Raw genomic sequence first — 113161 nt, forward strand, 5'->3', positions numbered from 1 at the left:
GGGTCGACGGTGGACGGGATGGGAGCCCTCGCAACCACCCACGGACCCGCACCCGGCAGCGTTTCCCCCGGCTCCCGGTGCCGGCCGATCCCCCGCCGGAGGCATCGTCTTTGAAGGCGAGTTGAGCCGTGCGGATGCCCGCCTCAACACCCCGGCATCAACCACGTGGGCGGGCGTAGGCGTAGCGCCCGTAGCGCGGGCCGAAGGCATGAGCGCGAAGGGCGGCGGAGCCGGGAGCCCGCCCGGCGGAGCGGAGCGCAGCCGGGCTTGATGAAGTAGGGAAAGTTCTATCGCGCTGGCGTCAGCCGCTTGCCGTCATGGCTTCGGACGTGCGGGCCTGCCCCGTCGAGGGCGTCCAGGAGTCGAATCGAGTAGACCTCGGACATGTACTGCGAGACCTCGTCGGGTGTCAGCCACTCCACGGCCGTGGACTCGCTCGACGTGCGCTCCTCGCCGCCCGCGGGCTTGCAGCGGAAGACCAGTGCCACGATGCCTCGGGTGGTGTTCTTGTAGACGCCTGTCAGCTCGTCCACCTCGATGTGGATGCCGGTTTCTTCCCAGACCTCTCGGCGTACACCCGCCTCCGGGGTCTCCTCGAGTTCGAGCACGCCGCCGGGCAGCTCCCACGTGCCGTTGTCCGCTCGGCGGATGGCCAGCAGTCGGCCGTCGTCGCGAACCACCACTCCGGCTACGGACACGGAGTGCACTGGCGTTGACTGGCCTTCCTTGGCGCTGTTACTCATGTACAGGAGCATAGGAGGAAGAAAAGGACTATGGGAACTGCAGTGGGAGAGGGGAGGTCCGTCCCTCAGTACGTGCGGATCGCTGAGGATCTGGTTCAGCAGATCAGGGCTGGCGTCATCAAGCCGGGTGAGCTGGTGCCGAGTGAGTCGGAGCTGGTCGATCGCTACGGCGTTTCGGGCGGCACGATTCGTAAGGCGATGGTCGAGGTCCGGGCCAGTGGGCTCGTGGAGACCCGGCACGGCAAGGGTTCGATGGTGAAGGATCGGCCGCCGGTACGGCTGCGCTCCTCCGATCGCTTCCGGCGTTCGCACCGCCAGGGCGGCAAGGCTGCCTACCTCGCCGAGTCCGCGCAGTCCGGCGCCACGGCGAAGGTCAGCGTGCTCTACATCGGCCCGATGGAGGCTCCGGATGATGCTGCCGAACGTCTCGGCGTTCCGGCCGGCACCCAGGTCCTCGCTCGCCGACGGCTCTACTTCCGCAACGGCACCCCGGTCGAGACGGCTTCCTCGTACCTCCCGTGGGACGTCGTGAAGGACATCCCCGAGCTGTTCGCCGAGAACCCCGGCGGTGGTGGCATCTACGCCCGACTTGAAGACCACGGGCACGAGTTCGCGGAATTCGTCGAGACACTGCAAGGGCGCCCGGCCTCCAAGGCGGAGGCGTCCGAGCTGGCGCTGAGCCCCGGCTCGCCGGTGATCCATCTGATTCGTGAGGCGCGTACGACCGAAGGCCGCGTGGTCGAGGTGTGCGACACCCTCATGGCCGCTGACCAGTTCGTTTTCGAGTACCGGATCCCTGCCGCCGACTGACGCACCCTCGCCGATCCGCAGCTGAGACTGAGCCTTCGAGAACTTTGGCTGTCCAGGCAGCTGGGGGATCCTGATTGGTATGCACCATGCGCTCACTCACTGGGACAGCCCCTTCATCAACTTCAAGGACTACGACTTCCCGGACGGGCAGGGCCACGGATACCGATGGGTTCACATCAAGCGCTTCCACCTGCCCCTCGGCTCGCCGACCGATCAGGACTTGCTGACCGCACTGATCGCCCACCCGGAGTTCCGGGACACCTACGACGGGGCTGGTCTCTGGCTCGAACCGCGTCATGGCCAGTGGTCGGCAGACCGGATCACTCCCGGCACGTATGCCGCCGTTGACGAGTCGAGCGCGATCAGCACGATTTCCGCGTGGGCCAACAATGGTGCCCCGCTTCCCTCAGACCTGACCGCGAGGCTTCAAGAGGCGGCCTACACGCCAATCCGCCAAGCGACGAGCCGGTACGCGCTCGGATCCCTCCCCGAGGATGCGCACCACGACTACGGCCCCATCCACATCGAGTTTCATGAACTCGTACTCATCGACCGCCGCCTTGGCGTCCTCGCCCTCCTGGTCGCCGCCGACGACTGACACGGCTGCTACGACCGAGCTTCCGGACCGCGCGACGCGTCACACCACACTGAGCGCCCCACGTGGCTGAACTGCTCAGCCACAGAAGCCCGTCGTGACTTTTCTGTCGCGGCGGGTTGACTCATGTACAGGAGTGTTGCACTCTTCTTCATGTCACTCATGTACATGAGTGACGGAGTCCAGCCCCTACATAGGAGTGATCTCTGTGCGTCAGATCCCCGTCGACACCACCGCCGCCACCGTGATGGTCGCCAAGACCCCGCAGGTCAAGGTCAAGGACCGTAAGACCGGTGAGGTCGCCCTGGACGTCGAGACCGGCGGCAAGCTGATGACCGTGGACGTGATGTTCGCGGCCAACGACCAGGTGGAGATCCTGTCCGTCACCGTCCCCGAGACCGGCGTCTCCGAGGAGCTGACGATGGGCACACCCGTCGCGCTCACCGGCCTGATCGCCCGCCCGTGGGAGAACGAGTTCAACGGGCAGAAGCGGCACGGCATCGCCTTCCGCGCCGTCGCCGTCACCTCGCTCGCCGCCAACACGACGACGGCCAAGGCGGCCTGATCATGGGCGAGTTCATCGTCATCGTGCTCGTGGTGGTGGCCGTCGCCGCAGGTGTTCTGCGGTGGCGGCGCCCCGCCTGGTACTGGGTCTGCTTCGGCGCCGTGCTCGCGTCGCTGCGGCTCCTGGTCCGCTACGCCTCCGTGATGGAGGCCTGCGGGCTCACGGTCCCGCCCTCGCGCTGGCGCCTCGCACTCGCCCGACTGGCCAACCGGCCGCTTCCCGAATCCCGTTCGCCGCGCATCCTGAGGCTTCGGCCCACCCGGACCGGCCTCGTCCTGCGGCTCAAGCTCCGCCCCGGCCAGGACGCCTTCGACTTCTCCGCCGCCACCGACCGGCTGCGCCACTCCTTCGGAATGCAGGGCGTCGCCTCCCGTGAACTCCGGGCTGGCGTAGTCGAGTTGCGCATGACCGGCTACGACGTACTCAAGCGCGTGCAGATGCCTGCGCCCAGCACCGCCGACGGTTCGTCGCCGCTACGTGTACCGGTCGCACTGCGCGAGGACGGCTCGGTCCACTACCGCGACTACCGGGCCGTTCCGCACGGCCTCACCCTCGGCGCCACCGAGTCCGGCAAGTCCGTCTACCAGCGCAACCTCGTGTGCGGCCTGGCCCCGCTCGACGTCGCCCTGGTCGGCATCGACTGCAAACAGGGCGTCGAACTCTTCCCGCTCGCCCGCCGGTTCTCCGCGCTCGCCGACGACCCGGACACCGCGCTCGAACTCCTCGACGCGCTCGTCGACCACATGCAGGAGGTCTACCAGCTCATCCGCGCCGAACAGCGCATCAGCGTCGGCGTCCCGGACGCGGAGATCGCCGCCGACATCTGGGACCTGCCTACCGACCTGCGCCCGACCCCGGTCGTCGTCCTGGTCGACGAGGTCGCCGAACTCGCCCTGTTCGCCAGCAAGGACGAGGAGAAGCGCCGCGACCGCATCGTCACCGCGCTCGTCCGCCTCGCCCAGCTCGGCCGCGCGGCCGGCATCTATCTGGAGATCTGCGGGCAGCGCTTCGGCTCCGAACTCGGCAAGGGCATCACGATGCTCCGCGCCCAGCTCACCGGCCGTACCGCCCACCGCGTCAACGACGAGACCAGCGCCAACATGGCCTTCGGCGACATCTCCCCGGACGCCGTACTCGCCGCCATCCAGATCTCGCCCGACACCCCCGGCATCGCCGTGGCCGGTGACTCGACCGGCGGCTGGGCCCGCATCCGCGCCCCGCACACCTCGCTGCGCGCCGCCGTGAACCTCTGTAACGCCCACGCCGACCGCACCCCGGACCTGCCCGCGCTCGCCGCCTTCCGGCCCGCCGTGCCCGCACCCGCCCCGGCGTCCGTGTCGCTCACCAAGGCCGCCACGGTCACGGCCTGACCCTCTCCGCTCCACGGTCGGCGCGACCACCCCGCGCCACGTCCCTACCCCGCCCATGCCCAAAACAGGAGGCCAACCCATGGACGCCAACGAGGACTTCGCCCGCACCGCCGCCCTCCTCGGCGCACTGGACCTGTACGAGCGCCGCTACGAGACCGATGCCGCGTTCGTCGAGGTCATCGCCCCCGCGCTCGCCCTGTCGCTCCCGATCGGGGTGCTGCCGCCCATGCCGTACGACGGCAACGACGACCCGGCGGAGGGCTGACCGGTGACGGCCCGCACCACGCTCCGCCCGGACGCCGTCCTCGTCCAGGCCGTCATCGCCGGAGCCCTCTCCTTCGCCCACCTCCACGACCTGGCCGCCGCTGCCGGACAAGACGGCTGGAAGGCCTGGGCCTACCCAGTCAGCGTCGACCTGCTCCTGGTCGCCGCCTGGCGTCGGCTCCGCAGCGACCGGCGCTCCCGGCTCGCCTGGACCTGGTTCGCCGTCGCCCTGTTCGCCTCGCTCGGCGCCAACGTCGCCACCGCCGGACTCCTCGACGTCGAGCACCCGCCCGCCTGGCTCCGGATCGGCGTCGCCGGATGGCCCGCGATCGCCTTCCTCGGCGGCACGCTCCTGGCCCACACGGTCACGGCCGCGCCCGCCGAGGTCGAGCGGGAGACGGTTCGGCCGGCACCCGAACCCGAGCCGGAAATCGAGCGGCCGACGCCCCCGGCCCCGGAGCCCGTAGAGCCTCCGGCCGCCGAGGAAACCCCGGCGCTCACGGCCACCGCAGAGCCCGCGGCCCCTGCACCTGCCCCTGCCGAACCGGCTCCCGCCGTCCCGGCCGCCCTCGTCGCCCACGCCCGCAAGGTCGCCGAAGCTCACCAGGCGAACACCGGCACCGCCATCGACCCCGACACCCTGCGCTCCCGCCTCGGCGTCCCGCCCCAGCTGGCCGACGCCATCGCCGCCCAACTCACCTGATCCACAAGGGAGGTCCGACATGACCAGCAACCCCGCCGACCTGACCGCCGCCGACTACCTCGACGCCGCCCACGAAATGGCCGCCACCGGCCGCCCGTACCTCGCCCACCTGCTCGCCGACACCGCCGCCGAGCAGACCGCCGACCCGGCCGTCGCCCAGAGCATCCGCGCCCAGTACCCCGAGCCCACCCACCGAGAGGACTGACCGACATGCCCGCCCGCGACCACTTCCACTCCGTGATGCAGATCGGCCCCGTCCAGGTCGGAACCCACCGCGACCGCCACGGCCAGACCAAGCACGCCGCCGTCTGCACCGCCGACCGCTGCGGCTGGTCCTCGGACTACTCCAGCCAGTCCGCCGCCCAGCTCGCCGCCCGCACCCACCGCTGCCGCGTCCGCTGAGGAGACCGACATGGACGTCCCGCTCTGGTTCTTCGTCGCCTGCGTCGGCCTGGTCGGCATCAAGCTCATGCGCCCGCCCTGGTGGCTCGTCGCCCTCCTGCTCCTGGGCGGCTACCTCCTCGCCGACAGCGTCCTCGCCCCGGTCATCGACACCGCCGTCAAGTAACCGCCCATGGAAGGGAGTACGTCCCGATGCTGCGCCCCAAGGTTCCGTCCATGCCCGTCCCGACCGGCCAGGTCACGCCGCCCGCCGTCGTCGAGCCCACGGCAATCACGCAGTCTCAGCCCGCCCCGGTGGCAACCCAGCCTCCGGCCTCGACCCGCCCCACGATCCAGCTCACGCCCGGCGCCCTGATCACCCTCGTCGTCGGCGGTACGGGCGTCGTCCTGATCCTCGGCACCGTCCTGGTCTCGCTGCTCCTGGCCGTCGCCATCACCGCCGGATCGACCGCCATCACCGCGCTCGTCATCCGCTCGCTCATGAACTCCGAGCACAAGCGCCGCTGACCGGCCCCCGGGCGGCCTGAAACCGCCAAGTCTCCACCACCCGGGAGCCGTCCCCAACCGATCCAAGCACCGGAAGGAACCCCCAGCATGACGCACCGAACCCACCGCCCGCCCCGGATCTGCGCCGCCTGCGACGGCTTCGCCTCCGTCGCCATCACCCTCGGCGGCCGCGACCGGCACGGCCACCTGCGCACCATCACCGCCGACTGCCCGGCCTGCCACGGCACCGGCTTCGTCGTCCTCCGCGACCGTTCCGCACGGGAGGGCGCCCGTGCCTGACACGCTCCTCGACCCGACCACCCTCGGCGACCTGCTGAGGGTGGCTTCGGCCGCCGACTTCGACCGCTGGCAGGACCAGATCCAGCGCACCGGCGGCTGCTCCGACCCCATCCACCTCACCGGCTGGACCCTGACCAAGGACAAGACCACCGGCGAGACGCTGCACCACTACTCGACCGAGACCGAGCCGGGCGGCCGTCTCCGCCTCGCCTGCGGCAACCGCCGCGCCTCCCGCTGCCCGTCCTGCGCCTTCACGTACGCGGGCGACACGTACCACCTCATCCGGGCGGGCCTGGCCGGAGACGACCGCCGCGACATCCCCTCCACGGTCCGCGACCACCCCCGCGTCTTCGCCACGCTCACGGCTCCGTCCTTCGGCCCGGTCCACAACCGCCCCGACTCCGGCACCTGCCGCTGCGGCACCCGCCACATCCCGGACGACCCGGCCCTCGGCACGGCCCTGGACCCGGCAACGTACGACTACGCCGCCGCCGTCCTCTTCAACAACCACGCGGGCGACCTGTGGATGCGCTTCACAACCCGCCTGCGCCGCGAGATCGCCGCCCGCGCCGGAGTCACCCAGCGCGAACTCAAGGAGTCGGCCCGCCTCTCGTACGGCAAGGTCGCCGAGTTCCAGAAGCGCGGCGCCCTGCACTTCCATGCGGTGATCCGCATCGACGGCCCGGAAGGCCCGGAGACCCCGCCACCGTCCTGGGCCACGGTCACCCTCCTCGCCGACGCAATCCAGGCCGCCGCCAGTCACAGCTACACATCGGTGTCCGTCCCGGCCGCCGAGAACGAACCGGCCCGCACCTTCCGCTGGGGCACCCAACTCGACGTCCGCCCGGTCAAGGCCTTCGGCGACGGCTCCGACATCACCGAACAGGCCGTCGCCGCCTACGTCGCCAAGTACGCCACCAAGGCCGCAGAGACCACCGGCACCCTGGACCGCCGCATCGGCGAACTCTCCGAACTCGACCGCCACCAAGTCCCCGACCACACCCGCCGCCTCATTGAGGCGTGCAAGCACCTCGACCCGCTCTACCCGGACCGCCGCCTCTGGGCCTGGGCCCACATGCTCGGCTTCCGGGGCCACTTCTCCTCGAAGTCCCGCCGCTACTCGACCACCCTCGGCGAACTCCGCCAGACCCGCGCCGACTTCCGCGCCGCCCAGGAACGCGAGGCTCTCGGCAACCCGGACTTCGAACCGGACACCGTCCTCGTCCTGGCCGACTGGCAATACGCGGGCCACGGCCACACGCCCGGCGAATCCGCCCTGGCCGCCACCATCGCCCGCGGCCTCCAACTCAACCGCGAGACCGCCCGCGAAGCCCTCGCCGACCTGACTGCCGAGAAGGAGTGGTGACCATGCAGCACGCCTTGCCCGAGCGCTACCTGACCCCGGTCGACGTCGCCGAGCTCCTGGCCGTGCCGGTCGAGACGGTCTACCAGTGGCGCCGCAAGCGCACCGGCCCCCGAGGCTTCCGCGTCGGCCGGCACCTTCGCTTCGACCCCGCCGATGTACGCGCCTGGGTCGAGTCCCAGATGGCGGTGGCTGCCTGATGGCCGGACACATCCAGGACCGCTGGTTCAAGGTTGAGCCCGGCCCGAACGGCAAGCCCGTCAAGGTCAAGAGCGACCGCCACGGCCTCGGCCTCCCGTACCGCGCACGCTACGTCGGCCCGGACGGCACCGAGAAGTCCAAGAGCTTCCCGGACCGGCAGAAGCGGCTCGCGGAGGACTGGCTGACCAACATCGCGTCGGACATGTCGCGCGGCTCCTACATCGACCCTCGCGCCGCCCGGATCACCTTCAAGAAGTACGCCGAGAAGTGGCTGAAGGCCCACACCTCGGACCTGTCCAGCCAGATCGTCACCGAGCAGCGCCTACGCCTGCACGCGTTCCCGGTCATCGGCACGCGCCCCCTGGACTCGTTCCGCCCCGAGCACATCCGCCAGCTCACGAGCGCCCTGGAGGCCAACCCGGCGGTGAGCGGCGCCTACGCGCGCAACATCTACGGCGACGTTCGTGCCGTCCTGAGCGCGGCCGTGGACGACGGCCTCCTGTCCCGGAACCCATGCTCTGCGAAGTCCGTGCGCCCGCCGACTGCCGAGCGCCGACGCGTAATCCCGTGGCTGCCCACCCAGGTGCAGGCAGTCCGTCAGGCCCTCGCCGAGCGCTACCGGACCATGGTCGACACGGGCGCCGGATGTGGCCTCCGCCAGGGAGAGATCGTGGGTCTCGCCGAAGACGCCATCGACTTCGAGGCCGGCATCCTGCACGTGGTCCGCCAGGTGAAGCTCATCCGGGGCAAGGCCGTCTTCGCCCCGCCGAAGTGCGGCAAGGAGCGTGACGTCCCGCTGCCGTCGTACGTCGCCGAGGCGCTGCGGCTCCACATGGACGCCTTCAAGCCGGTTGAGATCACGCTGCCGTGGCGAAAGCCGGACGGCCCGAAGGTGACGGCCCGTCTCCTGTTCACGAACGAGGCGAACGGGATCGTGTGGCGCAGCAACTTCAACACCCATGTCTGGAAGCCCGCTCTGGCCCTCGCTGGCCTCATCCCGGACGCCGGACCCGACGGGAGGTACGTGTCGGCTCGCGAGCACGGCATGCACGCACTGAGGCACTTCTACGCGTCCGTACTCCTGGACGCCGGGGAGAGCATCAAGGCCGTGAGCCAGTACCTCGGCCACACCGACCCGGCACTGACGCTGCGCGTGTACGCGCACCTCATGCCGTCGAGCCAGGAGCGCACGCGCAACGCCGTCGACCGGGTGTTCCTGCCGCCGCTTCCTGAGCCTGACGGCCCAGAGACGGCCCAGTAAGCCAAAACAGGCCCCTGATCCGCGCCAAACGCGCAGGTCGGGGGCCTTTTTGATGCCCGGTCACTGCCAGTTCTCCGGGCTTAGGCATAGCTCATCCAGTGTCGCAGACAAACGGCTGTGACCTGGCGCCGTCGCATGGGACACCTGTCACTGGTGGTCGCTGTTGGTCACTGGGCACGGGGCAGGGCCCGGACCACGCTTCGCGGTCCGGGCCCTGCCCCGTACGGTGCCAGTGGTGCGTCAGCTCTGTGCGGTGTCGTCGCCCGCCTGCCCAGTGCCCTCGGCTACGCCCGTCTTCTCGCGCATCTTGCGCACCAGCTCCGCCTTCTGGTCGGCTGCGCGCCGGCGGTCGAAGTTGCGGTGCGGACCGTGGTTCTGCCGTTCGGCGCGGGACTGCTTCTTGCGCTGGCCGCCGCCCTGGCCCACGGGGTTGTTGATGTTCTTGCTGTCGGTCACGGGTTCTCCCGGCGATGGTGTGAAGTGATCTGCGGATTTATCGGTGGGGGACGGGCGGCGACGTCGAAGGACGTCGGCAGGGGCCCGTCACGCCCTCACTCGTAAATCGGCGTCTGGAAGAACATGACAAGGACGTTACCCGGTTCCGTCGGCCCCGCGCGCCAGTCTTTTCGGTCCGCCGGCGTCGGCCGGCCCTTCGGCGAGCACCCGGAACCGATGACCCAGGGAGTCCCGGCTACCCCCTGACCTGCGCTTACGTTCAGGCCAGGGGCCGTTTCCAGCGTAGCGACATGGGCTCCTATTGCTGCTGCCGAAATTGGATCGTCAAGGTGGACCCGGTCCTCTAGCGTTTCGCCATGCAGATCGTCGTGACACTGGACTGTGTCGACATCGAGGCGCAGGCGGAGTTCTGGCTCGCTGCGCTCGCCCCGCTGGACTATCGGCGCGGTTTCGACGGACTCCCCTATCTGAGCTTGGTCGGTCCCGCGTCGGCACCGACGCTTCTCCTGCAGCAGGTCCCGGAACCGAAGCAGGGCAAGAATCGGATGCATCTCGACCTCGACTTCGGTACCGAAGACCTGGACACCGAGGTCGACCGCCTGGAACGGGTCGGCGCCCAGAAGATCTCTGAAGAACAGAGCGAACACGGATTTCGCTGGGTCGTGGTCGCCGACCCGGAAGACAACGAGTTCTGTGTCTTCGTTCCGCCACCGAGCACTGGCTCCGCGGCGTAGCGGACCGTCGCCCCCTGGACACCGTCGCGCGGTGTCAGCAGTGTGATGCGGTGCAGCCGCGAGGGCCGTGCTGCGGGAGTCGGACCCGGGAGGCGGATGTGCTGATCACTGTCGCGGACGTGGAAGCCGAAGCCGAGCGGATCGCAGGGCATGTCGTCCGGACCCCGACCGTTCCGAGCCCCGGGTTGTCCGCGCTACTGGGCGTGCCGACCACCGTGAAACTCGAACTGCTGCAGCGCACCGGCTCGTTCAAGGCCCGCGGCGCGACCGCGAAGCTGCTCACCCTCAGCAGGGCCGAGCGTGCCGCCGGAGTCGTCACGGTCAGCGGAGGCAACCACGGCATCGCCCTGGCCGTCATGGCGGGCGAACTGGACGTCGAGGCGACCATCGTGATGCCGCGGTCCGCCCCCGCCGGCGCCAGGGACGTCGCAGCGGCCGCCGGAGCGCGAGTCCGCATCACCGACACCACGGAGGGCGCGTTCGCCCTCGTCGATGAACTCAGGGACGCGGGACTCACCCTGGTCCACCCCTTCGACGACCCCACCGTCATCGCCGCCCAGGGCACGGTCGGCCTGGAGTTCGCGCAGGACGCCGGGGACCTCACCGACGTACTCGTCAGCATCGGCGGCGGCGCGCTTGCCGCCGGTGTCGCCACCGCACTGCGCGCACGCCGTCCCGGAATCCGCGTGTGGGGCGTGGAGACCGAAGGCGCCCGGGCCATGTCGGCGGCACTGGACGCCGGACAGCCGCTCCCGGTCGAGTTGTCCTCGCTCGTCTCGACCCTCAGCGCCCCCAGCGCCTCCCAACTCACCTACGAGCACGCATCGGCCCTGCTCACCGACGTCCTCACGGTGACCGATGCCGAAGCGGTCCAGGGCACCCTCGACCTGGCCGACCACGCGAAGGTCTGGGCCGAGCCCGCCGCCGGGTGCCTGCTGCCCGGTGCCCGCCAGGTACTGGCACGCGTCGGCGAGGACGCCAGCCTCGGCCTGGTGATCTGCGGCGGCAACGCGACCACCGCCGATGTGGGCGCCTGGGCCGAGCGCCTCGGGCTCCGGTGACTCCGACCGCCTCAGCGCCCCGACGGCGTACGGATGGCCGCGATGTCGAACTGGAGGCGGACCTTTTCGCTGACCATGTTGCCGCCCTGGGCGAGGCGGGCGTTGTACGTCAGGCCCCAATCGGTGCGGTTGATGGTGGTGGTGCCGTCGAAGCCGACGCGCTCGTCGCCGAAGGCGTCCGTGACGAAGCCGATGTAGGTGAGTTCGAGGACGACGGGGCGGGCGACGTCCTTGATGGTCAGGTCGCCGTGCATCCGGTAGACATCGTCGCCCACCAGTTCGACGGCGGTGCTCTTGAAGGTCATCCGCGGGTACTGGGAGGCGTTCAGGAAGTCACGGCCCACCACGTGGGCGTCCCGCTGTTCGACACCCGTGTCGACGCTCGCCGTGGCGAGGACGAGCTCGGCTGAGGAGCGCGACGGGTCGTCGCCGTCGAAGTAGAGGCGGCTCTGGTACTCCGAGAAGGCGCCGCGCACGGTCGTCACCATGGCGTGCCGGACGGAGAACCCGATCCTGCTGTGTGCGGGGTCGACCATCCAACTGCCGGTGAGCGCCGCCATGGAGGGGTCGTGACCGGCCGGGTCGGGCAGTACCGCGGTGCCGGCGGCCCCCGGAGCAGCGGATCCCTCTGCGCGCCGGGATGAGAAGCTGCGACCGAAAATGTTCATGAGGCATGTTGTTACTTGAGCGTAAAGAACACCCGCAAGCCCCCCTCAACGAACCCGCCCACCTTCGCGAACAGGTCTTCACAAGTCCCGTCGGGGCACATACGGAGAGCCCCCGTCCGATTACGGACGGGGGCTCTCACGTGGCTCTCACGTGGCCTTCACGGGGGCTCTTGCGAGGGGCGTTCCTCAGGAACCGACGAACAGCACCAGGAGCAGCCAGACGACCGGTGCCGTCGGCAGCAGGGAGTCGAGCCGGTCCATGATCCCGCCGTGGCCCGGCAGCAGCGTCCCCATGTCCTTGATCCCCAGGTCCCGCTTGATCATGGACTCGCCGAGGTCGCCGAGGGTCGCGCTGGCTGCGACGCAGGCGCCGATGACGAGGCCCTGCCACCACGTGCCGCCGTCCACCAGGAACTGCATGCACAGCACGCCCCCCACCATGGCGAACGACACGGCGCCGACCAGGCCCTCGCGGGTCTTGCCGGGGCTGATCCGCGGCGCGAGCTTGTGCTTGCCGAAGCGCCAGCCGACCGCGTACGCCCCGGTGTCGCTGACGACGGTCAGGATCAGGAACGTGAGTACCCGCCACTCCCCGCCGTCCGCGGCGAGCATCATCGCCACGAAGGTCGCGAGGAACGGCACGTAGAAGGCCGCGAAGACGCCCGCCGTGACGTCCTTGAGGTAGCCCTCGGGAGGCTCCGTCATGCGCCATACGAGGACGGCGAGCGCGGTCAGCGCCATCGCCACCCAGGCGCCCTCGGCGCCCCGTACGTACCCGGCCACCACCATGGCCGCGCCGCCGACGGCGAGCGGCACGAGCGGCGCCCTGATGCCCTTGCGCTCCTCGAGCCGCGAGGTCAGTTCCCACAGGCCGACGACGACGGCGACAGCTATCACGCCGACGAACACGGCCTTGACGATGAAGAGCGAAGCGATGATCACCGCGCCGAGCCCGACGCCGACGCCTATGGCCGCCCCGAGGTCCCGGCCCGCACTCTTCTTCTTGGGCGGTCCGGGCTGCGAGGACCCCGAGGGCTCCGCGGACGGGGCGGGCTCCGCGGGTCCCGAGTGCCGCCCGGCCGACTCCGGCCGGCCCGGCGCCTCGTCGCGGAACAAGGGACCACTCAGCCGAGCGGCCCCCCGGTCGTCCTGGTCGTCGCCCCTTCCGTCACCAGAAGGCGTATCAGGCATATCGGGCACGATGGGCATGGGCCGAGTCTCATCGACCGCGTGCCGTTCGTACGCGGGACCCGCCGGAGCGCGCCCGTGGTCGTACGACGGTCCTTGGTTGTACGACGGCCCTTGGCCGTACGCCGGCACCTGCCCGTACGCGGGCCCCTGACCAGGGGCGGACCCTTGGCCGTCGGTCGGGCCACGGTGTCCGGGCCCGGTCGGCGCACCCCAGGAAGAGTCGTTCACGGATTCCTCGAACCTCGATCTTCCGCGCTCGCTCAGACTTCGAGCAGCTCGGCTTCCTTGTGCTTGAGCAGCTCGTCGACCTGGGCCACGTACTTCGTGGTGGTGTCGTCCAGTTCCTTCTCGCCGCGACGGCCCTCGTCCTCGCCGATGTCGCCGTCCTTGATCGCCTTGTCGATCGTGTCCTTGGCCTTGCGGCGCACGGAGCGGATGGAGACCTTGGCGTCCTCGGCCTTGGCCTTGGCGACCTTGATGTACTCCTTGCGGCGCTCCTCGGTCAGCTCGGGGAACGTCACACGAATGATGCTGCCGTCGTTGCTCGGGTTGACGCCGAGGTCGGAGTCGCGGATCGCCTGCTCGATGTTGCGCAGCGCGCTCTTGTCGAACGGGGTCACCACGGCCATCCGCGGCTCGGGCACCGAGAAGGAGGCCAGCTGATTGATCGGCGTAAGGGCGCCGTAGTAGTCGGCCACGATCTTGTTGAACATCGCCGGGTGCGCACGGCCTGTGCGGATCGCGGCGAAGTCCTCCTTGGCGACGACGACGGCCTTCTCCATCTTCTCCTCGGCCTCGAGGAGGGTCTCTTCGATCACCACTTGCTCCTGCGTGTCTTGAGTGAGGCCCGGCCGGCACGGGGGCGCGGTCGGCTGCGTCGCGTGTCTTTCCTGCACGGTGTCCGACCGGCAGGACATTGTCCATCCCTCAGGGAACCTCCGAGGACACGGGGTTCCCAGGGGGACGGGAGGGTGTCAGGCGCGGGTGCCCTGCTCGCCCACAAGGGTCCCGATCTTCTCACCCTTGACCGCGCGGGCGATATTGCCCGACGTGATGAGCTCGAAGACGAGGATCGGCAGCTTGTTGTCGCGGCACAGGGTGATCGCGGTCATGTCGGCGACCTTCAGGTCGCGGGTGATGACCTCGCCATAGCTGAGCCCGTCGAACTTCACGGCCTCGGGGTTGGTCTTCGGGTCCGAGTCGTAGACGCCGTCGACACCGTTCTTACCCATGAGCAGCGCCTGGGCGTCGATCTCCAGGGCGCGCTGCGCGGCGGTGGTGTCGGTGGAGAAGTACGGCATGCCCATGCCGGCGCCGAAGATGACGACGCGGCCCTTCTCCAGGTGACGCACGGCGCGCAGCGGGATGTACGGCTCGGCGACCTGACCCATCGTGATGGCGGTCTGCACGCGGCAGTCGATGCCCTCCTTCTCCAGGAAGTCCTGGAGGGCCAGGCAGTTCATGACCGTGCCGAGCATGCCCATGTAGTCGCTGCGGGCGCGGTCCATGCCGCGCTGCTGCAGCTCGGCGCCGCGGAAGAAGTTGCCGCCGCCGATGACGACGGCGAGCTGCCAGCCCTCGCGTACGACGGCCGCGATCTCACGGGCAATGGCGTGCACCACGTCGGGGTCGACGCCCAGACCCCCGCCCCCGGCGAACGCCTCGCCGGAAAGCTTCAGCAGAAAGCGCCCCGCGCCTTTGCCTTCGTCGCTCTTGTCACCGTTGTCGGCCTGGGTGGTGGTCATGGGATTCTCGCCTCTTTTGCTTGGCACACATACGAAGAAGGCCATTGCCGGTGGGGTGGTTCGCATCCCATGCGCGGCAATGGCCTCCTCGTCACAACTGCGGTCGTCCGGCGCGTTCCCGAACGACTGCTGTCGACCCTAGCGGGGTCTCGCGTCTGGCGCGGTACGGACTCAGATGCCGACCTTGATGCGCGAGAAGCGCTTCAGGGTGACACCGGCCTCCTGGAGGACCTTCTCGACGGACTTCTTGTTGTCGAGGGCGTACGGCTGACCGAGCAGCGTGGCCTCCTTGAAGAAGCCGTTGACGCGACCCTCGACGATCTTCGGAAGCGCGGCCTCCGGCTTGCCCTCGGCGCGCGTGGTCTCCTCGGCGACGCGGCGCTCGGACTCGACGATCTCGGCCGGGACGTCCTCACGGGTGAGGTACTTCGGCGCGAAGGCGGCGATGTGCTGCGCGATGCCCTTGGCCAGCTCGGCGTCGGCCTTGTCCAGCTCGACCAGAACACCGATCTGCGGGGGCAGATCGGGCATGGTGCGGTGCATGTAGGCGGAGACGTACGCGCCCGAGAACTGCGCGAAGCGGTCCAGGACGATCTTCTCGCCGAGGTTGGCGTTGGCCTCGTCGACGAAGGCCTGGACGGTCTTGCCGGCCTCGATCTCGGACGCGAGGAGCGCCTCGAGGTCGGCCGGGGACGTCTTGGCGACGTGGGCGACCAGCTGGTCGGCGACGGCCTGGAACTTCGGGCTCTTGGCGACGAAGTCCGTCTCGCACTTCAGCTCGACGAGGACACCGGAGGTGTTGTCGTCGGCGATGAGGGAGACGACCGCGCCGTTCTCGGCGGAACGGCCCTCGCGCTTGGCGACGCCCTTCTGGCCCTTGATGCGCAGGGCCTCGACGGCCTTGTCGACGCTGCCGTCGGCCTCGTCGAGCGCCTTCTTGCAGTCCATCATGCCGGCGCCCGTGAGCTCGCGGAGCTTCTTGACGTCAGCGGCGGTGTAGTTCGCCATGATCCTGGTTTTCTCTCTACGAAGTCTGAAGCAGTGTGAGAACGAAGGTGACGGTCACGGGTGAAGGCGGGGGTCGTAGTCGACCCCCGCCGTCACCTCATGCAACCGAATCCCGTACGGGTCAGGCCTGCTCGGCGTCCGCGGCCGGGGCCTCGGCGGGGGCGGCAGCCTCGGCGGCCGGAGCCTCCGGAGCCTTCTCCTCGGCCTTGTCGGCGTCCTCGGCGGGCTTGGCCTCGGCCTTGTCGTCGGCCTTCTTCTCGCCCTCGAGCAGGTCGCGCTCCCACTCGGCGAGGGGCTCGCCGGCGGCCTTCTCGCCCGGCTTCTGGTCGCCCGTGGCCACGCCGGAGCGGGCGATGAGGCCCTCGGCGACGGCGTCGGCGATCACGCGGGTGAGCAGGGTGACGGAGCGGATCGCGTCGTCGTTGCCCGGGATCTTGTAGTCGACCTCGTCGGGGTCACAGTTCGTGTCGAGGATCGCGACGACCGGGATGTTGAGCTTCCGGGCCTCGCCGACAGCGATGTGCTCCTTCTTGGTGTCCACGATCCAGACGGCGCTGGGAACCTTGGACATCTCGCGGATACCACCGAGGGTCTTCTCCAGCTTGGCCTTCTCGCGCGAGAGCACGAGAAGCTCCTTCTTGGTGAGACCGGACGCGGCGACGTCCTCGAAGTCGATCTGCTCGAGCTCCTTGAGGCGCTGCAGACGCTTGTAGACGGTCGAGAAGTTGGTGAGCATGCCGCCCAGCCAGCGCTGGTTCACGTAGGGCATGCCGACGCGGGTCGCCTGCTCGGCGATCGCTTCCTGCGCCTGCTTCTTCGTACCGACGAACATGACCGTGCCGCCGTGGGCGACGGTCTCCTTGACGAACTCGTAGGCGCGGTCGATGTACGACAGCGACTGGAGAAGGTCGATGATGTAGATGCCGTTGCGCTCCGTGAAGATGAAGCGCTTCATCTTCGGGTTCCAACGACGGGTCTGGTGACCGAAGTGGACGCCGCTTTCCAGCAGCTCCCGCATCGTGACGACGGCCATGGCCGTACTCCTTGTGTTTTCTCGGTTGTTTCCTGACGCCCACTGCGTGTGCCTGCCGCGTACGCTCGCGCTCTTGCGAGGCGGTCGTACGGGACCGATAGGCCACTGACACGAAGCCTGTGAGGCCCGGTGTCGGGGCGTGCGAAGTCGATCCGGTGGGCCGGATCGCCACATGAAGTGTACGGGACCCGCGAGGTACCGGGTGACGCCGCTGTCCACAACCGTTCGGTAGTCCACGTTTCCCGGCCATGATCCCCGCGGAGCCGCTCCGCGGTGGAACCTGAGCGCCATGCGAAAACTACTCACGGTGACGGTCGCACTGCTCGTGCTGCTGGCCTTCCCGTCCTCGGCGCGGGCGGGGGACGCCCGTCTGTGGCCGGTGGGCGAGCGGCCCGCGGTGGTCCGCGCCTGGGCGCCTCCGGCGACGCCCTACGGCCCGGGCCACCGCGGCGTCGACCTGGCGGCCCCCATCGATGCCCCCGTACGCGCGGTGACCGACGGCAAGGTCTTCTTCGCGGGCGAGATCGCGGGCAGAGGCGCGGTGTCCCTGGAGCTCCCGGACACCGGCGACCCGCCGCTGCGCACGACGTACGAACCGGTGACACCGGCGGTCCGCAAGGGCGAGAAGGTCACGGCCGGCGAGGTGGTGGGAACCCTCCAACTCCCCACGGGCCATTGCCCGAGCGCCGCCCCGTCGTGCCTGCACTGGGGCCTGCTTCGGGGCGACACCTACCTGAATCCGCTGACGCTCCTGGACCCGTCACTGATGCGCGGGGGACGGTCGAGGCTGCTGCCGGTGTGGGGGTGGGAGTGGCCGGGCGCGCTCTTCGGCTGAGCCGGGCGGGCGGCCAGGGGCACTCGTCGGCCGAGCCGGCCGCTCAGCCGCGGACGCCGCGTAGCGCCATCCCCACGGCCGCGTCCACGATCACGCCGGGTTCCTCCGCGGCTCCCAGCTCGATCCTGCGCACGGCCGCGTCCACCACACCCTGGACCAGCATCGCGGCGAGCCGGGGCTGCGCATGCCCCATCTGCTCGAGCGCTTCGACGATCATCGCGACGAGCCCGCCGTGCGCGGCCCGGATCTTCTCCCGCGCCCCGGCGTCCAACTCGCTCGCGGAGATGGCGACGACCGCCCGGTGCCGCCGGTCCCCCACCAGCGCCAACTGCTCCCGCACATACGCCTCGACCTTGCCCACGGGCGCCTCGGCCCGCGCCATCCCGGCCTCGACCTCCGCGGCCCACACCGGAAAGTCGACCTCGCACAGCTCCTCGACCACGGCCGCGCGCGACTTGAAGTATTCATAGACGGACGAGCGCGCGAGCCCCGTCCGCTCCGCAAGCGCGGGAAACGTCAGCGCGTCCGTCCCGCCCTCGGACAGCAGGGAGCGCGCCGCGTCCAGAAGGGCGCCGCGCTGCATCGACCGGTGCTCGGCCACAGAGGCCGCTCGAATCCTAGGCACGTCTCCACTTTACGAAGATGCGGCCCGCGACGGGAGCCGGTGGGGCTTCACGGACCCCCGACCGGAGGCAGGCACGCGGCAGGCACGATTCGCCGCACCGCCGGGTCGCGCCCCTCTCAGCGCCCGAAACTCGCCAGCTTCGCCCGCAGCTGCAGCACGGACTTCGTATGGATCTGACTGACCCGGCTCTCCGTGACGCCGAGCACATTGCCGATCTCGGCCAGCGTCAGGCCTTCGTAGTAGTAGAGCGTGACGACGGTCTTCTCGCGCTCCGGCAGCGTATTGATCGCCCGCGCCAGGAAGCGCCGCAGCTCCCGGTCCTCCGCGACCTCCACCGGGTTGTCCGCGGCGTGGTCCTCGAGCGTGTCCAGGACGCTGAGCCGGTCGCTGCCGCCTTCACCGCCGACGTGCAGCAGCTCCTCCAGCGCCACCACGTTCGCCAGCGACAACTGACTGAAAACCGCGTGCAGTTCCTCGAGCGCGACCCCCATCTCCGCGGCCACCTCGCTCTCCGAAGGAGTGCGCCGCAGCTGGGCCTCGAGGGTGGCGTAGGCACGCTCCACGTTGCGCGCCTTCTGCCGCACGGACCGAGGAATCCAGTCGAGCGCGCGCAGTTCGTCGATCATCGCGCCGCGGATCCGGGTGATCGCGTACGTCTCGAACTTGATCTCCCGCTCGATGTCGAACTTCTCGATCGCGTCGATGAGCCCGAAGACCCCGGACGAGACGAAGTCCGCCTGCTCCACATTGGGCGGCAGCCCCACGCTGACCCGGCCCGCCACATATTTCACCAGCGGCGAGTAGTGCAGGATCAGCTGCTCGCGCAGCCGCTCGTCGCCCGTCGCCTTGTACGACCTCCACAGCTCCTCGAGGGAGGAGGGAGCCGGAGGCCGCACGCTGGAGCCGCGCGCGGCGGGGGGTACCGCCGCCCGGTCGGACCCTGAGGTGTGTTGTGGCATGCGCCGCCTTGTGCCGTTCTGCTGCTGCGTACCCAGGAAACCGAGGGTGCTTGACGTACTGGTCGCTGTGATCGCTCTGCCTGTGAAGATGCCGTGTTGCCCGTCTGGTGATGACTGGTACCGAGCTACCCACCTGATTCCGGATGGGAGGGGACGAACTCCGATCCTGGTGAGCGTAGCGTGACTGGAGCGTCGCAGTGTGCGAAGGGTGCGAGATCGTCGTTGCGCAGATACGTTCCCTTTGTCGACTCGCGTGGACGATTCCGCCACCCCGCCCGAGCGGGACAAAGCGCCAACTGCCGGAATTGCCAAGGTCATCGGGGGTCATCCGGACGGCGCAACGCTCCGCGTCAGAACAGCTCCCCTCCGGGAAAGACCGATTCGATCGCCTGGCGTGTCAACTGCCAGCCCTCGCCGTGTCGTTCGACGAACCCCAAAGAGCGCAGTTCGTACAACCTCCCGATCGTCTCGTCCCGACTCGTCCCCGCCCCGCGGCCGGCCTCGGCGACGCTGCACACCCCGCGTGCGGGAAGCGCGGCGAGCACCCTTGCCGCACCCGGTGGCAGCAGATCGCGGGGCAGCACCGGTCCACGGCGCTCGGGCGCGAGCTCACCCATCTCCCCGACCAGCTCCACGACTTCTGCCGCGTCGGTCACCAGCACCGCCTCCTTGCGCAGCAGTTCATGCACTCCCGCGGAGACGCTGCTGGTCACGGGCCCCGGAACGCCCATCGCGTGCCGCCCGAGGCGCTGCGCCCAACGGACCGTGCCGAGCGCTCCGCTGCGATAGGCCGCCTCCACCACGACGGTGCCTCTGGTGAGCGCGGCGATCACCCGGTTCCGGAGGATGAACCGGCTGGGCGTCGGATGGTCCCCGGGCGGCAACTCCCCGATCACGAGTCCCTGTTCCGCGACCCGGTCGATCAACTGGGCGTGCCCCCGCGGATAGATCCGGTCGATGCCGCAGGCGAGCACGGCCACCGTCGCCCCGGTCGCCCCGAGCGCCCCACGGTGCGCGGCGGCGTCGACCCCGTAGGCCCCGCCCGAGACCACGACCCAGCCCCGCTCGGCGAGCCCGGCCCCGAGGCTCGCGCCCATCCGCACCCCGTAGTCCGTGCAGGCCCGCGCGCCCACCACGGCCACCGAACGCAGCGCCCACATCCGCAGGCTCGGCCCGCCCCGCACCCAGAGCCCGATCGGCCGCCCGTCCCCCAGGTCGTCCAACTGCCCCGGCCACTCGGCGTCTCCCGGACACACGAACCGCGCCCCGGCCGCCGCCGCCCGCGTCAGATCCCGCTCGGCAGGCGGCGCGTCCGCGGCCCGCGCGACAAGCCCCGCCCAGCGCCCTGACCGCACCCGGGGCAAGGGCTCACCCGTTTCTCCCGCCTCGATGCGCCGCACCGTCTCCACGGCCCCGAACTCCCGCAACCACTGCCCGGCCAGCTCCCAGCCCGGCTCCACGATCCGCGTCAGCCGCACCCGCGCAAGCCGCACGTCGTCGCCCGCTTCCACCCCCATCACGCCCCGCCCTCCCTCAACACCGCCACCCGGGCCCGGGCCGGCGCTCCGGACACGCCAGACCCGCCCCCTGTCACGCCCCCGCCCCAATCGTCATCGGCACCCCGCGCGAGATTCCGGTCCGCAGTTGGAGTGCGAGGGCCACGTCCTGGGCGAACGGGCGGCCCCGTCCTGCGAGGTCGGCCACGGTCCAGGCCACCCGCAGCACCCGGTCGAGGCCGCGCGCGGTGAGGAAGCCGCGCTCCAGGTCGAGCTCCGCCTCGTCGAGGGCGCCGGGGGCGGCGGGCCAGCGGGTGCGCAGGGCGTGGCCCGGCACCTCGCTGTTGGTCCGCCACGGGGTGTCCGCGAACCGGGCCGCCGCCCGCTCCCTGGACTCCCGCACCCGGTCCGCGACGACCTTGGTGCTCTCGCCCCGCGGCCCGTACCCCGCCAGCTCGTTGCGCGTGACGGCGTCCACCTCCACGCGGAGGTCGACCCGGTCGAGCAGCGGCCCCGAGAGCCTGGCCTGGTAGCGGCGGACCGTGGCCGGCGGGCAGTCGCACTCGCCGCCCAGCGCCCGGTACTGCCCGCAGGGGCAGGGGTTCGCGGCGAGCGCCATCAGGAACCGCGCGGGCAGTCGCACCACCCCGGCGCTGCGCGCGATCACCACGTGCCCCGCCTCGAGCGGCTGGCGCAGGGCATCGAGCGCCTTGCCGCTGAACTCGGGGGCCTCGTCGAGAAACAGGACGCCCCGGTGCGACAGCGACACCGCGCCAGGCCTGGCCATCCCCGGCCCGCCCCCGACGAGGGACTGCATGGTCGCCGAGTGGTGCGGGGCGCAGTACGGCGCGGTGTCGATCATCGACTTGCCCGGCGGCAGCATTCCCGCGACCGAGTGGATCGCCGTGACCTCCAGGGCCTCCTCACGGGTGAGGGGCGGCAGGATGGCGGGCAGCCGCTCGGCGAGCATCGTCTTGCCCGCGCCCGGCGGCCCGGACAGCATCACGTGATGTCCGCCCGCCGCCGCGACCTCGATCGCCGTACGGGCGGACAGCTGCCCGACGACCTCCGAGAGGTCGAGTCCCTGCCCGTCGTGCGCGGAGCCGCCGAGGCCCGTGCCGACACCGCTGCCGGGCATGCTCAGGCCGGCGAGCATTGGATCGGGCCGCCCCGGCTCGTCCGCCTCCTCCTGCGGCACCGGTTCGTCCGTGAGCACGGCGATGAGCTGGCGCAGGCTGCGCACGCCGAGGACCGATACGCCCGGCACGAGGGCCGCCTCGCCCGCCGTGCACTCGGGGACCACCACCTGCTCGTATCCGGCGTCGGCCGCCGCGAGCACGGCCGGGAGCACGCCCCGCACCGGCCGCACCCGACCGTCGAGGCCCAGCTCCCCGATCATCACGATGTCGGCGAGGACCTTCGGGTCGATCCGCTCGGCGGCGCCGAGCACGGCACAGGCGACGGCCAGATCGAAGCCCGAACCACCCTTGGGTACGGACGCCGGGCTCAGCCCCACCGTGAGCTTCTTCTGCGGCCAGTCGCCCCCGGAATTGACCACCGCCGCCCTGACCCGGTCGCGGCTCTCCGAGAGGCTCTTGTCCGGCAGCCCCACCAGCGTGAACGCGGCGATGCCCGGCTCCAGGTCCGCCTGCACCTCGACGACGACGCCCTCGACTCCCACGAGGGCCACGGAACACGTACGCGCGAAGCCCATCAGAACACCCCTCGCGCATGCTCGACGCAGGGCGCTCCGCGCTCAGGCAGCAGCACGCCGATGAGATCGATGCGGACGCCGCCGGGCGGCGCTCCCCCGTGCTCCTGCACCCAGCGCTCGGCGAGATCGCGCAGCCGCGCCGCCTTGACCGGTGTGATCGCGGCCATCGGATGCTCGAAGGCCCCGGCCTCTCCACCCTGTCCGCTGCGGGTCTTGACCTCGCACACGACGATCGCGTCGCCGTCCCGCGCCACGATGTCGATCTCGCCGGACCTGCCCGCGCGCCAATTGCGCGCGAGCACCGTCATCCCGGCTTCGGTCAGCCGCCTCGCGGCCAGATCCTCGCCGTACTTCCCCAGTGCTCCCCGTGCGTTCACGTCGGCACCACCTCCGGCACCCACGCTGACGCCCGGGCAACAAAGAAGTGGATCTTGGTGAACTACTTACGGGTTGTGGAAAACTCCGTCACCCATCGCGAGCCACCCGTCGCCCGCCGTACACCCAGCGCCCCACAGGCCGGATCAGCTGCCCGGAAGCTCCAGATCGGTCTTGTTCAGCTCCTCGATGTTCACGTCCTTGAACGTAAGCACCCGGACCTGCTTCACGAAACGAGCGGGCCTGTACATGTCCCAGACCCAGGCATCCGCCATGGACACCTCGAAAAACACCTCGCCCTGGACCGAGTGCACCTGCATCTCGTAGTCGTTGGTGAGGTAGAAGCGCCGTTCGGTCTCGATCACGTATTTGAACAGACCGACGACGTCGCGGTACTCCCGGTAGAGCTTCAGCTCCATCTCGGTCTCGTACTTCTCGAGGTCCTCGGCGCTCATGGCATGTTCCCCTTCAGCCGTGCGTCCCCCTATTGTGCGCCAGCCTCGTGCGCCTCTAGACGATTTCCGTGTCGAGGATCTCGGGCCGGCTCGGGGGACCTTCGTCGAGCAGCCGCTTCAGCAGCCCGGCGAGTCTGGTCGGATACACCGTCTCATGCGCCTCGGCCAGTTCCCGGCACGTCCACCAGCGTGCTCCCGCGACACTGCGGCGCTCCAGGTCGGTCAGGCCCGTCCCCTTGAGCTCTCCAATCTCCGCCGAGGCAGTCCTCGTACGGGCCAGGAAGTACCACTCGTCCTGATCCCAGCGCCGCCCGTCGAAGGGGAAGGAGCAGATCCGCTGCCACAGCACAGGCCCCAGTTCGACGTCGGTGATGCCGGTCTCCTCTGCCAGTTCCCGCAGGGCGGCCTCTTCACGCGTCTCGTCGCCCTCCAGGCCGCCGCCCGGCGTGAACCACCAGTCGTCCGCCGTGTCGCCCGGCTCGTGCCCGTGCAGGAGCAGGATCCGCTCCTCCGGGTCGAGCAGCACGACGCGGGCGACCCTGCGCAGTTCGCGGCCGGGTTCAGACACGGGCCGGCTCCGGGGACACGCCGCGCGAGCGCCGCGAGCGCTTCGCGATCGGCCCGTACGCCGCTCCGCCGAGCACCAGCACCGCACCCGCCACGATGGCCGCCAGGACCGTCTTCACCGGCCCCGGCTGCGAGAGGCCGCCCGGGAGCGCCTCGAACCCGGTGGGCTTCTGCAGCGACGCCATGGGCCACGCCAAGGCGTCCACGCGGCCCTGCACGGCGCCGCGCTCCACCGAGCCGTTCTCGCTGTCGCCGATGTGCGCGCTGGAGTCCAGGGAGTCGGCGCGGTGGTCACCGAGCAGGAAGAGCCGGCCCTGCGGGACGGTCGTGGTCTTGATGCCGGTGAGCGAGGCGCTCTCGCCCTTGGGGAGGTACGGCTCGTCGATCTGCTTGCCGTTCACGGTCAGCTTCTTCTCCGTGCAGCAGGCGATCTTGTCACCGCCGACACCGACCACGCGCTTGACCATCGGAACGTTTCCCCAGGACGCCTCCTGGAAGACGACGACGTCGCCACGCTTGACCTCGCTGCCGTCGATCCGCTCCGCGAGCACCCGGTCACCCGCCTTGATCGTCGGGTCCATGGAGTCGGTGGGCACGGTGTACGGCTGGTACAGGATGGCGCCCCAGACGAACCCACCCAGGAACAACACACAGCCGAGGGCCACGGCTATGCCGGACAGCGCGCTGCCGACCTTGCCGTGACCCTCATTCGTACGACGCGTCCTGCTCATCCCAGTTGCTCCCGCGGTTCGGAGAAGTCGATCTCGTCGAACCAGCCCCGGAACGGTGCGGACCACGGAAGATCGGCGATCTGGGACGGCACCCTACCGGGAGCCACCAGCCGCAGAAACCCTGGTGTTCCCCTCGGTAACGCGCTGATTGATCTTGCGCCTGCGCCACAGCACCAGCGGTGCCGCGCCCACGAGTCCGAGCGCGCCCGGAGCGACGTTCGCCACGGCGTTGAGGCCCGACTGGTCGAAGGTGTCCGGCACCGGCAGCGTCGACCAGTGCGTGGGCGGCCAGGCTACGACGATGGCGCGGCCCACGACGTTGTCCACGGGGACGAAGCCGCTGTTCTTGTCGTTCTGGTGGTAGCGCGAGTCCATTGAGTCCTGGCGGTGGTCACCCATGACCCAAACTTTGCCCTCGGGAACCTTCACCTTGAACGTTCCACCGGCGTTGTCGTCGGTGCACGGGGTGTTGCCCGGGTACACGTAGGGCTCGTTCAGCGCCTTGCCGTTGATCTTGAGCGGGCCCGTGCCGTTGCACTCGACGGTGTCGCCGCCGACGCCGACGACACGCTTGATGAGGTCCTTCTCGTTGGCGGACGGCATCAGGCCGATCCAACTGAGCACCGTCTGCACCGCGTTCGGCTCCGGCGTCGGCTCGCCCTCCAGCCAGCTGGCCGGGTCGTGGAAGACGATGACCTCGCCACGCTCCGGCTCCGAACCGAACCACGGGGTGAGCTTGTCGACCAGGACGCGGTCGCCGATCTGCAGCGTGTTCTCCATCGACGCCGAAGGGATCGAGAACGCCTGGACCAGGAACGTCTTGATCACAAGCGCGAGGACGAGCGCGATACCGATGAGGAGCGGGAGCTCCTTCCAGAAGGAGCGCGGCTTCTTGGATCCGCCCTTCGATCCGCCGCTCGACTGCGCCTCGCTCACGGGGGCGGCCGTCGAGCCGTCACCCGCCTCGGGCGCCCGGCCCTCGGGACCCGGACCCGCCGCGTCGTCGGATCGCCCGGGCTCCTCTTCGGGACCATGCCCTGACCGTGCGCCGACCGCCAAGTCCCCCACATCCACTCCTCACTCCGTGCCGCTGCCTGACCCGTATCCGATGCAGGCCCACCACTCCCATAACGAGCGGGAGTTCCGCAGGGGTCGGGAGGGGGATAAATCCGTCCGAATCCGAAGCGTTCGAGCCCGGTCCGGCACCGTACGTGGTGGCCACCCTATGCGACGTTTCTGAGGCGGCGGTCGACCCGTCTCCTTGCGCGTCGGCCACGGCGGCGAAGGTCGGTGGCTGTGACAACGAGGCCCAGTGACCGATCGGCCACCCGATGAACCGGGCCCGCCCCACGACGGACTCCTCGGACACGGTCCCGTTGAAGGCCTCGGTGAGGTGATAGCGGGAATCCGCGGAGTTGGCGCGATGGTCACCCATCACGAACAGGCGCCCCTTGGGCACCTTCACCGAGAAGTCGAACTTCGAGGGGGCGTTGCCGGGATGGATGTACGCACGCTCTTCGAGCGGTGTCCCGTTCACCGTGACGCGGCCCTTTGTGTCGCAGCACTTCACGGTGTCGCCGCCGACGCCGACGACCCGCTTGATGAGGTCGCGTTCATTGTCGGACGGCAGCAGCCCGATCCAGGTCAGACCTTCCTTGACCTGCTTCACGCCGACCGGGGCTTCCTTCTTCTGACCGGCCTCCTGCTCGAGCCACTTCCCCGGGTCGTTGAAGACAACGACGTCGCCGCGCTGCACCTGCGCGCCGAACCAGGGGGTGAGCTTGTCGACCAGGACCCGGTCGCCGATCCTGATCGTCTGTTCCATGGAGCCCGACGGGATGACGAAGGCCTGCACGAGGAACGTCTTCAGGACGAGGGCGATGGCCAGGGCCACGCCTATGAGGAGGGGTATCTCCTTGAGTATGGAGCGCCTTCGGCGGCGCTTCACCTTGCGGGCGAGCTTGCGCCGCTCGGCCCTCCCCTGGTGCTCGGGGCCGCTGGTGGGCCGACTGCCGGTGGGCAGCCGCTCGTCGCCGCGGTGGCTGCCCGTCTTGCCGCGCCTACCCATGGGCGCCACCGGGTGCGGGTACGCGCGCGTAGACGTCCGTACGGGACAGGGAGTGCCAGTGTCCGGTCGGCCACGCGATCCACTCGGCCCTGCCGATCACCTGGTCCACGGGGACGAACCCGCCGCCAGGTGCGCCCAAGTAGTCGCGGGAGTCACGGGAGTCGCTGCGATGGTCGCCGAGCAGAAAGAGGCTGCCTTCGGGGACCACGATGTCGAACGGCACCTTCGAAGGCGCGTCCGCGGCGTGCAGCACGGAGCGCTCGTCCACGGACTTCCCGTTCACCTCGATCCTCCCCTTGGTGTCGCAGCAGACCACCCGGTCTCCCCCCGTGCCCACGACGCGCTTGATGTAGTCGCCCTCGCCGAAGTACCCGCTGCCGTCGAAGACGACCACGTCACCACGGGTCGGCTCGGCACCGAAACGGTACGCCAACTTATTTACGAGAACGCGGTCCCCGACCCTCAATGTGCTCTCCATGGAGCTGCTGGGGATCTGGAACGGCTGCATCACAAAGACGCTGACGGCCAGCAGGCATGCCAGGCACAGCAGCAGGGCCAGGGTGATGCGGCCGCCCGGCAGCCAGGCGGCCACCCCAGACAGCAAAGAGGAGCGCGACCGGTCCTCCTCGCCCTGTGAGGTGTTCTCATGGGGCTCGGAGGAGCGGTCGCGCTCCTCGTGCTGTGCTTCGGTGTCCATCGAGGCCAGATGCTATCCGGCCGCCCTGTGGACGCCGCAGGCGAGATGCGCCGGCGCCCTCCCGGGGCGCCGAGCGGCTCAGTTCTCGCGCTTCTCCTTGATCTTCGCGGCCTTGCCGCGCAGGTCACGGAGGTAGTACAGCTTGGCGCGGCGGACGTCACCCTTGGTGACGAGCTCGATCTTCTCGACGATCGGGGTGTGCACCGGGAAGGTGCGCTCGACGCCGACGGAGAAGGAGACCTTGCGGACCGTGAAGGTCTCGCGGACGCCGGCGCCCTGGCGGCGGATGACTACGCCCTTGAACTGCTGCACACGGGAGCGGTTGCCCTCGATGACGCGGACGTGGACGTTGACGGTGTCGCCGGGGCGGAACGCCGGGACGTCGTCGCGCAGCGACGCGGAGTCGACGGAGTCGAGCAGGTGAGACATGATCGTCTGCTTTCTTCGCCGATGCCACAGGTCATCGGCGGGAGGTATGCGATGAGTTTCGGTAGCTGTTCGCGTCGGGCCTCGCGTCGTTCCCCCTGTGGCAGGGGCGCGGGCTGGACGTACAGCAGCGGCCTATTCTTCCACGATCCCCGGCGTCGGCCCAAATCGTCCGTCGGGACGCGGGCCCCAGCCCAGGATCGAGAGCATTTCGCGGTCCTTCTTGTCGAAGGCCTTGGGGTCGGTGCGCTCGATCAGATCGGGCCGGTTGCGCGTGGTGCGGCGCAGCGCCTCGTCGCGGCGCCACCGCGCGATCTTGCTGTGGTGGCCGCTGAGCAGCACGTCGGGGATGTCCCGGCCGCGCCACTCGGGGGGCTTGGTGTAGACGGGCCCCTCCAGGAGGTTGGCCATCGCGCCGGGCGCGAAGGAGTCGTCCTCGTGCGACGCGGCGTTACCGAGGACGCCGGGCAGCAGTCGCGCCACGGCCTCCGTGATCACGAGCACGGCGGCCTCTCCGCCCGCGAGGACGTAGTCGCCGATGGAGACCTCGTAGACCGGCATACGGGTCGCGTACTCGTCGATGACGCGGCGGTCGATGCCCTCGTAGCGCGCGGGCGTGAAGACCAGCCAGGGGCGCTCGGAGAGCTCCACGGCGAGTTCCTGGGTGAAGGGGCGCCCGGAGGGCGTGGGGACGACCAGGACGGGCCCCTGGGCGCCGCTCTCGTACCCTTCGGCGAGCACGTCGTCGAGGCAGTCGCCCCACGGCTCGGTCTTCATGACCATGCCGGGGCCGCCGCCGTAGGGGGTGTCGTCGACCGTGTTGTGCCGGTCGTGGGTCCACTGCCGCAAGTCGTGCGCATGGACGTCGAGTTGACCACGCGCGCGTGCCTTGCCGACGAGGGAGACGTTCAGCGGCTCCAGGTACTCGGGGAAGATCGTGACGACGTCGAGCCTCATGCGGACTCGTCCCCCTCTTCGCGCGAGGACACGATCTCGGCGCGGTCGTCGATCAGGCCGGGCGGCGGGTCGATGACGGCCTTCTGCTCCTCGAGGTCGATCTCGGTGACGATCTCCTCGACGAACGGGATCATGACCTCGCTGCCGTCGGGCCGCTCCACGATGAACAGGTCCTGCGAGGGCAGGTGCGAGATCTCCGTGATCCGGCCGACCTCGGTGCCGTCGGCCGTGACGACGTCGAGGTCCATGAGCTGGTGGTCGTAGAACTCGTCCTCGTCCTCGGGCAGTTCCTCGGGGTCCACCTCGGCGATCAGCAGGGTGTTGCGCAGCGCCTCGGCGGCGGTGCGGTCCCGTACGCCCTCGAAGCGCAGCAGCAGCCGGCCGCTGTGGACCCGGCCGGTCTCGATGGTGAGCGGCCCCGTGGAGGCCGGGTCGGTGGCGAGTCGCGCGCCGGGGCCGAGCCGCAGCTCGGGCTCGTCGGTGCGCACCTCGATGGTGACCTCGCCCTTGATGCCGTGGGCGCGACCGATGCGCCCGACTACCAACTGCACGTCGGAAACTCTCCTGTCAGGCCGCCACAGGCGGCTCAAACGAATCGGGCCGGGGACGGCTCGTAAGCCCTCCCCGGCCCGAGCCGGTGTTCAACTTTTCTCAGCGAACCTGGTCGACGTCGACGAGGTCGACGCGGACACCACGGCCGCCGATGGCACCCACGACAGTACGCAGAGCGCGCGCGGTGCGGCCGTTGCGGCCGATCACCTTGCCGAGGTCGTCGGGGTGGACCCGGACCTCGAGAACGCGGCCCCGGCGCAGGTTGCGCGAGGCGACCTGCACGTCGTCGGGGTTGTCGACGATGCCCTTCACGAGGTGCTCAAGAGCCTCCTCGAGCATGCTCAGGCCTCGGTCGACTCGGACGGGGCCTCGGCCTCGTCCTTCTTCTCAGCCTTCTTCTTCTGGGTGATGGCCTCACCCTTGGGCTCGTCCTCGGTGGCCAGCGCCTCGAAGGAGGGGCGGGCGGCCTTCGGCTCGGCAACCTTCATCGGCGCCGGGGCCGGCAGACCCTTGAACTTCTGCCAGTCACCGGTGACCTTGAGGATGGCCGCGACCGGCTCGGTCGGCTGCGCGCCGACACCCAGCCAGTACTGGACACGCTCAGAGTCGACCTCGATGCGCGACGGGTTCTGCACCGGGTGGTACAGGCCGATCTCCTCGATCGCACGGCCGTCACGGCGGGTGCGGGAGTCGGCGACGATGATGCGGTAGTGAGGCGAACGGATCTTGCCCAGACGCTTCAGCTTGATCTTGACTGCCACGGAAGTGGTGTCTCCTGGTCTTGACGTGGGTGGGCACGGCGAGATTGCCGCGTGGGGTTGCGGTACCCGAGTGCCCGATGGACGCGTCAGCCGGAGGAGAGAGGGGTCCTGTGCGACTGTCGAGTACAGCTTGCCATTGTGCCACAGGTCTACGGAGCGGCCGAATCCCCCTCGGCCGCTCCACCGAGCCCCACCAGGAGCAGAGCGCTCAGCCCGCCGCGACGCCGACGATCTCCGGGATGCGGAACGGCTTTCCGCAGCCGCCGCACATGATCGGGGCCTGCGCGAGCACCGACGGCACGACACGGACATTGCGCCCGCAGTCGCAGACCGCCTTGACGCGGACGCCGCCCCCGGAGGAGCCGTGCCGCGCGGCCGGGCCGCGGAAGCTTCGCTTGGTGTCCGCGGCTGTTGCCACGGTGTGCGCCTTCAGGGCGCGCTGGATCCGCTCGATCGTCTGGCGGTAGCGCTGCTTCGCCTCCGGGTTGAGCGTGACCAGCGAGAAGCCACTGCTGGGGTGCGGCTCCTCGGGGTGGTCGAGGCCCAACTCCTCGGCGATGGCCAGGAATCTGCGGTTGTGATAGCGGCCGGCGCGCGATGTGTCGCGGATTCCGCGCGCGGCTGCGATGCCGTGGACTGCCTCGTGGAGGAGTCGCTCGAAGGAGAGCTCGCGTCCACAGGCGGACGACGACTCGCCGATCAGGGATTCGGGCGCGGCAAGATCCGGCAGCTCGGGGTGGTGCCGCTGAATGTCGGCCCACGCCCCTGCCAGCTCTGCGGCGAGAACAGGTGGTGTCGTGCTCACGTCGTGACAACGAGCCGGGGTGCCTCCGTGTTCCTATTCCGGGGCATCCCAAATAATTTGCACGTACCAGTCAGTTCCCACTGATGCGTCCCGAGGAGGGCGGGTGCGCAAATGTACGGAGAAGGCGCACAGCTCACACCAAGGTGGTGCGTAGTGGCATGTACGCCTTCGCACGCGCCCTCTGGCTACGCGCGCCTAGTACGCGCGTGCCACGACCGCGACGTTACCGGCCGCGTCATCGGCGTCCGGCACTGCCCCTTCGGGGGTGAGCAGACACCGTACGGAGACGCCGTGGCCTGCGAGCTCGTTCTCGCCCGCCTCCCCGAGGGTGGCCCACGGGATGCGCGCCCAGCCGCCCGCGGAGGTCGCCTCCAGGGCCTCGGCCACCGTGGTCACGTCGGTCGTCCGCAGCTGCCGCCGTTCCCGTGACTGCGCGAGCAGCAGCGCCTGGTCCTCCTCCAGGATCTTCGGCAGCACCGCGACCAGTGCCTCCAGGGCGACCGGGGTCTTGCCGCCGGGGATGCGCCGGGCGAGCATCGCGGTGCCGTTCTCCAGGTCCCGGGGCCCGACCTCGACGCGTACGGGCACGCCCTTCAGCTCCCAGTCGACGGCGCGGCGTCCGAAGGGGATGTCGGTGCGGTCGTCCACATGGACACGGATGCCCGCCTTCTTAAGTACGTCGCCGATTTCGCGCACCTTGTGGAGCACCGCCTCGTCGTCCTTGATGGCGAGCACGACAACCTGGGTGGCCGCGAGGCGGGGCGGGACGCGCAGCCCGTTGTCGTCGCCGTGCATCATCACCAGCGCGCCGATCATGCGGGTCGTCGAGCCCCAGGAGGTCTGCCAGACGAGCTCCTCCGCGCCGTCCTTGGACAGGTAGCGCGTGTTGAAGGCCTTGGCGAAGTTCTGGCCGAGTTCGTGGCTCGTGCCCATCTGGAGGGCCTTGCCGTCGCCCATCATCCCTTCGAGGGTGAGGGTGTTGATGGCCCCGGCGAAGCGCTCCTTGGGGGTCTTGCGGCCCAGGAGGACGTCCATCGCGAGGACGTTCTCCATGAAGTCCGCGTAGACGTGCCGGTGGATGCGCGCCGCGAAGTCGCGCGCCTCTTCGTAGGTCGCGTGCGCCGTGTGTCCCTCCTGCCAGAGGAATTCCGTCGTACGCAGGAAGAGGCGGGGCCGCAGCTCCCAGCGGACCACGTTCGCCCACTGGTTGATGAGCAGCGGAAGGTCCCGGTAGCTCTGCACCCACTTGGCGAAGGAGGCGTTGATGATCATCTCTGAGGTGGGGCGGACGACGGCGGGCTCCTCCAGCTCCTTGCCGCCGCCGTGCGTGACCACGGCCAGCTCGGGCGCGAAGCCCTCGACGTGGTCGGCCTCCTTGGTGAGGTACGACTGCGGGATCAGGAGCGGGAAGTACGCGTTCTGCGCACCCGTCTCCTTGATGCGGTCGTCCATCTCGCGCTGCATCCGCTCCCACAGGCCGTAGCCGTACGGTCGGATGACCATGGTGCCGCGCACCGGACCGTTGTCGGCCAGTTCGGCCTTGCTGATCAGATCCTGGTACCAGCGCGGAAAGTCTTCCGCCCGGGGCGTGAGAACGCGGGGTTTGGCCATGGCGCGGATGCTACGGCGCGGGCAGTGGAGCACTCGAATCCTTTTCGCCCGGATGCCCGCGTGCACCCGTCATATGACCGCCCGGGGGCGCACGACGGTGCACACGCGCATTGTCGCCGCGCCTGCCAAACAACCCCTAGACGCGGCGGACGTTGCGGAGTTTTCTGGCATACGGGGGGAGTGCGAGCGGCGCGCGAACGCGGCCGGACGCCATGTGAACGGTCATGCATCACGGCGACAACTCTCGGCATCTCTCGGTGGATTGGGGCACTTTCGATGACACCTACGCTCGTGCGGCGGCACCTCCCTCACACGGCGCCCGCGCCGCAGACGGACTTGTGCGCACGCGCGCGTGACTGGGCGGAGATTCAGGAACGGATGCTGGTGCCGCTCTACGAAGCGGTCTACCAGCGTCTGGAGGTCGGTTCGGGCACCCGGCTCCTCGGGCTTGACTGCGGCTCCGGTCTCGCGCTCCTCATGGCGGCGTCGCGCGGCGCGGCCGTGACCGGCGTCGAACCCTCGGATCCCGAGCTCCTCGCCCTGGCCGAGGAACGGCTGCTGCCCGACGCGTCCCGGCCGCGGGAGACCGCGGACGCCCGGCTCACGACGGCCGACCCCGGCGATCTCGCCGCGAACGATCCCGGCGGAGCCCCGTACGATGTGATCACCGACTTCCATCCGATCGGGTGTGTGGCCGGGGACTCCGAAGGGCTCTCCGCGCGTCTGGAGAGCGTGGCTCCGCTGGCGGGCAGGGGCGCCGCCGTGGTGCTCGTCGGCTGGGGTCCTCCGGAGCGCTGTGCCACGTCGTCCGTCCTACGGGTGGCCACAAAACTCGCCGACCCCCTACGTAGTACGGGGAGTTGGCGCCCGGCGCTCCGTGACGACCTGGAGGAGGTCGCTCAGCGGGCGGGGCTGCGGCCCGACGGCTCGGGCCGGGTGGCGTGCCCCTTCGGGTACGCGGACGCCGAGAGCGCGGTGCGCGGCTTGCTGTCCACGGGCCTGTTCGACGCCGCCGTAGGGGCGACGGATCTGGCGCAGGTCGACAAGGAGGTGTCCGAGGCGCTCCAGACGCATGTGCGCAGCGATGGCACCGTGTGGATGCCCAATGTCTTCAGGTACTTGATAGCCCGCACGCCGTGAGGCGTGCGGGCCGGGTTCCTGCGGGGGCGGTGCCGTTCAGTCCTTGGTGAAGCGCGTGACGCCGGCGATGCGGTACGCGTCGGCCTCCTCCAGCGTCTCGTTCTCCATGAGCGCGGACGCCAGCGCGTCGAGCTTGTCCCGGTTGTCGCGGAGCTTCTGGCACGCCTCCGTGTAGCACTCGTCCACGATGCGGCGCATTTCGCCGTCGATCGTGTCGAGGGTGTCGGGGGCGGCGGCCAGTCCGTACGCCTGCTGGGCGTCGTTCGGGAGGGCGGACAGGCGGCCGACCTTCTCGCTCATGCCCCAGCGGGCGACCATGCCGCGGGCGATGTTGGTGACCTGCTCCAGGTCGTTCTCGGCCCCGGTCGTGATGACTCCGTAGACGACGTGTTCGGCCGCCATTCCGCCGAGGGCGCCGATGATGCGGCCGCGCAGGTACTCCTCCGTGTACGCGTACTTGTCGGAGTCCGGGGTGGAGAGCGTGACGCCGAGGGCGCGGCCGCGCGGCACGATCGTGATCTTGCGGACGGGGTCGGCGCCGGGCTGCAGCATGCCGAGGAGGGCGTGGCCGCTCTCGTGGAAGGCGGTGCGGCGGCGCTCCTCGTCGGGCATCACCAGGGGCCGCTCGGCGCCGAGCTGGACCTTTTCGAGGGCTTCGGAGAGGTCGGACTGGCTGACCTGCTTCTGCTTGCGCTTGACGGCGAGCAGGGCGGCCTCGTTGGCGAGGTTGGAGAGTTCGGCGCCGGTCATGCCCGGGGTCGTACGGGCGACCTGGCCGAGGTCGACGTCGGGGGCGAGCGGGATGTCGCGGGTGTGGATCTTGAGGATGGACTCGCGGCCGCCGCGGTCGGGCGGCGAGACGTTGACGATCCGGTCGAAGCGGCCGGGGCGCGTCAGGGCCGGGTCGAGGACGTCCGCGCGGTTGGTCGCCGCGATGACGATGACGCCCTCGGAGCCGCTGAAGCCGTCCATCTCCGTGAGGATCTGGTTGAGGGTCTGCTCGCGCTCGTCGTGACCGCCCACGCCGCCGCCACCGCCGCGGGCCCGGCCGATGGTGTCGATCTCGTCGATGAAGATGATCGACGGGGCGACCTTGCGGGCCTCGGCGAACAGCTCGCGCACGCGTGAGGCGCCGACGCCGACGATCATCTCGATGAACTCCGAGGCGGAGGCCGAGAAGAACGGCACCCCGGCCTCCCCCGCGACGGCGCGCGCGAGCAGCGTCTTGCCGGTGCCGGGCGGGCCCGCGAGCAGCACGCCGCGCGGCATCTTGGCGCCCATGGTGCGGTAGTCGTCGGGGTTCTTGAGGAAGTCGACGACGTCGTTGAGCTCGCCCTCGACCTCGTCGATGCCGGCGACGTCCTCGAACGTGGTGCGCTTCTTGCCGGGTTCGAGCTCGACCGGCTTGGGCGGCTGTTTGCGGCCGAGCATGCCGCCCGCGCCGCCGCCCATGCCCTGGCTCATGCGCCGCGCGATGAAGATCCACAGCACGACGAGGAGGATCATCGGGGCGAGCGAGATGAGCAGGTTGGACAGGAAGCTGCGTTCCTGGACGACGGGTTCGGCCGTCACCGTGACGTCGTGCTTCTCCAGGTTGGCCCAGAGGTCGTCGTCGGCGAAGGCGGGCCGCTGCGTCGTGAACTTGGTGTAGTTCTTGCGCTTGCTGTCGCTGTCCTTGGGGGTGGGCTTCTCCTTCTTGAGCTCACCCTGGATCGCGTCGCCCTTGGAGTAGATCTTGGTGACGTTGTCGGCCTCGACCTGCTTGCTGAACTCGGTGTACGAGACGGTCGGCTCGTCGCCCTCGTTGAAGAACGACAGCACCAGGTTGGCGATGAGGTAGACGATCAGGGCCGTCAGGATGAGGCCGCCCCAGCCGCCGGGCATCTTGCGCTTGGGTCCCGGCGGGGGCGGAGGGGGCGGAGCGCCCTCGGAACGCCAGGGCTGATCCGTCCGATCGCGCGGGGGTACCGGGTTCGCCACGCCTGCCTCTCTTCCTGCCGCCTGCGGCCGTCGAGCGCTGGGTGGCCCACGGACCTTGGGCCCATAACCGCACAGATCCGGCACCCTTGCCAGTATCCAGAATCCTGGTTACTGTCTTTGGTGTGAACGGTTTCGACGATCGTTTCCTCACGCGGAACGGTCTTGCGGCGCGACGGCTCGCGGTCCTCCTGATGGGGCACGAGCCGGAGACACGGCTGCCCCGCGTGAAGGACCTGGCCCAGGAGCTGGGCTGTGGGAACGGGACGGTGCAGGCCGCGCTGCGCCTCCTGGAGGAGTCCGGCGCCATCGGGACCACGGCCCGCGGCCACCTGGGCACCTTCCTGACCCATTCGGAGCGCGCCATCCTGTGGCAGCTCTCCGGCCTCGGCACCCTGCTGGCCGCGATGCCGCTCCCCTACTCGCGACGCTACGAAGGTCTCGCGACGGGTCTGCGCGCCGCCTTCGAAGAGGCCGGCACACCGTTCGCCATCACCTTCATGCGTGGCGCGGGCGCCCGTACCTCCGCACTGCTGGAAGGCAAGGTCGACCTCGTCGTGCTGTCGCGGCTCGCGGCGGACGGCCTGGTCGAGCAGCACAAGGACAGCCTGGCGCTCGTCGCCGACCTGGGACCCGCCACCTACGTGGGTGCGCACGGGTTCCTGGTGCGCAAGGGCGCCGATCTGAACGCTTCCGGGCTGCGGGTCGCCGTCGACCACACGTCCGAGGACCACCGGATGCTGGCGGAGCGCGCCTTCGCGGGGCACAAGGACGTCCAGTGGGTCGAGTCCTCCTACATGCAGCTGCGCGATCTGTTCGCACAGGACCAGGTCGACGCCACCGTCTGGAACCTCGACGAGGTGCAGGGCCGGCTCGGCATGGAGGTGGACGTACTGCCTCTGGGTGACGAGGTCACCCGCGATCTGGCGCTGCGCAACTCCAGCGCGGCGATCATCGGCAGGACCGAGGGCGCGAAGGCGCTGTCCGCGGTGCACGACGCCCTCGATCTGTCGCAGGTGGCACAGCTCCAGTCCGAGGTGCTGCGAGGCGATCGCATCCCCTCGTACTGACGGCAGACGCTCGTACCGACAACAGCACGTAACAACAGCACGCAACAACAGCACGTACCGACGACACCCTGTCGCGAGCCCCGAGTGGGGGACCCACGACTCGGATCAAAATCCAGAATCCCGGTTACTGTCTCGCCCGAATCGCTTGGGAGGTCCGATGGACGACCAACTAGCCCTCCGCATCCAGCTGTTCCGCGAGGGCGGCCAGGTCAGGCCCGAGGTCGCCGACTTCGTGACCTCCGAGCTGACCGCCCTGGAGGAGGCGGGCCACACCGTCACGGAGGAGAGCGCCGGGATGCTCACCAGCCATCTGATGATGGCGCTCACCCGGCTGCTCGACGGCGCGCCCATCGACCAGTTCCTCACGGACGAGCAGGTGGCCGACGAACTGGCAGACCACCCCGAGGCCGTCGAGCGCGCCCGCCGCGTCTCCGCACGCGCCCACTGTGAACTCGGCGCCTCCCTGCCGGAGTCCGAGGTCAACTTCCTCGCCCTGCACCTCGCCGTCCTGGCGCGGCAGCACACCACCCACTGAGCCCGAGAGAGGGAACCAGCCATGACGAAGATCCTCACCGGCGGCGTCGGCAAGGTCGAAGTAGCGAACACGGTCAAGGAGTTGGGGCTCGACGGCGTCGAGGTCACCGTCTCCAGCGACATGGACGCCGCGATGAAGCTGCGCGCCGGACAGGCCGACTACTTCCTCGGCACCTGTCACACCGGGGCCGGGGCCTCCCTCGGCGTCCTGGTCGGCCTGATGGGGCAGCCCGCCTGCCACACCTTCGGCCGCGGCGTGCCCACGGCGGAGGAGGTCACCTCCCTGCTGGCGGACGGCAAGAAGGTGTTCGGCTTCTCCATGGACCAGATCGACCGGATCGCGCCGCTCATCGCCCGCGCGATCGCCGACCGCTCGTAAGCCCAGGGAATGCCATGATCACCTCCCCCGGCCCAGTCCTCGCCGCCGGCGCGAACCTCGACTTCACGCTCGCGCAGCAGCTCACCGTGATCGCCCTGTGCGCCCTGACCGCGTTCATCTCGCACATGGCCCTGGCCGTCTTCAACGACGGCGTACGCCCCTTCATGCTGGACTTCATCCAGGGGCGGACCACCCGCAGCGCCACCACGGCGGTCTCCTTCGGGCTCTCCGCCGGGTTCATCTTCGGGCTCGGCGCCCCGATGGCCCTGTCCTCGGGCGTCCTCAACCCGTGGCTGCTGTTCCTGCCGACCGACATCCTCGGCATCCTGTCGCCCAAGAAGTGGCTCGCCCCGATCCTGGGCGGCGCCTGGGGCGCGGTCGTCGTCTTCGGCCTCAGCGGCGCCAACAACCTGGCGCACGACCTGCCCGTCGACTTCCTGACCGCGATGCAGGCGATGTCGACGCCGATCCTGTTCCTGTTCACGCTGTTCCCGGTGCTCGCCATCACCAAGCAGTTCGGGCGCAAGTGGGGCGGGATCGCCGGCGTCGTCGAACTCGCGCTCGTCGTCATGACGATGAAGCTGTGGCCGACCGTCTTCGCGGGCGCCATCGCCATGGCCGTCGGCGTCCTGATGCTGATCGGGCTCGCGATCAACAAGGACCTCAAGCAGCGCAAGGCGGACCGGGCGAACGAGACCGAGGAGGCCGAGGGGGCCGAGAAGGCCGAGGAGGTCGCTCCCGCCGACGATCCGATGGCCTCCCTGTTCAGCGCCAGCGCGGCTCGGCTCAGAAAGTACCTGCCGCTGTTCATGGTGCTCGGCGCGGGCGTCTGTCTCCTGGCGCAGATGCACGTCTTCGGCGGCGGCGAGGCCACCAGCTTCCTGATCGCCAAGGGGAACTACAGCGAGGCCGCGCAGGTCGACTTCTACCGCGTCTTCGGCTTCATCCCGCTGATCGCGACGACGGCCCTGGCCTCCGGCGCGTACGGCATCGCGGGCTTCACGCTCGTCTACCCCATCGGCTACCTGATGCCGAACCCGATCCTCGCGGCGGTCGTCGGCGCGCTCGTCTTCGCGGTCGAGGTGCTCGCCCTGTCGTACATCGGCAAGTTCCTCGGCAAGCTGCCGAGCGTGCGGGACTCCTCGGAGCACCTGCGCAGCGCGATCACCGATGCGCTGCAACTGGCCATCCTGTTCGGCTCGTTGATGGCCGCGAACACGATGGGCGCGGGGCTCGGCATCCTCATCGTGGGCGGGCTCTACCTGCTCAACGAGGCGATGGGCCGCCCCGTCGTACGGATGGCGGCGGCGCCCGCCGCCGTGATCGTCGGCGGCATCGTGCTCAACATCCTGTACTGGCTGGATCTGTTCACGCCCATCAAGGGGTGAGCCCCTGACGGACCTGTACATCCAGTACGCAGGAGAGGACACCCCCCACCATGCACACCACCACCCTCCACACCGTCACGGGCCCCCTTTCCTACGAAGCCGTCCGCGGCCCCGCTCTCGCCCACGAGCACCTCGCCCTGGACCTGGACCTCAAGGGCGACGGCGCCGCCGTCCTCGACCCGCGGCGGCACGGCCCCTCGGTCGCCGCCGAACTGGCGGCGCTGCGCGACGAGTTCGATCTCTCGCTCGTCGTGGAGCTGACCTGCCGCGGCATGGGCCGCGATCCGGGCGCGCTCGCCGCGCTCTCCCGCGAGAGCGGGGTCGCGGTCGTCGCGGCGACCGGCTGGTACTACGAGCCGTTCCACACCCCGGAGCTGGCCGACGCGAGCGTCGAGCGGCTCACCGAGACCCTCGTACGCGAGATCGAGGACGGCATCGGCGGTACGGGCATCCGGCCCGGCGTCCTCGGCGAGATCGGCAGCCACGGCGACCTGCCGAGCGAGCCCGAGAGCCGCTCGCTGCGGGCCGCCGCGCGGGCCGCGAGCGCCACCGGGCTCTCCGTCGCGACGCACGCCCAGCTCGGGCGCGGCGGCCTCGCCCAGCTGGAGCTGCTGACGGCCGAGGGGCTGCCCCCGCAGCGCGTCTCCATCGGTCACCAGGACCTGCTCGACGATCCGGGCGTGCACAAGGAACTGGCGGCGAGCGGCGCATACGTCGCGTTCGACACGGTCGGCAAGGAGAGCTACCAGAGCGACGACGCCCGACTCCGGCTGCTGCTGGGCCTGATCGAGGCCGGGCACGCCGACCGGGCGCTGCTCAGCTGCGACATCTCCCGGCACGGCTATCTGCTGACGGAGGGCGGCCAGGGCTACGGACACCTGTTCCGCTCGTTCCTGCCGAGGCTGCGCGCCGCCGGGGTGGACGACGACCTCGTCGACCTGCTGACACGGCGCAATCCGCTGCGCTTCCTGACCGGCGCGAGCGTGGAGGAGATCTGACCATGACCGCTGTGAATTCCCCTTCGCTGCCCACCACTCATCCCCTGGCGACCGTCTCCGTGGAGGACGCCGCCGCGCGGCAGTTCCGGCTTCTGGAGTGCACGGCGGCGCACTTCGAGGGGCCCGAGCTGTTCGCCGCCGACGCGGGCGTGGTGCCCGGCCTCGGAAGGCCGCGGACCACCGCCCAGGTGGAGGCCGTGCTCGCCGACTTCTTCGGCGCCGAGGACGCGGCCCTCGTCCAGGGCGCGGGCACGGGCGCCATCCGGGCCGCGCTGAACGCGGCAGTGAGCGCGGGCGATCCGCTGCTCATCCACCGCGCGCCGGTCTACCGCACCACCGAGGTCACGCTGCGCGGCATCGGCGTCCGCACCCATGAGGTCGACTTCAACGACCTCGACGCGCTGCGCGCCGCGCTGGCCTCCGGACGGTTCCGCTGGGCGTACGTGCAGCACACACGGCAGCGGCTCGGCGACTCCTACGACCCCGCCGCGGTGCTCGCCGCCTGCCGGGAGGCCGGGGTGCGCACGATCGTCGACGACAACTACGCCGTCATGCGGGTGCCGGCCTCCGGGGTCGAACTGGGCGCCGACGCCTCCTGCTTCTCCCTGTTCAAGCTGCACGGCCCGGAAGGCGTCGGCGCCGTCGTCGGCGCCCGTGCCCTCGTCGAGCACGTCCGCGCGGACAACTACTCGGGCGGCGGCCAGGTCCAGGGCCACCAGGCGCTCGACGCGCTGCGCGCCCTGACCCACGTACCGGTGATGTGGGCGTTGCAGTCGCGGGTGGGCGCCGAGGTCGCGGAGCGGCTCGCGGCCGGTGAGGTGCAGGGCGTCGCCGAGGTACGGATCGCCAACGCGCAGGACCGCTGCCTGCTGGTGCGCCTGGAGCGGCCCGTGGCGCGCGAACTCCCGGACGTGGCCGCGCGCTTCGGGGCGGCGCCCTACCCGGTGGGCTCCAACTCCCGGTACGAGATCGCGCCGCTCTTCTACCGGATGTCCAGTTCGGCCCTCGACGACGCGCCCGCGCTCGCCGACTGGACGGTCCGGATCAACCCGATGCGCGCGGGCGCCGACCTCGTCGTCGACATCCTGCGCCGCTCACTGAACGAACTGAGCCAACCCAACCAACCGAACGAACCGAACGAACCCAGCAAGGACTGACCGCCGTGTTCCTCGACAGTCTGCTCACCCGCAACCCCGAGCTGGCCGACGCCGCGGCGGACCTGCACCGACGGGGCGAGATCCCCCCGGACACGTACGTCATGGACCTCGACGCCATCGAGGCGAACGCCGCACTGCTCGCCGCCGAGGCGGACCGGCTCGGCCTGAGCCTGTGGTTCGTCGTCAAGCAGCTCGGCCGCAACCCCGAGCTGATCAGGGCCATCGCCCGGCACATCCCCCGCTACGCCGCCATCGACCCGCCCGAGGCCCGCACCCTGCACGCGGCGGGCGCGCAGGCCGGGAACCTGGGCCACCTGGTGCAGATCCCGCGCCGTGCCCTGCCCGAGATGCTGGCCTGGCGGCCGGAGACGGTCACCGTGTACGACCTGGCCAACGCCCGCGCCGTATCGGAAGCGGCCCGCGAACTGGGCTTCGCCCAGGACGTGTTGATCCGCCTGGAGGGCGCAGCGGGTTCGGTGTACCCCGGGCAGGAGGGCGGCGTACCGCTCGCCGGGATCGACGCCTTCGCGGAGGAGGTCGAGCGGCTCCCGGGCGTGCGGATCGCGGGCGTCACGGCGTTCCCGTGCGTGCTGTGCGACCCGGCCACGGGCGCGCCGGCCGCCACGCCGAACTTCGAACTCGCCCTCAAGGCACGCCAGGCGCTGGCCGCGCGCGGCCACACGGATCTCAAGCTCAGCGCCCCCAGCGCGACGTCCATGGCGACGCTCCCGCTGCTGGCCGAACTCGGCGCCACGCACGGCGAACCCGGCCACTCCCTGACCGGTACGACACCGCTGCACGCCCACGACCTCACCCAGCCCGAGAAGCCCGCCTACGTGTACGTCACCGAGGTCGCGCACACCCTCGCGGACGGCAGGCCCGCCGTGTACGGCGGCGGCTTCTACCCGCGCTCGGGGATCAAGACGGCGCTGCTGCCCCGCACCGGCGAGCGGCTGCGGGTCCAGGGCGCGCCCGCCGAGAACATCGACTACTACCGGCTGCTCGAGGCCCCCGCGCCCGGAGCGGACGTCCGGGTGGGCGACACGGCGTTGCTGGCGTTCCGTACGCAGATCTTCGTGACGCGCTCGACGGTCGCGGTGGTCGGGGGCCTCGCCGCCGGGGCGCCACGCCTCCTCGGCCTGTACGACGCACAAGGAAGGGCCCTGTGATGAACGAGCAAGAGAAGGGTCCTGTGATGCCCGGGAAGCCCGGGAAGCCCGCGATGGGCAAGACCGTGATCGTGGTAGTGGACGGATTCGGGGTCGGCGCGATGCCGGACGCCGGGGCGCTGCGCCCCGGCGATCTGGCGGCGGACACCTGCGGCCACGTGCTCGACCGGTGCCGGGAGGCGTTCGGCCGACCGCTGCGGCTGCCGACGCTCGGCGCGCTCGGCCTCGGCCTCGTGCACCCGCACCCGGACCTGGCCCGACGCACGCATCTGCCGGTCGCGGTCGGCCGCTCGGCGCTCGGCTACCCGGGGGCGGACACGTTCGCCGGGCACCAGACGATGATGGGCGCCGACTTCAGCAGGGTGACGGTGGCCCGGCTCGCGGACCACCTGGACGGCGTGACGCGGGCCCTGACGGACGCGGGCCACCGGGTCGAACGCCTCGACGGCAAGCCCCTGTTGGTGGTCGACGGCGCCGTCCTGGTCCACGACAACCTGGAGGCGGACCCCGGGATCAACTGGAACGCCTCGGGCCGCCTGGACAGCCTCGACGACGACTTCGGCCTCGACTTCGACGGCATCCTCTCGGTCGCCCGTACGGTACGGGCCGTCGCACCCGTGGCCCGGGTCATCGCGGTGGGCGGGCACGCGGACAGCCCGCTGCCGGAGTTCGTACGGGACGGGGACGGCGGCACGGTCGGCCTGGACACCCCGGCGACGGGTTTCTACCGCAACGGCGGGCTCCAAGTGCAGCACCTGGGCGCCGAGTTGGACCACACCCGGCAGCTCCCCGACCTGGCCGCCCGGGCCGGGATCCCGGTGACGCTCGTCGGCAAGGCCGCGGACATCCTCGCCTGCGAGGCGGCGGTGCGGCGGCCCGCCGTGGCCACGGCCGAGGTGCTCGCGCACACCCTGGAGGCGGCGCGGGCCGGCGGCGACGCGCTGGTGGTGGCCAACGTCCAGGAGTCGGACCTCGCCGGGCACCAGCAGGACGTCCAGCGGTACGGCCGCATCCTGGAGCAGGTCGACGCGGGGCTCGCGGCGCTGCTGTCCCTGCTGACCGGGCCCGGCGACCGGCTGATCGTCACGGGCGACCACGGCAACGACCCGACGATCGGCCACGCGTACCACACGCGCGAGTACGTGCCGGTGCTGATCCACCGGCCCGGGGCGCCGGGCGTGGAGCTGCTGCCGGACGCGTCGAGCCTGGCGGACGTGGGCGCGACCGCGGCGGCCGCCCTCGGGCTCGATCCGGCGGGCCTCGCCAACGGCACGGAGATCCGCGAGGCCGCGACACGGGCGGCCTGACCGACTCCGTAGCCGCGTACAAGGACCCGTCTACGTAGCCGCCTAAAAGACGTGTCTACGTAGCCGCCCAAAGGACATGTGTAAGGGGCGCCCACCATGGGTGGACGCCCCTTACACAATCAAAGAACCGCGAACTCAGCCTCGGCCTCGCTCAGCCCATGAACTTCTTGAACTCGTCCGGGAGCTCGAAGTCCTTGGGGTCCTGCTGGCCCGCGCCCGGCAGCCCGAGCGCGCCGCCCGCCTCGGCGGCGGCCGCACGCCGGGCGGCCTCCTCCTGCTCCTGCTGCTTGCGCTTCATGGGGTTGCCGGAGCGCTGCTTGCCCTTGGCCTTCTTCGGCTGCTTCTTCTGCCTGCCGGGGCCACCGCCCGAGCCCGGCATGCCCGGCATCCCGGGCATGCCGCCGCCCTGGGCCATGCGGGACATCATCTTGCGGGCCTCGAAGAACCGCTCGACCAGGTTCTTGACCGCGCTGACCTCGACACCGGAACCCTTGGCGATACGGGCACGGCGCGAGCCGTTGATGATCGTCGGCTCCTGGCGCTCGGCCGGGGTCATCGACTTGATGATCGCGGCCGTGCGGTCGACGTCGCGCTCGTCGAGGTTCGCGATCTGGTCCTTCATCTGCCCCATGCCCGGCAGCATGCCGAGCAGCTTGGACATGGAGCCCATCTTCCTGACCTGCTCCATCTGTGCCAGGAAGTCGTCGAGCGTGAAGTCCTGGCCCTTCTTGGAGGCCAGCTTGGAGGCCATCTTCTCGGCCTCTTGCTGCGAGAAGGTCTGCTCGGCCTTCTCGATCAGCGTGAGCATGTCGCCCATGCCGAGGATGCGGGACGCCATGCGGTCCGGGTGGAACGCGTCGAAGTCGTCCAGCTTCTCGCCGTTGGAGGCGAACATGATCTGCTTGCCGGTGACGTGCGCGATCGACAGGGCGGCACCACCGCGGGCGTCACCGTCGAGCTTGGAGAGCACCACGCCGTCGAAGCCGACACCGTCACGGAAGGCCTCGGCCGTGTTGACCGCGTCCTGACCGATCATGGCGTCGACGACGAAGAGGACCTCGTCCGGGCTGACGGCGTCGCGGATGTCCGCGGCCTGCTGCATCAGCTCCTGGTCGATACCGAGGCGGCCGGCGGTGTCGACGATGACGACGTCGTAGACCTTGGCCTTGGCGTGCTCGATGGAGTCCTTGGCGACCTTGACCGGGTCGCCCACACCGTTGCCCGGCTCGGGCGCGTAGATGCCGACGCCGGCGCGCTCGGCGACGACGCTCAGCTGGTTCACGGCGTTCGGGCGCTGGAGGTCACAGGCGACGAGCAGCGGGGAGTGGCCCTGGCCCTTGAGCCAGGCGCCGAGCTTGCCCGCGAGGGTCGTCTTGCCCGCACCCTGCAGACCCGCGAGCATGATCACGGTCGGGCCGGTCTTGGCGAAGCGCAGCCGGCGGGTCTCGCCGCCGAGGATGCCGATGAGCTCCTCGTTGACGATCTTGATGACCTGCTGGGCGGGGTTCAGCGCCTGGGAGACCTCGACGCCGGTGGCCCGTTCCTTCACCTGCTTGATGAAGGCGCGGACGACGGGCAGGGCCACGTCGGCTTCAAGGAGGGCGATCCGGATCTCGCGCGCCGTGGCGTCGATGTCCGCCTCACTGAGGCGCCCCTTGCCGCGGAGGTTCTTGAATGTCGCTGCGAGGCGATCGGAGAGAGTGTCGAACACGGCGGTCGCGAATCCTCAGGTCGGGTGGCTTTACGGACAGGTCGCCCTCCAGGGTATCCGCCCGCGGCGCGGTGGTCAGTGGCCCGGTCCCGATGGGTCCCATGGGTCGCACCCACGTACGAAATAACCGCGCATACGCCTCCATATCCCTCGCAGGCACCCCGGCGTGACCAGGAAGTTCGCCATAATTACGGCCCCGACGGTTCCGTAAATCCGTGCACATCAGTGCCGCCCGACTGGGTAGGCGCCTCCAGGTTTCGACACCACCCCTCTCCTTCTCCCCGGGCCGGGGCGTGCCCGGTCGTGCCCGGAACCACCACAAGCAGCCGTGCGGCGAACCGCCGTACGCACCTATGAGCTGAACAGGAGTTCACCGATGACCTCCCTTTCCACGTACCGGCCCCCACGGCCGGTCCGTAGGCCGCCGGCACCCCGAGGGAGGCCGGCGTGAACTTCTTCGACTACTTCCAGGGCAACTGGCCCGACGTGCTCGACGCCACGCTCGCGCACATCCTGCTGGTCCTCGAAGGACTGGCCCTCGCGGTGCTCATCGGCGTGCCGGTGGCGATCCTGACGTACCGGACGAAGGCGCCGCGCGCCGCCGTGCTCGGGGCGGCCGGGCTGCTGCTGACGATCCCGTCGTACGCGCTGTTCGGCCTGCTCATCACGCCGCTCGGCCTGGGCACCGGGCCCTCGATCGTGGCCCTGACGCTGTACGCGCTGCTGCCCGTCATACGTAACACGGTCGTCGGCCTGCGCGAGTTGGACCCGGCCGTCATCGAGTCGGCGAACGCGATGGGCATGACCCGCCTCAAGGTGCTCGCCACCATCGAGTTCCCGCTGGCCTGGCCCGTGGTCCTCACCGGCCTGCGGGTCGCGACGCAGATGCTGCTCGGCATCGCCGCGATCGCCGCCGCCGTGAACGGGCCGGGGCTCGGCAAGCTCATCCTCGACGGACTCGCCAGCGCGGGCACCCCGTTCGCCGTCTATCTGACGCTCGAGGGCGCGCTCGCCATCGTCGTCCTCGCGCTGCTCTTCGATCTGCTCTTCGCCCTGCTCAACCGTCTGACCACTCCGAAGGGGGTCACCCGATGATCCGGCTCGACCGGCTGACCAAGTCCTACGCAGGGCAGGAGCGTCCGGCCGTGGACGACCTGACGTTGGAGATCCCCGAAGGCAAGATCGTGGTCTTCGTCGGGCCCTCCGGCTGCGGCAAGACCACGACGATGAAGCTGATCAACCGGCTGATCGAGCCGACGTCGGGCCGCATCCACCTGGCCGACGAGGACGTCACGAAGATCCCGGTGCACGAGCTGCGCCGCCGCATCGGCTACGCGATCCAGCAGTCCGGCCTCTTCCCGCACCAGACGGTCGCCCAGAACATAGCCACCGTGCCCGGCCTGCTCGGCTGGGACAAGAAGCGCACCCACGCGCGCGTGGACGAGCTGCTCGACATGGTGGGCCTGGACCCGGACACGTACCGCGGCCGCTACCCGAAGCAGCTCTCCGGCGGCCAGCAGCAGCGCGTCGGCGTCGCCCGCGCGCTCGGCGGCGACCCGCAGGTGATGCTGATGGACGAGCCGTTCGGCGCCATCGACCCGCTCAACCGCGAGGCGCTGCAGAACGAGTTCCTCAAGATCCAGTCGAAGCTGCGCAAGACGATCGTCTTCGTCACCCACGACATCGACGAGGCCGTGAAGATGGGCGACAAGATCGCCGTCTTCGCCGAGCACGGCAACGTTGTCCAGTACGACACCCCGGAGAAGATCCTCGCCGAGCCCGCCAGCGAGTTCGTCACCGACTTCATCGGGTCCGGCGCGGCGGTCCGCCGCCTCTCGCTGACCCGGCTCGGGAACGTCGACGTACCGCTGTGGCCCACGGTCGCCGATTCGGCGAGCGCCGAGGAGCAGCGGGACGCCGCCGCCGACAGCGAGCGGGAGTCCGTGGTTGTCCTGGACGAGGACCGCCGCCCCGTCGGCTGGCTGCCCGCCGACGGTGGCGCACGGCTGCCGCTGATCTCCCCGCTCGGCCCGGGCACGAGCCTGTACGACGCGCTCGACGAGCTGCTCGCCGTGAACGCGTCCGCGCTGACGGTCGTCGACGACGCGGGCCGCTACCGCGGGGTCGTCACCCTGGACACCCTGCGGACGCTGATCCACTCCGACGGCGCCGCCGGTCTGCTGCAGGGGGCGCGGCCGTGACCCAGGCACTCGTCGACGAGCTCCCGGCCGCAGCGAAGGCCACCGAACGCACCCGCGTCCTGCCGCCGCTGTGGCGCCTCGCCCTCACCCCGCTCGCCCTCGCCGTGGTCCTCGCGCTGCTCGCCTGGTACGTCTCCGGGCAGGAGAAGGACCAGATCGAGCTGCGCAGCCTGAACGCGGACTACCTGCTCAGCCGCACCCTCACGCACCTCGAACTGACCGCGGCCGCAACGGTGTTGATCCTCGTGATCGCCATCCCGCTCGGCGTGCTGCTCACCCGCCGCTGGGCCCGCCCCCTCGCCGGGCCGGTCCTCGCGATCGCCAGCATCGGGCAGGCGCTGCCCTCGCTCGGCCTGATCGTGCTGCTCGCGGTGGCCTTCGTCAGCCTCGGGGTGACGCAGATCGCGCTGATCGCGTTCGTCGCGTACGGCGTCCTTCCGGTGCTGCGCAACACCATCGCGGGCCTCCAGCAGGTCGATCCGTCGATCCTGGAGTCCGCGCAGGGCATGGGCATGACCCGGTGGGAGGTGCTGCGCCGGATCGAACTGCCGCTCGCGGTGCCGGTGATGCTCGCCGGTATCCGTACGGCACTGGTGATCACGGTGGGCACGGTCGCGCTCGCGACGTTCATCGGGGCCGGCGGCCTCGGCGATGTGATCTCGAACGGGATCAACTCCAGCCGGAACCTGGTCCTGATCACCGGAAGTGTGCTCGTGGCCGTCCTCGCGCTGCTCGTGGACTGGGTCGCCGGGATCGTCGAGAACCTGCTGCGCCCGCGCGGTCTGTGAGAAGGGGCCTGTGAGAGAAGTGAAGACACGCATGCGATTCGGACCGGCCACGGCGCTGTGCGTCGCGCTGCTCGGCGCGGCCCTGACGGGCTGCTCCGGCGCGTCCGCCGGTTCCTCCGACAACCTGCCGCGCACCGCGAGCCAGAAGCAGCTCGAAGGCGGCTCGATCGCCAAGGACGTCGACCTGAAGGGCGCGCACTTCACGGTCGGCTCCAAGGAGTTCACCGAGCAGCAGATCCTCGGCAAGATCACGAAGTACGCGCTCGAGGCCGCCGGGGCGCGGACGAAGGACCAGACGGGCCTGCAGGGCACCACGATCGCCCGCAGCGCGCTGCAGAGCGGCGACATCGACATGTACTGGGACTACTCCGGCACCGGCTGGACCCTGTTCCTGCAGCACGACACGCCCGTGCAGGGCAGCGCCGCGCAGTTCAGGGCCACGTCGGGCGAGGACCTGAAGAAGCACAAGATCAAGTGGCTGGGCCCGGCGAAGTTCGGCAACCAGTACGCGTTGGCCCGCGCCTCCGACGCCTCCGGCCGCGCGGGCGAGGTCGACTCGATCAGCGACCTGGCGAAGCTGGCGAAGGAGCACCCCGAGGACGCGACGCTGTGCGGGGCCTCGGAGTTCTTGGACCGTGAGCTGGCGGGGCTGGAGAAGAGCTCGTACAAGCTCAAGTTCCAGGCGCCGCAGGTCTACCAGAACGCGTTCGCGCTGGACTTCGTGAACGTGGCGAAGGGCAGCCCCTGCAAGTTCGCCGAGGTGTTCACGACGGACGCCCGCCTGGAGTCCCTGAACCTCAAGGTCCTGGACGACGACAAGGGGCACTTCACCACGGAGCTGGCCGCGCTGACCGTGCGCGACGAGACCGCAAAGAAGTACCCGCAGCTCGCGAAGCTGGCGAAGAAGCTGGGCGACAAGCTCACCGAGAAGACCGTCATCAAGCTCAACGGGATGGTCGACCTGGAGGGCAAGAGCGCGGATCAGGCCGCGCTGTACTTCCTGCGGACGAACGGCTTCATCGGCAAGTGACGCGGCAGGGGCCGGGGTTCACCCACCCCGGCCCCGCCCCGCGCAACCCCCGCGCGCGGGCGGCTCACCCCCGCAGCGCCTCCTCCACGCCCCGCGCCACGGACACCGCCTCCTGCGAAGGCAGCGGTCCCCCGTCGCCCCCGGCCACGTAGAACGCGTCGACCGCGTTGGCGCCCAGCGTCGACACATGCGCCGAGCGCACCCGCACCCCGGACGCCTCGAGCGCCCGCCCGATGCGGTGCAGCAGACCCGGCGCGTCGTGCGCCCGCACCTCGATCACCGTCGCCCGCCGCGAGCCCGCCGACGCCACCGTCACCCGGGCCGCCGGCGCCACCACCCCGCGCCTGCGCGGATACGCGGCGTCCCGCTCGGCCAGCCGCGCCGCGATGTCGAGCGAGCCGTCGAGGGCCCGTACGAGATCGGCGCGCAGCCGCGCGGCCTGCGGCAGCGAGCCGTACTCGGCGGCGACCCGCCAGTCCAGCAGCAGGGCGACCCCTTCCACACCCTCCGGCGGTGTCAGCGCCCGCAGCTCCGCCGTCCGCACGGTCAGCCGGTGCATCGCCAGCACCCCGGCGACGGCCGGAAGCACCCCGTCCTGCTCCGGCACCGCGATCACCAACTCGACGCCCAGCGGCTCCGGTTCCTCGGCCCCGTCGCCCTCGGTCGGCACCGCGTCCGTCTGCGCCCGCAGCGCGAGGACGGGCCCGCCGGTGCGCAGCGCCTCCACCGCGAGCCGCTCCTGCTCGGCCGTCGGCTCGGCATCGTCCGGGTCGACCGGCTCGTCCCCCGCGAGCACCGCCGAGACCCGCTTGACCAGGTCGGTGACGAGCGATCCCCGCCAGGACGACCAGGCGGCGGGCCCGGTGGCCAGCGCGTCGGCCTCGGTCAGCGCGTGCAGCAGTTCCAGCGTCCCGGTCGAGCCGACCGCGTCCGCGACGGACCGTACGGTCGCAGGGTCCTCCAGGTCACGCCGCGTGGCGGTCTCGATGAGCAGCAGGTGGTGCCGTACGAGGGAGGCGAGCACGGCGACATCGGCCCGGTCGAAGCCGATCCGCGCGGCGACGTCCCGCGCGATGATCTCGCCGGCGACCGAGTGGTCCCCCGGCCAGCCCTTGCCGATGTCGTGCAGCAGCGCCGCCACGAGCAGCAGGTCGGGCCGGTGCACGCGCCGCGTCAACTCGGAGGCCTGCACGGCGGTTTCGACGAGGTGTCGGTCGACCGTCCACGTGTGCACGGCGTTGCGCTGCGGCCTGCACCGCACCCGCTCCCAGTCCGGGATCAGCCGAGTGATCAGCCCCTCGGCCTCCAGGGCCTCCCACACCTCGACGGTCGGTCGCCCCGCGCCGAGCAGCGTGACCAGCTGTTCGCGGGCCTCGGCGGGCCAGGGCGCGGGCAGCGGGCGGGCGGCGGCCGCCATCCGGCGCACCGCGTGCAGCGACAGCGGCAGGCCCGCCTGGGCGGCAGCGGCGGCGGCGCGCAGCGGCAGGACCGGGTCCCGGTCGGGCTTGGCGGCACGGGCCAGCACCACCTCCCCCTCCATCTCGACGACGCCCTCGGCGAGCGGCGACCGCTCGACCGGCGCGGCCTTCCCGCCGCCGAGCAGGGACCGCAGCCGCGGCTTGGCGGACCGGGACTTGAGCACCCGGCCCACCTCCCGCCAGGTGACATCGCTGGCGTACGACACCGTGCGCGCGGCCTCGTACACCTGCCGCAGCAACGTATCGGCATCCAACAGGCCCAGTTCCGCGGCGACCTGGTCCTGCTCCTGGAGCGCGAGCCGGTCGGTGGCCCGCCCGGTGGCCAGATGCAGGGCGTCCCGTACGTCGAGGAGTCGGCGCCGCGCGTCGGCGAGGCCCTCGCGGGGCGCGTCCGCGAGCCATGAGGCGGCGACGGCGCGCAGCGCGGTGGCGTCCCGCAGGCCGCCCCGCGCCTCCTTCAGGTCCGGTTCGAGCAGGAACTGCAACTCGCCCTGGCGCTCGGCCCGTTCCTCGCACAGCTCGCGCAGTTCGGGAAGCCGCCGCAGCGCCTGGTTGCGCCAGTCCGCGAGCACGGCGGTGCGCAGCCCCGCCGTCAGCCCGAGGTCACCCGCGAGGTGCCGGGCGTCGAGCAGGCCGAGCTGCACCTTGAGGTCGTCGCCCGCGGTCTTGCGCGCCTCCGCCGGCGTACGGACGGAGTGGTCGAGGGCGAGGCCCAGGTCCCACACCGGGTACCAGATGCGGTCGGCGAGCGCCGCGACCTCCCCGGAGTCCGCCGAGCCGTCGTGCAGCAGGAGCAGGTCGAGGTCGCTGCGCGGGGACAGCTCACCGCGGCCGTAGCCGCCGACCGCCACGAGCGAGACCCCTGCCGCCCCACTGCCGAAGAGCCCCGCGAGCCAGTCGTCGGTCAGCTCCGCGAGCGCGGCACGGCGCGGCGGCCCGGACCGCGCCTCCCCCTGGAGGAGGCGCAGCCGGGCCGCCGCATAGCCGCTGGGTCCGGAATCCTCTGATTCAGCACGTACGTCGTTCACGCTCGTCACCCGGCGACTCCCGTTCCGTCCATGAATGATCCGTTACAGCGCGTCCGGCCCGCGCTCGCCGGTGCGGACCCGCACGGCGGTCTCGACGGGGACCGCCCAGACCTTGCCGTCGCCGATCTTGCCGGTCCGCGCGGCCTTCACCACGACATCGAGCAGCTGCTCGGCGTCGTCGTCCTCGACCAGGACCTCTATCCGGATCTTGGGTACCAGGTCGACGGTGTACTCGGCGCCGCGGTAGACCTCGGTGTGCCCGCGCTGACGGCCGTATCCGCTGGCCTCTGTCACGGTAAGCCCCTGGACACCGAAGGCCTGGAGGGCTTCCTTGATCTCGTCGAGCCGGTGCGGCTTGACGACGGCGGTGATCAGCTTCATGCGTCGACCTTCTTCGTGTTCTGCGGGTCCTTCGGGGTGGCGGCCGGGGCGGGAACGGCCTGGCGGGCCAGGGCTCCGCCGCCCGCTCCGCTGTAGTCGTACGCCGTCTCGGCGTGCTCGGCCTGGTCGATGCCGGAGACCTCGTCGTCCTCGGGAACCCGCATACCCATCGTCTTGTCGAGGGCGAAGGCGAGGACCGCGGAGACGATCAGCGAGTAGGCGAGGACGCCGCCGACACCCGCGAGCTGCTTCCACAGCTGGGACAGTCCGCCACCGTAGAACAGGCCCGCCACGTCGGACTGACCGCCGCCCGTGGCGAAGAAGCCGACCAGCACGGAGCCGACGACGCCGCCGACCAGGTGGACGCCGACGACGTCGAGCGAGTCGTCGTAGCCGAACTTGTACTTGAGGCCCACGGCCATGGCGCAGAGCACACCGGCGATGGCGCCGATGGCGATCGCGCCGAGCGGCGAGCAGGAACCACCGGAAGGAGTGATGGCGACCAGACCGGCGACGGCACCGGACGCGGCGCCGAGCGAGGTGAACGCGCCGTGCCGGATCTTCTCGTAGACCAGCCAGGCCAGCATGGCGGCGGCGGTCGCGACCTGCGTGTTGATGAACATCAGCGCGCCCACGCCGTCGTCGTTGCCCAGCCACGAGCCGGCGTTGAAGCCGAACCAGCCGAACCACAGCAGACCGGCGCCGAGCATCGTCCACGGCAGCGAGTGCGGCCGCATCGGGTCCTTCTTGAAGCCGACGCGCTTGCCGATGACGAGGATCACGCCGAGCGCCGCGGCACCGGCGTTGATGTGCACGGCCGTACCACCGGCGAAGTCGATCACACCGAGCTCGAAGGCCCAGCCGCCGGTCCCCCACACCCAGTGCGCGACCGGGAAGTACACGATCGTGACCCACAGCGCGATGAACAGCGCCCAGGCGCTGAACTTCACGCGGTCCGCGAGCGCGCCACTGATCAGCGCGGGCGTGAGCACCGCGAACATCAGCTGGAAGACCGCGAATACGTAGATCGGGATCGTGTAGCCGTCCCAGAGCTCGGTGATGCCGATCCCGCTGAGCCCGACGAAGTCGCCGTCCCAGCCGATGATCGACCCCTTGTCGGTGCCGAACGCGACGGAGAAGCCGTAGAGGACCCACAGGATCGTGACGATCCCGAGGCTGATGAAGCTCATCATCAGCATGTTCAGGGTGCTCTTGACGCGGACCATGCCTCCGTAGAAGAAGGCCAGGCCCGGGGTCATCAGCATCACCAGGGCGGAACAGATCAGCATGAAACCTGTGTTGGCGGGCGACAGTGTGGGTGCGTCTGCCGCCAGCGTGATGGCTGGTGCCATCGGCGTCTCCTCGTCGTTGGTACGGCCCCGTGCGGGCGAAGCCTGAGCGGTCATGAGGGGTGGGCCGGTTATGCGCCATGAGATTGGCGCAGCGCCGTTTCCGTTCGGGCCCCTCGGTGTTTCGCCGCAGTGACGAAGAGGTCGTGGGTGTTACGGGTGGATGAAATGCCGGATTGTGTCCGGGCCGCTCGTTACGGTGACGCGACCGGACGGGAAAAGAGACCGGCCACGGTCTCCGTCCGCGATGACCTGGCGTAGGGGAGCCGAGTCGGGCTGTTTCGGGACGGATGGCCGTGGCCGGCGTTTGTGGGGGTGCTCCCCCGCCGTCAGACCGCCGCTTCGGCGGTCTCGGGCAGGTGGAGCGCGAGCTGTTCGGTGAGATCGATGACCTCGGCGACCTCGCCGAAGTCCCGTACCGCGGTGGCGACCGTCTTACGGATCCGGGTGTTGACCCGCTCGGAGCGCACCTTCCTGGCGATCTCCAGGGCCTGCCCCGCGAGCACCGTGGACTGCTCGGGCTCCTTCTGCAGGAGGTGCACCGTGGCCATCCCGATCAGGTTCAGCGCGTACGAACGCTGGTGCTCGGCGTCCTTCCCGAACAGCTCGACGGCGCGCTTCATCACGGGCCCGGCCATCGACGCGTACGTGGGGCTGCGACCCGCCACGTAGGCGAGATCCCGGTACGAGTGGCTGTTCTCGCCGTGCAGTTCGGCCTCGGAGAAGAAGCGGATCCAGTCGGGATCCGGGTCGTCCCAGTCGTCGGCGTCCGTGAAGGTGTCCTCGGCCATCCGAACGGCGCGCTTGCACTTGCCGGGCTGCCCCATGTTCGCGTACGCGCGGGCCTCCATCGCATACAGCATGGACTGGGTGCGAGGGCTGGCGCAGTCGCGACTGCCGTACTGGGCGAGGTGGATGAGTTCCAGGGCGTCGTCGGGGCGGCCGAGGTGGATCATCTGCCGGCTCATGCTGCTGAGCACGTACGAGCCCAGCGGCTTGTCGCCCGCTTCCTTGGAGGCGTGCAGGGCGAGCACGAAGTACTTCTGGGCGGTGGGCTGAAGGCCCACGTCGTAGCTCATCCAGCCCGCCAGCTCGGCGAGTTCGGCGGCGACCTTGAACAGGCGGCGCGTCGTCCCCTCGGGCTGCGGCTCCTGAAGCAGGTCGGTCACCTCGTGGAGCTGGCCGACGACTGCTTTGCGGCGCAGGCCGCCGCCGCACTGGGCGTCCCACTGGCGGAACATCACCGTGGTCGACTCCAGGAGGTCGAGCTCCGGCTTCGAGAGCCGGTTCCCGCGACGCTGCGTGGCCTGCTCCGGCTCCGGCCTGGCCGAAGCCCCCGGGGTCGGCACCAGCCAGCGCTGCATCGGCTCGATCAGCGAGGGGCCCGCGGCGAGCGCGAGCGAGCTGCCGAGGAAGCCGCGGCGCGCGAGCATCAGGTCGCTGCGCGAGAACTCGCCGATGAGCGCCACGGTCTGGGGAGCGGTCCAGGGCAGGTCGACGCCGGACACCGAGGGCGCCTGGTGCGCGGCGCGCAGGCCGAGGTCCTCGACGGCGACGACACAGCCGAAGCGCTCGGAGAACAGCTCGCTGAGGATCCTCGGGATCGGCTCGCGCGGGTTCTCCCCGTCGAGCCATCGGCGCACGCGCGAGGTGTCCGTGGAGATGTGGTTCGCACCCAACTGCCGGGCCCGTCGGTTCACTTGGCGCGCCAGCTCGCCCTTGGACCAGCCGCTGCGCACGAACCACGAACCGAGCAGCTCGTTCGGGCGCTTCTCGGCGTTCGTGACGCCACCGCCGCTGCCGCCCACTGGAACGCCCCCATCCCTGAAAGCCATCTAAGCCGCTGTGTGCGAAGTCCCGTCGACCAGTCGACCGTCGGCCTTCACGCTCTTGCCCGCAAGCCCTACCAGGATGCCGTCAAACCAGGCTCCCCGTCCGGCAGTTGTCACTCCTCGAACAGGAAACCGACTTGCCTCCGGCATACCCACGGGTGCACTCACCCTCAGGGCTCGTGCACTGAAAGTAATCCTACGATCACCCCTCCGGCGAGGGCGAACACGGAAACGCCACCATTCGCCACCCCTTCGAATGAACTCAGCAGTGGCCCCACACGATTCACTTGACATAGGACAGCTGGAAGTAGGCGAACCAGGGTGGACGGGGGCGCGCGACACCGGGCGCACCACCCCGAATGCGAATCGGCTCCGGCTCGACCGGGACGGCGTGCGCATTGGGTAACGATCCGATTCCACCACGTAACCACTGGCGCACGGGATGGGTTGGAGGGGGCATGGGCTTCACGATCGGCGGCATGCGCGAGATGCGCACCGGCTCACGGCGCCGCGGCCGCACGTCCGGCCGCGCTTCGGACTGCACCACGGTGGCGGAGTTCACCGGCCTCTGGGGCTGGGACGTGGCGCCCGGCGCCCGCGCCGCCGGCTCCGAGTGCTCCTGCGGAAAGGCCGGCTGCCCGGCCCCCGGCGCCCACCCCCTCGACCCGGCCGCGGTGGTGCCGGCGGGGGCCACGCTCGACGAAGTGACCGAGTTCTGGGGCCGGTTCCCCGGCGCCGCGGTGCTGCTGCCGGTCGGCCGGGCCTTCGACGTGATCGATGTGCCGGAGGCCGCGGGGCGCCGCGCCCTGATCCGCCTGGAGCGCATGGGCCTCCCGCTCGGCCCGGTCGTCGCCACCCCGCAGGGCCGCGCCCACTTCTTCGTGGCACCGGGCGCCGCGGTCGAACTCCCCACGCTGCTCTACCGGATGGGCTGGGACGACGCCGACCTCGACCTGCACGCGCTGGGCGCGGGGTCCTACGTCACGGCGCCGCCCTCGGACCGCGGCGGCCTCGGCCCGACGACGTGGCTGCGCGCGCCGTCCCTGGACACGGCGACCCAACCACCGCAGGCACGGCTGCTCCTGGGCACGCTGGCGTACGTGGCGCACCGCTCGCCCTGCGCATGAACGAAAGCGGGGAACCACGTGACCGGGTGAAGCCGGTCCGCAGTTCCCCGCAAGATGCGAAGAGAAGCTCCGCTACTCGCCGATAAGCGCATCCACGAACGCCTCCGGCTCGAACGGCGCCAGGTCGTCGGGGCCCTCGCCGAGACCCACGAGCTTGACCGGCACACCCAGCTCCCGCTGCACGGCCACGACGATGCCACCCTTGGCCGTACCGTCCAGCTTGGTCAGCACGATGCCAGTGATGTCGACGACCTCGGCGAACACGCGGGCCTGGACCAGACCGTTCTGCCCCGTCGTCGCGTCGAGCACGAGCAGCACCTCGTCGAGCGGCGCGTGCTTCTCCACGACCCGCTTGACCTTGCCGAGCTCGTCCATGAGCCCGGTCTTGGTGTGCAGGCGCCCCGCGGTGTCGATGAGGACGACGTCGGCGCCCTCCTCGATGCCCTCCTTGACGGAGTCGAAGGCGATGGAGGCCGGGTCGCCGCCCTCGGGGCCGCGCACGGTGCGCGCACCGACCCGCTCGCCCCACGTCTGCAGCTGGTCGGCGGCGGCGGCACGGAAGGTGTCCGCGGCGCCGAGCACCACGTTCTTGCCGTCGGCGACGAGCACGCGCGCGAGCTTGCCGGTGGTGGTGGTCTTGCCGGTGCCGTTGACGCCGACGACCATCACGATGCCGGGCGTCGCGCCCTCGGTGGCGAAGCCCTCGGTCTTCACGGTGCGGTCGAACTCGGGGACCAGCAGCTTGAGGAGCTCCTCGCGCAGCAGCGCGCGCAGCTCGTCCGGCGTGCGGGTACCGAGCACCTTGACGCGCTCGCGCAGGTTCTCGACCAGTTCCTGGGTGGGCTGCACGCCGACATCGGCGGTGAGCAGCGTGTCCTCGATCTCCTCCCACGTGTCCTCGTCGAGGTGCTCGCGGGACAGAAGGGTGAGCAGGCCCTTGCCGAGCGCGTTCTGCGACCGGGAAAGGCGGGCGCGCAGCCGCACGAGGCGGCCCGCGGTCGGCTCCGGAACCTCGACCTCGGGAGCGGCGGGCTCCTCGACGGCCGGGGCCTCGGGTTCCTCCTCCACCGCCGGCTCGGCGGTGGGGAGATCGACCTCTTCGATCGTGCGCCGCGCTTCGTCGCGCGGCGTCTCGGCCTCTTCGCCGACGTGCGGCTCGGCGGGCGGGGCGGTGGTGATGTCGGGCGCCGACGGCGGGGACGGGGGCAGCTGCTTCTTCTTGCGGCTGCCGATCACGAGCCCGCCGAGCGCGCCGATCACGACCACGGCGATGACTACAGCAAGGATGACGGTTTCCATAACCCGTCCAGTATCAGTCATGGACCCCGCCCAAGCCTTGTTCGTGCCTTCCTCCAAAGGACAAAGGGCTCTGACGGGTTCGACTCGGACTAAAGTACGATGGCAGTCGTCGCATCAACGCGCGTAGAGTCCAACGCGATCCGGACACCACGCCCAGATCTCGACACCACCCACAAGGGCCCTGCGGGCCCGTCACCCCCCACCGGCTCCCCGTCCCCCACGACGGAGCCGAGCGAGAGGCACGGAACCCCACCGCATGAGCAAGACCGCCGAAGCCGAAGGCGCGCTGGAGACACGCGGCATCGAGCCCGTCCCCGACGCCGAGCGCACCGCCAAGACCCGCGAGCTCTTCCCCACCTGGGTCGCCGCCAATATCAGCGTGCTGTTGCTCACGATGGGCGCGAGCCTCGTCGTGACGTACAAGCTGAACTTCTGGCAGGCCATCGTCGTCGCCATCGCGGCGCCCATCGTGTCGTACGGCCTCGTGGGTCTGATCGGCATCGCGGGCAAGCGCGGTGGCGCGCCCGGCATGGCGCTCTCCCGCGCGGTGTTCGGGCAGCGCGGCAATCTGCTGCCCGGCTCGCTGATCTGGGTGGCGCGCTGGGGCTGGGAGACGATCAACGCGGTGACCGGCGCGTACGCCGTGCTCACCGTCCTGGACATCCTGTTCGGCATCAAGCAGAACAACTTCCTGGTGATCCTCACCCTGTTCCTGTTCGTGTGCGCCACGTTCGCGATCTCGGGCCTCGGGATCAACGTCGTGCAGATGTGCAACAAGTACGCGACGTACCTCTTCGGGATCTTCTCGGTCCTGGTGCTGGTCTACCTGATCATCAACACCGACTGGTCCGAGGTCTTCGGGCAGCCCACCGGGAAGACGTCCCTGATGGTCGCGGGCATCGGCATGATCGCCGCCGGTGGCGTCAGCTGGATCCCGTCCTCCCCCGACTTCACCCGCTACCTGCCGCGCACGGCCTCCACGAAGGGCATCATCGGGAACTCGATCGGCGGCGCCGGCATCGTCGTGCTGCCGATGGTCCTGATGGGCGCCGTGATGGCGGTCTCCACCCCCGACCTGGCCTCCGCCCAGGACCCGGTCTCCTTCCTCGGCGAGATCCTGCCGCTGTGGATCGCGGTGCCGTACCTGCTGATCGCCCTGGTCGGCATGCTGCTGATCAACGCCATGTCGATGTACTCGGCCGGCTTCACCGCGCAGACCCTCGGCTTCAAGGTGCCGCGCCACTGGGCCGTCTCCATCAACGCGGTGATCTCGCTGGTCTTCGGCGCCATCCTGATGCTGGTCGCGACGAGCTTCATGAGCTCGTTCATCTCCTTCCTCTCGCTGCTCGCCGTGGCCTTCTCCGCCTGGGTCGGCGTCTTCGGCGCGGACATGTTCAAGCGCAAGCACTACGACGCCGCCGCGCTGATCGACACCACCCGCACCAGCGCCTACTGGTACAAGGGCGGCTTCTCCCCCGCCGCGTGCGTCGCCTGGGCGATCGGCCTGGTCGTCGGCCTGCTGTTCACGTCGTCGACCTGGTTCTCGGGCCCGCTCGCCACGAACAACTTCATCGGTGAGTACGGCCTCGGCTGGGTCGTCACGATCGTCGTTTCCGGCCTGCTCTACCTGGCGCTGCCCAAGCCGGCCGACATCACGAAGGACCCGGACGAGTCCGACGCCGTCGAGGCCATGGCCTCCTGACGCTCCGTCAGCTAACGTCCCCCTCCACGCATCCGGCTCCACGCCTCGCGGAGGGGGACTTTTCCATGCCCGTGTCCGTCGTACGGTTCAACCTCGTCGACCCCGCCGGCACGCCCGAGACGCTCGCCGCCCGCTACCAGGCGGCCGTCGAGATGGCCCGCTACGCCGACGAGCAGGGCATCGACACGGTGCAGACCGAGGAGCACCACGGCGTCGCCAACAACTGGCTGCCCTCGCCCTTCACCTTCGCGGGCGCGGTCCTCGGGGCCACGGAGCGCATCGCGGTCACCGTCTCCGCGATCATCGGCCCGCTGCACGACCCGCTCCGCCTCGCCGAGGACATCGCCGTGCTCGACCTGCTCAGCGGCGGCCGCCTGGTGACGGTCTCCGGGATCGGCTACCGGCCCGAGGAGTACGCGCAATTCGACGTGGAGTGGAAGCGGCGCGGCAAGCTCCAGGACGAGCTGCTCGAAACGCTGCTCAAGGCGTGGACCGGCGAGGAGTTCGAGTTCCGCGGCCGCCGGGTCCGCGTCACCCCGCGCCCCTTCACCCAGCCGCACCCGCTGCTCCTGGTCGGCGGCTCCTCGAAGGCGGCCGCGCGCCGGGCGGCCCGGCTCGGTCTCCCGTTCTTCCCGAGCGCGCACCTGCCGGAGATCGAGGCGTACTACAAGGAGCTCCTGGAGGAGTACGGGACCGAGGGCTGGACCATGATGCCGGGGAAGGTGACCCCGCTCCTGCACCTGTCCGACGACCCGGACCGCACCTGGGCCGAGCACGGCGAACACTTCCTGCACGAGGCGCGGACGTACGCGTCCTGGCAGTCGCAGGACATCAAGTCGGCGGTGAAGTCGGGCGCGGCGACGGTCGAGGAACTGCGCGCCGAGGGCGTCTACCGGGTCCTCACGCCCGACGAGTGTCTGGCGCAGGGGCTCGACAACTACATCCTGCATCCGCTCTCCGGCGGCATGCCCCTGGACGAGGGCCGCCGCAGCCTGCAGCTGTACTGCGAAAACGTACTGCCCCGGCTGAAGGACCAGTCGTAGGTCCTTCGGCCGGGGCAGTCACGGAAGCGGGGAGATGGCAGCGGGGACTTGAATCCATCTCCCCGGTCTGGGGAGGGGAAGGCGGAGGTCAGACGACCGTTTCCGCTTCCTCCAGTGTCTTGCCCTTGTACTCCTTCACGAACTTCAGGGTGAAGGGGATGGAGAGCGCCGCGAAGATCGTGTAGATCACGTACGTGCCGCTCAGGTTCCAGTCGGACAGGGACGGGAACGTCGCGGTGATGGTGTAGTTCGCCAGCCAGTTGAACATCGACGCGACACCGATGGCGGTGGCCCGGATCTTCGGCGGGAACATCTCACCGACCATGACCCAGAGGATGACGCCCCAGCTCATCGCGAAGAAGAAGACGAACCAGTGCGCGGCGATCAGGGCGACCCAGCCCTGCGTGTTCGGCAGCTTGCCGCCGACCAGGTCGTACGAGAACGCCCAGGCCTCCAGCGCGAGACCGATGACCATGCCGACGGAGCCGATGAGGGCGAGCGGCCTGCGGCCGACGCGGTCGATCAGGAGCATCGCCACGACGGTGCCGATGATGTTGATGATCGACGTCGTGAACGAGTAGAAGAACGAGTCCGTCGGGTCGACACCGACCGACTGCCACAGCGTCGAGGAGTAGTAGAACGCGACGTTGATGCCGACGAACTGCTGGAAGACCGCGAGGCCGATACCGACCCAGACGATCGGCTTGAAGATGAAGCTGCCCTTGAGGTCCCGGAAGGTCGACAGGCGCTCGTTCTTCATGCCGTGCTCGATCTCGGCGATGCGGACGTCCGCGTCCGCGCCGTCGCCCTCGACCTGCCGGATGACCTTGCGGGCCTCGTCGGGGCGGCCCTTGCCGAGCAGGTAGCGCGGCGACTCCGGGATCATGAACGTGAACACGCCGTACAGGGCGGCGGGGATCACCATGATGCCGAGCATGACCTGCCAGGCCTCCAGGCCGAGCAGCTCACCGCGCTGGTCGCCGCCCGCGGCGTTCAGCAGGCCGTAGTTGACCAGCTGCGAGATGGCGATGCCGAGCACGATGGCGGCCTGCTGGAAGGAGCCGAGCCGGCCGCGGTAGGCCGGCGGCGCCACCTCGGCGATGTACGTCGGGCCGAGCACCGAGGCCATACCGATGGCGAAGCCACCGATGACGCGCCACAGCATCAGGTCCCACAGCGCGAACGGCATCGACGAGCCGAGGGCGCTGATGATGAACAGCACGGACGCGATCTGCATGCACCGCACGCGGCCGATCCGGTCGGCGATCCGTCCGGCGGTCGCCGCGCCGATGGCTGAGCCGAGCAGCGCGATGGCGATGACCTGAGCGAGGGTCCCGGAGCCGATGTCCCATCGGTCACGGATGGCTTCGACGGCTCCGTTGATGACTGAGCTGTCGTAGCCGAAAAGGAAGCCACCCATGGCGGCACCGGCCGCGATCAAGGTGACACGTCGGAGATTGCCCGGCTCTTCCTGCCGGGCTCCCGCTACTGGTGCCGCACTGCTGGTCACATGTACTCCTCGGGCCACCGGCCTCGCTGCCGGGGGTGGGGGCGAGCCCTTCAGATGCGATTCCAGTGGCGCATAACTTCGCGCCACCCACCACCTGAAGGTAAAAGCAACGTTGCAGAGACTATGCCTTCATGTTTTGAAGTCAATACTTCGGGTCCTGTGAATTTCAGGCATGGGTGTGTCGTGCTGCGTTCAAGGCTTGAACACTGGTAGGGGCCGGTACGCCCGGGGCCTAGCTCAGCCGCTGGCTGATGACCTTCGACACCCCGTCGCCCTGCATGGACACGCCGTACAGCGCGTCGGCGACCTCCATCGTGCGCTTCTGGTGCGTGATCACGATGAGCTGCGAGGCCTCCTGCAGCTCCCGCATGATGCGGATGAGGCGCTGCAGGTTGGTGTCGTCGAGCGCCGCCTCCACCTCGTCCATCACATAGAACGGGCTCGGCCGCGCCTTGAAGATGGCCACGAGGAGCGCCACCGCGGTCAGGGACCGCTCGCCGCCCGAGAGCAGGCTGAGCCGCTTGACCTTCTTGCCCGGCGGTCGGGCCTCGACATCGACACCTGTCGTGAGCATGTTCTCGGGGTCGGTCAGGACGAGCCGTCCCTCACCGCCCGGGAACAGCCGGCTGAAGACGCCCTCGAACTCGCGCGCCGTGTCCCGGTAGGCCTCGGTGAAGACCTGCTCGACACGCTCGTCGACCTCCTTCACCACTTGAAGCAGGTCCGCGCGGGTCTTCCGCAGGTCGTCCAGCTGCTCGCTGAGGAACTGGTGGCGCTCCTCCAGCGCCGCGAACTCCTCCAGAGCAAGCGGGTTGACCTTGCCGAGCTGCTGGTACGCGCGCTCCGCGGACTTCAGCCGCTTCTCCTGCTCCGAACGGACGAACGGGCGGGGCCTGTTGCGCGGGTGCTCCGGGTCCTCGGGCAGCTCCTCGCCCTCGGCGGGGAGCGAGGGCGGCACGAGCTGGTCGGGACCGTAGTCCGCGACAAGTCCGGCCGGTTCGACACCGAGTTCCTCCAGCGCCTTGGTCTCCAGCTGCTCGATCCGCAGCCGCTTCTCGGCGCCGAGTACCTCGCCCTTGTGGACCGAATCCGTCAGCTTGTCGAGTTCTTCCTTGAGCTCGCGGCCGCGCGCCCGCTCGGCTCCGAGCTCCTGCTCCCGCGCCGCCTTGGCCTGCTCGGCGAGGGTCCGCTCCTCGTCGGCCCGGGTGATGGAGACCTCGACGTGCGCGAGCAGCTGGCGGGCGCCGGAGGCGACGGCCTCGGCGACGGAGGCCTCGTACTGGCGGCGGGCGCGCTGCCGCTCGGCACGCGCGCGTGCGTCGCGCTCGGCGCGGGCGGCCCGGTCGAGCGAGTCGGCGCGGCCCGCGAGCCCCTTGACGCGCTCCTCGTGGGTACGCACCTGGAGGCGCGCCTCCATCTCCGTCTGCCGGGCGTTGGCCCCGTCGGCGGAGAGGCGGTCGCGCACGGAGGTGTCGGGTTCCTCGTCGGCGGGCTGTTCCTCGGCCACGGCGAGGCGCTCGGCCAGCTCCTCGGCGTCCTGTACGGCGTTCTCCAGCGCGTCCTGTGCCTTGGTCGCGGCGGCGGCGCTGCGCTCGGCCTCGCCCGCGGCGCCGCGCGCCTGCCCGGCGAGCCGGCCGAGCTGCTGCGCCCGACCCGAACGCTCGCGCTCTATGACCCGCTGCTGCTGCCCCAACTCCTCGACGAGCGCGGCACACTCGGTGCGCCGCTCGGCCGCGGCGTGCTGCGCCTCGGCCCACTGCTCGCACTGGGCCGCCAGCTCCTCCAGCTCGGCGGCGGCCTCGTCGACGGACGCCTGCACCTCCAGGAGGCTCGGCGCCCCGGCGGATCCACCGTGCGCGAAGTGCGCGCCGAGCAGGTCGCCTTCGGCGGTCACCGCGGTCACGTCGGGCCGCGCGTACACCAGATCCTCGGCGTCCTCGAGCGTCCCTACGACGACGATTCCGCGCAGGAGCCGGCGCACGGCGGGCATCAACTCATCTGGCCCGCGGACCAGCTCCGCTGCGTGTGGAGGGTCCGGGGTGGGCCGGGGTTCGCCCTGAGCCGCAGGGTGCGCGGAACCGCTGGGGCTCTGCCCCAGACCCCGCTGCTCAATCGCCGCAGGGGCTTCATTGGCGAGCAGCAGCGACGCCCGTCCCCCGTCCTGCTTGCGCAGCAGGCGGATCGCGTCGGCCGCGGCCGTGGGGGTGGTCACCGCGATCGCGTCGGCCGCCGCGCCGAACGCCGCCGCCACCGGCACCTCGTACCCAGGCGCCACCGACAGCAGCTCGGCGGCGGGGCCGAGCAGCCCGGTCAACCGGTCCTTCGCGCCGAGCAGCGCACCCGTGCCGTCCTTGCGCCGCAGTCCGAGCGCGAGCGCCTCGTGGCGGGCCGCGAGCGCCGCGCGCTTGCGCTCCCCGGACGTGGCGGCCTCCCGCGCGGCGCTCAGCGCGGCCTCCGCCTCGGCGAGCGCGGCCTTGGCCGCCTCGTGCCGCGCGGAGAGCTCCTCGTCACCGGCGTCGAGCCCGTCGACCTCGGCCTGCAGCTGCTCGTACTCCTCCTGCGCGGCGACCGCCCGCTGCTGCGCCTCGTCGCGGGAAGCGGCGAGCCGGTCGATCTCGGACTGCGCGGAAGCGGCCCGGGAGCGGGCGGCGTTGACCTGGCCCTGAAGCCGGGCGAGGCCCTCGCGCCGGTCGGCGATGGCCCGCGCGACGTCCTTGAGCCGGCGCTCCTCGACCGCCAACTCCCGCTCCAGGTCCGCCCGGTGGGAGACCGTCTCGTCCAGGGCGACCTGCGCCGCTTCGAGGGCGGCCTCCAGCTCGGCCTCCTGCTCACGCACCCGCGCGGCCTCGCGCTCGAGATCCTCGGGCTCACGCCCGCGCCGCTCCTCCGTGGGCGCCGCCGTGGCGCTCTTGACCCGCGCGTCGGCGAGCGACACCGTCCCGCGCACCCGCTCGGCCAGCTGGGACAGCTCGTACCAGGACTGCTGCGCCCGCTGCAGCCGGGGCGTCAACTGCCGGACCGCGTCCTCCAGGTGCCCCTCGCGCAGCTGCGCCTTCTTCAGCTCCTCCTCGGCCGCGCCCTTGCGCCGCTTCAGCTCCGCCTCGTCGGCGACCTCGGTGCTGAGCGCTTCACGGTGCCGTACGAGATCGTCCGCGAGCAGCCGCAGCCGCGCGTCGCGCAGGTCGGCCTGGATGACGGCGGCCCGGCGCGCGACGGCGGCCTGTCTGCCCAGCGGCTTCAACTGCCGCCTCAGCTCTTCGGTGAGGTCCTGTACGCGCGAGAGGTTGGCCTGCATCGCGTCCAGCTTCCGCAGCGCCTTCTCCTTGCGCTTGCGGTGCTTGAGGACACCCGCGGCCTCCTCGATAAAGGCGCGACGGCCCATGGGATCGGCGTGCAGCACGCCGTCGAGCTGGCCCTGCCCGACGATGACGTGCATCTCGCGGCCGATGCCGGAGTCCGACAACAGCTCCTGGATGTCGAGGAGTCGACACGTGTCGCCGTTGATCTGGTACTCGCTGCCGCCATTGCGGAACATGATCCGCGTGATGGTGACCTCGGCGTACTCGATGGGCAGCGCGCCGTCGGAGTTGTCGATGGTCAGCGAGACCTCGGCGCGGCCGAGCGGGGGCCGCCCGGTCGTGCCGGCGAAGATGACGTCCTCCATCTTGCCGCCGCGCAGCGACTTGGCACCCTGCTCGCCCATGACCCAGCTCAAGGCGTCCACGACATTGGACTTGCCCGAACCGTTGGGGCCCACGACACAAGTGATGCCCGGCTCGAACCGCAATGTGGTGGCCGAGGCGAACGATTTGAACCCGCGCAGGGTCAGGGCCTTGAGGTGCACGCCGTCGGACTCTACCCGGCACCCCTGTCTCACTCCATGAACCCACGGTTTCACGCGTGAACGTGCAGGGCACATCAGACGTATAGAACGTCAAGGAATGACGGTGCGCGGGGGCACCGGGAGGAGTGCCGAGAGGAAAAAGGGACGCCGAAGCGTCCCTTGGATAACTCGGTGGAGCGGGTGATAGCGGCTGGTTACGGGCGATGCCCGACCACCTGGGTCGCTGGGGGTGGTCAGGTGAGCGCAGGCTCCGCCTGGGGTACGTCGATACCCTCGATGAGAGAGTCGTGAGAAGCGGCAGCCGCGAGCGCGTCGTTCTCGGCCTGAATACGGCCGAGCTCGGATTCGAGGTCTTGGACGCGCTGCTGGAGCCGTCGCATCTCGGCGAGAAGTCGCGGGTCGCTGCCGCCGACGTAACCGAGAAGCGCCTTTGCCATGATGGATGGTCCTCCACAATGAGTGACCGACCGAAGCGGTGTGGGTCGTGAGGGATTCGCACCCGCGGTGCTTGGCACTTCTTGTTTTGCTGCCGTTCTCACATGCCAAACAGCTAAGGTGCGCGGGGACTTCCAGAGTCTCACCAAAAAGTTTGACGGTCAACACGATCACGCCCCGTATTGGCGGGCAAACCGGGGGCTTCGCGCCGCAGAACCTGCGGTGCGGCCTCACGTTCGGGGCCCGGGGGCGTAGAGATCATCCGTTCCCGGGGAGCCTGCCACGAGTGCCCGTTCTTGGCAACCACCAGGGAGTTTCTGCCGCACGCAGGTGCCTGCGGCACGTCCCGCGCCCCCTCACCCGGGCCCGCCTGCGGTAACGACTCAGCGGATGGCAAACCCGTCGTAACCGCCGCGGGGCGTGTCCCAGATCTCAGTCACTCCCTCGACCCGGCCGGGTGTGCCGTCGCCATGGAGCCAGTCGAGCAGTTGCTGACACGCGTCGCGCGGTCCCTCGGCGACCACTTGGACACGCCCGTCGTCCAGATTGAGAGCAAAACCACTCAGGGCGCCGATCTCCAGTGCGCGTGCACGGGTGAACCACCGAAAACCCACACGTTGGACACGCCCTCGCACCCAGGCGGTGAGCCGTACTTCTTCGTTCATGGGTGCACGCTAACCGGCCAAAAGCACTCGGAGCACTTCGCCCACTGGGGAGTTGGGGTAGCGTCCCCGACCATCGAGCCTCACTCGTACGGGTGAGAAGCACGCACCACAGTGACGACCGCGAGGACCAGAGGACCAGGAAGGCACAGGACATGGGACGCCACCGACGCTCCGCCGCCGGCCGCCCGCACGCGAGCGACTTTGCGCAGGGCTACGCGGAGTACCCACCGCGCCCCACGCCTCCCGCAGAACCCGGCACCTCCCACCACCGCAAGAAGCGGCGCGACGGCGTGCCGCTGCGCACCGGTCTGCTCGGTGCCTCGGCCGCGGTCGCGATGGGCGCGGTCGCGGTGACCACGGGACTGATTCCCGGCGGCGGGGGCTTCAAGTTCGGCGGCGGTGACGGCAGCAGGGTGCAGGCCGCCGACTCCCCCGACGTCACGGCGCAGGGCAGCACGGACGGTGCGGTCGACGACCGGGCGCCCTCCGCGGCGAGCCGCGACACCGAGCGGGCCACGCCGTCCGCGACGCCGTCACGGTCCGCTTCGAGCGCCGCGCCGCGGTCCTCCGAACCGTCGAAGCGTGAGCAGCAGTCCCGGTCCGCCGACGACAGCGGTACGAGGACGAAGAGCGCGAGCCCGTCGACGTCCGCCCCGTCGTCGCCCGCGCGGACGAAGGCGCCCTCCGCTGCGGGCGGCGGCGCGGCGACCACGTCGGAGAAGGCGGCGTCGGCGCAGGTCCTCTCCCTCGTCAACCAGGAGCGCTCCAAGGTGGGTTGCTCCCCGGTGACGGCGGACAGCGGCCTCGCCTCGCTCGCCACGGCGTTCAGCGACGACATGGCCGCGCGGGACTTCTTCGACCACACGGACCCGGACGGGGCGACGCCCTGGGACCGCGCCAAGGCGGCGGGCATCACGGATCTCGGCGGCGAGAACATCGCCCGCGGTCAGGCCAACGCCCAGTCCGTCATGGACTCCTGGATGAACAGCCCCGGCCACAAGGCGAACATCCTGAACTGCGACTTCAAGACCTTGGGCGTCGGCGTGCACTTCGGCTCGGGCGGGCCGTGGTGGACGCAGGACTTCGGCTACTGACGTCCTACGCCGGCGTGCGCGGCGGGCGCTGGCAGCGCGGGCAGTAGTAGCTGGACCGGTTCATCCAGGGGCGCCGGCGCATGGGCGTCGAACAGCGCCGGCACGGCAGCCCCTCACGCCCGTACGCGTCGAGGGAGCGGTCGAAGTAGCCCGACTCCCCGTTCACATTCACGTACAGGGAGTCGAAGCTCGTCCCGCCGACGCTCAGCGCCGCGTTCATCACATCCCTTACGTGGCCGAGGAGTTCGGCCGTGCGCGGGCGCGTGAACGTGCCCGTGGGGCGCTCGTAGTGCAGCTTCGCGCGCCACAGTGCCTCGTCCGCGTAGATGTTGCCGACGCCGCTGATGAGGGACTGGTCGAGCAGGGCCCGCTTGATGGTGCTGCGCTTCGCGCGCAGCGCGGTGTGGAACGCGGCGTCGTCGAAGAGCGCGTCGAGGGGGTCGCGGGCGATGTGCGCGATGACGTCGGGCAGGCCGCTGTCGTCGGTGTCGTGCAGCGAGAGCCCGCCGAAGGTGCGCTGGTCGACGAAGCGCAGCTCCGTCGCAAGGTCGTCGGCGAAGCGGACGCGGATGCGCAGGTGCTTCTCGTCGGGGGCGTCGTGCGGCTGCACCAGGAGCTGGCCGCTCATGCCGAGGTGGGCGAGGACGGAGAGGCCCGAGCCCTCCAGCGGCAGCCACAGATACTTGCCGCGCCGGCTCGGCTCGCCGATCGTCTGCCCCTTGAGCCGCGACGCGAAGTCCTCGCCACCCGCGATGTGCCGCCGCACGGACCGCGGATGCAACACCTCGACCTCGGCAACGGTCCGACGCGCCACCCACCGCTCCAGCCCACGCCGGACGACCTCAACTTCGGGCAGCTCTGGCACAGGGGTCCTCCCTATTCAAGCCCCGCCGACGATCGAAGCGCGGGGTCCGGGGCGCAGCCCCGATCTTTTCAGCCCCGCCGGCGTTTGAGGCGCGGGGTCCGGGGCGGAGCCCCGAGGCGTAGGCAAAATACAACGCCCGCCCCTCCGGCTGACCGGTGGGGCGGGCGTAGGAAGCGGAGCGGTTACGTCCCGGAGGGCGTATCGACCACCGCGGCATCCGCGGCAGCGGCCCGCTCGTCCGCGGCAGCGCGAATCGCACGCCACGCGGACTCAGCGGCCTGCTGCTCCGCTTCCTTCTTGCTGCGGCCGGTGCCGGTGCCGTACGAGACGCCTCCGACGCGGGCGGCAGCAGTGAAGGTCTTCTCATGATCCGGGCCGGTTTCGGTGACCAGGTACTCGGGCACGCCGAGTCCCTCCGTCGCCGTCAGCTCCTGGAGACTGGTCTTCCAGTCCAGGCCGGCACCGAGATTCGAGGACTTCTCGATGAGCGGGTCGAACAGCCGGTGGACGAGTTCGCCCGCCGCGTCCAGACCCTGGTCCAGGTACACCGCACCGATCACCGCTTCAAGGGTGTCGGCGAGAATCGACGCCTTGTCCCGGCCGCCCGTGCCCTCTTCGCCCCGGCCGAGCCGGATGAAGGAGCCCAGGTCGAGCCCGCGGCTGACCTCCGCAAGTGCACGCGAATTGACCACCGCGGCCCGCAGCTTGGCCAGTTGGCCTTCCGGCAGGTCGGGGTGGGTTCGGTAGAGGGTGTCGGTGACCACGAGGCCGAGGACCGAGTCGCCCAGGAATTCCAGGCGCTCGTTCGTCGGCAGGCCGCCGTTCTCATACGCGTACGAGCGATGCGTCAGCGCGCGCACCAGAAGGGCGGACTCGAGCTTGTACCCGAGCCGCCCTTCCAGAAGCGTGTGGGACGAGGCTGTGGTGTCCACCTTTTTCTTGGCGTCATCCGCCTTCTTGGGGCTCGACACTGTGCCTCTCACCAGCCGCTCAGACCTCGAGGACCTGGCGCTTGTTGTAGGTGCCGCAAGCCGGGCACGCGATGTGCTGCAGCTTGGGCTCCTGGCAACGCTCACACGAAACCAGGGTGGGGACCGCAGCCTTCCACTGCGACCGGCGGTGGCGCGTGTTGCTGCGCGACATCTTCCGCTTCGGAACAGCCACGGCTACTTCTCCTGCTTCTCGTCGACGCCCGCTTGCGCTTCGGCGCCGCTCATCTCGTCCTTCTCGCCGTCCTGGATGGATTCAGCGAGTCCCTGCAAAGCCGCCCAACGGATGTCGACGGCGTCGTGGTGGTGGCCCGGCTCGTCCGAAAGTCGCACTCCGCACTCGGAGCACAGACCTTCACAGTCTTCCTGGCACACCGGCTGCATCGGCAGTGCGAGCACCACCGCATCACGCAGCACCGGCTCGAGGTCGAACAGGCCGTCCTCGAGAAAGAGCCTGTCCTCGTCTTCCTCGGCGTCGTCGGCCGACTCCGCTTTCACACGGCCCCGGTCGTCGGCGTCAGGGTACGAGAACATCTCCTGGAAGTCCGCGTCGACCTCTTGGACGAGCGGCTCCAGACACCTTACGCACTCCCCCTTCGCCGATGCACGGGCGGTGCCTGTGACAAGCACCCCTTCCATGACCGACTCCAGACGGAGGTCGAGCTCCACCGGGGCGCCTTCCGGCACCTCGATGACTCCCAGGAGGCCGAACTCCTTGGGAGCGTCGATCGTGCGGGACAGCCGCTGCATGGCACCAGGACGCCGACCCAGCTCGTGCGTATCGAACACGAACGGGTTGCGGTGGTCGAGGTGGGTGTTCAGGGCTGGTCCTGCTTTCGATCTTCGAAACTCATGTGGGGATCGCCGCCCCGAATTTCCGGGCAGCTCGGAACGCACGTGCTACGCGCGACCGAAGAACCAGGGTACTGGACCTTTCGCTCACGGCCCAATCTGCCCCTGGGACCGGCTCAGCGACCCTGCTCGTACTGCCGCATCTGCTCCAGGCTGATCATGCTCGTGTCGAAGAGACTCGTCTCGTCGAGCGCGCTGTCCTGGGCCTGCTGCGGCTGGTGCTGCTGCGGTTCCTGCTGGTGCTGCTGGTACGCGTACGGGTCCTGCTGCTGTTGCTGCTGATACGCGTACGGGTCCTGCTGGTACGCCGCGTACGGGTCCTGCTGATAGGTGCCGTAGGCGTCCTGCTGGCCATAGGGCTGCTGCTGGTAGCCGCCGTACGGGTCCTGGCCCTGCTGCGCGTACGCGGGCGCGGGCTCGGGGGCCTGGGCGGGGATCTGGGGGACCTGCGGGGGCGCCGGCATGTGCGGGGGCTGCTGGGCGGCCGGCTGCTGGGTCTGGGTGCCGCCGATCTCGGCGAGGCCCGCGAGGTAGTCGGCGTCGCTGGTGTGCGCCTGCCCCTCGCCGTCCACGTCGAGCGTGCCGAGGTCGTCGCTGGCGATGCGGCCGTGCAGCTTCTGCCGGCCCTTGCCGACGGCGTCCAGGGTCTTGGCGAGCACCGCCTCGAAGGCGCCGAGCTTGGTGTCCACGTACGCGTCGGCGTCGCGCCGCAGCGTCTCCGGGTCGTGGCTGCGCTCGGGGGCGTCCTCGTCCTCGTAGCCCGCCTCGTCGACGCCGGGTCCGGTGCCGAGCAGCTTCTCGCGGCCGCGGCCGACCGAGCCGAGCGTCTTGTTGAGGACGACCTCGAAGTTGGCCAGCTTGGAGTCGACGTAGTCGTCGGCCTCCGCGCGGACCTCCTCGGCCTCTTGGCGGGCCTCGGCGAGGATCCGGTCGGCCTCGGCCTGGGCGCGCTGGGCGATCTCCGTGTCGGAGATCAGGGTGCCGCGCTCGGCCCGCGCGCTCTCGATGATCCGCTCGGCCTCCGCGTGGGCCTGCTCGACCATCTGCTCGCGGCCGCCGATGAGCTCCTGGGCCTGAGCGAGGGAGCCGGGCAGCGCCTGGCGCACCTCTTCGAGCATCGCCAGCAGGTCGGCGCGGTTGATCACGCACGAGGCCGACATCGGCATCGAGCGCGCGCCGCCGACCGTGCTGACGATGTCGTCGAGCTTCTTCTGCACGTCCACCGTGTGCTCGCCACTCTCTCGTCTAGACGCCGGTAAGGCTGGGGTGTTGGAGACGGACGAGACGACTGTAAGCCCAACGTGCGCGTGCGCGTCACTTCTTGGGAAGGCGCTCCGTCAATGCCTCGTGGACCTGCGGCGGAACCAGGTGCGAGACGTCGCCGCCCCAGGCGGCGACCTCCTTGACCAGGGAGGACGACAGGAAGCTGTACGTCGGGTTGGTGGGGACGAAGAGGGTCTCCACGCCGGAGAGGCCGATGTTCATCTGGGCCATCTGCAGCTCGTAGTCGAAGTCGCTGACGGCGCGCAGGCCCTTGACGATGGCCGGGATGTCGCGCTGCTTGCAGAAGTCGACGAGGAGGCCGTGGAAGGCCTCCACCTCCACGTTGCCGAACTCGGCCGTGACCTCGCGGATCAGCTCGATCCGCTCCTCGACCTCGAACAGTCCCTTCTTGGACTGGTTGATCATCACCGCGACGTGCACGACGTCGTAGAGCTTGGAGGCTCGGGCAATGATGTCGAGGTGGCCGTTGGTGATGGGGTCGAACGACCCCGGACAGACTGCGCGGCGCACGGGATGTCCCTCGCTCTCCGGTCCGGTCATCGTGCGTCGTCGCACGTGAGGGTGGTGTTCAAGGCGGCGCGACCGTACCAAAACGTGCCCTCGCCGTAGCGACGGGACCTCAGGCTCTCGAAGCCGTCCGGCCACCGGAATTCGCCGCCTCTGGTGCTGCGTTCCACGGTGACGAGCGCTTCGTCCGCGAGCCAGCCCCGCGTACGGAGTGTGAGCAGAATCTCGCGAAGATCGTCGTCGGAGACGGCGTACGGGGGGTCGAGAAAGACCAGGTCGTAGGGGGCAGTTGGGGGCGGGCCCGCGACGATTTGCTCCGCTTTTCCGGTACGTGCCTCGGCTCCCGGCAGGCCGATCGAGCGGATGTTCTCGCGGATCGTGCGGGCGGCGCGGGTGTCGGCCTCGACGAGGAGTGCGTGGGCGGCGCCGCGGGAGAGGGCCTCCAGGGCGACGGCGCCGGAGCCCGCGTACAGGTCGGCGACGCGGGTGCCGTCGAGGCTGCCGCCGAGGAGCGCCTGCCACGTGGAGAAGAGGGCCTCGCGTGCTCGGTCGGAGGTGGGCCGGGTGCCGTTGCCCGGGGGCACGGCGAGGCGGCGTCCGCCGGCGGTTCCGGCGATCACGCGGGTCATCGCGCTACGTCCTTGTCTTCCGTGTGACTGGTGCGGGTCCAGTTTGTCAGCACGTCGAGGCGGTGCGCCTGCCGGGCAGCGGGCGGCCGACCGTGCCTACGCCACGGGGCGCTGCCCCGGACCCCGCACCTCAAACGCCGGCGGGGCTGGGAGAAGTCGGGGCTCCGCCCCGGACCAGCGCCGCGAACGCCGGCGGGGCCGGCTCCAACCCGGGCCGCGAACACCGCCGGGGCTGATTTCGCCGAACCGGCGTCACGGCCTCGGGGCTCCGCCCCGGACCCAGCGCCTCAAACGCCGGCGGGGCTGAAGAGATCGGGGCTCCAGCCCGGGCCCCGGGCCCCAAATGCCGGCCGGTCTGAAAGATCGGGGCTCCGCCCCGGCGCCCTCGGGCTCTCGTCCAAGAGCGGGGCTGGAGATGCCCACCCGCCGCCGGGCTCGAATTGTCCTGCCCGCAGGCGATCGCCCGGGTCCTCCCGCCCATCTCCCACCCGCCCGCCCCCTCCGGGGGCATCGGCCCGATGGGGTGCCGCACCACGCCTTGGGCGACCCGGCGGCAGCCGCGGCTCCCCACGCGCAGCGGTCGACGCCGCACCACGCCTCGGGCAACCTCCGCCAACTGCGGCTCCCCACCCGTTGCCGTCGACGCCGCCCCGCCTTGGGCAACGCCAACCACGACTCCCCACCCGAGGCGGTCGACCGCACGCGCCCTTGGGCACCCTGCCGCCCTGGCACGCTTCCCCACCCATTGCGGTCGATCGCCACCGCTATGGGCAATCCGCCGCAAGCACGGCTCCCCACCCGCTGCGGTCCACCGCACGCGCCTTGGGCAATCTGCCGCCTGGGGCGGCAGGGTGGGCAAGACGGCACCCCGGTGCAGCGCACCCTCACAACGGGCCCCATCCCCGGCACAGCAACCCGGCCCCTGGAGGGGGGCGGGCAGGTGGGAGACGACCGGGCGCCGGCACAGCCGAGCAAGGACCAGTGCCGTGCTCTGAGTGCAAGGGCGCCCGCCCCGGCTAAGCACCAAGAACCGGTGCCGCGCTCCCCTCACGACGGGCGCCGACCCCGGCACAGCGACCGGGCCCCCGGACGGGCCGAAGCCCCCGGAGGGGGCGGGCGGGTGGGAGATGAGCGGGCACCGGCGCAGCCGGACAGGGGCCGGTGCCGTGCGCCGGGTGCAAGGGCGCCCACCCCCGGCACAGTGCCACGCAACCAGGGCGGGAGGCGTCCACCACGGCACCGTGAGACCCCGGTGCCGCGCAAACAAGACCGGAGACGCCGACCCCGGCACCGTGAGACCCCAGCGCCGCGCAACCAGGACGGGAGGCCTCGGCCACGGCACCGTCGCGCGACCAGGGCCCGGCACGGGTCAGCCCTTGTCCAGGTACTGTTCCCGTTCCTCGTCGAGGAGGGCGTCCAGCGCCACTCGTAGGGCAGGCAATGCAGCAAGCTCCGGGTCCGCCGAGACCACCTTCGTCGCCTCCTCCCGCGCCTCAGCGATGATCTCCTCGTCCTCGATCACGGCGAGCATCCGCAGGGACGAGCGGACGCCGGACTGGGCCTGGCCGAGGACGTCGCCCTCTCGGCGCTGTTCGAGGTCGATGCGGGACAGCTCGAACCCGTCGAGCGTGGCGGCGACGGCGCCGAGGCGGGCGCGCGCGGGTGCGGCCTCCGGCATCTCGGTGACCAGCAGGCAAAGGCCGGCCGCCGAGCCACGGCCGACGCGACCACGCAGCTGGTGGAGCTGCGAGACCCCGAACCGATCGGCGTCCATGATCACCATCGCCGTCGCGTTCGGAACGTTCACCCCGACCTCGATGACGGTCGTCGCCACCAGGACGTCCGTCTCCCCCGCGGCGAAGCGACGCATCACGGCGTCCTTGTCGTCGGGCTGCATCCGCCCGTGCAGCACCTCGACCTTGAGCCCCTGGAGCGGGCCGCGCGCCAGCTCCTCCGCGACGTCGAGCACGGCGAGCGGCGGCCGCTTCTCCGCCTCGTCCTCGGCGGACTGCTTCTTGGCGGCGCCCTTCTTGGGCTTCTCGTCCTCGTCGTCACCGATGCGCGGGCAGACGACGTACGCCTGGTGTCCGTTGCTCACTTCCTCGCGTACGCGCTCCCAGGCACGCGCCAGGAAGTGCGGCTTGTCGGCCGCCGGTACGACATGGCTGGCGATCGGCGAGCGGCCGGCCGGCAACTGGTCGAGGACGGACGTCTCCAGGTCACCGAAGACCGTCATCGCGACCGTGCGCGGAATCGGCGTCGCCGTCATGACCAGGAGGTGCGGCGGCTGCTTGCCCTTCGAACGCAGAGCGTCGCGCTGTTCCACACCGAAGCGGTGCTGCTCGTCCACGACGACCAGGCCCAGGTCGTCGAACTGCACCTTGTCCTCGATCAGCGCGTGCGTGCCGATGACGATGCCCGCCTCGGCCGTGGCCAGGTCGAGCAGCGCCTGGCGGCGGGCGGGCATGCCCATCGAGCCGGTGAGCAGGACGACCTTGGTGGCGTGCTCGGCCCCGCCCAGCATCCCGCCCTGCGCCAGTTCGCCCATCATCTCGGTGATGGACCGGTGGTGCTGCTGCGCGAGGACCTCGGTGGGCGCGAGCATCGCGGCCTGACCACCCGCGTCGACGACGGCGAGCATGGCGCGCAGCGCGACCATCGTCTTGCCCGATCCCACCTCTCCCTGGAGCAGCCGGTGCATCGGGTGCTCCGTGGCCAGGTCGTCGAAGATCTCCTTGGAGACCTTCTGCTGGCCGTCGGTGAGCGTGAAGGGGAGCTTCGCGTCGAAGGCGGTCAGCAGGCCGTCCTCCTTCGGGACGCGGGCGACCGCCGTCAGCTGCGTCTCCGCGAAGCGGCGCCGGGCGAGGGCCACTTGGAGGACGAACGCCTCATCCCACTTGAGGCGGTCCCGGGCGCCTGCGACGTCGTCCTTCGTCTGCGGCCGGTGGATCTTGAGCAGGGCCTCGGGCAGCGGGACCAGGCCGCGGCCCTCGCGCAGCGATTCGGGCAGCGGGTCCTCGGCCTCGCGCGCGCTGGGCAGCACCAGGTCGACGGCCTTGGCGATCTTCCAGGACTCCAGCTTGGCCGTGGCCGGGTAGATCGGCAGCAGGGCGCCGGCCCAGGAGCCGACGGCCTCCTCGGCCTCGTCGGAGGACTCGGCGTTGAGCAACTGGTAGGCGGGGTGCGCCAGTTGCATCTTCCGGTTGAAGACCGAGGCCTTGCCGGCGAACATCGCGCGCGTGCCGGGCAGCAGGTCCTTGTGCGGCTTGTGGATGCCGCGGCCGAAGAAGACGAGCTGGAGCTGGCCGCTGCCGTCGGTGATGGTGACTTCGAGGCGCTGGCCCCTGCCGCCGTTGAACTTCAGGATGCGGGCGGTGGCGACCTGCGCGACGACCGTCACGTGCTCGTCGAGCGGCAGCTCCGCGAGGCGGGTGAGCTCGCCCCGCTCCGCGTATCTGCGCGGGTAGTGGTGGAGCAGATCCCCGACCGTGTGCAGGCCTAGATGCTCGGCCATCACCTTCGCGGTGGCGGGGCCGAGCACCTTCTTCAGTGGTTCTTCGAGCGCGGGCACGAGATCCATTGCACACCACGCCACTGACAATGGCCGAACACTGCCCGGAAACGAGGCTCGGGGCGGCCCTGAAACGAGTCCGAGGGCGGCCCCGAAACGCGCCTCAGCCCATCTCGGGCACCGGCGTCACCAGCTTCCCGTGCGACAGGTACGCCGTCAGGTTGTCCAGCGTCAGCCGTTCCATCTCGTCACGGGTCTCGACGGTGCCGCTGGCCAGGTGCGGCGTGAGGACCACGCTGTCCAGGGCGAGGAGCGGCTCCGGCACGTCCGGTTCGGCGGCGAAGACGTCGAGTCCCGCGCCGGCGAGGCCGCCGGTGGTCAGGAGGTCGACCAGCGCCTCCTCGTCGACCACGCTGCCGCGCGCGATGTTGACGAGGTAACCCTCGGGGCCGAGCGCCTCCAGGACCTCCCGGGAGACGAGACCGCTGGTGGCGGCGCCGCCGGAGGTGGCGACCACCAACACGTCGACGGACGCGGCCAGTTCCGCGGGCGAGGCCGCGTACGTGTAGTCGACGCCGGGGACCTCGCGGCGGCTGTGGTAGCTGATCGGGCAGCCCATGGCGGCGAACCGGGTGGCGATGGCCCGCCCGATCCGGCCGAGCCCGAGCACGCCGATCCGGGCGCCGCTGACCCGCCGCGCCAACGGGACGGGGCCCTCGCTCGGCCAGCGGCCGGCCCGTACGTAACGGTCGGCGGCGGAGAGCCCCCGCAGCACGTCGAGCGTGAGCCCGAGCGCGGTGTCCGCGACGCAGTCGGTGAGCACGTCGGGGGTGTTGCTGACCACGATGCCGCGCTCCAGGGCGAGGGCGACGTCGGTGGTGTCGTAGCCGACCCCGAAGTTGACGACGGCGCCGAGGCGCGGCAGCGCGGCCATGAGTTCGGTGCCGACGCCCGCGCGGCCGGAGGTGACGACGACGCCGACCTCACCCCCGTACTCCGCGAGGAAACCGTCGCGTTCGGGTCCTTCCTTCGGAAGGACGAGAGCGTCGTACGTGGTGTTCAGCGTCCGGGCGAGCGAGGGCTTGAGCGAGCCGACGGCGAGGACGCGGCCGACAGAGGCGGAGGCGGTGGCGGAGGCGGTGGACGTGGTCATGCGGGGACTCCTTCCTGGACCGGCTCGTGGCCCCGGGCCGGTTCATGGTCCGGGTTCACGGTCCGGAGCCGGTTCATGGTCCGGGGGCCGGTTCAGATCACTTTCTTGACGAGCACGGCGAGTTCGGCGTGCTCGGCCTCGGTGAGGTCGGTCAGCGGCGGGCGCACCGGTCCCGCGCCGTGGCCGGAGACGGTGAGGCCCGCCTTCACGATCGAGACCGCGTAGCCGGGCTGCCGGTCGCGGATGGCGATATAGGGCAGAACGAACTCGCGCAGCCGGTCGTAGACCTGCGCCTTGTCGTGGGCGCGCACGGCCGCGTAGAAGTCGCAGGCCCACTGCGGGGCGAAGTTGAAGATGGCCGACGAGTAGGTGGTGGCGCCGAGTTCGAGGTACGGCAGGGCGTACGTCTCGGCCGTCGGGAGGCCGCCGATGAGGACGAGCCGCCCGTCGTGTTCGGCGTGCAGCCGGGCCATGAGGTCGATGTCGCAGACACCGTCCTTGAACCCGATGAAGTTGGGGAAGCGGGCGACGAGCCGGTCCACGGTCGCCGCCTTGAAGCGGGCGTTGGCGCGGTGGTAGACGATCACGCCGAGGGACGTGGCCGCGCAGACCCGTGCCACGTGGTCGTAGAGCCCCTCCTGTCCGACCTCGGTGAGGTAGGGCGGCAGCAGCAGGAGGCCGTCGGCCCCGCCCTCCTCCGCCCGCCGGGCCATCTCCACCGCGGTCGCCGTGCCGTATCCGGCCGCCCCGATGACCGGCAGCCCGTCGTGCGCCTCCGCGACGGTCGCCCGCAGCACCGCGTCGACGTCGGTGTGGCTGAGCGAGAAGAACTCGCCGGTGCCGCCCGGGGCGAAGAGGCCCGCCACGTCGTACCCGGCCAGACGCTGCAGGTGCGCGCGGTAGGCCGGCTCGTCGAAGGCGTGATCGGGCGTGGTGTGGGTGACGGGGAAGGACAGCAGGCCGGAGCCCAGGACGCGGCGCAGATCATCGGGCGAGAAACGGGCCATGGGGGCAGCTCCAGGGTCGTCGGGCGGATGAGGCCGGCTGGCCGCAAGCTAGCAGACGTTGATCACGGATAGGAATGGCGTCCACATATGAGTACGCATATGGGTACGCCCTTCCCGGCGCACACGTGGGGCGCGCCCAACTTCCTTGCTTGCGCGATCTATTGACGTGCCCGAGAACCCCCACTTACCGTGCGTCCACAAATTGAAACGGCGTCTACATCCGTGGACAAGCTCGCGCCTGTCACGGTGGAGGAAGCCCCATGTCCCCTGTTCTCATCCCCGGTCGGGCTCTCGCTCTGGCGCTCGTCTGCACGCTCGCCGCAAGCGGCTGCACCGTGGCCAACAGTGCGTCGGTGACGGCGGGCAAGGACACGCTCCGTGTGGTGCTGCCGGAGGAACCGAACACCCTGGAGCCCTGCGACGGCTCGCAGACCACCACCGGCGTCGTGGTGCGCTCCAACATCACCGAACCGCTGACCGAACGCGATCCGCGCTCCGGAAAGCTGACGGCGAAGCTGGCGACCGGCTGGAAGCGCACCTCCGGCACCGAGTGGACGTACACCATCCGCAAGGGCGTCAGGTTCAGCGACGGCTCCCGCTTCGACGCGAAGGACGCCGCGTTCTCCATCGACCGGGCGGTCAACTCCAACTTCGGCTGCGACGTCGAGGGCTACGTCTTCGGGGACATGGACGTGAAAGTGGCGACGCCCGACGCCTACACGCTGAAGGTGAGGACCCCCCAGGCGGACCCGATCCTGCCGCTGCGGCTCTCCTTCATCGAGATGGTGCCGACGTCCACCGACGCGAAGAAGAAGGTGCGCGAGCCCGTCGGCACGGGCCCGTACCGGATCTCCGACTGGGAGCCGGGCCTGCGGCTCTCCCTCGCGGCGAACAAGAAGTACTGGGGCAAGACCCCCGACTACCGCAACGCCCTCTACCAATGGCGTCCCGAAGGCAGCGTGCGCGCCTCCATGGTCACCAACGGCGAGGCGGACGTGGCCACGTCGATCGGCCCGCAGGACGGCGGGGGCGACACCGCGGTCCCGTATCGCAACAACGAGACCACCGCCCTGCGCATGCAGTACACGGAGGCGCCTCTGAACGACAAGCGCGTGCGCCAGGCGATCAACTACGCGATCGACCGCAAGGGCATCGTCGACTCCCTCTACCGGGGCGACGCGAAGGTCGCCGCGCAGCTCGTCCGCTCCGGGGTCACCGGATACGACACGAACCTGAAGCCATGGCCGACCGACCTCGCGAAGGCGAAGAAGCTGCTGGCCGAGGCGAAGGCCGACGGGGTCGACGTGGGCAAGCGGATCCGGCTGGTCGCGCGCACCGCCCAGTTCCCGAAGATCGACGAGACCGTGCAGGTGATCCAGCACGAACTCGCCCGGCTCGGTCTGAACGTCAGGATCCAGATGACGGACACGGCGGGCAGCTCCGAGTTCCAGGAACGCCCCTTCCCCAACAACCCGGGGCCGTACCTGATGCTGATCCAGCACGGCAACCAGGCCGGTGACGCCGCCTTCACCATGGACCAGTACCTGCTGAGCAAGGGGTTCCAGAGCTCCGGTGGCACCGCCGCGTTCGACAAGAAGATCCGCGCCGCCGAAGCCCTCACCGGGGACGCGCGGCAGAAGGCGCTGGCCCGGATCTTCTCCGAGGAGCCGACCGAGATCGCCCAGTACGCGTACATCGCGCACATGTACGGGATCATCGCGCTCGCTCCGGGCGTCCGTTACGAGCCCAACTCCGCGACCGGCGACGAGATGCGCCTCGCCGAGTTCACGCACGCCGACTGACAGCGCGGCACGTCCACCCCGCTCACGGGGCTCCGCCCCGGACCCCGCGGGCTCCCGTCCAAGAGCGGGGCTGAAAATGCGAACTTCCTCCGACCAAGGGACAGCGATGTTCCAATTCCTCCGCCGTCGCACGCTGACCAGCATCCTGCCGCTGCTCGCGGTGCTTCTCGGGGTCTTCGTCCTCGCGCGGCTCACCGGCGATCCCTCGTCCTTGTACCTGCCCGAATCCGCCACCCCGGCCCAGCGCGCCGCGTTCGCCGCGCGCAACGGGTTCGACGACTCGATCTGGCAGCAGATCGCCGACTACTTCGGCGGCGTCTTCCAGCTCGACTTCGGCGAGTCGCTCCGCACCGGCGAGTCCGCGGCGACGATGGCGCTGCGGGCCTTTCCCGCCACGTTGCAGCTCGCCTTCGCGACCATGCTGATCGCCGTCATCGGCGCGGTGATCATCGGCAGCTGGGCCGCCTACCGGCCCAACTCCCTTGCCGACCGCGTCTGTTCGTTCCTGTCCATGACCGCCGCGAGCGTCCCCGACTTCTGGTTCGCGATCACCGGCGTATGGATCTTCTCCGTGACGCTCGGCGTGCTGCCCACCTCGGGCGTCACCGACGGCATGCTCTCGTGGGTGCTGCCGGTGGCGACGCTGGTGATCCGGCCGCTCGGCGTGCTCACCCAGGTGGTGCGCGGCGCGATGGTCTCCGCGCTCTCCGCCCCGTACGTCCGCCTCGCGCGCAGCAAGGGGGCCGGCAGCGTCCGCGTGGTCAGTCATCACGCGCTGCGCAACGCCGCCGCGCCCGCGCTCACCGTGGCGGGCGATCTCGCCGTCTCGCTGGTCAACGGGGCCGTGGTGGTGGAGACGATCTTCGGCTGGCCCGGCATCGGGAAGCTGATGATCGACTCCATCCTGGGCCGCGACTTCGCGGTGCTGCAGGCCGCCGTGCTGATCACCGCGATCACCATCTTCGCGCTCAACATCGTCATCGACGTCTGCTACGCGCTGCTCGACGCGCGCGTGCGCGAGACGGCGACGGCCTGAGGAGGACGCCGTGAGCATTTCGACCGACTCGACCGACAAGCCGGTGGACTCCGCGTCCGACACCCCGGTCCCCACGAAAGGCGCCTCCGCACCCCGCGGCAGCCAAGTCCCCCTGTGGCGCATGCTGTTGCGCGACCGCGTCGCCACCGTGGCGGCCGTGCTGCTCGTCCTGATCGCGCTCACCGCGCTCCTCGGCCCGCCGCTGCTCGGCGACTCCGCCACCGAGCAGGACCTGAAGAACGCCAACCAGGCACCGTTCTCCCTCGACCACGGCTGGCTCGGCGTCCTCGGTACCGATCCGCTCGGCCAGAGCGTGCTGGCCCGGCTGATCGTCGCCGCCCGCACCACGTTCAGCGTGGCCGTGCCCGCGGTGCTGCTCGCGCTGGCCGTCGGCTCACTGATCGGCATGTGGGCCGGCTACCACCGCGGCCGCCGCGAGACGGTCGCGATGCGCGTCGCCGACGTCATCATGAGCTTCCCTTCTCTGCTCATGGCGGTCGTCGTGCTGTACGTCTTCTCGCCGAGCATCGCCAACCTCGTCCTGGTGCTGACCGTCACCCGGCTCCCGGTCTATCTGCGCACCGCCCGGTCCGAATCCTCCGAGCTGCAGAGCCGCCTTTTCGTGGACGCGGCGCGGACCTTCGGCACGTCCAGCGGGGCGATCATCCGCCGGCACGTGTTCCCGATCGTGCTGCCGACGCTGCTGACGCTCGCCACGCTCGAATTCTGTTACGTGATGCTCGCGGAGTCCTCGCTGAGCTTCCTCGGCATCGGCATCCAACCACCCGATGTGAGCTGGGGGTTGATGGTCTCGCAGGGCCGGACGTACCTGCAGAGCGCGTGGTGGCTGACCTTCTTCCCCGGGCTCGCCATCGTCGTCACGACCGTCTCCGCGACCGTGCTCGCCTCCTGGGCGCGGCTCGCCACCGACCCCGCGCAGCGCTGGCGCCTCACGCTGCCCCGCAAGGCGCGGCGCCGCGCGGGCCGCGCCGCCCGCACCGTCCCGGCTCCCCAGGAGGCCCAGTCGTGACCGCCACCGCTACGCGTACCGCCCTCGAAGTGGACGGCCTCAGCGTCGACATCCGCACCCCGACCGGCACCGTACGGGCCGTCGACAAGGTCACCTTCAGCGCCCGGCGCGGCCGGACGCTGGCCCTGCTCGGCGAGTCCGGCTGCGGCAAGTCGATGACGGCGCAGGCCATCGTGTCGCTGCTCGACCCGGCCGCCGAGGTGAGCGCGGGCCGGGTGCTGCTCGACGGCACCGATCTGGTCGCCGCCGACGAGCGGACCCGGCGCGCGCTCGCGGGACCCGAACTCGCCATCGTCTTCCAGGACGCGCTCACCGCCCTCAACCCGGTCTACACGGTGGGCACCCAGCTCGCCGAGCCGTTCCGGATCCACCGCGGGATGTCCCGCAAACAGGCCCGCAAGGAAGCGATCGAGCTGATGGCGCGGGTCGGCATCCCGGAGCCGGAGAGCCGGGTGGACGCCTATCCGCACCAGTTCTCCGGCGGTATGCGCCAGCGTCTCCTGATCGCCATCGCCGTCGCCCTCTCCCCCTCCGTGCTCCTCGCCGACGAGCCGACGACCGCGCTCGACGTGACCGTGCAGGCGCAGATCATGCAGCTGCTGCATGATCTGCGCTCGGAGCGGGACATGAGCGTCGTACTGATCACCCACGACCTGGCCCTCGTCTCCGAGCAGGCCGACGAGGTCGTGGTGATGTACGCGGGCACGGTCGTCGAGTCGGGCCCCGTGCGCGAGGTGTTCGGGGCGCCACAACACCCTTACACCAAGGGCCTGTTGGACTCGGTGCCGGTGCACGCCGCGCGCGGTGAGGAGCTGCGGTCCATCGGCGGCTCCCCGCCGGACCTGCACTCGATCCCGTCCGGCTGCGTCTACCAGGACCGCTGCCCGCTGGCGCGCGATCTGTGCCGCGCGCGGCGCCCCGAACCGTCCGAGGTCGCGCCGGGCCGCACGGCCGCCTGCCACTTCTCCGACGAGGTGACCCGATGAGCGACAACCCGCTCCTCCAAGTAAGCGACAACCCGCTTCTCCAGGTACGCGAGCTCACCAAGACGTTCCAGGTCCAGGGCGCCGGCAAGGGGCGCCGGCTGCGCGCCCTGAACGGCATCTCCTTCGATCTGCGGCGCGGCGAGACCCTCGGCCTCGTCGGGGAGTCGGGCTGCGGCAAGTCCACGCTCGCCCGGACGCTGCTCATGCTGGAGCGGCCCGACGGCGGCGAGGTCCGCTTCGACGGCGTGGACCCCTTCGCCCTCAAGGGGGCGGAGCTGCTGGCGTGGCGGCGCCGGGTGCAGATGGTCTTCCAGGACCCGTTCGCCTCGCTCAACGCCCGGATGACGGCCGGCGAGATCATCGGCGAACCGTGGCGCACCCACAAGTCCCTGCACCGCACGGCGAGCGAACGGGACGCCCGCGTACGGGAGTTGCTCGATCTCGTCGGGCTGCGCAAGGGCGACGAGCACCGCTATCCGCAGGAGTTCTCCGGCGGCCAGCGTCAGCGCATCGGCATCGCCCGCGCGCTCGCCCTCTCCCCCGACGTGATCATCTGCGACGAGCCGGTCTCCGCGCTCGACCTGTCCGTGCAAGCCCAGGTGCTCAACCTCCTCAACGACCTGCAACGACAGCTCGGTGTCAGCTATCTCTTCATCTCCCACGACCTGTCGGTGGTCCGGCACGTCGCGGACCGCGTGCTGGTGATGTACCTGGGCGGCATCGTGGAACAGGGCGACACGGAGTCCGTCTTCGGCCGCGCCCTGCACCCATACAGTTCGGCGCTGATGTCGGCCGCGCCGTCGCTCGACGCCGACGCGCGCCGCGAACAGATCGTCCTCCAGGGCGAGTTGCCTTCCCCGCTATCGCCGCCGTCCGGCTGCCGCTTCCGCACCCGCTGCTGGAAGGCGACCGACGCGTGCGCCTCGGCCGCGCCCGACCCGGCCGTCGACGCACGGGATCCGGGGCACACGGCGGCCTGCTTCCATCCGCTGGAGGACACCTCCGGCCTGGTGGCCGCGGGTGGGGGCGGTCTGTGACGGTCACCGGCTATCTCGTCGTCGCGGTCGCGGTGGTGATCGCCTCCTGTCTCCAGGCGTCCATCGGCTTCGGCATGGGGATGCTCGCCGCGCCGGTGGTCGCCGTCGTCGACCCGACCCTCGTCCCCGGAACGCTGATCATTCAGGCGGGCGTGCTCACCCTCCTCGTGACGGTGGCCGAGCGGCAGCACATCGATCTGCGGGGCACCGGCTGGGCGCTGGTCGGCCGGGTGCCCGGCACCATCGCGGGAGCGCTGCTCGTGGCCGCGCTCCCGCCGCAGGGCCTCGCCCTGATGCTGTCCGGCGTGGTGCTCCTGGGCGTCGTGCTGACCTGCTTCGGCTGGGCCCCGCAGCCGCACCGTCCTGTCCTGGTCCTCGCCGGGTCCGCGTCCGGGCTGCTCGGCACCGCGACCTCGATCGGCGGTCCGCCGATGGCCCTGGTCTGGCAGGGCAAGGACGCCCCGGTGCTGCGCGGCACCATGAGCGGGTTCTTCCTCATCGGCTCGGTGCTCTCCCTCGCGACGCTCGCGTCGACGGGCGCCATCGGTACGCACACGCTCCTGATGTCGGCCGTGCTGGCCCCCGCGCCGGTCATCGGCTACGCGCTCTCGCGTTACGTGAACCGCTTCATGGACGCCCGCCGGCTGCGCTGGGCCGCGATCGGGGTGTCGGCGCTGGGGGCGGTGCTGCTGATCGGCGAGCAGTTGGTGTGAGCGTCACCCGAACCCGAGGTTGCGCCCTCACCCGACCACGAGGTTGCGCAACGGCCGTCCCTCCGCGAGCGCCTCCACGTTCGCCCTGATGTCCTCGGCCCGCCCGCGGAAGGTCTCCTCCGTGTGCCCCGACTGGTGCGGCGTGAGCACCACGTTGTCGAACCCGGTGAAGTCCAGGTGCGAGGGCGGCGGCGCCGCGGGCTCGCGCGGGTTGCGCCACCAGACGTCGAGGCCCGCCCCCGCGATGGTGCCGTCGCTCAGCGCGGAGTGCAGCGCCTTCTCGTCGACGACCGGGCCGCGGGCCACGTTGACGAGCACGGCGGACGGTTTCATCGCGGCGAGCGCGGCGGCGTCCACGAGCCCGCGCGTCTCCTCGCTCAGCGGCACCGTCACCACGACCACGTCGCAGGCGCCGAGCATCTCGTGCAGCCGGTCCTGCCCGCCCACCCACTCCAGGTCCACCCCGGCGGGCGGCGGCGCGCCCGGGTCGCGGCGCACGGCGCGTACCCGCATGCCCAACGCGCCCGCCAGCCGGGCCACTTCGCCCCCGATCTCGCCCATGCCGAGGACGCCGAGCACCCGCCCGGCGAGGACGCCACCGAAGGCGTAGGACGGGTCGACGACCGCGTTGCGCCAGACGCCGGCCCGCATGTCCCGCTCGCCGCGCGCGACGTCGCGCAGGAGCATCATCGCCACCATCACCACGTGCTCGGCGATGGAGCGGCCGTGGTGGAAGGTGTTCGCCACCCGCACCCCGGGCCGCAGCGCGTCCAGCGGGATCTTGTCGTAGCCGGCCCCGGTGACGTGCAGCAGCCGCAGCCGCTCCATCCGGGCCAGCAGCTCGCGGTCGGCCGCGGAGCACACGAGTACATCGGCGGTGGCCGCGGCGGCGTCCCTGGCCCCGGGATCGTCCCCGTACGCGAAGGTCCAGCGGTGCGCACCGCCTTCCGTGAGTACGTCCCTGAACCGCCCCATGACCGGTTCGGTGACCAGGACCTCCAGCGGCCGCCCCGCTCCCCCGCTCACCACCGCGGCACCGTCGGGTCGAACTCCGGCTGGAAGCGGCGCATGTAGGAGGTGTCGTCGCGCTCACGGATGCCGCAGTCGAGGTACTGCTCGTGCAGCCGGGCGAGCGCGTCACGGTCGAGCTCGACGCCGAGCCCGGGGGAGGTGGGCACGGCGACGGCGCCGTCCTTGAACGTGAGCGCGCCCGGCACGACGACGTCCTCGGCGGGGTCCTTCCACGGCCAGTGCGTGTCGCAGGCGTAGTCGAGGTTGGGGGTGGCGGAGGCGAGGTGGGTCATGGCCGCGAGGCTGATGCCCAGATGCGAGTTGGAGTGCATGGACAGGCCCATGCCGAACGTCTCGCAGATCGCGCCGAGCCGCTGGGACCGCCGGAGCCCGCCCCAGAAGTGGTGGTCGGACAGCACCACTTGAACGGCGTCCTGACGGACGGCGGGCGGCAGGTGCTTGAAGGCGACGACGCACATGTTGGTGGCGAGCGGCATCGACACCTCGCGCGCGACGCGGGCCATGCCCTCGATGCCGGGCGTCGGGTCCTCCAGGTATTCGACGACACCGTCGAGCTCCTGCCCGACCTTGATGGAACTGGCCACGTTCCAGGCCCCGTTGGGGTCGAGGCGGAGCGGCAGCTCGGGGAAGGCCGCGCGCAGCGCCCGGACCGCCTCGATCTCCTCCTCGGGCGCGAAGACGCCGCCCTTCAGCTTGATCGCGCCGAACCCGTACGCGTCGATGATGCGGTGGGCCTGCCGTACCAGACCCTCCGGGTCGAGGGCGGCGCCCCACTCGTCGTCGTCCTGCCCGGGGTGGCCGGCCCACTTGTAGAAGAGGTACGCGCTGTAGGCGACGCGGTCGCGCACGGCGCCGCCGAGCAGGTCGCTCACCGGGCGGCCGACGACCTTGCCCTGAAGGTCGAGCGCGGCGACCTCGAAGGGCGAGACGACCCGGTCGGCGAGGGAGCTGTCGGTCACCATCCCGCTCATCCCGTGCCCGCCCACGCCGCTGTCGGCGGCCAGCGACTCATTGACCGCACGCCAGACGCCGTTCAGGTCGAAGACGTCGGTGCCGACCAGGTGCTGCGCGGCCCGCTCAAGGCGGCCCAGATGCGGCAGGTCCCCGTAGGACTCACCGAGCCCGCACAGGCCGCTGTCGGTCACGACCTCGACGACCGAGCGCAGCGCGAACGGTTCGTGCACGCCTACGGAGTTGAGCAGCGGAAGGTCGCGGAAGGCCACCGGCGTCACGCGCACCTCGGAGATCCGGTGCTTCTCAGCGGTCCCGTGCTTCTCAGTGTCAGACATGACCGGATCCTGACACGCGTCTACGTACGTAGACAAGGCTTGCGTATGTGATTTCGGAGCTCCGGGCCGGCTGCCTCCGCCATCCCGTCCCCTACGATGTGCCGGACCTTCAGGGGGTAGAAGTGGCAGCGAAGAACGCCTCGTTGGGCGCGGCGGACACCGAGTCGGGCCGCGGCCTGGTCAAGTCCGCCGAGCGCACCGCACGGATCATGGAAACGCTCGCCGAGTCCGCGGACGGCCTCAGCCTGAGCGGACTTCAGGAGCGGACCGGCTATCCCCGCTCCAGCCTGTACGCCCTGCTGCGCACGCTGACGACGCTGAAGTGGATCGAGACCTCCGACGGCGAGCAGACGTACGGCATCGGACCGCGCGCGCTGCTCGCGGGCACCGCCTACCTCGACCGCGACCCGGCGCTGCCCTTCGCCGTCCAGCAGCTCGAGAGCCTGCGGGCCGAGACCGGCTACACCGTGCACTACGCGCGCCTCGACGCCCCCAACGTCATCTACCTGGCCAGCCGCGAGGTCACGGAGCCCAAGCGCCTCGTGTCCCGCGTGGGCCGTCAACTACCCGCCCACGCCACCTCGTTGGGCAAGGCCCTGCTCGCCGAGCGGACCTCGGCCGAAGTCGACGCGATCCTGCCCGAGGACGGGCTGCGGCAGTTGACCGAGCACACGGTGGCCACCCGCGCGGCGCTCCACGGTGAGCTGGAGGCGGGCCGGGTGCGGGGCTGGTCGATCGAGCGGGAGCAGAACACCGCGGGGCTGTGCTGCGTGGCCGCCTGCGTCGGTTACCGCATCCCGGCGACCGACGCGATCAGCTGCTCGATGCCGCTGTCCCGCGCCTCCGACAGGGAGCTCGCCCGCGTCACGGAGGCGCTGCGCCGGCACGCGGACGAACTGGCGGGAACCCTGCGCCGCAAGGGCATCCGCTAGTCACCCGGCCGCGCTCGCCCTACTCGACGCCGATCAGCATCAGCGCCGACTGCCGCCCGCCGCGGTACACCACCGTGTCCACGGCCAGGTAGGACTCGCGCACATGCTGTTCGAGCCCGGCCGCGACCTCGTCCGAGACCTCCTCGCCGAGGACGAGCGTGACGAGTTCGCCGCCCGCCGCCAGCATCCGGTCGAGGACCGTGCGGGCCGTCACGGGGACCTCGCCGCCGATGACCGCCACGTCGCCGTCGATCAGGCCGAGGACGTCCCCGGCCTGGCAGATGCCTGCCATGGTCCACGACTGCCGCTCGGCGACGGCCAGTTCGCCGTACCGGGTCGCCCCCGCGGCCGAGGTCATCGCCACGACGTCCTCGTCGAAGCGCCGGTCGGGCTCGTGGACGGCGAGCGCGGCGATGCCCTGGACCGCCGAGCGGGTCGGGATGAGCGCGATCCGGATGCCCTCGGAGCGGGCCTGCTCGGCCGCCGCCGCGGCGGTGTGCCGCAGCTCGGCGTCGTTCGGCAGCAGCACCACCTCGCGCGCGTGGGCCCGCCGTATCGCGTCGACGAGCTCCCCGCTGGCGGGCGGTTCACCGGGCCGGTCGGGCACGGTCGTGGCGCCCGCCTCCCGGTAGAGCCCGGCGAGCCCGTCGCCCGGCACGACCGCCACCACGGCCCGCTGCGCGCGCTCCCGCGGCGCCGAGTCGTGCGTCGCGTGCACATCGCCGAGCCCGAAGTGCGTGATGCGGATGCGGTACGGGCGCCCGGCCTCGACGCCCGCCTCCACGGCCGCGCCCGCGTCGTCCACATGTACGTGGACGTTCCACAGGCCGTCCCCGCCGACGACGACCAGCGAGTCCCCGAGGGCGTCGAGCCGCGTCCGCAGCCGGGCCACCGCCCCGTCGTCCGCTTCGAGCAGGTAGATGACCTCGAAGGCGGGGCCCGCAGCGCCCTCGTCCTCGGGGCATTCGAGCAGCACACCGTCGGGGACGGCATCCACGCGCGCGTGGGCGCCCGCTCCACCCCGGCGCACCAGCGGCGCCTCCCCCGAGACCGCCTCGCTCAGCGCCCCCAGGACGGCCACGAGCCCCCGCCCACCCGCGTCCACGACCCCGGCGCTGCCGAGGGCGGCGAGCTGCCCCGGCGTCGCGTCGAGCGCCACGCACGCGCCTTCGTAGGCGGCACGGACGACGTCCCGGCAGTCCCCTTCGGCCCCGGAGGCGGCCGCCGCGGCGGCCGTCGCCACGGTCAGGACGGTGCCCTCCACGGGGTGGGCGACCGCCTCGCGCGCGGACTCGGCGGCCCGGCCCAGCGCAAGGCGCAGGGCGTCGGCGTCGGCCCCCGTGACGTGATCTCCCTCACCGTCCCCGCCGCCGGCGAGGACCTGCGCCATGCCCCGCAGCAGCTGCGCGAGGATCGTCCCGGAGTTGCCCCGGGCACCTATGAGGGCACCGTGCGCCATGGCGCGCATCACTTCGGGGAGCGCGGGAGCGGCCGGCTCGGGCCCCGCCTCAAGACCGGCGAAGACCGCCTCGACCGCTTGGTGCGCGGACTCGAGGGTCAGATAGAGATTGGTGCCGGTGTCCCCGTCGGCGACCGGATAGACGTTGATCGCGTCTATCTCCGCGCGGTCGCGGCCGAGCGCCTCCAGGGCGAGTGAGCACCAGGCGCGCACCGCGATCACGTCGAGCACCTGCGGCACCTGCGCCTCCTCGAGCAGCTGGACTGGCACCGCAGAGTAGACCGCGGAAGGTGAGCGTCCGGAAAGAGGGCCCGGCCCACGAGCCGGTCCCGACCTGGTCCGGAGCCCGGGCGGGCTGCCCTACCAGCCATGGTAGTTTCGTTGTACCGACGCAGCCGTTGTATGCTGCTCGGGTTGCCCGATATTCATCGGGCCATCCCCTGGCACCGCCACTCAGAGTCCTCCGATCCTGATCCCGGCATGCCGGGATCAACCGTAAGAGCATCTGAAGTCTTTGGAGTGACCCGTGGCTGCCAACTGCGACGTCTGTGGCAAGGGGCCGGGCTTCGGCAACAGCATCTCCCACTCGCACCGCCGTACGCCCCGTCGCTGGAACCCGAACATCCAGCGTGTGCGTGCCGTGATCAGTGGGACGCCGAAGCGCCTCAACGCCTGCACCTCGTGCATCAAGGCCGGCAAGGTCTCGCGCTGACGTTTCGCGTAGCGCGGCCACCTAGCTGGTTGCTTTAAAGAGCCGGTCCCCTCGGGGACCGGCTCTTTTTTGTGCCCTGGTTCGTGCCCTGGGGCCTGGTCCGAACGACAGGCCCCGGGCGGGGCTCACGACTCGATCTCGCCTCCGAAGTGGTCCCAGCCGCTCTGACTCGTCCAGGGCGCCCCGTCCACGGTCACCTGGGACAGCGCCGAGGGGCCGAGCACCTCGCCGATCACCTTCCAGCGGGCGGGCAGCTTCACCGACGGCGGGAAGGTGGCCACGATCGCGTGGTCCTCGCCCCCGCTCAGCACCCACTGCAGCGGGTCGACGCCGACGGCCTGGCCGATGTCGCTCATCTGCGTGGGCACGTCCACCTGCCCCGACTTGATGTCGATGCGGACCTTGCTCGACTCGGCGATGTGGCCCAGGTCGGCGATCAGCCCGTCGCTCACGTCACACATGGCGGTCGCGCCGAGCCCGGCCGCGGCGGGACCCGCCTCGTACGGGGGCTCGGGACGGCGGTGCGCCTCCACGAAGGCGCGGGGCGAGCGGAAGCCGCGCGAGAGCACCGCGTATCCGGCGGCGGACCAGCCCAGCCAGCCGGTCACGGCCACGACGTCGCCGGGCTGCGCGCCGGACCGGGTCACCGGCTCGTGGCCCTGCATGTCGCCGAGCGCGGTGATCGCCACGGTGATCGTGTCGCCGCGTACGACATCGCCGCCGACGACGGCGGCGCCCGCCACCTGACACTCGTCGCGCAGCCCGTCCATCAGCTCCGAGGGCCAGGACGCGGGCAGTTCGGCGGGTACGACGAGGCCGAGCAGCAGCGCGGTGGGCACGGCGCCCATGGCCGCGATGTCGGCGAGGTTCTGCGCGGCGGCCTTGCGCCCGACGTCGTACGCGGTGGACCAGTCGCGCCTGAAGTGCCGGTTCTCCAGCAGGACGTCCGTGCTGGCGACGACCCTGCGGTCCGGTGCCGCGATCACGGCGGCGTCGTCGCCGGGACCGATGCGTACGGCCGGGGTGGTGGTGAGCCGAGAGGTCAGCTCTCGGATGAGGCCGAACTCCCCCAACTCGCCGACGGTGCCCTTCATGCGCGTGCTGCCCTTTCTGCCCCGGTCCGCTGCCGGCCGCCTGGGCCGAATGCCCCGGCCCGCTTGCGGTCGCGGGCCGACTCTGTCATGGGTACGGTTTGTGTCACGGGCCTGCCTTCCACGTCCGTCGGGCGCCACAGCCGCCACCGGGTCTCCCCGCGACGAGCGGTGACGCGATAACGTGGCGTCCCTTCTCCCCACATGATCCTCGTGATGATCCTCGTGGCCGCCCTGGAGGTTCCGTGGTACAGGCGTACATCCTGATCCAGACCGAAGTAGGCAAGGCGTCGACCGTCGCCGAGCTGATCGGGAAGATTCCAGGAGTGATCCAGGCCGAGGACGTCACCGGCCCCTACGACGTGATCGTCCGCGCGCAGGCCGACACGGTCGACGAGCTGGGCCGCATGGTGGTCGCCAAGGTCCAGCAAGTGGACGGCATCACGCGCACTCTGACCTGCCCGGTCGTCCACCTGTAGCCCCCGTCTACGCTGTGCCGGTGAAGTCATATCGTCACCGGATCCGGCACGGCCGACTGAGCCGCCTGTCCATCGCGGTGCCCTCGCTCTCCTTGCTGATCGCCACCGCGGGCTGCGCTTCGACGGACGAGGCGCCAAAGGCGGCGGTTCCCACTCCGGACGCGAAGGCCGCCAAGCTGTGCCGGAACCTGGACAAGGTCCTGCCGGAGAAGGTCGACGGACTCGAGCGCAACGATCCCGAACCGGGCTCGGAGCTCACCGCGGCGTGGGGAAGCCCCGCGATCATACTGCGCTGCGGCGTGCCGTGGCCCGACGCGGCGTTGAAGACGAGCAGCAACACGGCGACGATCGACGGCGTCGGCTGGGTGGCGGACGAACTCGACGACGGCGCACAGCGCATGACGACGGGCGGACGCCTCGCCTTCGTCGAGGTGACGATCCCCAAGGACGAGGTCACCAAGAACGGCGCGGGCTCCCTGGTCGACCTCGCCGACCCCATCAAGAAGGCGATCCCCAAGGGGATCGCCGACTAGGGCCCTTCTGACGGATCCTGCTGGAGTCGCGGGCCCTGGCACGCACATCTGCGGCGTTGTCGTCGGTTGCCAACGCTCCGCGTTGACGCCCTCCTCCGCCTTGCAGCTGCACGCACCAGACCCCGCTCGCCAGCACCGAACATGCACGGCCACCCGCATCCAGCCTGACCCGTCAGAAGGACCCTAGACCGCCTGTCATGAAGGCTGTGATTACCGCAGTCCGGTCGACCGCCGAAGCGCCGCCTGGATGAGCCGGTCCACCAGCTCCGGGTAGCTCACTCCGCTCTCCTGCCACATCCGCGGGTACATGGAGATCGGCGTGAAGCCCGGCAGCGTGTTGACCTCGTTGATGACGAACTCCCCGTCCTCGTCGAGGAAGAAGTCCGCCCGCACGATGCCCTCGCAGGACATGGCCTCGAAGGCGTCGACGGCGAGCCTGCGGACCTCCGCGGTCTGCTCCTCGCTCAGCGGCGCGGGCACGATGCCGGCCGCGGAGTCGATGTACTTCGCCTCGAAGTCGTAGAACGCGTGGGAGTCGGCCGGCGGGATCTCGGCCGGGACGGAGGCGCGCGGCCCGTCCTCGAACTCCAGGACCCCGCACTCGATCTCGCGCCCGACGATGCCGGCCTCGATGATCACCTTCGGGTCGTGCTCACGGGCCGTCTCGATCGCCTCGTCGAGCCCGTCGAAGGAGTCGACCTTCGTGATGCCGATCGACGAGCCCGCGCGCGCGGGCTTGATGAACAGCGGCCAGCCGTGGTCCCCGACGAAGTCGGCGACGCGGCGGCGGGCGCCCTCCTGGTCCCGCTCCCACTCGCGCGGACGCACGACCAGGTAGGGCCCCACCTTCAGCCCGAAGGACGTGAAGATGCGCTTCATGTACTCCTTGTCCTGGCCGACGGCCGAGGAGAGCACACCGCAGCCGACGTACGGGGTTCCGGAGAGGTCGAGGAGGCCCTGGATCGTGCCGTCCTCGCCGTACGGGCCGTGCAGCACGGGGAAGACCACGTCGACCTCGCCGAGGGCCTTGGGGACCGATCCCGGCTCGTTGTAGACGACTTCGCGGGAGCCCGGGTCGACCGGGAGGACCACACCGCCCTCGGGGGACTCGGCGAGATCGGCGACGTCCGGCACCTGGCGGTCGGTGATGGCCATCCGCTCGGGATCGTCCGACGTCAGCGCCCAACGCCCCTCGCGCGTGATGCCGATCGGCAGCACGTCGTACTTGGAGCGGTCGATGGCACGCAGCACGGCGCCCGCCGTGACCACGGAGACGCCGTGCTCGGAGCTGCGGCCACCGAAGACGACGGCCACACGCGGCTTGGGCCCACCTGCGGTGGACGCAGGGCTCTGGGGGAGGTTCTCGCTGCTCATATCGCGTTGAGCGTACCTGCTGGTAGTACGAGAGTCAGCGCCCGCAGAGCCCCGGTCGCACAGTTGTCGCTCAGCGTCGTTCCGGCTTGGCGGAGCGCGACATGAGCTCCTTCACCGCGACGACCGGGGACTTGCCCTCGTGGACGATCGCGACGACGGTCTCCGTGATCGGCATGTCGACGCCGTGCCGGCGCGCCAGATCGAGCACCGACTCGCAGGACTTGACGCCCTCGGCGGTCTGCTTGGTGACCGCGATGGTCTCCTGGAGGGTCATGCCCTTGCCGAGGTTCGTGCCGAAGGTGTGGTTGCGCGACAGCGGCGAGGAGCAGGTGGCCACCAGGTCGCCGAGGCCCGCGAGTCCGGAGAACGTCAGCGGGTCCGCGCCCATGGCGAGCCCGAGCCGGGTCGTCTCCGCGAGCCCGCGCGTGATGAGCGAGCCCTTCGTGTTGTCGCCGAGCCCCATGCCGTCCGCGATGCCGACGGCGAGGCCGATGACGTTCTTGACGGCGCCGCCGAGCTCGCAGCCGATCACGTCGGTGTTCGTGTACGGCCTGAAGTACGGGGTGTGGCAGGCGACTTGGAGCCGCTGGGCCACGGACTCGTCGCGGCAGGCGACGACCGCGGCGGCGGGCTGCCGGGCGGCGATCTCGCGCGCGAGGTTGGGGCCGGTGACGATCGCGATGCGGTCCTCGCCGACCTTCGTGACGTCCTCGATGACCTCGCTCATCCGCATCGCCGAACCGAGCTCGACGCCCTTCATGAGCGAGACGAGGACGGTGTCCGGGGCGAGCAGCGGCGCCCACTCCCCCAGGTTCTGGCGCAGCGTCTGTGAGGGCACGGCGAGCACCGTGAAGTCGGCGTCCGCCGCGGCCTCGGCCGGGTCGGTGGTGGCCCGCACGTTCTGAGGGAGTTCGACGCCGGGCAGGTAATCGGGGTTCGTACGCGTGGAGTTGACGGCCTCGGCGAGTTCGGCGCGGCGGGCCCAGAGGGTGACGTCGCAGCCCGCGTCCGCGAGCACCATCGCGAAGGCGGTGCCCCAGGAGCCGGTGCCGAAGACGGCGGCCTTCACGGGTCGGGTCACTTGCTGCTCTCCTCGGTCGTACCGCTCGCGGCCGGGCTGGCCGAACTGGCCGAACTGCCCTTGTCCCCCTGCAACTTGCGCCGCTGCTGGATGCGCGCCTCACGCGGGTCGTAACGCTTCTGCGGTGCCTTCTCGCCGCGCAGCTCCGCCACCTCGGCGGTGATCGCGGTCATGATGACCTCGGTCACCTCCTTCAGGAGGTCGGGCGTGATCTCCCTGTCGTAGAACGCGGAGAGGTCGACGGGCTCACCGGCGAGCACATGGTGCGTTTTACGCGGAAAGAAGTGCGGCTTCTTGGAGTACGGAGCGAGCGCCTCGGTGGCGCCCCACTGGCCGACCGGAATCACCGGGCACTTCGTCTGAAGCGCCACGCGCGCGACGCCCGTCTTTCCGGTCATCGGCCACAGTTGGGGATCGCGGGTGAGCGTTCCTTCCGGATAGAAGGCCACGCACTCACCGCGCTCCACCGCGTCGATCGCGGCACGGAAGGCGCTCAGCGCGTTCGTGGACTCGCGATAGACGGGAATCTGTCCGGTGCCGCGCATCGCGGCGCCCACGAACCCCTTCCGGAAGAGGCCGTGCTTGGCGAGGAAACGCGGGACCCGTCCCGTGTTGTACTGAAAGTGGGCGTAGAGGAACGGGTCCAGATGCGAATTGTGGTTGACCGCGGTGATAAAGCCTCCGTCGGCCGGAATGTTCTCCATTCCACGCCAGTCCCGCTTGAACAGAACCACCAGCGGTGGTTTGCAGAGGACCGCGGCGAAGCGGTACCAGAAGCCGATTCTGCGGCGGGACACTCGGACACCTTCCTCTAGGGGGGCCTGGGCCGCACACGTGTCGGCCCGGCCCACCGGCCTGTCGAGAACACCGTACGCCCGCACGGACAGCCGCACCTCATGCACAGGTCACAATAGGCGCGTGCAGTGGACCCTGGTGATACCGCTGAAACCGCTGGTGCGGGCCAAGAGCAGACTGGCCCCGACGGCGGGAGACGCGCTGCGCCCAAGCCTCGCCCTGGCGTTCGCCCAGGACACCGTGGCCGCCGCGCGGGCCTGCACGGCGGTGCGGGATGTGGTGGTCGTCACGGACGATTCCCGCGCGGAGCGCGAACTGGCGGCCCTGGGCGCCCACGTGGTCCCGGACGCCCCACAGGCGGGCCTCAACGCCGCTCTCGCCCACGGAGAGGCGTTCGTACGCTCCGAACGCCGGACCGCCGCCATAGCCGCCCTGAACGCCGACCTGCCGGCGCTGCGCCCCTCCGAATTGGCCCGCGTTCTCGCGACGGCATCCGCATTTCCCCGCGCATTTCTGCCCGATGCCGCCGGAATCGGCACAACGCTCTTGTCCGCGGCCCCCGGCACGGAATTGCTGCCCGCATTCGGCGGGGCATCGCGCGCCCGCCACACGGCGTCCGGCGCCGCGGAACTCCCCCTCGAAGGCGTCCACTCCGTACGCCAGGACGTCGACACCGGCGACGACCTGCGAGCGGCGCTCGCCCTCGGCGTGGGCCCGCACACCGCGCGGGCCGCGGCGGGGCTCCTGATCCCGGACTGAGTACGCTGCCCGTATGCAGGCCACCGCGTACACGTACGACTCCGAAACCCGTGCCGGCAGCGTCCTCCTGGACGACGGCACACCCGTCTCCTTCGACGCCGCCGCCTTCGACGCGGGCGGGCTGCGGCTGCTGCGACCCGGGCAGCGGGTGCGCATCGAGGTACAGGGTGAGGGTGACGCGCGGCAGATCACGCTGGTGACCCTGCAGACCTTCTGACCCTCTGAAAACGCCGTAGGGCCCCGGTGGGGCCCTCGGACACACCGCGGGCCGGTCTCCCCGAAGGGAGCCCGGCCCGACGCGTGAGCAACCTTGTGGCGTACGCCCAAGAAGCGACTTACTTCTTGCGGGCGGTGGCCTTCTTGGCGGTGGTCTTGCGCGCCGTGGACTTCTTGGCGGGCGCCTTCTTGGCCGTGGCCTTCGTGGCGGGCGCCGTCTTCTTGGCGGTGGCCTTCTTGGCCGGGGCCGCCTTCTTCGCGGTGGCCTTCTTGGCCGGAGCCGCCTTCTTGGCGGTGGTCTTCTTCGCCGTGGCCTTCTTGGCGGTGGCGGCCTTCTTGGCGGTGGTCGCCTTCTTGGCCGGCGTCGCCTTCTTGGCGGCGGTGGTCTTCTTCGCCGTCGTCTTCTTGGCGGTGGCCTTCTTGGCGGTGGTCGCCTTCTTGGCGGCCGCCTTCTTGACCGTCGCCGAAGCGCCGCCGCTCAGGCTGCCCTTGGGCGCCTTCTTGACCGCGACGTCGTTCTTCGGGAGCTTCTTCGAGCCCGCGACGAGGTCCTTGAAGCCCTGGCCGGCGCGGAAACGCGGCACCGAGGTCTTCTTGACCCGGACGCGCTCACCCGTCTGCGGGTTGCGGGCGTAACGGGCCGGACGGTCGACCTTCTCGAACGAACCGAAGCCCGTGACCGAGACGCGGTCACCGCTGACCACGGAACGGACGATGGCGTCGAGTACGGCGTCGACGGCGTCAGCGGCCTGCTGACGGCCACCAACCTTGTCGGCAATGGCTTCTACGAGCTGCGCCTTGTTCACGTCTTCCCCTTCGGAGACATTGCCGGAGCGAATCTTTTTCGCACCGGCTTTTCGCACGTTAGGCAGATATATACCGCAAATCAAACGCGAAACGGGCTAATCACCCTTGTGCCGCAACGAACTGGACAGTCTCAGAGTTCCTCTTCAGTGATCGAGCCCTCTTCGAAGTCGTCGAGGTCCGCCATGAATCGCTCCAGACGCCTTGCCGCACCGGCGAGATCGTGTTTGGCCGCGGCCGTGACGGCCAGCAGCTTCCGGGTCAGCGCCATCCGTACGCCCTCCGGGACTTGCAGTGTGCGCACTCTGGCGTGCGCTTCCTTGAGTTGGTCCGCGACCGCCGCGTACAGCTGGAGTTGGCCGTCGTGTTCCATGCACAGATTGTGCCATCTGGGGCGAGTTGTCGCCTCCGCAGGGTGCAACTCCCGCCCCAGAAGGCCCTTCTGGAGCCTCGCACAACGTGCTCGCCCAGCGTGCCTCCGAAACACGCGTACCCGTGGAACACCCCTGGTATTCAAGGGAGTTGAGAGGCCCCGGCCCCCCCTCGCGCAGGGCCCCGGAGGGGCTTTGGAGCCGGACACAGAAGTACCCCCAACCGGTGCACGATTGGGGGTACGAGGCCCTGTGGATGTGGCCTGAATAAGCCTTGCCGGTCTACGGATCCGTGAGAGGAACCCCAGGAGTCCGGTCGGCTCAGACCTGGACCGTCTGCGGCTTGAAGACCGGACGCTTCGCCTCGTAGGCGGCGATGTCCTCCTCGTTGCGCAGCGTGATGCTGATGTCGTCGAGCCCGTTCAGCAGCCGCCAGCGGGAGTTCTCGTCCAGTTCGAAGGACGCGGTGACGCCCTCGGCCCGAACTTCGCGCTCCTGGAGGTCGACCGTGATCTCGGCCTGCGGGTCGTTCTCCACCAGCTCCCACAGCGTGTCCACGACCTTCTGGTCGAGAACCACGGTCAGCAGACCGTTCTTGAGGGAGTTGCCGCGGAAGATGTCCGCGAAGCGGGAGGAGATGACGGCCTTGAAGCCGTAGTTCTGCAGGGCCCAGACGGCGTGCTCACGGGACGATCCGGTGCCGAAGTCGGGACCGGCCACCAGGACGGTGGCGCCCTCGCGCTCGGGCTTGTTGAGCACGAACTCGGAGTCCTTGCGCCAGGCCTCGAACAGCCCGTCCTCGAACCCGTCCCGCGTCACCTTCTTGAGCCAGTGGGCGGGGATGATCTGGTCGGTGTCGACGTTGCTGCGGCGCAGCGGGACGGCCCGGCCGGTGTGCGTGGTGAATGCTTCCATGACTCTCAGACTCCAGCGGCGACAGGGGTGTCGGACAGGTCGGCCGGCGAGGCCAGGTGGCCCAGAACGGCGGTGGCCGCGGCGACCTGGGGCGAGACCAGGTGGGTGCGGCCACCCTTGCCCTGCCGGCCCTCGAAGTTGCGGTTGGAGGTGGACGCGGAGCGCTCGCCGGGAGCGAGTTGGTCCGGGTTCATGCCCAGGCACATGGAGCAGCCCGCGTAGCGCCACTCGGCGCCGGCCTCCTTGAAGACCTTGTCCAGGCCCTCCTCGACGGCCTGCAGGCCCACCCGCGCGGAGCCGGGAACGACCAGCATCCGCAGCCCGTCGGCGATTTTGCGGCCCTTGAGGATCTCGGCGACGGCGCGCAGGTCCTCCATGCGGCCGTTGGTGCAGGAGCCTACGAAGACGGTGTCGACCTTGACGTCGCGCAGCGCCTGCCCGGCCTCCAACCCCATGTACTCCAGGGCCTTTTCGGCGGCGTACCGCTCCGAAGCGTCTTCGTACGAAGCCGGGTCGGGGATGTTCGCCGAAAGGGGCGCTCCCTGACCGGGGTTGGTGCCCCAGGTCACGAACGGCGACAGCTCGTCGGCCTTGATGAAGACCTCGGCGTCGAAGACCGCGTCGTCGTCCGTCTTCAGCGTCTTCCAGTACTCGACGGCCGCGTCCCAGTCGGCGCCCTTGGGGGCGTGCGGACGGCCTTCCAGGTACGCGAAGGTCGTCTCGTCGGGGGCGACCATGCCCGCGCGGGCACCGGCCTCGATGGACATGTTGCAGATGGTCATCCGCGCTTCCATCGACAGCTTCTCGATGGCCGAGCCGCGGTACTCCAGGATGTAGCCCTGGCCGCCGCCGGTGCCGATCTTCGCGATGATGGCGAGGATCAGGTCCTTGGCGGTGACACCCTCGGGCAGTTCGCCGTCGACGGTGATCGCCATCGTCTTCGGCCGCCACATCGGCAGCGTCTGCGTGGCCAGCACGTGCTCGACCTGCGAGGTGCCGATGCCGAACGCCAGGCCACCGAAGGCGCCGTGCGTCGAGGTGTGGGAGTCGCCACAGACGACGGTGGTGCCCGGCTGCGTCAGGCCCAGCTGCGGGCCCACGACGTGCACGACGCCCTGCTCGACGTCGCCCAGCGAGTGCAGGCGGACCCCGAACTCGGCCGCGTTCTTGCGCAGCGTCTCCAGCTGCACGCGCGAGACCGGGTCGGCGATCGGCTTGTCGATGTCGAGGGTCGGGGTGTTGTGGTCCTCGGTGGCGATGGTGAGGTCGGTGCGCCGCACCTGACGTCCCGCCTGGCGGAGGCCGTCGAAGGCCTGCGGGCTGGTCACCTCGTGCAGCAGGTGCAGATCGATGAAGAGGAGGTCGGGCTCGCCCTCGGCGCGCCGGACGACGTGGTCGTCCCAGACCTTCTCCGCGAGTGTCCTACCCATCGCTTTCCCTCCGGCCGGCTTGAGGTGCGCCGGCCCAACTAGAGATTTCGGATCGCCGTCGCCCGTACCCCTCGTACCGGACGTCAACGGCCGGGCCCGTTTGGTCCACGGGCCGGTGTGACGTACAGGGTGGCAAGTTCCACGGAAAATTGAACTTGCGTTTCACAGAGTGAGACGGGAGTATCGACGCATGGACAACAGTAGCGGCGTCGGCGTTCTGGACAAGGCAGCCCTTGTCCTGGGCGCTCTGGAGTCCGGACCCGCGACCCTCGCAGGCCTTGTCGCGGCCACCGGACTGGCAAGACCCACAGCCCACCGCCTGGCGGTGGCCCTTGAACACCACCGCATGGTGGCGCGTGACATGCAGGGCCGTTTCATTCTCGGCCCGCGCCTCGCGGAACTCTCGGCGGCGGCCGGCGAGGACCGCCTCCTCGCGACGGCGGGCCCGGTGCTCACGCACCTTCGGGACGTCACGGGCGAGAGCGCCCAGCTCTACCGCCGCCAGGGCGACATGCGCATCTGCGTCGCCGCGGCGGAGCGGCTCTCCGGACTGCGGGACACGGTCCCGGTGGGCTCCACCCTCACGATGAAGGCGGGTTCCTCCGCGCAGATCCTGATGGCCTGGGAGGAGCCGGAGCGCCTGCACCGGGGACTCCAGGGCGCCCGCTTCACGGCGACGGCCCTGTCGGGCGTCAGGCGCCGCGGCTGGGCCCAGTCGATCGGCGAGCGGGAGCCGGGCGTCGCGTCCGTCTCCGCGCCCGTGCGCGGCCCCTCCAACCGCGTCGTGGCCGCGGTCTCGGTCTCCGGGCCGATCGAGCGCCTCACGCGCCACCCGGGCCGGATGCACGCCCAGGCGATCATCGACGCCGCGGGCCGCCTCTCCGAGGCCCTGCGCCGCACCGGTTGATCCGGTTGCCCCAACTCCCCTTACGTTCCCTGCCCGTTCCCGGCCGGTCGCTTCAACGCCGCAGCGACCGGCCGGAGTTGTCCACTCCCGGCTTCAACTCCCGTACGTGTGGCCGCACATGTCACGGCAGCACATGTCACGGCATACGAAAAGGGCCCTTCCCGACTTCGGGAAGGGCCTTGATCGTTCGCGAGTACCCCCGACCGGATTCGAACCGGCGCTACCGCCTTGAGAGGGCGGCGTGCTAGGCCGCTACACAACGGGGGCCTTGACCACTTGCGTGATCAGCTGGTCTACCAGGACTCGAACCTAGAATGACGGTACCAGAAACCGTAGTGTTGCCAATTACACCATAGACCACTGAAGTTCAAGACCTTGCGGCCCACGAACTCAATGCGTACCCCCGACCGGATTCGAACCGGCGCTACCGCCTTGAGAGGGCGGCGTGCTAGGCCGCTACACAACGGGGGCCCTAGCGATCCTGCATCAGAGTCGGTGGGAGCTACCCAGGCCGTCCCCGCGGGAAGGATCTGTACCCCCGACCGGATTCGAACCGGCGCTACCGCCTTGAGAGGGCGGCGTGCTAGGCCGCTACACAACGGGGGCTTTGTGGATGCCATATCCACGGTTGCAGATGAGCTCTGCGAGCTGGCCTACCAGGACTCGAACCTAGACTAACGGAACCAGAAACCGTCGTGCTGCCAATTACACCATAGGCCACCGAAGCGCCACCCCCGAGGGGATCTTGCTTGGCTTGCGCTTCCGGGACCCGGGCTTTTCGGCCCGCTCCCCTTGGCGCAGAAAGAACATTACCCGAAGGTGGACTGCGCTCCAAAACGGGTATCCCCCGCCAACAGCGCAGGCAGTTGCTCGAGCCCTGTGATGCGTACGAGTTCGGGCCTTCCGCCCAGTTCCGCGCGGTCGAGCCAGATTCCGCTCAGGCCCGCGTCGACGGCTCCGCGGGCGTCCGTGTCCGGCTGATCGCCGACGTACGCGATCTCGTGCGGCTCCAGGGAGAGCTCCTCGCAGACGGCGTGGAAGGCGGCCGCTTCGGGCTTGGCGACGCCGAGTTCGGCGGCGCACAGGACGGCCTCGAAGCGGTCGCGCACGCCGAGCACGCGCAGCTTGCGGTCCTGGTTGTGCAGCGAGGAGTTGGACAGCACGGCGTGCCGGTAGCCGTGGGCGAGGGTGTCGAGGGCCGGGACAGTGTCGGGGAAGAGGCTCCACGCGGCCTCGTAGTGGCCGAGATAGCGGGCGAACCAGCCGTCGGCCTCCTCGGCCTCCATGGCGCGCCCCACGAAGCTGCGCACGCGGTCCCTGCGCTGCCCCTCCCAGTCGGACTCCCCCGCCTCGAACCGGGCCCAGTGCTCGCGCGTCGCGGCCCGCCACCGCACGAGCGCCTCCTCGACGCTCCCGAAGCCGTCGAGCAGCCCCTCCGCGTCGAGGTGGGCCCGCATGCCGACGGTGTCGGCCGTCGCGTAGTCGAAGAGGGTGTCATCGATGTCCCAGACGATGGCCTTGATCGGAGTGCTGTGCGGCATGTCACGACCGTAACGCCGAAAGACCCGGAAGCCGTCCGCTTCCGGGTCTTTCAGAGGGCTACGCGCGCGTGCTTACGCGGTGAGCTTCGCCAGGGCCGCGTCGATGCGGGCGAAGGTCGTCTCCTTGCCCAGGATCTCCAGGGACTCGAAGAGGGGCAGGCCGATCGTGCGGCCGGTGACGGCCACCCGGACCGGGGCCTGGGCCTTGCCGAGCTTGAGGCCGTGGGCCTCGCCGGCGGCCAGGACGGCCTCCTTGAGGGACTCGGGCGAGTTCCAGTCGGCCGCGTCCAGCTTCTCGCGGGCCGTGCGCAGGAGCGCGTCGGAGCCCTCCTTCATGGCCTTCGTCCAGCTCGCCTCGTCGAAGACCGGCTCCGGGAGGAAGAGGAAGTCCACGTTGTCCGTGATCTCGGAGAGGACCTTGAGGCGGGTCTGGGCGTGGGGGGCGATCGCCGCCCACTTCGCCTCGTCGAAGTCCTCCGGGGCCCACGGAGCGAAGGGGGCCTTCAGCCACGGGGCGCAGCGCTCCGCGAACTCCTTCGGATCGAGCAGGCGGATGTGGTCGCCGTTGATCGACTCGCACTTCTTGAGGTCGAAGCGGGCCGGGTTCGGCTGGACGTCCTTGACGTCGAAGGCCGCGACCATCTCGTCGATGGAGAAGATGTCGCGGTCCGCGGAGAGGGACCAGCCGAGGAGCGAGAGGTAGTTGAGCAGGCCCTCCGGGAGGAAGCCGCGCTCGCGGTAGAGGTTGAGGCTGCTCTGCGGGTCGCGCTTCGACAGCTTCTTGTTGCCCTCGCCCATGACGTACGGGAGGTGGCCGAACTCGGGGACCAGCTTGGCGATGCCCAGGTCCTTGAGCGCCCAGTAGAGGGCGATCTGGCGCGGAGTGGAGGAGAGCAGGTCCTCGCCGCGCAGGACGTGGGTGATCTCCATCAGCGCGTCGTCGACCGGGTTGACGAGCGTGTAGAGCGGGGCGCCGTTGGCACGGACGATGCCGTAGTCCGGGACGTTCTCCGGCTCGTACGAGATCTCGCCGCGGACCAGGTCGTTGAACGTGATCCGCTCGTCGGGCATGCGGAAGCGGACGATGGGCTTGCGGCCCTCGGCCTCGTACGCGGCCTTCTGCTCGGCGGTGAGGTCGCGGCAGTGGCCGTCGTAGCCGGAGGGCTTGCCGGCGGCGCGGGCCGCCTCGCGGCGCTCGTCCAGCTCCTCGGTGGAGCAGTAGCAGGGGTACGCCTTGCCGGCGGCGAGGAGCTTGTCGGCGACGTCCTTGTAGATGTCCATCCGCTGGGACTGGCGGTACGGCGCGTGCGGGCCGCCGACCTCGGGGCCCTCGTCCCAGTCGAAGCCGAGCCAGCGCATCGCGTCGAGGAGCTGCTCGTACGACTCCTCGCTGTCGCGGGCCGCGTCGGTGTCCTCGATGCGGAAGACCAGGGTGCCCTGGTTGTGGCGCGCGAAGGCCCAGTTGAACAGGGCGGTGCGGACCAGGCCCACGTGGGGGTTACCGGTGGGCGAGGGGCAGAAACGGACGCGTACGGGTGCGCTAGCCACGCTTGACAACCTTGTTGGTGAGAGTGCCGATGCCTTCGATGCTGACGGCGACCTCGTCGCCGACGCTGAGCGGGCCGACCCCTTCCGGGGTGCCCGTGAGGATGACGTCGCCGGGGAGCAGCGTCATGGCCTCGGAGATGTTGACGACCAGGTCCTCGATGGACGTGATCATCTGCGACGTGCGGCCGAGCTGACGCTGTTGGCCGTTGACCGTGCACTGGATCGTGAGGTCGGAGGCCTGCTCCAGGGTGAGGTCGGTCTCGACCCAGGGGCCCAGCGGGCAGGACGTGTCGAAGCCCTTGGCCCGCGCCCACTGCTTCTCGCGCTTCTGCACGTCGCGTGCGGTGACGTCGTTGGCGGCGGTGTAGCCGAAGATGACGTCCTTGACGCGCTCGCGCGGGACCTCGCGGCACATGCGGCCGATGACGACGGCGAGCTCCGCCTCGTGGTGCAGTTCCTCGGAGAAGCCGGGGTACTGGATCTCGGCGTCGGGGCCGATCACCGACGTCGACGGCTTGAAGAAGGCGAAGGGGGTGTCCGGGACCTCGTTGCCCAGTTCCTTCGCGTGCTCCGCGTAGTTGCGGCCGAAGGCGATCACCTTGTTCGGGAGCACGGGGGGCAGCAGCCGGACCTTGCTGACCGGGACCTTGGTACCGGAGAGTTCGTAGTCCGCGAACGGGATGCCCTTGATGATGTCGAGGACGAGCTCGTCTGGCTTGTCGCCCTCGACCGCGCCGAAGGCGACGTTCCCGTCGATGGAGAATCTGGCGATGCGCACGGTCTGCTGCGCCCCTTTTTCTGGCGTTGATCCGGGTGGGATGTGACCGACCCAGGCTAACGCGGTGGGGCCTGCGCCGTCGGCCCGGTTGTTACGCCGCCGGGGCGGTCTCCGGCGCCTTCATCAGGATCGTGCGCTTGGGGTTGGCCGTGTTCGTGGGGAGCGTCGCCGGGTGTTCCGGGACGGCCGGCGCGGCCTGGATCTCCTCGGCGTCCGCGAGGTGCGCCAGCGTCGTGCGCCGCGGGTTGGCAATGTTCTGGAACATCATCGTCTTCGTCATGACTGTGCTCGGGAACCTTCTCCGTAGTCTGATGTGCAGTCTGGTGGGCCATCCCTTTTCAACGTCAGGCTAAACATCTGATTCCCGCCGAAAGCCGGGAAGTTACGATCACCAGCATGTGAGTTTGCTCACGGAGTACCTCGCAAATGGGGCACTTCGGGCCGCCAACTCCCGCCCGCGAAACGGACATTACGCGACTGAAGCCACTATTCCGCTCCCGATCACGGCGGCCGGGACACCCCCCTGGCGTACGCGGAAAGTCCCGCAATGACCGGGTTGAAGCAGGTCGAGTTGCACGTCCCGTGACTCTCCTCTTACGTCGCGTCACACAGGGTGCGGCAGTCCCCACGGGCCTTGTTGGAGATCCTGCACTGTGCTGGAATCGCGTGGACCGCCGCAGGTACAGAACCGGCGCGCACGGGCGCACAGCAGCGCCGAGCAGCGGCGGAGAGGGGGAACCAGCGCCGGTCACTCACGACCAAGGGGGACGTTTCAGGTCGCCCCCCGAACGACGCCGACACCGTCTTGTCCGTGCTTACGGGCGGGGCGCCTGGTCCAGAGGTTGCGACGCTAGTGCAGGGACGTAAGAACAGGGATGGCAGCGCTGCGGCGGAGCCGGAGCCGCGCGGCGGGACCGGCCCGACAGCCGGCGGCACCCGGCCCCCGCACGCCCAGAACCCGGGACGCACCGCGTCCGTCGACACCTCGGAGGCCGACGGCAGGAGCGGGGCTTCCGGCTCGGGCACGCCGTCCTCGGCGAAGCCCAAGGGCCCCACGGGGCCCGGTTCGCGAATGGCGCTGCGCAACTGGCGCATCTCCACGCGCCTCGTCTCGCTGCTCGCGCTCCCCGTGGTCGCCGCGACCTCGCTGGGCGCGCTGCGCATCGCCGAGTCCCTGAACGACATCCAGCAGCTCGACAACATGAAGCTGCTGACGGAGATGACCAAGCAGGCGACCGAGCTGGCGTCGGCGCTCCAGGAGGAGCGCGACCAGGCCGCGGGCCCGCTGTCGAACGGCTCCTCGACGAGCGACTTCAACGTCAAGTCGACGCGCGAGAAGACCAACCGCGCCCAGACCACGTTCCTGCAGAGCACCACCGACATCAAGGCCGACGGCGAGACCGGCAGCCTCAACGGTGTGCGCGAGCACGCGGTGCAGATCGCCAGCGAGCTGAACACCCTCAGCAAGATCCGGCAGGGGGCGTACGAGGACAAGTCGAACTCCTCGCAGACCGTCGACTCCTACAGCCGGATCATCGACGAGCTACTCTCCCTGTCCACGGACATGGCGCAGGCGACCAGCAGCCCCGAGATGATCCAGCGCACGCGCGCGCTGGCGGCGTTCTCCTCCGCCAAGGAGTACGCCTCGGAGCAGCGCGCCATCATCGCGGCCGCCCTGCCGCCGAACAGCGCCCGCTTCGGCAAGCTCTCCGAGACCGACCGCCAGTACGGGCTCGCCGCGGCCGAGAACCAGAAGTCGCAGCTGCAGTCCTTCAAGGCCGTGTACGGCGCCGTGCCCGCGCAGGAGCTGCTGAAGCCGATCGAGGAGAACAACTCCACGATCACGGCCGCGGACACCTACGCGAACCGCGTGCTGCAGAAGCCCGACGGCATCAAGACGCAGGACAAGCGCTCGTACAAGGACTGGGTCGACGCGGACACCACGCGCATCCAGGAAATGTCCAAGATCGAGCTGACGCTGCTCAACCAGATGGAGCAGCAGGCCCGCGAGCTGCGCAACGCCTCCGAGCGCTCGGCCATCATCAACGGTGCGCTGATCCTGCTCGTGCTCGGCGTCTCGCTCGTCGGCGCCTTCGTCGTGGCCCGCTCCATGATCCGCTCGCTGCGCCGGCTCCAGGACACCGCGACCAAGGTCGCCCAGGACCGCCTGCCCGAGCTGGTCCGCGAGCTGTCCGAGTCCGACCCGCAGGACATCGACACGTCCGTGGAGTCGGTCGGCGTGCACTCGCGCGACGAGATCGGCAAGGTGGCCGCGGCCTTCGACGACGTGCACCGCGAGGCCGTGCGTCTCGCCGCCGAGCAGGCCCTCCTGCGAGGCAACGTCAACGCGATGTTCACCAACCTCTCGCGCCGTTCGCAGGGCCTCATCCAGCGTCAGCTCTCCCTCATCTCCGAGCTGGAGTCCCGCGAGGCCGACCCGGACCAGCTGTCGTCGCTGTTCAAGCTCGACCACCTCGCGACCCGCATGCGCCGTAACGGTGAGAACCTCCTCGTTCTCGCCGGTGAGGAGCCCGGTCGCCGCTGGACCCGGCCCGTGCCGCTCGTCGACGTGCTGCGTGCCGCCGCGTCCGAGGTGGAGCAGTACGAACGTATTGAGCTGGCCGCCGTACCCGCGACCGACGTCGCCGGCCGCGTGGTCAACGACCTCGTGCACCTGCTCGCCGAGCTGCTTGAGAACGCGACCTCGTTCTCCTCGCCGCAGACCAAGGTGAAGGTGACCGGTCACGCGCTGCCCGACGGGCGTGTGCTGATCGAGATCCACGACACCGGCATCGGCCTCTCCCCCGAGGACCTCGCCGCGATCAACGAGCGGCTCGCGTCGCCGCCCACCGTGGACGTCTCCGTGTCGCGTCGCATGGGTCTGTTCGTGGTCGGTCGTCTGTCGCAGCGCCACGGCATCCGCATACAGCTCCGCCCCTCCGACTCCGGTGGTACGACCGCGCTGGTCATGCTGCCCGTGGATGTCGCGCAGGGCGGCAAGAAGCCTTCCGGCAAGGGTGGCCCCGGTGGTTCCGGTGGTCCGGCCGCCGCGCAGGCCGCGGCCGGTGTCGCCGCCGCGCGGCGCGGCCAGGCGCCCGGCAACGCCGGTGGCCCTGCCGGTCTCCTCGGCGGTGGCTCCGGTGCCCCCGGCGGGCGGCCGCAGGTCGGTGCCGGTACGGGTGGGCCGCGTGCGGCGCTGCCCGGGCGCGGTGGCCCGCAGGCGCCGGCCGGTTCCGGCGCCAACGGCCCCTCGGGTCCCTCCAACCCTTCCGGCCCCTCCGCTCCCGACGCGTTCAGCAAGGGGCAGGCGCCCGGCGGCCCCGTGCCGCCGCAGCAGCGCACCCACAGCGACCCCAACGAGCCGCGGGGCCGGCGTCCGGTGCTGCCCCCGCGCGGTGGCCCGCGTGCCGAGCTGCCCGGTGGCAACCCGCAGCCCCGTACGCCGAGTTGGAGCGACGAGAACGCGCAGCCGAACCTGGACGCTCCGCGCGGTCACGACGAGCCGGACTCCACGGCCCAGTTCCCGCGCGTCCACGACGACCGCCAGGGTCCGCCCCGGCAGGGTGGCCGCGGCCCGTCGCAGGACTCCGGCCAGTTCGTCCGCTCGGACGTCTTCGGCCCGCGTGACGGCAACACCGGCAACACCGGCGGTCCCGACGCGGCGAACGGCTTCCGGGACGGCGGCCTGACCGGCCGTCAGGACCCGTCCGCCACCGGCCAGTTCGAGCAGCCGCAGGGCGGCCGGTCGGGCACCGGCCGGCACCAGCGTCCGCAGGACCCGGGCACCGCCCAGTTCCCGCGTGTCCAGGACCCGTCCGCCACCGGTCAGTACGACCAGCAGCAGGGCGGCCCCTCCGCCACCGGCCGGTTCGCGCAGCCGCAGGGCTCGTCGGACGGCGGCGGCTTCCCGCGCCCGCAGGACCCCTCGTCCGGCACGGGCCAGTTCCCGCGCTCCCAGGACCCGGCGAACACCGGTCAGTACAACCAGGCACAGGGCGACCCGTCGGCCACCGGTCAGTTCCAGAACCCGCAGGAGCCGTCGAGCACCGCTCAGTTCCCGCGCGTCCAGGACCCGTCCACCACCGGCCGGTTCAACCAGCCGCAGGACCCGTCCGACAGCGGCGGCTTCCCGCGCCCGCAAGACCCCTCGTCCGGCAGCGGCCAGTACAACCGCCCGCCGAGCGACCCGGCGAACACCGGCCAGTACGCGCAGCCCCAGGGCCGCTCGGCCACCGGCCAGTTCGAGTTCACGCCCCCGAAGCCGCCGCAGCGCAACGGCGCCCAGGACCAGGGCATCCCGGCGCAGCCCTCGCAGGAGGACTTCCTGCCGCCGGGCGACAACTCGGGCGGGGACGGCCGTACGCCGCTGTACGACACGCTGGAGACGAACTGGTTCCACGGCCAGAACGGCCAGAGCCAGGGTCAGGGTCAGAACCAGGGCCAGGGCCAGAGCCAGAACGGTCGGAACCAGAACGGGCAGGGCCGCAGCCAGGGCATGCAGTCGCCGGGTGGGCGTCCCGACCAGGGTCTCCCCCAGCGGCAGCAGGGCCAGGCCCCCTCGCGCCCCGCCGCGTCCCCGGACCCGGCCGAGGCCAACTGGCGGCAGTCCCCCAACGACGACCTGATGCGCCAGGCCGAGCGGGTGCGCAAGCCCGCCGCGGGCGGCGTCACCCACTCCGGTCTCCCCCGCCGTGTGCCGAGGGCGAACCTTGTGGCGGGCACCGCTCAGGAGCAGCAGACTCAGACCGGTCCTCAGGTCTCGCGCGCGCCCGACGAGGTGCGCGGTCGGCTGACCAATCTCCGTCGGGGCATTCAGCAGGGGCGGCAGGCCGGCAACACCGGCAGCTACCCCCGCCCCACTCACCAGCAGGAGCGTTAGTTGAGCCAGATGAGCCAGGCGGCACAGAACCTGAACTGGTTGATCACGAACTTCGTGGACAACACACCGGGTGTCTCTCACACGGTCGTGGTGTCCGCGGACGGGCTGCTGCTCGCGATGTCCGAGGGGTTCCCGCGCGACCGCGCGGACCAGTTGGCGGCCGTGGCGTCGGGTCTCACCTCGCTCACGGCCGGCGCGTCCCGGATCTTCGAGGGCGGCCCGGTGAACCAGACGGTCGTGGAGATGGAGCGCGGCTTCCTCTTCATCATGTCCATCTCGGACGGCTCGTCGCTCGCCGTGCTCGCACACCCCGACTGCGACATCGGCCTCGTCGGCTACGAGATGGCTCTGATGGTCGACCGCGCGGGCTCGGTGCTCACGCCCGATCTGCGCGCCGAACTCCAGGGCAGCCTGCTGCACTGAGGTCCGTAACGGCCGGTAACCCCGGCCACCCCCGCAGTCTGCTTCATCGGCAGCCCCGGAATCCAGTCAGCTCACGCAATCCGCACACCCCGATATTCCGCCGTCACAATCCCCCCACCGGCCCACCCTCAGACGGCAGGCCCCCGCACTTGTCGTCCCGCCCGGAGGATCCATGACCCCGCCCACCGACTCACACGACCCGTACGGCGCCACCGCCCACGCCGGGTACGGCTTCGAGGGCGACCAGCCCCTGGTCCGCCCCTACGCGATGACCGGTGGCCGGACCCGCCCGCGCTACCAGCTCGCCATCGAGGCGCTGGTGAGCACGACGGCCGACCCCGCGGCCCTGGTGACGCTGCTGCCGGAGCACCAGCGCATCTGCCACCTGTGCCGCGAGGTGAAGTCGGTGGCCGAGGTCTCGGCGCTGCTGTCGATGCCGCTCGGTGTGGCCCGGATCCTCGTCGCGGACCTGGCCGAGGCCGGGCTCGTCGCCATTCACCAGCCGGGCGGCGACGAGGCCAACGGCGGTGCGCCGGACGTGACTCTGCTCGAAAGGGTGCTCAGTGGACTTCGCAAGCTCTGACGGTTCCGTGGGAACCGCCCGTGCCACCACCTCGGCGAAGATCGTGGTGGCGGGCGGCTTCGGCGTCGGCAAGACCACGTTCGTCGGGGCGGTCTCCGAGATCAACCCGCTGCGCACCGAGGCCGTGATGACCTCGGCGAGCGCGGGGATCGACGACCTGACCCACACCGGGGACAAGACGACGACCACCGTCGCCATGGACTTCGGCCGCATCACGCTCGACCAGGACCTGATCCTGTACCTCTTCGGTACGCCGGGCCAGGACCGCTTCTGGTTCATGTGGGACGACCTGGTGCGCGGCGCGATCGGCGCCGTCGTCCTCGTCGACACCCGCCGCCTCGCCGACTGCTTCCCCGCGGTCGACTACTTCGAGAACTCCGGCCTGCCCTTCGTCATCGCCCTCAACGGCTTCGACGGGCACCAGCCGTACGCCCCCGAAGAGGTGCGCGAGGCCCTGCAGATCGGCCCCGACACCCCGATCATCACGACGGACGCCCGCCACCGCGCCGACGCGAAGAGCGGCCTGATCACGCTGGTGGAGCACGCCCTCATGGCCCGCCTGAAGTAGCGACGCCGGTCAAAATCGGTCGGTTCTCGGTCAGTAAGTGGCTGGATCCATACGGCAGTTGTCGTAGCCCATTCGGCGCCGCCTGTGGCCTTTGACACGCCGGGCCCTGGTGTTCATAACGTTTCGAAAGAGAATTCCCAGGGCACCGACACACGTCGCGCACAGCCGGTTCCACTGCGCTCACAAGAGCCCCGCCTTTTGGCGGGGCTCGCTCTTTATGACCGTTTTATCTGGGGTGTGCGTCACCCGGAGCTTCCGCTTCCGACTGTTTGGAAGTGCGCCTCCTGACGTGCTGGAATGCGCTGAACTGCCCAGTAGGAATGGGCCTGGAGACATACCGCGGCACAACGTAGGTGCCGACGCCGAGAGGTTGTTGGTCGAGTGAGGCGAAGCAAGAACAGTCCCGAGCCGGTCTCGGCGCGGGGCAACTTCACCCCGCCCCCGCGCGACGCGGCGCGGACCGCACCGGCGGCCGAGGCCACGGCGCCGGCATCGTCGGGCGGACGCATGTCCCCCCGTAACTGGCGTGTACCCACCAAGCTGAACGCCATCCTCCTGATACCCGTGCTCGTCGGCCTCGTCATGGGTGGCTTCCAGGTGTCGAACTCGATCGACACCTGGCAGGAGGCCGAGGACGCCGAGAGCACCGCACGTCTCGTGCAGGCCTCCCTGACGTACGGCAACCGCCTCATCGAGGAGCGCGACAGCACCGCCGCGCCCCTCCTCCAGGGCAAGACGGACGACCCCCAGGTCGCCAAGGCCCGGCAGGCCACGGACGCCGCCGCCGACAAGTTCCACGCCGCGGCCGAGAACATGCCGCAGAAGGAAGGCCTCCAGCGCCGCATGGCGCAGTTCACCAAGGTCGAGCCCCAGCTGAAGAAGCTGCGCGCGGCCGCCTACACCTCGAAGCTGCCCGGTGTGCAGACCGAAGAGGGCTACGTCGCCATCCAGCACCCGCTGATGGAGTTCGCCAACGAGCTCGGCCTCGGCACCGGCAACATCACCAGCTACGGCCGCACCGTCTACGCGATC

114 protein-coding genes and 5 tRNA genes (1 of these 119 cut by a window edge) are annotated in these 113161 nt (G+C 70.4%); 52 read left to right on the forward strand and 67 right to left on the reverse strand.

Annotated features, from left to right (window positions below):
* Positions 1–287: 287 nt before the first annotated feature.
* Entirely contained in the window at positions 288–755 is a 468-nt protein-coding gene (locus ACYSUO_RS29665; protein WP_461779312.1) for an NUDIX hydrolase, read from the reverse strand.
* Positions 756–773: 18 nt separating this feature from the next.
* On the opposite strand from ACYSUO_RS29665, the gene ACYSUO_RS29670 reads away from it, so the two are divergent.
* From ACYSUO_RS29670 to ACYSUO_RS29735, 14 genes are all read left to right on the forward strand, one after another.
* Complete coding sequence (locus ACYSUO_RS29670) at positions 774–1553, forward strand: GntR family transcriptional regulator (RefSeq protein WP_461779313.1); 780 nt, start codon at positions 774–776, stop codon at positions 1551–1553.
* 79 nt (positions 1554–1632) lie between these two features.
* Complete coding sequence (locus tag ACYSUO_RS29675) at positions 1633–2151, forward strand: hypothetical protein (RefSeq protein ID WP_461779314.1); 519 nt, start codon at positions 1633–1635, stop codon at positions 2149–2151.
* Between the two features lie 205 nt (positions 2152–2356).
* A complete protein-coding gene (locus ACYSUO_RS29680; RefSeq protein ID WP_266714676.1) occupies positions 2357–2713 on the forward strand; it encodes an SCO3933 family regulatory protein in 357 nt (118 codons plus the stop codon).
* Positions 2714–2715: 2 nt separating this feature from the next.
* Positions 2716–4083, forward strand: a complete 1368-nt coding sequence (locus tag ACYSUO_RS29685) for an FtsK/SpoIIIE domain-containing protein (RefSeq protein WP_461779315.1) — start codon at positions 2716–2718, stop codon at positions 4081–4083.
* 79 nt (positions 4084–4162) lie between these two features.
* Positions 4163–4348: a hypothetical protein gene (locus tag ACYSUO_RS29690; protein WP_351337695.1), complete on the forward strand. Its 186-nt coding sequence runs from the start codon at positions 4163–4165 to the stop codon at positions 4346–4348.
* A 3-nt stretch (positions 4349–4351) separates the two neighbouring features.
* Complete coding sequence (locus ACYSUO_RS29695) at positions 4352–5050, forward strand: DUF2637 domain-containing protein (RefSeq protein ID WP_461779316.1); 699 nt, start codon at positions 4352–4354, stop codon at positions 5048–5050.
* Positions 5051–5069: 19 nt separating this feature from the next.
* Entirely contained in the window at positions 5070–5255 is a 186-nt protein-coding gene (locus ACYSUO_RS29700) for a hypothetical protein (protein WP_461779317.1), read from the forward strand.
* 5 nt (positions 5256–5260) lie between these two features.
* Entirely contained in the window at positions 5261–5452 is a 192-nt protein-coding gene (locus ACYSUO_RS29705; protein ID WP_422475426.1) for a mobile element transfer protein, read from the forward strand.
* A 10-nt stretch (positions 5453–5462) separates the two neighbouring features.
* Positions 5463–5618 carry a hypothetical protein gene (locus tag ACYSUO_RS29710; RefSeq protein ID WP_328633431.1) on the forward strand — a complete coding sequence of 52 codons (156 nt, stop codon included), beginning with the start codon at positions 5463–5465 and terminating at the stop codon, positions 5616–5618.
* Positions 5619–5644: 26 nt separating this feature from the next.
* The gene (locus ACYSUO_RS29715; RefSeq protein ID WP_461779318.1) at positions 5645–5959 is read left to right on the forward strand and encodes a SpdD-like protein; all 315 of its coding nucleotides are present in this window, start codon (positions 5645–5647) and stop codon (positions 5957–5959) included.
* 87 nt (positions 5960–6046) lie between these two features.
* Complete coding sequence (locus ACYSUO_RS29720) at positions 6047–6238, forward strand: hypothetical protein (protein ID WP_461779319.1); 192 nt, start codon at positions 6047–6049, stop codon at positions 6236–6238.
* A complete protein-coding gene (repSA, locus tag ACYSUO_RS29725; RefSeq protein WP_461779320.1) occupies positions 6231–7604 on the forward strand; it encodes a replication initiator protein RepSA in 1374 nt (457 codons plus the stop codon). Before ACYSUO_RS29720 ends, repSA begins: the two co-directional genes overlap by 8 nt.
* A 2-nt stretch (positions 7605–7606) precedes the next feature.
* Positions 7607–7801, forward strand: a complete 195-nt coding sequence (locus ACYSUO_RS29730; protein WP_389857225.1) for a helix-turn-helix transcriptional regulator — start codon at positions 7607–7609, stop codon at positions 7799–7801.
* The gene (locus tag ACYSUO_RS29735; protein ID WP_461779321.1) at positions 7801–9063 is read left to right on the forward strand and encodes a tyrosine-type recombinase/integrase; all 1263 of its coding nucleotides are present in this window, start codon (positions 7801–7803) and stop codon (positions 9061–9063) included. Before ACYSUO_RS29730 ends, ACYSUO_RS29735 begins: the two co-directional genes overlap by 1 nt.
* Positions 9064–9303: 240 nt before the next feature.
* Here ACYSUO_RS29735 and ACYSUO_RS29740 read toward each other — a convergent pair whose 3' ends face one another.
* A complete protein-coding gene (locus ACYSUO_RS29740) occupies positions 9304–9519 on the reverse strand; it encodes a DUF6243 family protein (protein WP_461779322.1) in 216 nt (71 codons plus the stop codon).
* A 356-nt stretch (positions 9520–9875) separates the two neighbouring features.
* On the opposite strand from ACYSUO_RS29740, the gene ACYSUO_RS29745 reads away from it, so the two are divergent.
* Entirely contained in the window at positions 9876–10253 is a 378-nt protein-coding gene (locus ACYSUO_RS29745) for a VOC family protein (protein WP_461779323.1), read from the forward strand.
* Positions 10254–10354: 101 nt separating this feature from the next.
* On the forward strand, positions 10355–11314 hold the full coding sequence (locus ACYSUO_RS29750) for a pyridoxal-phosphate dependent enzyme (RefSeq protein ID WP_461779393.1): 960 nt from the start codon (positions 10355–10357) through the stop codon (positions 11312–11314).
* Between the two features lie 11 nt (positions 11315–11325).
* Here the strand turns inward: ACYSUO_RS29750 and ACYSUO_RS29755 are convergent, their stop codons facing one another.
* From ACYSUO_RS29755 to rpsB, 6 genes are all read right to left on the reverse strand, one after another.
* Positions 11326–11982, reverse strand: a complete 657-nt coding sequence (locus ACYSUO_RS29755; RefSeq protein ID WP_461779324.1) for a YceI family protein — start codon at positions 11980–11982, stop codon at positions 11326–11328.
* 186 nt (positions 11983–12168) lie between these two features.
* The gene (locus ACYSUO_RS29760; protein ID WP_461779325.1) at positions 12169–13401 is read right to left on the reverse strand and encodes a phosphatidate cytidylyltransferase; all 1233 of its coding nucleotides are present in this window, start codon (positions 13399–13401) and stop codon (positions 12169–12171) included.
* A 32-nt stretch (positions 13402–13433) separates the two neighbouring features.
* The gene (gene frr, locus ACYSUO_RS29765) at positions 13434–13991 is read right to left on the reverse strand and encodes a ribosome recycling factor (protein WP_266714650.1); all 558 of its coding nucleotides are present in this window, start codon (positions 13989–13991) and stop codon (positions 13434–13436) included.
* Positions 13992–14147: 156 nt separating this feature from the next.
* A complete protein-coding gene (gene pyrH / locus ACYSUO_RS29770; protein ID WP_426900418.1) occupies positions 14148–14918 on the reverse strand; it encodes a UMP kinase in 771 nt (256 codons plus the stop codon).
* Positions 14919–15089: 171 nt separating this feature from the next.
* Complete coding sequence (gene tsf / locus ACYSUO_RS29775; RefSeq protein ID WP_403851666.1) at positions 15090–15926, reverse strand: translation elongation factor Ts; 837 nt, start codon at positions 15924–15926, stop codon at positions 15090–15092.
* Between the two features lie 121 nt (positions 15927–16047).
* On the reverse strand, positions 16048–16959 hold the full coding sequence (gene rpsB, locus ACYSUO_RS29780; RefSeq protein ID WP_426900422.1) for a 30S ribosomal protein S2: 912 nt from the start codon (positions 16957–16959) through the stop codon (positions 16048–16050).
* A gap of 289 nt (positions 16960–17248) precedes the next feature.
* Here rpsB and ACYSUO_RS29785 point away from each other — a divergent pair, with 289 nt between their 5' ends.
* Entirely contained in the window at positions 17249–17794 is a 546-nt protein-coding gene (locus ACYSUO_RS29785) for a M23 family metallopeptidase (RefSeq protein ID WP_461779326.1), read from the forward strand.
* A 43-nt stretch (positions 17795–17837) separates the two neighbouring features.
* Here ACYSUO_RS29785 and ACYSUO_RS29790 read toward each other — a convergent pair whose 3' ends face one another.
* The 18 genes from ACYSUO_RS29790 to proS all read right to left on the reverse strand — a co-directional run bounded on the left by ACYSUO_RS29790 (position 17838) and on the right by proS (position 32593).
* Complete coding sequence (locus ACYSUO_RS29790; protein WP_461779394.1) at positions 17838–18395, reverse strand: TetR/AcrR family transcriptional regulator; 558 nt, start codon at positions 18393–18395, stop codon at positions 17838–17840.
* Positions 18396–18535: 140 nt separating this feature from the next.
* Complete coding sequence (gene whiG, locus ACYSUO_RS29795) at positions 18536–19378, reverse strand: RNA polymerase sigma factor WhiG (RefSeq protein ID WP_327661374.1); 843 nt, start codon at positions 19376–19378, stop codon at positions 18536–18538.
* A 350-nt stretch (positions 19379–19728) separates the two neighbouring features.
* Complete coding sequence (gene dprA / locus ACYSUO_RS29800; RefSeq protein WP_461779327.1) at positions 19729–20895, reverse strand: DNA-processing protein DprA; 1167 nt, start codon at positions 20893–20895, stop codon at positions 19729–19731.
* Between the two features lie 73 nt (positions 20896–20968).
* On the reverse strand, positions 20969–22588 hold the full coding sequence (locus ACYSUO_RS29805; protein WP_461779328.1) for a YifB family Mg chelatase-like AAA ATPase: 1620 nt from the start codon (positions 22586–22588) through the stop codon (positions 20969–20971).
* On the reverse strand, positions 22588–22965 hold the full coding sequence (locus tag ACYSUO_RS29810) for a YraN family protein (protein ID WP_461779329.1): 378 nt from the start codon (positions 22963–22965) through the stop codon (positions 22588–22590). Before ACYSUO_RS29810 ends, ACYSUO_RS29805 begins: the two co-directional genes overlap by 1 nt.
* A gap of 144 nt (positions 22966–23109) precedes the next feature.
* On the reverse strand, positions 23110–23418 hold the full coding sequence (locus tag ACYSUO_RS29815) for a DUF2469 domain-containing protein (protein WP_008737534.1): 309 nt from the start codon (positions 23416–23418) through the stop codon (positions 23110–23112).
* Between the two features lie 55 nt (positions 23419–23473).
* Positions 23474–23986 carry an NUDIX hydrolase gene (locus ACYSUO_RS29820; protein ID WP_461779330.1) on the reverse strand — a complete coding sequence of 171 codons (513 nt, stop codon included), beginning with the start codon at positions 23984–23986 and terminating at the stop codon, positions 23474–23476.
* Positions 23979–24716, reverse strand: a complete 738-nt coding sequence (lepB, locus tag ACYSUO_RS29825; protein WP_461779331.1) for a signal peptidase I — start codon at positions 24714–24716, stop codon at positions 23979–23981. The genes ACYSUO_RS29820 and lepB (ACYSUO_RS29825) overlap by 8 nt, the downstream gene beginning before the upstream one ends.
* A 93-nt stretch (positions 24717–24809) precedes the next feature.
* Entirely contained in the window at positions 24810–25784 is a 975-nt protein-coding gene (gene lepB, locus ACYSUO_RS29830) for a signal peptidase I (RefSeq protein ID WP_461779332.1), read from the reverse strand.
* A complete protein-coding gene (gene lepB / locus ACYSUO_RS29835) occupies positions 25672–26784 on the reverse strand; it encodes a signal peptidase I (RefSeq protein WP_461779333.1) in 1113 nt (370 codons plus the stop codon). Before lepB (ACYSUO_RS29835) ends, lepB (ACYSUO_RS29830) begins: the two co-directional genes overlap by 113 nt.
* The gene (gene lepB / locus ACYSUO_RS29840; RefSeq protein ID WP_461779334.1) at positions 26777–27481 is read right to left on the reverse strand and encodes a signal peptidase I; all 705 of its coding nucleotides are present in this window, start codon (positions 27479–27481) and stop codon (positions 26777–26779) included. The genes lepB (ACYSUO_RS29835) and lepB (ACYSUO_RS29840) overlap by 8 nt, the downstream gene beginning before the upstream one ends.
* A 78-nt stretch (positions 27482–27559) precedes the next feature.
* The gene (gene rplS, locus ACYSUO_RS29845) at positions 27560–27910 is read right to left on the reverse strand and encodes a 50S ribosomal protein L19 (RefSeq protein ID WP_327661379.1); all 351 of its coding nucleotides are present in this window, start codon (positions 27908–27910) and stop codon (positions 27560–27562) included.
* 132 nt (positions 27911–28042) lie between these two features.
* Positions 28043–28864, reverse strand: coding sequence for a tRNA (guanosine(37)-N1)-methyltransferase TrmD (trmD, locus tag ACYSUO_RS29850; RefSeq protein ID WP_461779335.1), 822 nt, complete (start codon positions 28862–28864; stop codon positions 28043–28045).
* Positions 28861–29415 carry a ribosome maturation factor RimM gene (gene rimM, locus ACYSUO_RS29855; protein ID WP_461779336.1) on the reverse strand — a complete coding sequence of 185 codons (555 nt, stop codon included), beginning with the start codon at positions 29413–29415 and terminating at the stop codon, positions 28861–28863. The genes trmD and rimM overlap by 4 nt, the downstream gene beginning before the upstream one ends.
* A 100-nt stretch (positions 29416–29515) precedes the next feature.
* Positions 29516–29755, reverse strand: a complete 240-nt coding sequence (locus tag ACYSUO_RS29860; protein WP_014176063.1) for an RNA-binding protein — start codon at positions 29753–29755, stop codon at positions 29516–29518.
* A gap of 2 nt (positions 29756–29757) precedes the next feature.
* Positions 29758–30177: a 30S ribosomal protein S16 gene (rpsP, locus tag ACYSUO_RS29865; RefSeq protein ID WP_422410217.1), complete on the reverse strand. Its 420-nt coding sequence runs from the start codon at positions 30175–30177 to the stop codon at positions 29758–29760.
* Between the two features lie 208 nt (positions 30178–30385).
* Positions 30386–30982 carry a hypothetical protein gene (locus ACYSUO_RS29870; protein WP_351336314.1) on the reverse strand — a complete coding sequence of 199 codons (597 nt, stop codon included), beginning with the start codon at positions 30980–30982 and terminating at the stop codon, positions 30386–30388.
* Positions 30983–31177: 195 nt separating this feature from the next.
* Positions 31178–32593 (reverse strand): proline--tRNA ligase, encoded by a 1416-nt coding sequence (gene proS / locus ACYSUO_RS29875; RefSeq protein WP_461779337.1) that lies wholly within the window; start codon positions 32591–32593, stop codon positions 31178–31180.
* A 276-nt stretch (positions 32594–32869) separates the two neighbouring features.
* On the opposite strand from proS, the gene ACYSUO_RS29880 reads away from it, so the two are divergent.
* Positions 32870–33733 carry a methyltransferase domain-containing protein gene (locus ACYSUO_RS29880; RefSeq protein ID WP_461779338.1) on the forward strand — a complete coding sequence of 288 codons (864 nt, stop codon included), beginning with the start codon at positions 32870–32872 and terminating at the stop codon, positions 33731–33733.
* A 36-nt stretch (positions 33734–33769) separates the two neighbouring features.
* Here ACYSUO_RS29880 and ftsH read toward each other — a convergent pair whose 3' ends face one another.
* Positions 33770–35713 carry an ATP-dependent zinc metalloprotease FtsH gene (gene ftsH / locus ACYSUO_RS29885; RefSeq protein ID WP_461779339.1) on the reverse strand — a complete coding sequence of 648 codons (1944 nt, stop codon included), beginning with the start codon at positions 35711–35713 and terminating at the stop codon, positions 33770–33772.
* A gap of 122 nt (positions 35714–35835) precedes the next feature.
* Between ftsH and yhfZ the strand changes: the two genes are divergently transcribed.
* The 8 genes from yhfZ to ACYSUO_RS29925 all read left to right on the forward strand — a co-directional run bounded on the left by yhfZ (position 35836) and on the right by ACYSUO_RS29925 (position 43712).
* Positions 35836–36780: a GntR family transcriptional regulator YhfZ gene (gene yhfZ / locus ACYSUO_RS29890; RefSeq protein WP_461779340.1), complete on the forward strand. Its 945-nt coding sequence runs from the start codon at positions 35836–35838 to the stop codon at positions 36778–36780.
* A gap of 157 nt (positions 36781–36937) precedes the next feature.
* A complete protein-coding gene (locus ACYSUO_RS29895; RefSeq protein WP_461779341.1) occupies positions 36938–37315 on the forward strand; it encodes a PRD domain-containing protein in 378 nt (125 codons plus the stop codon).
* Between the two features lie 21 nt (positions 37316–37336).
* Positions 37337–37693, forward strand: coding sequence for a DUF2620 domain-containing protein (locus ACYSUO_RS29900; protein ID WP_461779342.1), 357 nt, complete (start codon positions 37337–37339; stop codon positions 37691–37693).
* Positions 37694–37707: 14 nt separating this feature from the next.
* Positions 37708–39081 carry a YhfT family protein gene (locus tag ACYSUO_RS29905; RefSeq protein WP_461779343.1) on the forward strand — a complete coding sequence of 458 codons (1374 nt, stop codon included), beginning with the start codon at positions 37708–37710 and terminating at the stop codon, positions 39079–39081.
* A 50-nt stretch (positions 39082–39131) separates the two neighbouring features.
* The gene (locus tag ACYSUO_RS29910) at positions 39132–40079 is read left to right on the forward strand and encodes a phosphotriesterase family protein (RefSeq protein ID WP_461779344.1); all 948 of its coding nucleotides are present in this window, start codon (positions 39132–39134) and stop codon (positions 40077–40079) included.
* A gap of 2 nt (positions 40080–40081) precedes the next feature.
* Positions 40082–41236, forward strand: coding sequence for an aminotransferase class V-fold PLP-dependent enzyme (locus ACYSUO_RS29915; RefSeq protein ID WP_461779345.1), 1155 nt, complete (start codon positions 40082–40084; stop codon positions 41234–41236).
* Positions 41237–41241: 5 nt separating this feature from the next.
* A complete protein-coding gene (locus ACYSUO_RS29920) occupies positions 41242–42405 on the forward strand; it encodes an alanine racemase (RefSeq protein WP_461779346.1) in 1164 nt (387 codons plus the stop codon).
* 53 nt (positions 42406–42458) lie between these two features.
* On the forward strand, positions 42459–43712 hold the full coding sequence (locus tag ACYSUO_RS29925; RefSeq protein ID WP_461779395.1) for a phosphopentomutase: 1254 nt from the start codon (positions 42459–42461) through the stop codon (positions 43710–43712).
* 151 nt (positions 43713–43863) lie between these two features.
* Here the strand turns inward: ACYSUO_RS29925 and ffh are convergent, their stop codons facing one another.
* Positions 43864–45423, reverse strand: a complete 1560-nt coding sequence (gene ffh / locus ACYSUO_RS29930; RefSeq protein ID WP_461779347.1) for a signal recognition particle protein — start codon at positions 45421–45423, stop codon at positions 43864–43866.
* Positions 45424–45870: 447 nt separating this feature from the next.
* On the opposite strand from ffh, the gene ACYSUO_RS29935 reads away from it, so the two are divergent.
* The 4 genes from ACYSUO_RS29935 to ACYSUO_RS29950 are packed head-to-tail and all read left to right on the forward strand — an operon-like array spanning position 45871 to position 49442.
* Entirely contained in the window at positions 45871–46518 is a 648-nt protein-coding gene (locus ACYSUO_RS29935) for an ABC transporter permease (RefSeq protein ID WP_266714589.1), read from the forward strand.
* Positions 46515–47624, forward strand: coding sequence for an ABC transporter ATP-binding protein (locus tag ACYSUO_RS29940; RefSeq protein WP_461779348.1), 1110 nt, complete (start codon positions 46515–46517; stop codon positions 47622–47624). Before ACYSUO_RS29935 ends, ACYSUO_RS29940 begins: the two co-directional genes overlap by 4 nt.
* The gene (locus ACYSUO_RS29945) at positions 47621–48412 is read left to right on the forward strand and encodes an ABC transporter permease (RefSeq protein WP_461779349.1); all 792 of its coding nucleotides are present in this window, start codon (positions 47621–47623) and stop codon (positions 48410–48412) included. The genes ACYSUO_RS29940 and ACYSUO_RS29945 overlap by 4 nt, the downstream gene beginning before the upstream one ends.
* A gap of 31 nt (positions 48413–48443) precedes the next feature.
* Positions 48444–49442, forward strand: a complete 999-nt coding sequence (locus ACYSUO_RS29950) for a glycine betaine ABC transporter substrate-binding protein (protein ID WP_461779350.1) — start codon at positions 48444–48446, stop codon at positions 49440–49442.
* A gap of 64 nt (positions 49443–49506) precedes the next feature.
* On the opposite strand, the gene ACYSUO_RS29955 is transcribed toward ACYSUO_RS29950, so the two are convergent.
* The 4 genes from ACYSUO_RS29955 to nsdA form a co-directional block, all read right to left on the reverse strand.
* Positions 49507–51957 carry a [protein-PII] uridylyltransferase gene (locus tag ACYSUO_RS29955; protein ID WP_461779351.1) on the reverse strand — a complete coding sequence of 817 codons (2451 nt, stop codon included), beginning with the start codon at positions 51955–51957 and terminating at the stop codon, positions 49507–49509.
* Between the two features lie 33 nt (positions 51958–51990).
* Positions 51991–52329, reverse strand: coding sequence for a P-II family nitrogen regulator (locus tag ACYSUO_RS29960; protein ID WP_266714579.1), 339 nt, complete (start codon positions 52327–52329; stop codon positions 51991–51993).
* Positions 52326–53681 carry an ammonium transporter gene (locus ACYSUO_RS29965; RefSeq protein WP_461779352.1) on the reverse strand — a complete coding sequence of 452 codons (1356 nt, stop codon included), beginning with the start codon at positions 53679–53681 and terminating at the stop codon, positions 52326–52328. The genes ACYSUO_RS29960 and ACYSUO_RS29965 overlap by 4 nt, the downstream gene beginning before the upstream one ends.
* A 326-nt stretch (positions 53682–54007) precedes the next feature.
* Complete coding sequence (gene nsdA, locus ACYSUO_RS29970) at positions 54008–55486, reverse strand: transcriptional repressor NsdA (protein ID WP_461779396.1); 1479 nt, start codon at positions 55484–55486, stop codon at positions 54008–54010.
* Positions 55487–55968: 482 nt separating this feature from the next.
* Between nsdA and ACYSUO_RS29975 the strand changes: the two genes are divergently transcribed.
* Positions 55969–56637, forward strand: coding sequence for a bifunctional DNA primase/polymerase (locus ACYSUO_RS29975; RefSeq protein ID WP_461779353.1), 669 nt, complete (start codon positions 55969–55971; stop codon positions 56635–56637).
* A 72-nt stretch (positions 56638–56709) separates the two neighbouring features.
* Here the strand turns inward: ACYSUO_RS29975 and ftsY are convergent, their stop codons facing one another.
* Complete coding sequence (gene ftsY / locus ACYSUO_RS29980) at positions 56710–57936, reverse strand: signal recognition particle-docking protein FtsY (protein ID WP_461779354.1); 1227 nt, start codon at positions 57934–57936, stop codon at positions 56710–56712.
* Positions 57937–58192: 256 nt separating this feature from the next.
* Here ftsY and ACYSUO_RS29985 point away from each other — a divergent pair, with 256 nt between their 5' ends.
* Positions 58193–59638, forward strand: a complete 1446-nt coding sequence (locus tag ACYSUO_RS29985; protein ID WP_461779355.1) for a cytosine permease — start codon at positions 58193–58195, stop codon at positions 59636–59638.
* A gap of 65 nt (positions 59639–59703) precedes the next feature.
* Entirely contained in the window at positions 59704–60681 is a 978-nt protein-coding gene (locus tag ACYSUO_RS29990; protein WP_461779356.1) for an LLM class flavin-dependent oxidoreductase, read from the forward strand.
* A gap of 88 nt (positions 60682–60769) precedes the next feature.
* Here ACYSUO_RS29990 and ACYSUO_RS29995 read toward each other — a convergent pair whose 3' ends face one another.
* From ACYSUO_RS29995 to ACYSUO_RS30010, 4 genes are all read right to left on the reverse strand, one after another.
* Positions 60770–62191: a sugar porter family MFS transporter gene (locus tag ACYSUO_RS29995; protein WP_461779357.1), complete on the reverse strand. Its 1422-nt coding sequence runs from the start codon at positions 62189–62191 to the stop codon at positions 60770–60772.
* A gap of 232 nt (positions 62192–62423) precedes the next feature.
* Entirely contained in the window at positions 62424–66035 is a 3612-nt protein-coding gene (gene smc, locus ACYSUO_RS30000) for a chromosome segregation protein SMC (protein ID WP_461779358.1), read from the reverse strand.
* Between the two features lie 233 nt (positions 66036–66268).
* Complete coding sequence (locus tag ACYSUO_RS30005; RefSeq protein WP_306318751.1) at positions 66269–66472, reverse strand: hypothetical protein; 204 nt, start codon at positions 66470–66472, stop codon at positions 66269–66271.
* Between the two features lie 381 nt (positions 66473–66853).
* The gene (locus ACYSUO_RS30010) at positions 66854–67135 is read right to left on the reverse strand and encodes an acylphosphatase (protein ID WP_461779359.1); all 282 of its coding nucleotides are present in this window, start codon (positions 67133–67135) and stop codon (positions 66854–66856) included.
* Between the two features lie 152 nt (positions 67136–67287).
* On the opposite strand from ACYSUO_RS30010, the gene ACYSUO_RS30015 reads away from it, so the two are divergent.
* Positions 67288–68229 carry a CAP domain-containing protein gene (locus ACYSUO_RS30015; protein WP_461779360.1) on the forward strand — a complete coding sequence of 314 codons (942 nt, stop codon included), beginning with the start codon at positions 67288–67290 and terminating at the stop codon, positions 68227–68229.
* A gap of 4 nt (positions 68230–68233) precedes the next feature.
* Here the strand turns inward: ACYSUO_RS30015 and mutM are convergent, their stop codons facing one another.
* The 10 genes from mutM to kdgD all read right to left on the reverse strand — a co-directional run bounded on the left by mutM (position 68234) and on the right by kdgD (position 79026).
* Positions 68234–69094 carry a bifunctional DNA-formamidopyrimidine glycosylase/DNA-(apurinic or apyrimidinic site) lyase gene (gene mutM / locus ACYSUO_RS30020; RefSeq protein ID WP_461779361.1) on the reverse strand — a complete coding sequence of 287 codons (861 nt, stop codon included), beginning with the start codon at positions 69092–69094 and terminating at the stop codon, positions 68234–68236.
* A gap of 182 nt (positions 69095–69276) precedes the next feature.
* Positions 69277–70077: a ribonuclease III gene (gene rnc, locus ACYSUO_RS30025; RefSeq protein WP_426900593.1), complete on the reverse strand. Its 801-nt coding sequence runs from the start codon at positions 70075–70077 to the stop codon at positions 69277–69279.
* A 7-nt stretch (positions 70078–70084) separates the two neighbouring features.
* Complete coding sequence (rpmF, locus tag ACYSUO_RS30030) at positions 70085–70258, reverse strand: 50S ribosomal protein L32 (RefSeq protein ID WP_030361955.1); 174 nt, start codon at positions 70256–70258, stop codon at positions 70085–70087.
* Positions 70259–70260: 2 nt separating this feature from the next.
* On the reverse strand, positions 70261–70905 hold the full coding sequence (locus tag ACYSUO_RS30035) for a YceD family protein (protein ID WP_461779397.1): 645 nt from the start codon (positions 70903–70905) through the stop codon (positions 70261–70263).
* A 146-nt stretch (positions 70906–71051) separates the two neighbouring features.
* Positions 71052–72158, reverse strand: coding sequence for an ATP synthase F0 subunit B (locus ACYSUO_RS30040; protein WP_461779362.1), 1107 nt, complete (start codon positions 72156–72158; stop codon positions 71052–71054).
* A gap of 91 nt (positions 72159–72249) precedes the next feature.
* The gene (gene coaD / locus ACYSUO_RS30045; RefSeq protein ID WP_461779363.1) at positions 72250–72729 is read right to left on the reverse strand and encodes a pantetheine-phosphate adenylyltransferase; all 480 of its coding nucleotides are present in this window, start codon (positions 72727–72729) and stop codon (positions 72250–72252) included.
* A gap of 26 nt (positions 72730–72755) precedes the next feature.
* Positions 72756–73355, reverse strand: a complete 600-nt coding sequence (rsmD, locus tag ACYSUO_RS30050; RefSeq protein ID WP_461779364.1) for a 16S rRNA (guanine(966)-N(2))-methyltransferase RsmD — start codon at positions 73353–73355, stop codon at positions 72756–72758.
* 1369 nt (positions 73356–74724) lie between these two features.
* The gene (recG, locus tag ACYSUO_RS30055; RefSeq protein ID WP_461779365.1) at positions 74725–76935 is read right to left on the reverse strand and encodes an ATP-dependent DNA helicase RecG; all 2211 of its coding nucleotides are present in this window, start codon (positions 76933–76935) and stop codon (positions 74725–74727) included.
* Between the two features lie 94 nt (positions 76936–77029).
* Positions 77030–78019, reverse strand: a complete 990-nt coding sequence (locus ACYSUO_RS30060) for a 2-hydroxyacid dehydrogenase (RefSeq protein WP_461779366.1) — start codon at positions 78017–78019, stop codon at positions 77030–77032.
* Positions 78020–78111: 92 nt separating this feature from the next.
* Positions 78112–79026 carry a 5-dehydro-4-deoxyglucarate dehydratase gene (kdgD, locus tag ACYSUO_RS30065; protein ID WP_461779367.1) on the reverse strand — a complete coding sequence of 305 codons (915 nt, stop codon included), beginning with the start codon at positions 79024–79026 and terminating at the stop codon, positions 78112–78114.
* 260 nt (positions 79027–79286) lie between these two features.
* On the opposite strand from kdgD, the gene ACYSUO_RS30070 reads away from it, so the two are divergent.
* From ACYSUO_RS30070 to ACYSUO_RS30095, 6 genes are all read left to right on the forward strand, one after another.
* Complete coding sequence (locus ACYSUO_RS30070) at positions 79287–80828, forward strand: ABC transporter substrate-binding protein (protein ID WP_461779368.1); 1542 nt, start codon at positions 79287–79289, stop codon at positions 80826–80828.
* 106 nt (positions 80829–80934) lie between these two features.
* Positions 80935–81864 (forward strand): ABC transporter permease, encoded by a 930-nt coding sequence (locus ACYSUO_RS30075; RefSeq protein ID WP_461779369.1) that lies wholly within the window; start codon positions 80935–80937, stop codon positions 81862–81864.
* 10 nt (positions 81865–81874) lie between these two features.
* Positions 81875–82894 carry an ABC transporter permease gene (locus ACYSUO_RS30080; protein WP_461779370.1) on the forward strand — a complete coding sequence of 340 codons (1020 nt, stop codon included), beginning with the start codon at positions 81875–81877 and terminating at the stop codon, positions 82892–82894.
* The gene (locus ACYSUO_RS30085; RefSeq protein ID WP_461779371.1) at positions 82891–83880 is read left to right on the forward strand and encodes an ABC transporter ATP-binding protein; all 990 of its coding nucleotides are present in this window, start codon (positions 82891–82893) and stop codon (positions 83878–83880) included. Before ACYSUO_RS30080 ends, ACYSUO_RS30085 begins: the two co-directional genes overlap by 4 nt.
* A complete protein-coding gene (locus ACYSUO_RS30090; protein WP_461779372.1) occupies positions 83877–84917 on the forward strand; it encodes an ABC transporter ATP-binding protein in 1041 nt (346 codons plus the stop codon). The genes ACYSUO_RS30085 and ACYSUO_RS30090 overlap by 4 nt, the downstream gene beginning before the upstream one ends.
* Entirely contained in the window at positions 84914–85630 is a 717-nt protein-coding gene (locus tag ACYSUO_RS30095) for a sulfite exporter TauE/SafE family protein (RefSeq protein WP_461779373.1), read from the forward strand. Before ACYSUO_RS30090 ends, ACYSUO_RS30095 begins: the two co-directional genes overlap by 4 nt.
* A 27-nt stretch (positions 85631–85657) precedes the next feature.
* On the opposite strand, the gene ACYSUO_RS30100 is transcribed toward ACYSUO_RS30095, so the two are convergent.
* Together ACYSUO_RS30100 and ACYSUO_RS30105 are read right to left on the reverse strand one after the other, a co-directional pair.
* Positions 85658–86656 (reverse strand): 2-hydroxyacid dehydrogenase, encoded by a 999-nt coding sequence (locus ACYSUO_RS30100; protein ID WP_461779374.1) that lies wholly within the window; start codon positions 86654–86656, stop codon positions 85658–85660.
* A complete protein-coding gene (locus ACYSUO_RS30105; RefSeq protein ID WP_461779375.1) occupies positions 86653–87951 on the reverse strand; it encodes a glucarate dehydratase family protein in 1299 nt (432 codons plus the stop codon). Before ACYSUO_RS30105 ends, ACYSUO_RS30100 begins: the two co-directional genes overlap by 4 nt.
* 122 nt (positions 87952–88073) lie before the next feature.
* Between ACYSUO_RS30105 and ACYSUO_RS30110 the strand changes: the two genes are divergently transcribed.
* Positions 88074–88883: an IclR family transcriptional regulator gene (locus ACYSUO_RS30110; protein WP_461779376.1), complete on the forward strand. Its 810-nt coding sequence runs from the start codon at positions 88074–88076 to the stop codon at positions 88881–88883.
* Between the two features lie 19 nt (positions 88884–88902).
* On the opposite strand, the gene ACYSUO_RS30115 is transcribed toward ACYSUO_RS30110, so the two are convergent.
* Entirely contained in the window at positions 88903–90612 is a 1710-nt protein-coding gene (locus tag ACYSUO_RS30115; RefSeq protein WP_461779377.1) for a DAK2 domain-containing protein, read from the reverse strand.
* A gap of 256 nt (positions 90613–90868) precedes the next feature.
* On the opposite strand from ACYSUO_RS30115, the gene rpmB reads away from it, so the two are divergent.
* The gene (gene rpmB, locus ACYSUO_RS30120) at positions 90869–91054 is read left to right on the forward strand and encodes a 50S ribosomal protein L28 (RefSeq protein ID WP_266714523.1); all 186 of its coding nucleotides are present in this window, start codon (positions 90869–90871) and stop codon (positions 91052–91054) included.
* 125 nt (positions 91055–91179) lie between these two features.
* Here rpmB and ACYSUO_RS30125 read toward each other — a convergent pair whose 3' ends face one another.
* Positions 91180–92148, reverse strand: coding sequence for a thiamine-phosphate kinase (locus tag ACYSUO_RS30125; protein ID WP_461779378.1), 969 nt, complete (start codon positions 92146–92148; stop codon positions 91180–91182).
* A gap of 242 nt (positions 92149–92390) precedes the next feature.
* Between ACYSUO_RS30125 and ACYSUO_RS30130 the strand changes: the two genes are divergently transcribed.
* Positions 92391–92624, forward strand: coding sequence for an Lrp/AsnC family transcriptional regulator (locus tag ACYSUO_RS30130; protein ID WP_016642988.1), 234 nt, complete (start codon positions 92391–92393; stop codon positions 92622–92624).
* A gap of 20 nt (positions 92625–92644) precedes the next feature.
* Positions 92645–93157 carry a DUF3515 domain-containing protein gene (locus ACYSUO_RS30135; RefSeq protein ID WP_461779379.1) on the forward strand — a complete coding sequence of 171 codons (513 nt, stop codon included), beginning with the start codon at positions 92645–92647 and terminating at the stop codon, positions 93155–93157.
* A 210-nt stretch (positions 93158–93367) separates the two neighbouring features.
* Here ACYSUO_RS30135 and ACYSUO_RS30140 read toward each other — a convergent pair whose 3' ends face one another.
* The 3 genes from ACYSUO_RS30140 to ACYSUO_RS30150 all read right to left on the reverse strand — a co-directional run bounded on the left by ACYSUO_RS30140 (position 93368) and on the right by ACYSUO_RS30150 (position 96409).
* Positions 93368–94531, reverse strand: a complete 1164-nt coding sequence (locus tag ACYSUO_RS30140) for a D-alanine--D-alanine ligase family protein (protein WP_461779380.1) — start codon at positions 94529–94531, stop codon at positions 93368–93370.
* Positions 94532–94601: 70 nt separating this feature from the next.
* On the reverse strand, positions 94602–95612 hold the full coding sequence (locus tag ACYSUO_RS30145; RefSeq protein WP_461779381.1) for an NAD(P)H-dependent glycerol-3-phosphate dehydrogenase: 1011 nt from the start codon (positions 95610–95612) through the stop codon (positions 94602–94604).
* On the reverse strand, positions 95609–96409 hold the full coding sequence (locus ACYSUO_RS30150; protein ID WP_461779382.1) for a lysophospholipid acyltransferase family protein: 801 nt from the start codon (positions 96407–96409) through the stop codon (positions 95609–95611). The genes ACYSUO_RS30145 and ACYSUO_RS30150 overlap by 4 nt, the downstream gene beginning before the upstream one ends.
* A 121-nt stretch (positions 96410–96530) precedes the next feature.
* Here ACYSUO_RS30150 and cofC point away from each other — a divergent pair, with 121 nt between their 5' ends.
* Both cofC and ACYSUO_RS30160 read left to right on the forward strand, forming a co-directional pair.
* A complete protein-coding gene (cofC, locus tag ACYSUO_RS30155; protein WP_461779383.1) occupies positions 96531–97166 on the forward strand; it encodes a 2-phospho-L-lactate guanylyltransferase in 636 nt (211 codons plus the stop codon).
* 13 nt (positions 97167–97179) lie between these two features.
* Positions 97180–97383: a hypothetical protein gene (locus ACYSUO_RS30160; protein WP_326015360.1), complete on the forward strand. Its 204-nt coding sequence runs from the start codon at positions 97180–97182 to the stop codon at positions 97381–97383.
* Between the two features lie 118 nt (positions 97384–97501).
* Here the strand turns inward: ACYSUO_RS30160 and ACYSUO_RS30165 are convergent, their stop codons facing one another.
* The 4 genes from ACYSUO_RS30165 to leuC all read right to left on the reverse strand — a co-directional run bounded on the left by ACYSUO_RS30165 (position 97502) and on the right by leuC (position 100902).
* Positions 97502–98188, reverse strand: coding sequence for an HU family DNA-binding protein (locus tag ACYSUO_RS30165; protein ID WP_461779384.1), 687 nt, complete (start codon positions 98186–98188; stop codon positions 97502–97504).
* 131 nt (positions 98189–98319) lie between these two features.
* Complete coding sequence (locus tag ACYSUO_RS30170; RefSeq protein ID WP_266714505.1) at positions 98320–98559, reverse strand: SCO5555 family protein; 240 nt, start codon at positions 98557–98559, stop codon at positions 98320–98322.
* A gap of 319 nt (positions 98560–98878) precedes the next feature.
* Entirely contained in the window at positions 98879–99472 is a 594-nt protein-coding gene (gene leuD, locus ACYSUO_RS30175; RefSeq protein ID WP_461779385.1) for a 3-isopropylmalate dehydratase small subunit, read from the reverse strand.
* Between the two features lie 5 nt (positions 99473–99477).
* Positions 99478–100902 carry a 3-isopropylmalate dehydratase large subunit gene (gene leuC, locus ACYSUO_RS30180; RefSeq protein ID WP_461779386.1) on the reverse strand — a complete coding sequence of 475 codons (1425 nt, stop codon included), beginning with the start codon at positions 100900–100902 and terminating at the stop codon, positions 99478–99480.
* A 190-nt stretch (positions 100903–101092) separates the two neighbouring features.
* Here leuC and ndgR point away from each other — a divergent pair, with 190 nt between their 5' ends.
* A complete protein-coding gene (gene ndgR, locus ACYSUO_RS30185) occupies positions 101093–101809 on the forward strand; it encodes an IclR family transcriptional regulator NdgR (RefSeq protein WP_266714499.1) in 717 nt (238 codons plus the stop codon).
* A 194-nt stretch (positions 101810–102003) separates the two neighbouring features.
* On the opposite strand, the gene ACYSUO_RS30190 is transcribed toward ndgR, so the two are convergent.
* The 9 genes from ACYSUO_RS30190 to ACYSUO_RS30230 form a co-directional block, all read right to left on the reverse strand.
* A tRNA-Glu gene (locus ACYSUO_RS30190) sits at positions 102004–102076 on the reverse strand.
* Between the two features lie 21 nt (positions 102077–102097).
* Positions 102098–102169 (reverse strand) — tRNA-Gln (locus tag ACYSUO_RS30195).
* Positions 102170–102207: 38 nt separating this feature from the next.
* Positions 102208–102280, reverse strand: a tRNA-Glu gene (locus ACYSUO_RS30200).
* 62 nt (positions 102281–102342) lie between these two features.
* A tRNA-Glu gene (locus tag ACYSUO_RS30205) sits at positions 102343–102415 on the reverse strand.
* Between the two features lie 42 nt (positions 102416–102457).
* A tRNA-Gln gene (locus ACYSUO_RS30210) sits at positions 102458–102529 on the reverse strand.
* Positions 102530–102618: 89 nt separating this feature from the next.
* Positions 102619–103350: an HAD family hydrolase gene (locus ACYSUO_RS30215; RefSeq protein ID WP_461779387.1), complete on the reverse strand. Its 732-nt coding sequence runs from the start codon at positions 103348–103350 to the stop codon at positions 102619–102621.
* Between the two features lie 72 nt (positions 103351–103422).
* Positions 103423–104907 (reverse strand): glutamate--tRNA ligase, encoded by a 1485-nt coding sequence (gene gltX / locus ACYSUO_RS30220; protein WP_461779388.1) that lies wholly within the window; start codon positions 104905–104907, stop codon positions 103423–103425.
* Positions 104891–105676 carry a fumarylacetoacetate hydrolase family protein gene (locus tag ACYSUO_RS30225; protein WP_461779389.1) on the reverse strand — a complete coding sequence of 262 codons (786 nt, stop codon included), beginning with the start codon at positions 105674–105676 and terminating at the stop codon, positions 104891–104893. Before ACYSUO_RS30225 ends, gltX begins: the two co-directional genes overlap by 17 nt.
* A gap of 91 nt (positions 105677–105767) precedes the next feature.
* Positions 105768–105956 carry a hypothetical protein gene (locus ACYSUO_RS30230; protein WP_461779390.1) on the reverse strand — a complete coding sequence of 63 codons (189 nt, stop codon included), beginning with the start codon at positions 105954–105956 and terminating at the stop codon, positions 105768–105770.
* A 573-nt stretch (positions 105957–106529) separates the two neighbouring features.
* Between ACYSUO_RS30230 and ACYSUO_RS30235 the strand changes: the two genes are divergently transcribed.
* The 5 genes from ACYSUO_RS30235 to ACYSUO_RS30255 form a co-directional block, all read left to right on the forward strand.
* The gene (locus tag ACYSUO_RS30235; protein WP_461779391.1) at positions 106530–110555 is read left to right on the forward strand and encodes a sensor histidine kinase; all 4026 of its coding nucleotides are present in this window, start codon (positions 106530–106532) and stop codon (positions 110553–110555) included.
* 9 nt (positions 110556–110564) lie between these two features.
* Complete coding sequence (locus tag ACYSUO_RS30240; RefSeq protein WP_306318913.1) at positions 110565–110978, forward strand: roadblock/LC7 domain-containing protein; 414 nt, start codon at positions 110565–110567, stop codon at positions 110976–110978.
* A 172-nt stretch (positions 110979–111150) separates the two neighbouring features.
* A complete protein-coding gene (locus tag ACYSUO_RS30245) occupies positions 111151–111561 on the forward strand; it encodes a DUF742 domain-containing protein (protein ID WP_266714487.1) in 411 nt (136 codons plus the stop codon).
* On the forward strand, positions 111542–112129 hold the full coding sequence (locus tag ACYSUO_RS30250; RefSeq protein WP_266714485.1) for a GTP-binding protein: 588 nt from the start codon (positions 111542–111544) through the stop codon (positions 112127–112129). The genes ACYSUO_RS30245 and ACYSUO_RS30250 overlap by 20 nt, the downstream gene beginning before the upstream one ends.
* A gap of 381 nt (positions 112130–112510) precedes the next feature.
* A protein-coding gene (locus ACYSUO_RS30255; RefSeq protein WP_461779392.1) for a sensor histidine kinase crosses the window boundary here: on the forward strand, positions 112511–113161 show its 5' end (the start). Its footprint extends 2607 nt past the window's final position; only the first 651 of its 3258 coding nucleotides appear in the window; its start codon is at positions 112511–112513; the stop codon falls past the right edge of the window.

The sequence above is a fragment of the Streptomyces sp. UC4497 genome (genome assembly GCF_054871485.1).

What these genes read in the sequence shown, in the direction of transcription:
- ACYSUO_RS29965 (WP_461779352.1), bottom strand. Translation starts at nt 53,681, where the DNA reads ATGGCACCAGCCATCACGCTGGCGGCAGACGCACCCACACTGTCGCCC.
- rsmD (WP_461779364.1), bottom strand. Translation starts at nt 73,355, where the DNA reads ATGACCCGCGTGATCGCCGGAACCGCCGGCGGACGCCGCCTCGCCGTG.
- ACYSUO_RS29950 (WP_461779350.1), top strand. Translation starts at nt 48,444, where the DNA reads ATGCGATTCGGACCGGCCACGGCGCTGTGCGTCGCGCTGCTCGGCGCG.
- ACYSUO_RS29900 (WP_461779342.1), top strand. Translation starts at nt 37,337, where the DNA reads ATGACGAAGATCCTCACCGGCGGCGTCGGCAAGGTCGAAGTAGCGAAC.
- ACYSUO_RS29990 (WP_461779356.1), top strand. Translation starts at nt 59,704, where the DNA reads ATGCCCGTGTCCGTCGTACGGTTCAACCTCGTCGACCCCGCCGGCACG.
- rpsB (WP_426900422.1), bottom strand. Translation starts at nt 16,959, where the DNA reads ATGGCCGTCGTCACGATGCGGGAGCTGCTGGAAAGCGGCGTCCACTTC.
- ACYSUO_RS30075 (WP_461779369.1), top strand. Translation starts at nt 80,935, where the DNA reads ATGTTCCAATTCCTCCGCCGTCGCACGCTGACCAGCATCCTGCCGCTG.
- ACYSUO_RS29710 (WP_328633431.1), top strand. Translation starts at nt 5,463, where the DNA reads ATGGACGTCCCGCTCTGGTTCTTCGTCGCCTGCGTCGGCCTGGTCGGC.
- ACYSUO_RS29815 (WP_008737534.1), bottom strand. Translation starts at nt 23,418, where the DNA reads ATGAGCGCCGAGGACCTCGAGAAGTACGAGACCGAGATGGAGCTGAAG.
- ACYSUO_RS29925 (WP_461779395.1), top strand. Translation starts at nt 42,459, where the DNA reads ATGGGCAAGACCGTGATCGTGGTAGTGGACGGATTCGGGGTCGGCGCG.
- ACYSUO_RS30010 (WP_461779359.1), bottom strand. Translation starts at nt 67,135, where the DNA reads ATGAACGAAGAAGTACGGCTCACCGCCTGGGTGCGAGGGCGTGTCCAA.
- ACYSUO_RS30060 (WP_461779366.1), bottom strand. Translation starts at nt 78,019, where the DNA reads ATGACCACGTCCACCGCCTCCGCCACCGCCTCCGCCTCTGTCGGCCGC.
- ACYSUO_RS30140 (WP_461779380.1), bottom strand. Translation starts at nt 94,531, where the DNA reads ATGAGCAGCGAGAACCTCCCCCAGAGCCCTGCGTCCACCGCAGGTGGG.
- kdgD (WP_461779367.1), bottom strand. Translation starts at nt 79,026, where the DNA reads ATGGCCCGTTTCTCGCCCGATGATCTGCGCCGCGTCCTGGGCTCCGGC.
- ACYSUO_RS29940 (WP_461779348.1), top strand. Translation starts at nt 46,515, where the DNA reads ATGATCCGGCTCGACCGGCTGACCAAGTCCTACGCAGGGCAGGAGCGT.
- ACYSUO_RS30245 (WP_266714487.1), top strand. Translation starts at nt 111,151, where the DNA reads ATGACCCCGCCCACCGACTCACACGACCCGTACGGCGCCACCGCCCAC.
- ACYSUO_RS29880 (WP_461779338.1), top strand. Translation starts at nt 32,870, where the DNA reads ATGACACCTACGCTCGTGCGGCGGCACCTCCCTCACACGGCGCCCGCG.
- ACYSUO_RS29910 (WP_461779344.1), top strand. Translation starts at nt 39,132, where the DNA reads ATGCACACCACCACCCTCCACACCGTCACGGGCCCCCTTTCCTACGAA.
- ACYSUO_RS29665 (WP_461779312.1), bottom strand. Translation starts at nt 755, where the DNA reads ATGCTCCTGTACATGAGTAACAGCGCCAAGGAAGGCCAGTCAACGCCA.
- trmD (WP_461779335.1), bottom strand. Translation starts at nt 28,864, where the DNA reads ATGAGGCTCGACGTCGTCACGATCTTCCCCGAGTACCTGGAGCCGCTG.
- ACYSUO_RS29960 (WP_266714579.1), bottom strand. Translation starts at nt 52,329, where the DNA reads ATGAAGCTGATCACCGCCGTCGTCAAGCCGCACCGGCTCGACGAGATC.
- ACYSUO_RS30125 (WP_461779378.1), bottom strand. Translation starts at nt 92,148, where the DNA reads ATGAAGGGCACCGTCGGCGAGTTGGGGGAGTTCGGCCTCATCCGAGAG.
- ACYSUO_RS29975 (WP_461779353.1), top strand. Translation starts at nt 55,969, where the DNA reads ATGGGCTTCACGATCGGCGGCATGCGCGAGATGCGCACCGGCTCACGG.
- rplS (WP_327661379.1), bottom strand. Translation starts at nt 27,910, where the DNA reads ATGTCTCACCTGCTCGACTCCGTCGACTCCGCGTCGCTGCGCGACGAC.
- recG (WP_461779365.1), bottom strand. Translation starts at nt 76,935, where the DNA reads ATGGATCTCGTGCCCGCGCTCGAAGAACCACTGAAGAAGGTGCTCGGC.
- ACYSUO_RS29860 (WP_014176063.1), bottom strand. Translation starts at nt 29,755, where the DNA reads ATGCTCGAGGAGGCTCTTGAGCACCTCGTGAAGGGCATCGTCGACAAC.
- leuD (WP_461779385.1), bottom strand. Translation starts at nt 99,472, where the DNA reads ATGGAAGCATTCACCACGCACACCGGCCGGGCCGTCCCGCTGCGCCGC.
- ACYSUO_RS30015 (WP_461779360.1), top strand. Translation starts at nt 67,288, where the DNA reads ATGGGACGCCACCGACGCTCCGCCGCCGGCCGCCCGCACGCGAGCGAC.
- ACYSUO_RS29715 (WP_461779318.1), top strand. Translation starts at nt 5,645, where the DNA reads ATGCTGCGCCCCAAGGTTCCGTCCATGCCCGTCCCGACCGGCCAGGTC.
- ACYSUO_RS29915 (WP_461779345.1), top strand. Translation starts at nt 40,082, where the DNA reads ATGACCGCTGTGAATTCCCCTTCGCTGCCCACCACTCATCCCCTGGCG.
- proS (WP_461779337.1), bottom strand. Translation starts at nt 32,593, where the DNA reads ATGGCCAAACCCCGCGTTCTCACGCCCCGGGCGGAAGACTTTCCGCGC.
- ACYSUO_RS29805 (WP_461779328.1), bottom strand. Translation starts at nt 22,588, where the DNA reads ATGGGCTTCGCGCGTACGTGTTCCGTGGCCCTCGTGGGAGTCGAGGGC.
- whiG (WP_327661374.1), bottom strand. Translation starts at nt 19,378, where the DNA reads ATGCCACAACACACCTCAGGGTCCGACCGGGCGGCGGTACCCCCCGCC.
- ACYSUO_RS30160 (WP_326015360.1), top strand. Translation starts at nt 97,180, where the DNA reads ATGCAGGCCACCGCGTACACGTACGACTCCGAAACCCGTGCCGGCAGC.
- ACYSUO_RS30005 (WP_306318751.1), bottom strand. Translation starts at nt 66,472, where the DNA reads ATGGCAAAGGCGCTTCTCGGTTACGTCGGCGGCAGCGACCCGCGACTT.
- ACYSUO_RS29670 (WP_461779313.1), top strand. Translation starts at nt 774, where the DNA reads ATGGGAACTGCAGTGGGAGAGGGGAGGTCCGTCCCTCAGTACGTGCGG.
- ACYSUO_RS29895 (WP_461779341.1), top strand. Translation starts at nt 36,938, where the DNA reads ATGGACGACCAACTAGCCCTCCGCATCCAGCTGTTCCGCGAGGGCGGC.
- ACYSUO_RS29785 (WP_461779326.1), top strand. Translation starts at nt 17,249, where the DNA reads ATGCGAAAACTACTCACGGTGACGGTCGCACTGCTCGTGCTGCTGGCC.
- dprA (WP_461779327.1), bottom strand. Translation starts at nt 20,895, where the DNA reads ATGGGGGTGGAAGCGGGCGACGACGTGCGGCTTGCGCGGGTGCGGCTG.
- ACYSUO_RS30215 (WP_461779387.1), bottom strand. Translation starts at nt 103,350, where the DNA reads ATGCCGCACAGCACTCCGATCAAGGCCATCGTCTGGGACATCGATGAC.
- ndgR (WP_266714499.1), top strand. Translation starts at nt 101,093, where the DNA reads ATGGACAACAGTAGCGGCGTCGGCGTTCTGGACAAGGCAGCCCTTGTC.
- ACYSUO_RS30230 (WP_461779390.1), bottom strand. Translation starts at nt 105,956, where the DNA reads ATGACGAAGACGATGATGTTCCAGAACATTGCCAACCCGCGGCGCACG.
- pyrH (WP_426900418.1), bottom strand. Translation starts at nt 14,918, where the DNA reads ATGACCACCACCCAGGCCGACAACGGTGACAAGAGCGACGAAGGCAAA.
- ACYSUO_RS30070 (WP_461779368.1), top strand. Translation starts at nt 79,287, where the DNA reads ATGTCCCCTGTTCTCATCCCCGGTCGGGCTCTCGCTCTGGCGCTCGTC.
- ACYSUO_RS30105 (WP_461779375.1), bottom strand. Translation starts at nt 87,951, where the DNA reads ATGTCTGACACTGAGAAGCACGGGACCGCTGAGAAGCACCGGATCTCC.
- leuC (WP_461779386.1), bottom strand. Translation starts at nt 100,902, where the DNA reads ATGGGTAGGACACTCGCGGAGAAGGTCTGGGACGACCACGTCGTCCGG.
- ACYSUO_RS29905 (WP_461779343.1), top strand. Translation starts at nt 37,708, where the DNA reads ATGATCACCTCCCCCGGCCCAGTCCTCGCCGCCGGCGCGAACCTCGAC.
- ACYSUO_RS29985 (WP_461779355.1), top strand. Translation starts at nt 58,193, where the DNA reads ATGAGCAAGACCGCCGAAGCCGAAGGCGCGCTGGAGACACGCGGCATC.
- lepB (WP_461779331.1), bottom strand. Translation starts at nt 24,716, where the DNA reads ATGAGCAGGACGCGTCGTACGAATGAGGGTCACGGCAAGGTCGGCAGC.
- ACYSUO_RS29735 (WP_461779321.1), top strand. Translation starts at nt 7,801, where the DNA reads ATGGCCGGACACATCCAGGACCGCTGGTTCAAGGTTGAGCCCGGCCCG.
- ACYSUO_RS29675 (WP_461779314.1), top strand. Translation starts at nt 1,633, where the DNA reads ATGCACCATGCGCTCACTCACTGGGACAGCCCCTTCATCAACTTCAAG.
- ACYSUO_RS29730 (WP_389857225.1), top strand. Translation starts at nt 7,607, where the DNA reads ATGCAGCACGCCTTGCCCGAGCGCTACCTGACCCCGGTCGACGTCGCC.
- tsf (WP_403851666.1), bottom strand. Translation starts at nt 15,926, where the DNA reads ATGGCGAACTACACCGCCGCTGACGTCAAGAAGCTCCGCGAGCTCACG.
- ACYSUO_RS30170 (WP_266714505.1), bottom strand. Translation starts at nt 98,559, where the DNA reads ATGGAACACGACGGCCAACTCCAGCTGTACGCGGCGGTCGCGGACCAA.
- lepB (WP_461779334.1), bottom strand. Translation starts at nt 27,481, where the DNA reads ATGGACACCGAAGCACAGCACGAGGAGCGCGACCGCTCCTCCGAGCCC.
- ACYSUO_RS29720 (WP_461779319.1), top strand. Translation starts at nt 6,047, where the DNA reads ATGACGCACCGAACCCACCGCCCGCCCCGGATCTGCGCCGCCTGCGAC.
- ACYSUO_RS29700 (WP_461779317.1), top strand. Translation starts at nt 5,070, where the DNA reads ATGACCAGCAACCCCGCCGACCTGACCGCCGCCGACTACCTCGACGCC.
- ACYSUO_RS29705 (WP_422475426.1), top strand. Translation starts at nt 5,261, where the DNA reads ATGCCCGCCCGCGACCACTTCCACTCCGTGATGCAGATCGGCCCCGTC.
- ACYSUO_RS29755 (WP_461779324.1), bottom strand. Translation starts at nt 11,982, where the DNA reads ATGAACATTTTCGGTCGCAGCTTCTCATCCCGGCGCGCAGAGGGATCC.
- ACYSUO_RS29745 (WP_461779323.1), top strand. Translation starts at nt 9,876, where the DNA reads ATGCAGATCGTCGTGACACTGGACTGTGTCGACATCGAGGCGCAGGCG.
- ftsY (WP_461779354.1), bottom strand. Translation starts at nt 57,936, where the DNA reads ATGGAAACCGTCATCCTTGCTGTAGTCATCGCCGTGGTCGTGATCGGC.
- ACYSUO_RS30240 (WP_306318913.1), top strand. Translation starts at nt 110,565, where the DNA reads ATGAGCCAGGCGGCACAGAACCTGAACTGGTTGATCACGAACTTCGTG.
- lepB (WP_461779333.1), bottom strand. Translation starts at nt 26,784, where the DNA reads ATGGGTAGGCGCGGCAAGACGGGCAGCCACCGCGGCGACGAGCGGCTG.
- ACYSUO_RS30090 (WP_461779372.1), top strand. Translation starts at nt 83,877, where the DNA reads ATGAGCGACAACCCGCTCCTCCAAGTAAGCGACAACCCGCTTCTCCAG.
- ACYSUO_RS29685 (WP_461779315.1), top strand. Translation starts at nt 2,716, where the DNA reads ATGGGCGAGTTCATCGTCATCGTGCTCGTGGTGGTGGCCGTCGCCGCA.
- ACYSUO_RS29690 (WP_351337695.1), top strand. Translation starts at nt 4,163, where the DNA reads ATGGACGCCAACGAGGACTTCGCCCGCACCGCCGCCCTCCTCGGCGCA.